Below are 113,572 nucleotides of genomic sequence, written 5' to 3' on the forward strand. Positions count from 1 at the left end.
CGACCCCCAGCTGCTGCGGATCGACACCGACGAGGCCACCACGGCGGCACTGTCCCTGTTGCGGTCCGCACGGAGCGGTGCGTCACCACGGAGGGGGGACGAGGTCCGTGTCCCCGCAGCCCCGCCCTGAGATGCCGCGGCCCGAGGAGTTCCGGCCTGAGGCCGGTCGCACCGGCGCCCGGGACAGCGGGGGCAGCGGGGACAGCCGGGTCACCGTCGCGGTCATCACCCGTGACCGGCCCGCCGGCGTCCTGCGGACCGTCGACGCCCTCACCGCCCTCCCCGAACGGCCCCCCGTCATCGTCGTCGACAACAGCTCCGGCGACTCGGCCCTCCAGGCGCTGCGCCACCACCATCCGTCGGCCGTCCGCGTCCTGAGGCCCGGCCGCAACACCGGCGCCCTCGGCCGCAACCTCGCGGTACGGCAGGCCGACACGCCCTATGTGGCGTTCAGCGACGACGACTCCTGGTGGACGCAGGGCTCGCTGCGGCAGGCGGCCGACCTGCTCGACCGGCATCCCCGGCTGGGCCTGCTCGCGGCCCGCACCCTCGTCGGGCCCGAACGGGCCGAGGACCCCCTCAACGCCGTACTCGCCGCCTCACCGCTGCCGCGCGAGGCAGACCTGCCGGGCCGCCCGGTGCTCGGCTTCCTGGCCTGCGCCTGCGTGGTGCGCCGGGACGCCTACCTCGCGGCGGGCGGCTTCCATCCGCTGCTGTTCTTCGGCGGCGAGGAGACCCTGCTCGCCTACGACCTCACGGCCCGCGGCTGGGGCGTCACCTACGATCCGTCGCTGACGGCCCGTCATTGCCCCGCGCCGGGAGGCCGCGGCGGGCGCGGTCACCTGCTGCGGCGCAACGAGGTGCTGACCCTGTGGTTGCGTCGTCCGCTGCCGGTCGCCCTGCGGGCCACCGCCCGCCTAGGGGCCGCGGCGACCGCGGGCGACCCCCACGCCCGCCGCGCCCTGCGCGAGGTCGTCGTACGCCTTCCCGCCGCCCTGGCCCGGCGTCGCCCGCTGCCGCCGCACGTGGAGGCCGCGAGCAGGCTGCTGGAGCGCCAAAAGCGCAGGTGACCGGCGCCACGGCGCGCCTCTGGGCTCACGGCAGCGGCGTGCCACCGGTCGCGTTGAGGATCTCCGCGGTGACGAAGCTCGCTTCCTGGGAAGCCAGGTAGACGTACGCCGGGGCCAGCTCGGCGGGCTGGGCGGGGCGTCCCAGCGGGCTCTGCTTGCCGAACTCGACGGTGTCGGGCATCGTCGCGGGAATCAGCGGCGTCCACACCGGGCCCGGCGCGACCGCGTTGACGCGGATGCCGCGCTCCGCGACCATCTGGGCCAGCCCCTGGGTGAAGGTCACGATGGCGCCCTTCGTCATCGCGTAGTCCAGCAGGTGCGGACTGGGCTTGTACGCCTGCACCGACGTGGAGTTGATGACGCTCGCACCCTTCGGCATGTGCGGCAGGGCGAACTTGGTCAGCCAGAACATGCCGTAGAGGTTGGTGCGCACGACCCGGTCGAACTGCTCGGTGCTGATGGCCTCGATGCCGTCCGGCTGCGACATCTGGAACGCCGCGTTGTTCACCAGTACGTCGATGTGCCCGAACTCCGAGACGGCACGCTCGATCAACGCCCGGCAGTTGTCCTCCTCACGGATGTCACAGGAGACGGCGACCGCCTTGCGGCCGGCGTCCTCGACGAGCCGGGAGGTCTCGCGCGCATCGTCCGCCTCCTCCGGCAGATGCGTGAACAGCACATCGGCACCCTCCCGGGCGAAGGCCAGCGCCACCGCCCGCCCGATGCCGGAGTCCCCGCCCGTGATGACGGTCTTACGGCCCTCCAGCCGGCCGCTGCCGCGGTACGACTCCTCGCCGTGATCCGGCGGCGGGTCCATCGGCCCGGTCCACCCCGGGTGCGCCTGGTCCTGCGCCGGAAACTCCGGGGTCGGATGCTGCGTCGTGGGATCCTGCTGGCTGTGCTGCGACTCGGTCACGGCGACCTCCTCAACACCGACGGGTTCGGACGAACGAGCGAGTTCCCGCACGACAGCACCCGAAAAGAGAGAAACCCGTCCGTTTCCGTGAACGAGATGGAGTGGCCGGGGTATCGCAGCCACCGTGACACGCGCTCACAGCGGGTGGCCGATCTCGCGCCAGTCGAGCCGGTCGTATAGGCGTTTGGCGGCGATGAGCGGTTGGGACTCGTCCGCGTACTACCGCGTGTGACAAGAGGCTCGCGTCCTGACTCTTCCGCCGGCCGCCGTCGCCGTCTCCTACTCTGCGGTTACGTCCGAGCAGTTCAGATGGGGAGGGGACGACGATGGGCGGCACCGAGTGGAGCCACACGGGCCCGTATCAGCGGGACCTGACGGTCGCATTCCGGCAGGCTCAGGAAGAGACCCTGGCACAGGACAACCACGGTTTCGTAGGTCGATCCATCGAAGAACTGTGGCGCGACCCGGAGTGGCAGGAGTACATCTTCACAGGCGGCACGTGCACTGTGCTGGACTTCCCCCTCATGATCGATGCCGCGGATACCGACGATGGTCCGTTCATGCGGCCGCTGACTGACGACGAAGTGCGCGCGTGGGCTCCCCAAGGCCGACCCACATACGAGGAGTGGGACGACGCCCTCGATTCCGAGCGGCTGGCCTTCCCGGGCCGGGCCCAAGGAAACTGCACGGTGCTCTACCGTGACGGCCGACCCGTGAAGATCGGCTACTGGGGCGTCACGGCCGACTGGCGAACGGCACCTCTGCATGGTGCGGCCCCTCAGCGTTTCCGCTGGTGAAGGGGTCTTTGGGCACCTCATAAAGGGTGCCCTCGGCAGGATTCGAACCTGTGCACGCGGCTCCGGAGGGCATGCCGTACCAAGTCCCGGTGCCGCCCCCTGAACTGCAAGAACGTCTCTGGCCGAGCCTGGGTGGGGAGCGTTTAGTCGCCACTCACTCGAGGAGGCTCGCAGAGTCCTCCCGGCACGGTCCGTGGCCCGCGTGACTTCCTTCGGCCCTCAACTTTGAGCCTCGTGGCGGGAACAGCGCTCTACCTGCCGGTGATGTGCCCGGTCACCCTGTCAAGAGCGGTGGGCACGACAACTGGCTGAGTGTGGGGAGCGCTTGGGGGTGGCTGGTGGCCTACGTTCCTATCCTGAAGGGCAAGGCGGGGGAGTTTCTCGCGCTTGGACACGTCACAGCGGAGGTGCAGGCTCAGCTCCGCCCAGTGATGGAGATCGTGCCGGATTTTGAGCTCCGGGACTTGCTGGAGACCTTCTGCGATCACGCGATGGAGAACGTGCCAGACAGCATGGTCCTCACGGTTGACTGTGGTGCGTTGCCCCCGGTTCGCGTGCTCAGTGGGGACGCGGGCGGGCCCATGGTGCGGGTTGGGGAGTCTCTGGGGCTCCGCGGTGTTGCCATGTGCCCGGTCTTCAGGTGTTCCGATACTGACGAAGTGTTGGCTGAAGTAGCAGCGGTGTCCGCCGGCCACCGACAGGGAGCATGCCTGCGCGTATCGACGACGGAGGGCCTGAAGGATCCGCTCCCCTGCGCAGACGAGATACAGGACCTGCTCCGAGCGGTACACATGGCGCCAGAGGAAGTCGACTTGCTGCTTGATGCCGGTCCAGTGCACTCGGATCAGGCCCGGCAAGCCCTGGCCGAAGCGACCACTGAAGCCCTGAGGCGTCTCTCATGCTGGCCATGGAGGCGTCTCTGCGTGGCGGCCGGCGCCTTCCCGGTCAACCTGAAGGGATTCAAGCGGGGCGGAGCAACTCCTGTCGTCAGGGAGGACGCGCGATTGTGGCAGGCGGTCGCCGAGAAGTGGCCAGGGCGGCAACCTGAATTCGGGGACTTCGGCGTGACGTATCCCCGCATCCTGCCCAAGAGCCGTGGGACCCCAGATCCCAACATGCGATACACCACGGCGGCCGAGTGGCAGGTCTTCGTATATCCGCGGGTCAGGCCGGGCAACGACGACTTCTTCACCCTCAGCCAGGACTTGGTCAACTCGCCCTACTGGCCTGTCTCCGGAGCCGCTACGTCGTGGGGGGACGCTCGACTTCAGGAATGCGCTCAACGGAGGCGACTGAAGGCCGGTGGGGGCACCGAGTGGCGCGCCTGGGCAACGTCGCATCATCTAGCCGTCGTAACGTCTCAGCTGGCGACGACTGGGCATCCATAGAGCCGCAGTCGCGGAGTGGTGGCAAGGCCACCATCGAAGCGGTGGTTCGTGCCCAAAGGCTCCGGAGAGAGCGCGTGGTTCCAGTCCGAGAGAGGCTCTGACCGGCAGGAAAGTGCTTCTCGTGTCCCCTTGTGGAGCTCGTGGTGTCGGAGGTGCGTCGCACACTGAGTCTTCGGCGACCCGTTGCCGGACTACGGACGCAAAGCCGCGTATGACTGGCTCACGCCGAGGGACTGGCCTCTGGGAGATGTGGCAGACGCCGCAGCGGGCGACACGTCCAGGCGCCGTCGTCGCGCCCTGAACACCGCACTCGAACACGTGGTGGTCGCGGGCGACCTCTCGGAGAACCCGCTTGAGTGCACCCGTCGAAAGCACGTCGGCTCCAATGCCCTGGTGGACCGGCGAGTCCTCGTGAACGCCCTACAGGCCCGTCAGCTGCTCGTGACAGTGTCCTGCGTCGGGATCGTGGGATCGGTGCCGCGGGAGGTGTTCGGTGGCCTGCTACGTGGTCCTGAACTACGCGGGCCTCAGTGCGGCTGAGGCAGTCGGACTGAAGCGGTCTGACTGCCGTCTCCCGGACGCAGAACGGGCACGCTGACGCTCCGGGAGACGCCTCATGTCTCCGGAAAGCAGTGGACGGATTCCGGGGAACTCACGACCGTCGCGGGCCGAAAGCGAGCCGGCCAAGAGCGACTGACCGGTACCCATCCCGCCCGTTCCGGCAGCCATCCTGCGGGCGCACCTGGACGCGTTCGGCACGGCCGAGAAGGGCGTGTATTCGGTAATGAGCGCGGGGGAGTGGTCGGCTCTTCTGCCTACTGGCGGGTGTGGGAGGAGGCGCGGGAGTACGCGCTCCCGCCTGAGCGCATCGGCTCACCGTTGCCGGGCGCCCCTACGACCTGCGGCACGCCTGCATTACGCGGTGGCTGAACGCGGGGGCGCAGATCGCTGAGGTAACCCCGCGGGGCGGCAACTCCCCGGAGGTGATCCATCGCCGGTATCACGGCTGCGTCGACGGGCAAGAAGAGGTCGCCAACGCAGATTGAATGGTCAATGACTCTCAGGCCTCAATGCCTCTAGCTTGATGGTTAATTGAACCGTGCATGAATGTGTGTCAGTTCAATCCGACCACTGCGTTACCCAACTCGCACGGTTCGGCAACCGTGCCCATACTGGAAGAGAAGCAGATGTCAGCCACCACCACCGAGCGGTCTCAGCGCTCGCGGAAGCTGTGGCGGCACGAGAGGGTTTCGCGTCGGCTGAGATAGTTGTTGGCAAGAGCGCCGAAGGTTCGGGCGCCCGCCGCGGAAGCGAGCGCTTCGAAGCCCAGTGATACCTGTTGCGAATTGGAATCTCACGCCTGCCTTCCTGTCATGCGACCGGCTCGTCACCCAAGTCATGCAGCAGGCGAGAAAACGGGTCAGAAAGGCGATGTGATGTCAGATCGCATTCTTTACTACGGTGCGTCCACCGGGCGCGGGTGCGTTGGTACCGTCAGCGCCAGTAACGAGCTCGCGGATGAGGCTGTCTTCCCTGAGGGTAGTTTCGCCACGGACTGGACACAGCTCGCGGCACTCAGCGACGATCACGTTCTCTACTACGGCAAGTCCACCGGGCGTGGGTGCATCGGTTCTGTCAGCGTCAGTAACGAGCTCGCGGATGAGACTGTCTTCCCTGAGGGCAGTTTCGCCACGGACTGGACACAGATCACGGCACTCAGTGGGGATCGCATTCTGTACTACGCCAAGTCCACCGGGCGTGGGTGTATCGGTTCCGTCGACGTGGAAAGCGGCAGCCTCGCGGATGTCAGGGTTTTCCCTGAGGGCAGTTTTGCCACGGACTGGACACAGGTCACGGCACTCAGTGGGGATCGCATTCTGTACTACGCCAAGTCCACCGGGCGTGGGTGCATCGGTTCCGTCGACACCAACAACGACCTCGCGGATGTCAGGGTTTTCCCTGAGGGCAGTTTCGCCACGGACTGGACACAGATCACGGCACTCAGCGGGGATCGCATTCTGTACTACGCCAAGTCCACCGGGCGTGGGTGCATCGGTTCCGTCAACGCCCACAACGACCTCGCGGATGTCGAGGTCCTCCCCGAAGGCGCTTTTGCGACGGACTGGACACAGATCACCTTCCTGCGTCCGCCAGAAAAGCTGTAGTCACCGTCGGTAGTCGCTTTCAGGTGACCTTGTGGCGCCTCTACGTCACAGATCTGGCGAGCGAATCGCCTCCCCGACAGGGCCCCGAACCCTCGTTCATCGCATCGTTCTCGTGGCCTGGCGCCACGCCCTACGGCTGGTGAGTGTGTCGCAGATAGCGCGCGACGACTGAGAGACAACGAGAAAGAGCGGGAGTCAGTGAGACTGACTCCCGCTCTCTCATGTCGGCATCCGCACTGGGCAGAGCATGATTCACGCTGACTGACCGGCGAGTGCCCCCGGCAGGATTCGAACCTGCGCACACGGCTCCGGAGGCCCCATGCGCCTCAAGTGTTTCAGCAGCTCAGAGCGTCGGAGGTGGATGACCATCCTTCTCCGGTCCATGGATAGTCCGCGGACCGGCGAGGATTGGCCGCCGTCCGGGTCTGCCTCAGGGCCGTTGTCGGCTGAGCTCGAGGTCACGGCTTCGGCAGCCGGAGCGCAGGGCTGGCCATGGGTTGTGGTGCGACATCTGACTTTCCTGAGCCGTCGCTAAGGTCGTGCGGTGATGCCAACGGCTGTGGTCGTGTTGTGCAACGACCCCATGATCGGAAGGTGGCTCTGTCTTCAGGGTGGTCGACGACCAGGAGAGGCGTTGATCACAGAGCGTGCCTGTTTTCTTACTTTGCGTGGCGCCATTCCTGTGGAGCACTCGCGATGAAGCATGGTTGCGTGTTGCAAGCTGCGAGAGTCCATGTTCGATCAGGTCAGATTGAGCCCTAGGAGCCATCCCGCGGATACTGTGTGGGGCAGGTGGCGAAGGGGAGAAACGTGGAGAGTCTGTTTGGGCTGGTCGAGCCGCGCGATGACGTGCTGGCAGGCGAACTCACTGAGTCGCGCTTCGCCGCGTCACTTGAGGAGGTCATCGCAGGCACGGCCCCGGACACGTATGCCGACGCCGGACACTTCTTCGCGGCGACATTCCCGTCGGCCGGTCTGAAGTCATTGCTCAATGAGGTTCTGGGCCGCATCAGTGGTGGCAAGCCGGACGGCGCCAGCGTGATCCGGCTGGAAACTAACCTCGGCGGCGGTAAGACGCACAACCTCATCGCCCTCTTCCATGCAGCGCGAGGGCGACTCGATGCAGGTCGCGCGACAGAGTTCATGGATGCCTCGCTCCTCCCGACCCAACCAGTGGATCAGGTAGGCGCATTCGTCGGCACAAGCACAGGTGCGCAAAGTTTCCCTGAGGTCGCGGGTATCACCCCCCGTACAGTCTGGGGATACCTCGCCCTGCAGGTCGGTGGTGCTACTGGGTACGAGCTCGTTCGAGCGGATGACGAGGCGTTGACCGCTCCTGGATCCGATGCGATCAAACGGATGCTCGGAGACCGCCCGTCGCTACTCCTTATCGATGAGATCGCTCGCTACTACCACGTCGCCAAGGGCGTGCGAGTCGGCGAGACCACACTGGCCAGCCAGACCACAGCCTTCCTGATGGCGCTCATGGAAGCGGTCGACGGTCTGCCTCACGCAGCGTTGGTGATTACCACCACCGGGGTGACTGACGCATTCGGCGAGGCGACCAGCGATGTCCTGGAGGCGATCAACGAGGCTCGTTCGCTCATGGCGCGTAAGGAGCTGGTTCTCCGGCCCAGCGAGGAACCCGATCTCCCGAAGATCCTCGCGCGTCGCCTCTTCAAGGAGCTCGAGAGCGGAAGCGCTGCCGCTGCGGCGGCCGAGGCTTATGCAGAGGCCGCCGACGCCGCGTATGCCAGTGGCCTTGATCTGCCAGAGGGCATGGTCGGTAGCGGCTGGGCATCAGAGGTCGCGCGAACCTACCCGTTCCATCCCACTCTCATCCGGATCCTGGACAAGCGGCTGTCTACGATCCCGAACTTCCAGCGGACGCGCGGGGCGCTGCGGTTGCTTGCCCGTGCTGTACGTCGGCTGTGGGCTCAGCAGCCTGACCGTACCTACTTGATTCACCCACACCACATCGATCTTGCCGAGCGGGTTATCGCGGAGGAGCTCTCCAGTCGGCTGGAGCGACCGCAGTTCGAGCCTGTGATCCGGGCAGACATCGCCTCGCAGGCCGGGGCAGAACTGTCACATGCGGAGCGGGTCGATGAGCGTATGGGCGCGCATTACGGACGCCGCCTGGCCACCGCCGTCTACCTCTACTCCCTCACGCGTGACGTGCCGGGCGTGCAGCCACCCGAGCTGTTCGGCGCTTTGCTTGTCCCTGGGGACGACCCGAACCTGCTTCAGAAGGCCCTCGATGGCCTCGAGACTGCCTGTTGGTACTTGCACGCCGATGTGCGTGGTTATCGCTTCTCGACGGAGGCATCCCTGGTCAAGCTGATCCAGGAGGCCGAGAGTGAAATAAGCGTGACCAAGGCGCGGACCAAGGCGACGAAGATCCTCACTGACCAGTTCCGCGACAGCGCACTCAAGGTCCGCCGCTTCTGGGACGACGCAAAGGTCCCGGACAACGCCGAAGACGCCTGGCTTGTCGTCATGCACTGGGACGACTTTGGCGATCCGCGCGGCGTCGACCCTCACGGCGCCACGCCGCCCAAGATTCAGGAGCTGTGGGAGCGCACTCCGTCCGGCGGAGTCCGCGAGTACCGAAACCGGCTGGTGGTACTGGCGCCGTCAATGGGCACGCATGAGGCGATGGTCCGTGCCGTTAAGACGCACCTTGCGCTTGAAGAGCTCTCCGCGAGTTCGGACACGCTCAACGCGCTGACGCCTGAAAAGCGTTCCGAGCTCAAGGACAAGGCCAAGGAGTCCGCGCTCATGGCCAGGGTCGCCGTTTGCAACCACGTGAACGCGCTGTATGTCCCCACGGGCCAGGGACTTGAAGCGGTGCAGCTTGATCAGGTCACCACCTCTTCGGTATGGCCCAATCAGACCGATGCGATCTTGAACCGTCTGGCCGCGATGGAAAAGACGCTGCGCGCTGGTGACAAAGCAATCGACCCTGCGCACGTAAAGAACAAGCTCGGCGACCTGATGAAACGGCCCCAGCCGACCGAAGAGCTAGTCAAGGCATTCGCGAGGCGTCCCGATCTCAAGATGGTCTTCGACCGAGCCCAACTCGTCTCCCTGATCAGCGCCGGCGTCCGCAACGGAGTGTGGGAGTACCAAGACCCAGACCGTGGCGACGATGGCTGGGCAACCAAGGAGCGCCCCGGTGCAAGCATCCGTCTCGCGGCTGATGTCCTTCTGCACCCGCCTGGTTCCGCCCCTGCGCCCGCTGAGCAGGCGTGCCCTCTTTGTGACACCGTCCACCCCGGCCGTGGATGCCCGGACGAGACGCTGAACGGTTCTCCGAGTGGTGGCACTCAGCTTGGCCTGCAACAGGCCAAGCCCGCAGAGTTCACTGGAATTGGCGCGGCTGGAAGCGCCTTTGCGCAGGCCCGCAGCGCAGCAGCGGACACTCAGCGTGAGAGTCTGCTGGAACTGAAGATCGAGATCGACCACCTGGGCGCTGGCGGTAGCCCGGAACTGCTGCGCCTCCACTCCATCGTCCCCGCGGCGACTTTGGGTGCGAACCTGACCTACGACGTAGACGTAGTTGTCGCCCTCGGCGACAGCCAGCTACACGCGGCCAAGGTCTCCTACCTGGGCACTCCGGGAGACTATGCCCCGCTCCGAGAAGCCCTCAAGCAGCTAATCGGACCGCGTGAGTCCGTTCTCAAGGCGTCGGTAACTGCGGTTTTCGCCAACCCGTTGCCGTTGTCTGGGGACGTAGTGGAACGGTTCGCTCAGGCTGCGCGAGACACTGGTCCTACCAAGTGTAGAATCTCGATGCGTACTGAGAGTGACGGATGAGCCGAGCCGAGCAGTACACCTGCCTAATTTCTCGCGATGAGGATGGGCGCATCGTCGCCGTTGACGTTGCCGCAGACGACCTCGACGGCGGCCACCGCACCATCCACGTGAACGGCGGCCGTGCCACGCACATCGCCGCCCCGCTCCAAGACGTTTTGCGTGCCGCTGGCTTCCGTGGCCGGGACTGGACTTCGCGGAAGCCGCTAGATCTCGATCCGATGCTGGGTGCGCACGCGGAACTGTTGTTGCGTGCGGTAAAACCGCTCCGACGGACCGATCGCATCGTCGACATCGCCGAGGGCGTAGCAGGAATGAGCCGGGAGGAGGCGGCGTACTGGCACGCCCAAGTGCAGCACAGACATGGGCTCAAAGCGCTGCGCATTCTCCTTGACGGCGGCAAGCGACGCTGACCCGCCGGCACCCCGACTGAAGACGGACTTGGTCACGCCGCTGAAGTGAGCACACGACGTCGGCGCGTGTTGATCGATGCCCTCACGATTGACTACCTCATGAGCTCACTGCATGAGTCCGCGGACTGACCTCCTGTGTCGGAGCGGAGTGGCATGCTGGGCCCCTCAGGACGACTCACGTTGATCTGAGTCGAGTGGTCCCGGTTATGTGCAGAGACGATTAGTAGGAGATGGCGGGCATGTCCGCTGTCCAAGAGCAACGGGAGGTCGGCCTGTGAGCCGCAGTTTGATCGAGCAATGGCTTCCGGCGGCCCCCCTTGGTGTCGAGAGCGTGCGAGAGCGCGCGACTTTCACCGCGCTGCCGCCTTCGTTTGCGCTTCACGTCTGGTGGGCAAGGCGTCCGCTCATCGCCAGTCGCGCGGCCGTAGTCGCTTCACTGCTGCCAGCATGGCCTTCCAGTGAGGAGGCTGCTGCAGATATAGAAGCTCGTCGTATTCTGGCCGCTCTAGAACAAGAGTTTTCTGGGGGAGAAGAGGCATACCACTCCTGGTTCATGAAGGCGATTGGGATCCTTGGCGACGCCGTGGCCCGGAAGAAAGAGATTAACGCTGCAAACGAAGCGGGAATCAAGCTTGTCGGAAATGGGTACGGGTATCCGCGCGCTTTTTCGGTGAGTCCTGATAAGTCAGTTCTCGAACGCATCCATCGTCTCTCTAGGATCCGCGCCTCCGATGACGCTTCGGAGGATGTGCCACAGGCCGTTCTAGACCTCTTTTCCGGAGGTGGGTCAATTCCCTTCGAAGCTGCACGATATGGATTTGACACGATCGCAAATGAGCTAAATCCGGTCGCGACGGCGGTGCTTCAGGGGACGGTGGCACTGCCAGCGGATATGGGTCCTCAGTTCGCAAAAACTATCGGCGACTGGGGAGGTCGCTGGACTGATCGAGTCCGTAAGCGCTTGGATTCATACTTCCCTCGGCAGGGAGCGGAGGTCATCGTTGCCTACGTGTGGGCTCACACCGTCCCGTGCCCGACAACAGGTCGACCGACACCATTGTCTCCAGATTTCTGGTTGGCGCGAGGAAATTCCGGTCGGAGTGTCGCGGTTGCGCTTGAAGTGGATACAGCTGCCGGCACGTATGAGCTAAGTGTTGTGGAGGGTGAGGAAGCAAAGAAATGGGGCGAACGATCTACGTATAAAAGGGGGACTGCTACGAGCATCTGGACAGGTGAAACGTTCTCCGGCCAGTATATTAATGCCATGGGTAATGAGGGGCGGGTTGGGCAAATGCTGCTCGCCGTCGCCTTTTCTCGAGATGACGTCAGGGGGCGACATTTCCGGTCCCCTTCTTCGGTTGATCTCGCTGCGGTTGAGGCGGCAGAGGGGGAGCTTGCGTCTCGCTTGCCTGGATGGGAGATCGCAGACCTCGTTCCGAATGACCCTATTCCTGATGGATGGAAGACCAGCGAGCCTCGCAGAATGGGCCTCACTCGTTGGTCCGACATGTTTTCGCCCAGGCAACTGCTCGCCAATATGACAGCATTGGAAGAGCTGCGGGTTATTGTAGCTGAAGCACGTTCCGAGATGGGTGACGATCGGGGCCGAGCTCTAGGGCTTTACCTGGCGCTAGCGCTGGACAAGGCGTGCGATTACAATGGCATGCTCAGCAGCTGGGATGCGACGCGGATCAAGATTCGCAACACCTTCGATAGACATGACTTCGCCTATAAATGGTCATTTGCCGAATTTGATGGCGCTCACTCATTGCTTCCATGGACCGTGAGCCAGGTTGAACGTGTTTATGCCGGCATGTGTAAGCTCACCCAGCAAGACGCGGCGCTTGACGACCAAGAAGAGCGGCGGGCACAGGCCCGTATCATTCGTGGATCGGCCACGTCTCTCCCTCTCCCAGATGCGTCCATTGATGCCGTAGTGACTGATCCTCCGTATTACGACAACGTGATGTATGCGGAGATCTCTGACTACTTCTACGTTTGGCTGAAGAGATCGCTGCGCGACACATGGCCGCAGTTCACAGATCTCGTGCTTACCGACAAAACCGCTGAAGCCGTTGCCAATCCGTCTCTCTTCAAAGACGTGGCGGCTCCTGCCCGTCGCGGGCGCCGCAAAGATGATGGTGCCAAGACTGCCGCCCAGCTGGCAGATGAGCGGTACGAAGAGCTGCTCAAGCAGTCCTTCGGGGAGGCGCACCGTGTTCTTAAGCCAGCTGGTGTTCTAACGGTGATGTTCACGCACAAGCGGATCGACGCATGGGACACCCTAGGTGCCGCCTTGCTCGATGCCGGATTCTCTATTGACGCCTCGTGGCCTGTGCAAACTGAAAGCGAGCACTCTCTCCACGTGGCCAAGAAGAACGCTGCCTCGTCCACTATTTTTCTTGCCTGCCGTAAGCGCGCTGGAAGTGAGCCCGCCTTCTGGTCCGATATTCGCCGCGACGTTGAGCGCGCGGCTGAGGAGGCTGCTGGTCGTTTCGCAGCCCAGGGTATGACGGGTGTCGATCTTACGATCGCGACCTATGGCCCTGTGCTGTCTGTGCTCTCTGACCGCTGGCCGGTCTACACTGGCCAGCTCGACGCCGATGGCAACTCAGAGGTACTGCGACCCGATGCAGCTCTCGATCTTGCTCGTGAGAAGGTCGCTTCGCTGAAGAAGCGGAATCTGCTGGGCGGCCGAGACATCGACTTCGATAGGATTACCGACTGGTACTTGCTCGCGTGGAGCGACTTCGCGGCCGCAGAGTTTCCTTATGACGAAGCCCGGAAGCTTTCCATCGCGACGCACCTTGAGCTCGACGATCTTGCCAAGCGACACAAGGTAGTCAAGGCGTCGAGCGGAAGCGTCACCCTGCTCACGCCGGCACAGCGAGTTACGGCGGGTGCGCTCGACCCAGATGCAGCGGAATACGGGACCTGGCTGGACCGGCTGCACGCTCTGATGTCGCTGTACGACTCGGATGGTCTTGGCGCAGCGAAGGCTTGGCTCAACCGCACTGGTCTGGCTGACGACCCCACCCTTACCGAGGTGGTTCGCGCCGCGCTGCACGCGATTCCCCGTGTGAAGGACAAGGGAGCTTTCGCCCGCCCGGAGGCGCGAATCCTGGACAGCCTCCGAGCCGCGCTGTTCGACAACATCGAGCCGCCCGCCGATGAGGTGGAATCCGTTGCCATCCACGAGCAGCAGACCTTCGGATTCGATGTCTGAACTCAATATCACGACGCTGCCCGGCCTGCGAGGCTTGGACCTCAAGCCGGGCTATGACTCCAGCGACCGCGTGCTGGAGGCGTTCTACATCCCGGCGCTGTCGCGGGCAGTACAGTACGACCGCTCAGTTGGGTACTTCCGCTCTTCTTCGCTGAGCGTTGCCGCGCGTGGTCTGTCCCGTTTCATTAATGGTGGCGGACGCGTGCGGCTGCTGTGCGGTGCCGAGGTAAGCCCGGGGGACCGGGACGCCCTACTCGGCCGCGCCGAGATCGGCCCGGCCTTCGCCAAGAAGCTTGCGGATGCACTGGTTACCGAGTCGGAAGTGGATCGACGTCGGCTTGAGGTGCTTGCTTGGCTGGCGAAGGTAGGGCGTCTCGACGTACGGATTGCGATCCCGGTGGACCAGGACGGGGCGCCCATTGTTGGCGGCAGCATGGACCCGTACTTTCACGAGAAGATTGGTGTCCTGCGCGATACGGCCGGGGATGGGGTCGCGTTCCAGGGGTCAGTCAATGAGTCGGCTCAGGCGTGGACCCGCAATTTCGAGTCCTTCTCTGTCTATCCCTCGTGGGCTGAGGGGGCAACGTACTTCAGCCATTGGGCGTTGAAGTTCGAGGAGCATTGGGCCGGCCGAATGGTCGGCTTCAAGGTGTATGCCCTCCCGGATGCGACCGCGGAGCGCTTGCTGAGCATGGCGCCGGATGTTATGCCCGGTGAAAGGGATCCCGAAGAGCCGGAACCGATGGGTGACGACACAGTCGTCGCTCGTTACTTGCAGGTGGCTCCGGCCCTCGTGGGGGCGGAAGATTTGCCAGTGGCAACTACTGGGCTGACGCTTTTCCCGCATCAGCAGCAGGTAGTTGAACGGCTTGCCGGTCTCTACCCGCGCTCCTGGCTGCTCGCCGACGAGGTGGGTCTTGGCAAGACCATCTCGGCTGGCATGTCGTTGCGTCGGCTGCTGCTATCCAAGCGTGTGCGACGCGCCCTGATCCTGGCGCCCGCGAATGTCTGCCGGCAGTGGCAGGACGAGCTCTTCGAGAAGTTCGGGCTATGGGTTCCCCGTCTCGAGGGTGGCAAAATCTACGGTGCTCACCCTGATGACGTGCGGAGTGTCGTACCTGGGGTAAATCCGTGGGAGTCTGAGCCGGTACTGATCGCCTCCAGTCATCTGGCGCGCCGGCCGGCTGAGCAGGAGCGGCTCCTTGCGGCCGGCCCGTATGACCTCGTGATCGTGGATGAGGCGCACCACGCTCGCCGTACTCACATTGATGAGGATGAATACCGCCCGGGTCGTCTGCTCGAACTACTCGATCGCATCACACAACGGGGAGCGACCAAGGCACTCTGGTTGCTGACTGCGACACCGATGCAGGTTGCTCCGATCGAGCTGCGTGATCTGCTTGTCCACGTAGGTTTGCAGGGCCCTTTGGCTAGCCCGCATGCGTTCGAGAAGTACTTCCGTGAAGTAGGTAGGAGCGACGGTCCGAAGGACCGCAAGACAGCTTGGGCGTGGTTGGACCAGACGCTGCGCGATACACCTCGGCTACCGCGTACCGCAGCTGAGGAAGCAGTTCTGCAGCGAATCCGAAACCAGGTAGGACCGGTAGCGGCGGCCCGCATCGCAAAGTTTGGTACGGGTGACCTGCCGGGAGAGGAGATCGCCCAGGAGCTGACGCCTACTGGACTTGCTGCGCTGCGGGAATGGCTGTCCTTGCTCAGCCCTGTTGGTCAGTTCGTCACTCGACACAGCCGTGAGACGTTGAAGCTGTACCGGGATCGTGGACTCCTCACGGAAAATCTTGCCGATCGGGACACTCAGCCGGTCATCATCCCCTTCACCCAAGAAGAGCAGGAACTCTACGACGAGCTCGACGACCTCATCGACCGCCTCATGTCTGCTCATGGAAGCAAGCGTGGTGCCGGCTTTGTATTGACCGTCTATCGCCGTCGCCTCACCTCCTCTTGGGCGGCAATCCAGGCGACTTTGACGAAACGGCTTAATCGCGAGGCACTGGCGCTCGATGACGACCAGGCGGCAGAAGACTTCGAGGAGGCATGGGGCGACACTGGACTTAACGGTGGGGTAGAGACCGGAAACGGCCACCACGTCAATGACGCTCAGGCATTGCCGCTGACGCCGACCGAAATAGAGGACGTCCGGGGATATATCGGTCGGATGAAAAACGTCCCGGACTCGAAGTTCGACCGGTTGCGCTTCGATCTGGACGCTGCTCGTGGGCGGGGCCATTCAGCTATCGTCTTCACCCAGTACACGGACACGCTGCTTAGCCTTCGGGACCGGCTTGTCGGAGCCTATCGGTCACAGTTGGCCACCTTCACCGGACAAGGCGGACAGGTCTTCCGTGAACACGAAGGCTGGGTCGACATCTCCAAACGTGACCTTGTCGATGCTGTGCGTTCCGGGCGTGTGACGGTCTTGCTGGCCAACGATGCGGCAAGCGAAGGACTTAACCTCCAGGCGTGCAGCTTCCTCGTCAACTACGACATGCCATGGAACCCGATGCGCGTGGAACAGCGCATCGGCCGTGTGGATCGTCTCGGTCAGGCGCGTGACGTTGTGCACATCCGAAGCTACTTCGTACCCAACACGGTCGAGCAAGATGTGTACACGGCGCTTGCCGGGCGGATCGACGACTTCCGTCAGCTACTTGGACAGCTTCAGCCGATTCTCGGCGCCACCGAACGTGCCTTTCAGGCGATCTTCAAGGCGCCGAAGAGCGAGAGGGCCTCGGCTCAACAACAAGCGATCCGTGAGCTGGTCGACCAGATCGACATCGTGCGACAGGAAGGTGTCAGCTTCGGTTCTGAGGATGCGATGCCGCTGCCTGTGCCTGCCCCTTCTCCCGTCACCCTGGAAGACCTACGCGAGGTTCTCTTCGAACGGTTCGGTGCGGTGCTCGACCAACCTGGCCGACCCGTCACCTCTGACCCTGCCCGGGCGTCGCGTGATGGGGAGAGCTGGACCGCATTGGCGACGTATGGTCACCCTGTCCTGTCCGAAACGCTCGCCCGTAGGGCCGGAACAAGCCTTCCCGATGACAGTGCGCTGGTTATCACCGGCAATGGGGCATGGCCCAGTGTTGCGGTACGTGCTGACCGTACTCCGCCAACTTTGGTGCGAGGGCTGAAGGATGTTGACAATCTTGGAGCTGCGGCCGCGCGTGGCGAGGCTGAGGAGAGATCCAACGATATTCGGATCGATGCTGCGAGACGACAGCAGTCGTATGAAGACGCCCTCACCGCCACCCGCAAGCAAGCTGTCTTGGAGGGCATTCGAACGAAGTTCGTTGCCCTTGTGCACGAGGCTTTGGCTACTGGTTGTGCGGCCGCGCGTTATGACGGCGGCGCCAGCGTCGATCCTCTGACCATCTGGCACGCTCTGAATACAGACGAGACCTCGATGTGGGGCTACGCGGAGGCGACCCGTGGGAAGCTGAACGTGCCGCTCGCCCGACTCATCCCGGCCCGCTTGGGTACCCAATTGGCGCCGATTTCACCGGAGGCTTGGGATGAACAGCGGCGGCAACTGGGAATCCAACTCGGCGGACTTATGACTTCGATGCGGGTCGCCTTTCTTGCGCGGTGACCGAAAGCCTGGACACTCGCCACGGCTGTCCGCCTCCTATATCTGAAGAGAGTCTCACTTCTGTGCCTTGACCGGATGAATTATGAGGCAACGGGTCTTTGAGGCCTGCCAGCCTCTAGAGGCGCTGGCTACCTTGCCGAATCTCAGACGGGACGTTGAAGGAGTCGTCAGGATTCTCTCGCGGAGAGCCAAGCAAGGTTGGCGGAGCGGGTTTGGCCGGTGGCCTGCCCGGTCTGGGGTCGAGCATGATCAGGGGGCCGTACGCTGGTACGCAACTCGGGCAGGCTTTGGGCCTGACCGCAATTAGCACGAGTGGCCCCCTGGTCTTGCTCGACGCGGGACCCTGACCGGGGAGGTGGCTAAAGCCGTGGAGCCGACCCCCCAGCCACGGCGGGGTTCTTTACTCTCAAGGTCGTGCCCCCGTTGGGCCGGTGGTCTGGTGCGGGATCAGCGGGCCGTACGAACGCCCGTGCATCTGGCAGCGCCAGCCCGCATGCCACCGCCACCACGATCCGGCCTCTTTCGGTAATACAAAGCGTCTTTGACCTGCGCTGTTAGGGATCACGGTTTGTCCCCGTGCCTGAGTTGGGATATGGCCGCTGTGTGCGGTGACGGACGGGCGGCGCCGTGCGGCCGGTGGCGAAGACACTGAGGCGGCGCGGCGGCGACCGGCCGGCGCCGCCGCGCTTGGTGCGGCCCTCGGTTTATCCGACCTACTGGTGTAGGCAATTGGGTGGAAAGGGTTGCGGCCTGGTCCTGGAAGCGGCGCGTTGAGGTCCGACCACGGTTGAGTCTTTCTCTCCTGAGGCCGGATCGTGGTGGCGGTGGCATGCGGCCGTGAGCGGCCGTTGATGCGCTTGGTCGGAGTGTGCGGCGGTCGGGTTGGCGATGATCGATGAGCGCAATTGGCCGCCGGACGAGCGAGCGCAGCGAGCCTTGAACCCGTGAAGAAGGTTGTAACTCAGGTCGCTGGTGGGCTTGACGGGTCCTCGGTGGCTTGAGCTTTCTTGGTCATCGCGAGGCTTCGGGATTCCGCGGCTGCTTGCTGGAGGGCTTCGGCTACCTGGTCGGCGTCGTCGGCGGAGAGCTGGATTTCTTGCGTCCAGAGGATCGACAACCTGATGTTGCCGGTCGCCAGATTCAGGGCCACGTCGGCTTCCGCCCCGGTGCCGGTGGCGTCCCGTGCATCCAAGCTGAGATCGCTCCTGAAGACGCTCATCGTGGTTGCGTCTCCTCGACGGCTGACAGCTCCAAGAGGGGCGCTGCGTATCGCTTCGGTCGGCTATGGATGAGCAGTGCCCGTAGGTCTTCGCGCTGGCTGCCGGGCAGGCCCAATGCCTCGGTGAGCCGGCGGAACGTCGTGTGGGTGACTCCGCGGCTTCGAGCCTCGTTCTCGAACTCGTCGAGCTGCGGCAGCACGGTCGCAGGATCGAGCTTCACCGCCGGCTGGTCCTTGAGCCATGCGGCCTTGTTGCGCTCGTAGTCGATCTCGGAGTAGCCGCAGATCTCGCGGCTGTGTGCTTCGATCTCGTCCAGGGTAGTGGTCGAGAGGATGGCGCGAGCCAGCTGGTTGCGGTTCAGGGCGTCGTCCAGGTCGACTTCGTGGACCGTCGGGCCGGCTTCCGTGAGTGGGATGGGGAGTCCTGCATCCCGGACTTCGCAGATGCCGCGTATTCCTCGTGCTGTTGCAGCGAGCATCCCGGTTGCCTCGGACGGGTGCCACTCCAGGACTGCGCTGACCGGCTCAGCGTCCTTCGCGGTGAAGGTGTGGACGAGGGGACCAAGCAGGCTGCGTACCTCGTCGGGCGGAAGTTCACCGTCCAGGCCGGGGCCTGCGACCAGGAGCCGCACGGGAGCGTTCACCTGGCAGCATGCAGCCAGAGTCAGAGCGTCGGCAAGCGGGCTCTTGAGCGTGGGCTCATCGCCTCGCGCGAGGATGTCACCTCCCACGTCCAGGAGGTCGATTGAGTCCGGCCTCAAGCGGCTGATCAGCTCTTCGAGTTGGCGCGTGACGCCTTGGACGCCGTGATGCGGATCGATCAGGGCGAAGGTGTGCGGGAGCTCTGCCGCGAGCCGGGGGAGTGTGGAGCCTGCTGGCGCGATCGGGCGGGCTTCGGCCGGCACCGACCAGACCGACGGGGTGAGTGGTTCGAGTCCCGTGAAGTCGGCGGGGCCGCGGGGGCCTGGGATCGGGTCGACCAACAGGCGGTCCCACGCGTAGGTGAGGATCACCGCCTGGTCGTCGTCGCCGTACAAGGCGGCGTCAAGCATTGCGGCGGCGACTGCGTCGCCCCCTCCTCCTGCTGCGACGATCAACCGCGTCATGTGCGCAACATTACGGGTTCGGGGTCTGGCCACTCACCCTATAGTGGCTAGAGGCCATAGCCACTTGGACGAGGAGGGGACATGCCTCAGATCGAAGAGGCGCAACCGAAGTATCTCCAGATCGCTCACTACATCCGCGATCAGATCCTTCGGGGCGACCTCAGGCCGGGTGACGAGGTGCCCTCTGAGCGGCAGCTTGCGACGAACTGGAAGGTGTCCAGGCCGACGGCCGCACGGTCGTTGGAGGCGCTGAGCAACCAGGGGCTCGTGGAGAAGCGGCAGGGTTCTGGCACGTACGTGCGCAGCCTTGAAGTGAACCGCAGGGCACGGGAGTTGTACGGGCGGGCGCGACAGACGGGGAAGATCTACACCCCTGGTGAGTACGCGGTCATTACCTCGGCCGGCTGGTTGGATGCTCCGGATCATGTCGCTGAGGCGCTGGGCCTGGTGAAGGATCGGCGGGCCGTACACCGTAGGCGCGTGACGAACAATCAGGACGGGCCCATCACCCTGTCCACTTCGTGGTTCGCGCCGGACGTCGGGCAGCGTGCGCCCAAGCTCCTGGAGCCGGAGCGGATCCAAGAGGGCACCCTGATGTACGTCGAGAACATGACGGGGCGGCAGGGGAGTTACGCCGAGGATCGGATGTGTGCCCGGCAGGCGACCGACGAGGAGTCGGCAGACCTGCAACTCGAACCCGGATCCGCGGTCTTGATCGTGCACCACGTCGTCTTCGACCTCCAGGACCGGCCGTTGGAGTTCGCCGAAGCCACGTACCCGCCGCAGCGCTGGGCGTTCGAGCAGGGCTACCCCCTCACCTGAGCGCACTTGATGGATCGTCATTTGGCACTTTCGCTTGCGCAGCGCGAGTGGCTAATGCCACTATCCATTAAGTGGCTAAGGCCACTTAATGAAGGGGGCACGTTGTGACGGGTCAGCGGCCGGAGCAAGGCGCGCACTTAGCTTGCCGAGGATGCCGTGGGCGGGGCTGGAAACGCGTCAGCTCGCGCACGGCCCTGGCGCTGTCCACCGTCGACGACCGTGCCCGTGCCGCATCGAAACGGCGCTGCCTCGACTGTGACGGCAGCGGCAAGGAGTGAGCACGGATGGCCTTTACGATCGATCGCTATCCCTCTGAGGACTCGCCGCGACTCGGGGCGATGACCCTGTATCCCGTCGCTGAGTCCGTGCACCTGGCCAGGCGTTGGTTCCGGAAGTTCATCGCCCCTTACAACCCGGCCTGTTCGGTCGACGACTGCGTACTGATGATCTCGGAACTCGTGACCAACGCCATCGTCTACGGGCGGTCGGATGAGGTGTGGCGTGTCCGGGTGGAGTGGTTCCGGGACGGGGCCTCGCTCAAGGTCGAGGTGCACAATGCCGGCTTCCCGGCCAGGGTGAGGCTGCGGCAGCCTGACGCTGTCGACGCGCACGGGCGCGGACTGCTCCTCGTCGACTCCATTGCCGAGTCCTGGCACTCAGGGCCCAGTCGCTTCGGCGGGACGGTCGTCTCCTTCGTGATGGCCGATGCCTGGCCGACCTGAAGGGGGAGCCGGGTTCTTTTCTATATGCACTGTCGCTAGTCTGGTTGACCAGTTGACTTGGCCAATCCTGATGGGCGGCGTGCATGGCGTATGAAGTAGAGGCGCCGAAGTACGTACGCCTCGCGCAGACGATCCAGCAGCGCATCGAGGACGGCACGTACCCGCCGGGCACGAAGGTCCCCAGTGAAAATCAGCTGGTCCAGGCGTTCGGAATGTCCCGCCCTACCGTCGTGCGCGCCCTTGAGCTGCTGAAACGAGACGGTTGGATCGAGTCCCGGCAGGGCTACGGCACCATCGTGCGCGGACGGCCGGTCGACGTCGAGCAGCAGGAACGCCGCGGGCGCGAAGTGCTGGAGCGGGATGAGTCGCGGACTCCTGGACGCCTGGTTCTAGTGGACCAGGTGCCGGTACCGGCGCGTGTCGCCTCCGTGCTCGGGTTGCCCAAGCGGGCCAAGGTCCTGATGCGCCGATTCCTGGTCGAGGTGGATAGCGAGGCTGTTGAACTCGCGTCCTCGTACTTCCCGGCGGGCCTCGTCGAGGGCACCGAGTTGGGGGGCTCCGAGCCGCTGGGCGTCGGCGTCCGGGAACACCTTGAGGGCCGGAAGAAGGTCCGATTCGACCATGTGACGGAGCGCGTCTCGGCCCGGATGCCGGATGCCGGTGAGGCTGAGCTCCTCGGTCTGCCTGATGGAGTGCCCGTCCTCAGCGTCCTGGTCGTCGCCCGCGACGCGTCCGGCCAGGCTTTGCAGGTCTCTGACGTGCTACTCCCAGCCGATCGGCAGGAGCTTGAGGACACTTACCGTCTGAGCTAAGCCCCAGGGCGGTACGCCAGTTCAGCGCCTGGCCTGGTAGTACGCGTCGTTAGCTTCACGCGCCTGCTCCTGCCAGAACAGTGCGAGGAAAAGCGCAAGGACCAGTTCAGCTGGCAGTGCATCGCCCTCGCCGGGAAGCTGGGCTCGAATGGGGCTGCTGCCGTTGTGGTCATAGACGATCTCAAGAGGGCCAACGCCACACACGCTGCTGTGGGTGTCGTATCTCAGTTCATGAGGGCCTATGCGCAGCAGCTGGGCTCCGGACCTGTTGTGTTCGCAGTTCCATTGTCCGACAGTGCGGGGCAGGCTCGACCATCGACGGTAAGTGATCTCGGTGCCGCCAACAGAGCTCAGAAGTGAACTGAACCGTTGGTACTCGATCGACCAAGAACCGAGGGTGCGGGGTCGCCTGTCCCGCCGCTTATAAGTGATCTCCAAACGGCCGATGGCACGCAAGCGGCCAGCCCTGTCATAGGTGAGTTCGATGTCCATACGTCCGGCTCGCTTCCGGGAGGCGTCCCCTCGCGACAGGGCTGAGCGCGAGTCAGCGTGCCGCGGTGCGAATGCTCCTCCGTGGAGCTGCATCCAGCTTCGCACCTCCCTCTCACTCCCGCAGAGTGGCGGTCTGGCGGGGCCTGCAGCCTTGACGTTGTGCTGGGTCTTGAGGCAGCCCGCTACGTCAACATGGGCGGCACCGAAGCCACTTGACAAGTCAACCTGGCATCTCTAACTTCGAACTTGCTAAGTCAACTTGTCAGGTGGCGAGTTGGTCGACTCCAAAGGAGAAATCTCTGTGCGTGTGATCCGCGTTGACGCCTCGACCGCGACGATCCTGCTCACCGAAGCGCCGGCACCGAAGGTGCGTGACCGGCAGACCGGTGAGATCGCCAAGGACGCCGTGAGCGGTGAGGCGCTGATGACCGTCGGCGTCGTCTTCATCGACGAGGGGGACTCGTCGCTCATCCAGGTCACGGTTCCCGAAAGTGGTGTGACGGAGGGCCTGACCGTCGGTGCTCCGGTGTCCCTGCCGGGGCTCATTGCCCGGCCGTGGGAGAGCGTGTTCAACGGCCAGCAGCGGCACGGCATCGCCTACCGCGCTACCGCGATCGCGCCGGGTGCCTTCCCGGTCCCGGTCGCTCAGGCGGGCTGATCGTCGTGACGGACCTGATCACGTTGGCCGAGCTGGGCGCACCGCTCGCTGCGATAGGCGGCGCGGCCTACGTCCGCCACGCCAACCCGGCCGCGTACTGGTCCACGGTCGGGCTGCCGGTTTCGGTGGCCCGGCTGCTGGCCTCGTACTCCTCGACCATGGACGCCTGCGGCCTGACCGTCGCGCCGTCCCGGTTGCGGGTGCTGGCCATCAAGGCGACCAGCCGCCGGGAGATCCGTCCGGTCCCGCCTCGGCGGGGCATCATCCGGCCTACTACGACCGGCCTGCGCGTCCGGCTCCGCCTCGCTCCGGGGCAGGAACCCGCCGACGTCGCCGCCTCGGCGGAACGGCTCCGCCACGCCTGGGGCGTGCACGGCGTGTACGTGAAGGACGTGAAGCCCGGTGTCGTCGAACTGCGGCTCATCGGCTTCGACGTCCTGCGCAAGGTCCGGATGCCCCGTCGGATCGAGGGCGGGTTCCTCAAGGTGCCGGTGGCGCTGAGGGAGGACGCCACGGCGTTCTTACGCGACTACCGCGCCGTGCCACATGAACTCGTCCTCGGCGCAACGCTGTCCGGCAAGTCCATGTACCTGCGGAACCTGATCACCGGGCTTGCCCGGCAGTCCGTCGCCCTGGTCGGCGTCGACTGCAAGCGGGGCGTGGAGCTGGCTCCGTTCGCTTCCCGCTTTGCCGCGCTGGCGACCGATCCTGAAGAGGCCGCCGAGCTGCTCCCGGTCCTGGTCAAGGAAATGGAGGACCGATACGACCTGATCAAGGCTCGACAGGGGATCGCCCCCGGCATGCCCGACGAGGAGATCACCTCAGATATCTGGGGACTGCCCGAGAGTGAACGCCCGGTACCCGTCGTGCTGTTCGTCGACGAGGTGGCCGAGCTCTTCCTCGTCGCGACCCGCAAGGACGAGGAACGCCGAGACGAGATGGTCACCCACCTCATCCGCCTCGCTCAGCTGGGCCGCGCGGCCGGCATCTACCTGGAGGTCTGCGGGCAGCGCTTCGGCGCCGAACTCGGCAAGGGCGCGACCATGCTGCGGGCCCAGCTCACCGGCCGCGTATGCCACCGCGTCAACGACGAAGCCTCGGCCAAGATGGCCCTCGGCGACATCGCCCCCGAAGCGGTCGACGCCTCCTGCGCCATCCCTGCCGAGCTGCCGGGCCTGGCCGTGGCCGGTGACACCTCAGGCGGCTGGTCCCGCATCCGTACTCCGTACCTCTCCCTCGCCGCCGCTGCGGCCACCTGCCGGGACACGGCTCACCTCGCTCCGGACGTTCCGGCGCTCACGCCGTTCCGGCCGTACGTCCCGCCCGTAGTCCTCGACAGCCCCCAACCGGTACCCACCGCGCGCCTCGCCTGCGACACCCCGGAGGACTGAGCGATGCGCCCCCACCGCATCCGCGTCGACCCCGTACTGGTCCAAGCGGCCATCGCCGCCGCGCTCTCCTTCGCCCACTTGCACGACCTCGCTGCGGCGGCCGGGCAAGACGGTTGGAAGGCGTGGGCCTACCCGGTCAGCGTTGACCTGCTCCTCGTCGCGGCCTGGCGACGGCTGCGCTCCGGTACGGCGAAAGCCGCCGGCTGGTGCTGGTTCGTCGTCGCCCTGGTCGCATCACTGGGCGCGAATGTCGCCACGGCCGGCCTGCTCGACCTCGGGGACGTCCCGGCCTGGCTGCGCATCCTCGTCGCCGGGTGGCCCGCGGTTGCTTTCCTCGGCGGAACGCTCCTCGCGCACGGTGCACCGGCCCCGGACGGCGACGAGGTGCCGGTCCCGGATCAGGACGAGGCGCCGGCCACACCAGTCACGACTACCGCCCCTGCGCTGCCCGCCGCCGACCCACAACCGGCCGCACAGCCCTCCTCCGCCCCTGTCCCGCCCGCGCTTGTCGCCCTCGCTCGCAAGGTCGCCGACGATCACCGGACCCGGACCGGGACTGACATCGACACCCCAACCCTTCGCACCCGCCTCGGCGTCCCGCTGCCGCTCGCCGAAGCCATCGCCGCCCAACTCACCTGATCCCGGAGGACCTTCCATCTTGCGTCCCTCCACGCTCCGCGCGCTCAACCGCGCAGCCGAGCTGACCCGTCAGAACCGCCTCACCGAAGCCATGCTCATCGCCGAACCCGTGATCCTCATCGCCGACGAGTACGAGGGCGCAGAGATCCGGCGGTGGCTGCTCGACCACGTCGCCGACTTCACCGGCGAGAACCACGACGAACCGAAGGAGCTGCCCTGATGCCCGCCAACCGCCGCTTCCGCAACGTCGTCCGCATCGGACCCGTCCAGGTCGGCACCGCCTACGACGGCCGCGGCCGCGAGAAGCACACCGCCGTGTGCACTGCTCCCCGCTGCGACTTCTCCCACGACTTCGACACCCGCGCCGCCGCCGAACTCGCCGCCCGTACCCACCGCTGCCGCGTCCGCTGAGGAGATCCCGTGACCGTCTCGCTCCCACTCGTCTTCGTCCTGGGCGTCATCGCCTGGGCAGCGATCAAGTTCCTGGGAGTCCGCATGTGGGTCGCCGTCGTGATCGCCCTGTTCGGCTTCTGGCTCTCGCACACCTTCCTCGCCCCCGTCATCGAGTCCGGCACCCGCTCCGGGGTCGGGGTCGTCAACGGCGACAACCGCTGAAAGGAGCTCCGCCATGTTCCGCCCCAAGCTGCCCGACGTTCCTGCTCCGCCGTCGACCCTGACTCACCAGCCGCAGCACCACTACCCGGCGCCCACGGCGGGCCGCTCGCTCAGCCCCTACGCGGGCCCGGTGGCCGCTGTCCTGGTCGGCGGTGTCGTCCTCACCGCGCTCCTGGCGGCGGTCGCCATCACGGCCATCTCCGTGGCCATCTCTGCGGTGGTCCTGCGCTCGCTCCTGAACAACGCCAACAGGCACTGACCGGCCGCCGGGGCGGCAAACGCCGCCAAGCATCCCGCCGCCCCGGGGCCGTCCCTCCCAACCGCCGAAACAGCCGAAAGGAAGTCCCATCATTACCCGGCAGACTCCGCCCCCGCTGGCGGAACTCTCCATGCTGGCCTCTCTCGGCACCATGCCCGAGCTGGCCCGCCAACTCTCCGGCCTGGGCGGCTGCACCCACCCCGTCCGCCTCGACGGCCACCGCACCGAATACGCCGTCGACACGACAACCGGCGAGATCGGCCCCACCCTGCACCACCTCGACTCGACCGCCCTCCCGGCCGGCCAACTCCTCGTCCGCTGCAACAACCGCCGCGCGACCCGCTGCCCGGCCTGCGCCGAGACCTACCGCCGCGACACCTACCACCTGATCACCGCCGGACTACGCGGCGGCAAAGGCACCTCGGACCAGGTCGCCACCCACCCGCGCGTCTTCGCCACCTTCACCGCCCCCGGCTTCGGCCCGGTCCACAACCGCCGCACCGACGGACGCCCCTGCCGCTGCGGTGCCCGCCACGACGAGAACGACAGCACGTTAGGCACGCCCCTCGATCCGGACCGGTACGACTACGAAGCGGCCGTGCTCTGGAACGCCCACGCCGGGCACCTCTGGCGGCGTTTCTCGATCTACCTCCGCCGGGAGATCGCCAAGCGCGCCGGCCTCACTCAACGCACCTTCCGCGACCACGCACGCGTCTCCTTCGCGAAGGTCGCCGAGTACCAAAAGCGCGGGGCCGTGCACTTCCACGCGGTCATCCGCATCGACGGCCCGGAAGGCGGCGACACGGCACCGCCTGTCTGGGCGACGGCAGAGCTCCTGACGGACGCCATCCAGGCCGCGGCCGCCGCCACCCGCGTCGACGGCCCGACCATCGACGGACGCGCACACACCTTCGCCTTCGGCCGCCAACTCGACGTCCGCACGATTCGATCCGCCGACTTCGACGACGGCCAGGACCTCACCGAACGAGCCGTCGCCTCGTACATCGCGAAGTACGCCACCAAAGGTGCCGAGACGGCGACCGGCACCCTCGACCGCCCGCTCAAGTTCCTCGCCGAGCTCGCCCAGGCACGCATCTCCGAACACGCCCGACGCATGATCCGCGTTGCCTGGACCCTCGGCGCCCGCCCCGAGCTCGCCGAGCTCCGCCTACGCGCCTGGGCGCACATGCTCGGCTTCCGCGGCCACTTCTCCACCAAGTCCCGGCGCTACTCCACCACCCTCGGCGCCCTGCGTACCGCCCGCGCCGACTGGCGACGTGCACAGGTTGCCGCGGTGGTCGAGACAGGACCGACGGAGACGACCCTCGTCCTCTCGCACTGGGTCTTCGCCGGAGCCGGCCTCTCCCGCGCCGAAGCCTGGCTCGCCGCATCCCTCGTACCCGCCGCCGGAACGGAAGGAGAACCGACATGGACGCCCGTCGCGACGAGCTGATGACCGTTCGCCAGGTCCTGGATGAGCTGGGCGGCGTCTCTCGCCGCACCTTCTACCGCTGGCGGGAGCTGGGATACGGGCCGGCCGCGTTCAAGCTGCCCAACGGAGAGCTCCGGGTATGGCGGAGCGACTTCACCACGTGGCTTCGACAGCTGGAGGCAGCGGCGTGAAGTCCCTTGACGTAAAGGTCTGGGCGGTTCGCAAGCGGGACACCAAAACGCCCTCGTACGGTGTCCGCTGGTCCGTTGCCGGCAATGTGCTCTCGGAGTCATTCCGCACGAAGGCGCTCGCCGACCACTTCCGCACGAAGCTCATGCGAGCGATGCGCGACGGTGAAGAGTTCGACACCGAGTCGGGCCTCCCGGCCTCGATGGAAGAGAAGAAGTCGGCCGTGTCCTGGTACGCCTTCGCCCTCAGATACCTGGCCATGAAGTGGCCCCATGCCGCTCCCAATACGAGGGACGGCATCAATGAATCCCCCACCAGCGTGACGCTGGAGCTCCTCGACGAGCGTGCCGGACGGCCGTCCGATGAAGTGATCCGCAAAGCATTGCGCAGCTGGGCCTTCGTGTTGCCGGGGCCCGACGATCGGGAAGTCCCGGACGACGTGCGGAACGTTCTGCACTGGGTGTCCAAGGCCTCCCGACCGCTCGCCGATCTTGCTGAGCCCGCCACGGCCCGCGCGGTCCTCGACTCGCTGAAGCTCAGGCTCGACGGTACGGCGTCAGCGGCAGAGGCCGTGCGGCGCAAGCGTCGGACGCTCGTCAATGCCGCGAACTACGCGGTCGACCTGGGGGAGCTGCGCGAGAACCCCATCACTGCGGTTCGCTGGCAGAAACCGAAGGTGTCCAATCAGGTGGACCCGCGTGTAGTCGCCAACCCCGAGCAGGCTCGCAACCTCCTGGCGGCCGTCTCCTACGTGGGCGGATACCGACGTGCCCGCGGCCGTCGTCTCGTGGGTCTGTTCGCCGCGATGTACTTCGGTGGCCTCCGTCCGGCTGAAGCGGTCGGCCTCGCGGAGACGGACCTGATCCTCCCCGAACAGGGCTGGGGCTCGGCGGTGCTTCACCGAACGCGCCCGTCGGTCGGCAAGCAGTGGACCGATTCTGGTGAGACCCATGATGACCGCGGGCTGAAGAACCGGCCGACCGAGGACGTCCGGCGGGTACCTATTCCGCCTCACCTCGTCGCCGTGTTCAGTGAGCACCTGGCCACCTTCGGTACGGCGGACGACGGGCGCCTCTTCTTCAGCGAGAAGGGCTCGGTCGTCCCGTCCTCCACCTACTACCGCGTCTGGCAAGAGGCCCGGCTCCTCGCGCTCCCGCCGACCGCCGCCTCCTCGCCGCTCGCGAGTCGGCCGTACGACCTCCGTCACTCCGCACTGTCCACGTGGTTCAACGCCGGCGTCGACCCGACCGAGGTCGCCGAGCGCGCCGGCAACAGCGTCGAGGTGCTGCTGACCCGCTACGCGAAGTGCCTCGACGGACGGCAGGACGTCGCCAACCGACGTATCGAGGACCTTCTGCGCGAGTACGAGTGAGACACCCTGCACCCCACCGAGGCCCCGGGCATCTTGTCCGGGGCCTCTCTCGTTTTGAGCGCTACCTGCTGCGATGCTTCGAGCCGAGAGCGGACGAGGGGGACTCGTGGAGCTGAGGGTGACGCGCTGGAAGCGGTACGGACAGGATCGTCTGTACGCGAACCTGCCGGATGGCACCGCGGTCGGCTGGGCGGACGTCAGGACAGGGCACATTACGGTCCTGGTCGCCGAGTATCGCGACGACGTGATTGCCGTGCTGACACGCCACTTACGGAACGACGCCGAGTCGGTCATGCCGCAGGGGGCATCTGAGGCTGAAGCGCGCCCCATGCTGCCGCCTTTGACGTCGGCCGACGACCTGTCCACCAACCGCCCTGGTGAGTCCCTCCGAGACCTGCTCGACAAATCCGGGGTGGGTCTGATTGAGCGGCTCGTCTCACAGCTCTTGCGTCGTCGCACAGAGTGGGACTCCTGGCGCAAGGGGCTGGCGGGGGAAAGGCGAGTGGGAGCCGAGCTGAACCGTTTGGCGAGTCACGGCTGGCGGGTCCTGCATTCCATCCCCCTGGCCGACAAGGTGGACGTCGATCACTTGCTGGTCGGGCCCGGCGGCGTGTTCAGCATCAACACCAAGCATCACCGCAAAGAGGCTGTATGGGTTGGCGACGATTCCGTGAAGGTCAATCACGGAAAGCCGGCCCCCTACGCGCGCAAGAGCCGGGCTGAAGCGAAGCGAGTAGCTCGAGTGCTTGAGCACTACTGCGGCTTTCCTGTCCCGGTGGAGCCCGTGCTCGTCTTCGTCGGCGTGACCGATCTGAAGGTGGTTGCCACACAGCTCAGCGTGCGCGTGTACCAGGAGCGTCAGGTGGCGGCGCTGGCGCCCCTCTCCGGGGTGCTGACGGCCGAACAGGTCGAGCAGGTGTACAGCGTTGCTCGTCATCGCCAGGCCTGGCGCCAGGTCCCGCCGATGGCGACACCAAAGGTTTGAGCACTTGGGCGTCTCGGAAGCTCCCGAATGATGCTCTGGAGCCTCGTCGTTCACCCGGCCTGTGCATGTTCGGAGGAGAGCAGGCGCTCAAGGCTCCTTCGCTCGTTGTCGAGCACAGCGAGCATCCGCGTGCGTGTGTGCTCGAAGTCGACCTCGACCTCGACGCCGAGGTCATGGCGCAGGGTGACCCGCAGCAGATACACCCCGTCGGACAGGGGGCCGCTGAACCAATCTTTGGCCCGGTTGTACGACCTGTCTGGGGCAGGGCTGCTCGCCAATTGCTTCACCACGGTGTACCCGACTCCGAGTGCCCGATTGAGGGAAGAGGCGATCTCGTTGACGTCCTTCGGTAGAACCATCTGGGCCAAGGAGTATTGCTCTGCCCAGGCTTCCTTCGCGGCATTGAGTACTGCTTGTTCGGCGCTTTCACCGCGCTCGGCCGCTAGGACTGCGTCTCGGGCAGCGACCCGGTAAGCGCGAGCCGTGGTATTCAAACGGGCATAGAGATCCCGCCTGGCTTCCTGCGCTCGGTCGTGGCGGTCCTCTGCCCGTTCACGATCGGCGCGCTGGTTCTGCTCCCGGGTGACGCGCTGGCTGAGCAATGCCCCACCCAGGGTTCCACCCAACGTTCCTCCGACGCCGATGAGCGCAACTGCAAGCGTGGTCGCGTCCACGAGATCCCCCACCTCGTCCGATCATTTGCCCGCCGGCGCCGGTCGCCAGTCTTCCCACCCTCGACGTCATCCACTGCCGGGACGACGATAGCGAGCGGCGCGGCTGCTCGACTTCGATGTGCTGCGCCACCTGCGGGAATGCCCCAAGATCCCGTCCACGCCTCGTCCACAGACGCCAACATACGGCCGCTTCAGGCTGCATCTGCCTGCACATACGCCAAGACCCCGTCCTCAGCGAAAGCGCTGGTGGCGGGGTCTTTGGGCACCTCGTGCAAGGTGCCCCCGGCAGGATTCGAACCTGCGCACACGGCTCCGGAGGGCATGCCAAGAATCATTGGACGATGCCACCTGAGCTGGCGGTTTGTCTAACTGACTGTTGGTAAGTACGCCGGTCTATCGCATACCGTGCGCGCTGGCCACAGATCCGCCCCCTGCCACTCTCCTGGGCCGGCCGAGGGACTCGACGTACGGATCGTGGCATGCGGTACATCTTGGTAGAGCATGCCGGCTCAGTCGGTTTCGTGACCACCTTCAGTCTCCTGCTGGCGGTGTCGGGCGAAGCTGAGAGCTGCCAAGCCTACTGAGCGCCTATTGGCTGGCGTGTCGGGGAGACCTTGCATAATTACTTCAGTTGAGGCGGCATCAATCTCAGTGGCAAGTTTCTCGAACACGTAGGCAAGGCCGAGCATTAGTTCCACGGTTTCAACTTTCAGGCCCATGAGTACTATCCCTCGATACTCACTGCCTGTCCCGCGGCTAACTAGCCGCTCTATGATCTCCAGCAACGGCCACACGTCAGCTTCTGCCTGGCTGCGTAGGAAGGATCGCACTGAGGAGCTGTCGAGCTTAGCCCAATCATAAAGAGTCCAAAACAGGGTGTGATCGACTTCTGACAGTGGGCGTTGCTTGAGACTTTCAAATTTTGCCGAAATTATCTGAATCAGGATATTCTTGAACCGCTCTGCGCTGTGATCTCCCTCCTGGTTCTTTCTGTTGGCCCGAGCCATCATGCGCCCTAGCGAGCTTACCGACATGCAATATCCGCTGTCGGATTTGGTGACTCCTTCGAGGGTGGAAAATAGCTCGCCTGATGCTTCTTTCATGTAAAGTTCGGCCGCCATATCTGCGACAGCCCTCTGATTGAAGGCATTCACGATTCCCGTATCGGGAGTGATGGCGAGATACGTTGCCGCGAGCATCCTGAGGAGGCCCTTGTTTCCGTCGTTGCTGAGATCTCCGAAATGTCGAATTTTCCGGAGTGTCTTCTCTGGTGCACCCTTCAGCGCCGCTTCCAATTGGCGCATCTCCTTGACTTCATGGCCGTCTGAAAGTGCGGTCAGAGCCTTATCGATAATCGAATCGGGGATGTCGTCGGCTGGCACCCCAAAGAAGAAGTATCGGGAGAAGTAGTCGACGTGACCGACTCCCTTTCGCCGGGCGACTTCGTCAAGCCATTCTCTCCCATATTCCATGCCTTGAGTGGCCGATTTTATGGGCAGGAACAATGTGGCAAGCATAGCCAAAACTCCATCTAGGTGAGCTTCGGCTACCTTCCAAGACCTTAGATTTTCTCGCCACCTCTCGAGTGTCTCGGTATGTTCTTCGCCATTTGAAAGTGAGCTCCGATATCTGCCGCGCATGGTCAACTCGTCGGCGTTATCGTAGAGACCTGCATGCACTTCCGGTTCGTAGGTGCGTAGGAATGTCATAGTCAGGAAATCGACGAAGTTTACCTCTCCCGAAACCGTAGCGTAAGTAGCGTCGACTTGCGCAAAGAACCTACGCACGCTCCGGGGAGTGGCCAGGCGGAGTGACAGCGATTCGTGCCAAAGGGCAGCGATTTCGTTCACGGATGACTCTGTCAGTGATATCCCATTATTTGTCAGCACTACATCTAGGCATGCGTCAACCAGTTGGGACCTTTGAGTGAAGCTTAGAATTGGCAGATCGAGGCGGATCTGGATAATCTTCTCAAGATAGGCTCGTGCGCGGTCCGGCCTCTCGTGGGCAAGCTCGGTGCGGCACAGTGCGTCGGTAAGGGTCTTTTCGTCGTATGAGAGTAGGTAGTAAACATTTGGCAACCTGCCAACGAGGCGGATCATTTTGAAAACTTCAAGAAGCTCGTCAGGGGTTAGCCTGTCGAGATCATCCATAACTACAAGTATGGATACCCCGCACTCGCGTAGAGCTTCTTCCGCCCTATCCTTTTTCGCTGAAGCGCTAGTGTCTCCCGCGATTTTTTCGGCGAGCTTCTCCAAAGCGGAACTAGCATCAATTCTGACTAGTCCTCCAATCTTGCCAAGCGGGGCTGCCGTTTGAACCCATTTTCCGAGAGATTCCCTAGCTTCGCTCCAGCGACGTCGTCCCGGTAGGCAAGCCCGGAGTTCTGAGTAAAAGCCAACATACATAGATACTGGGTCGCTATGGATCCATGGGTTAAAATCGGCGATCCGCCATTCTTGATCCTCGTCTTGACCTTCAATGCTGGATTCGTCGATTGAGTCTTTAATCATTTCGAGTACGGATGATTTTCCAGAACCCCATGGTCCAACCAGCGCGATGACGCTGGACTCGGATTGCAGTCGAACTCGATTTATCACTCGAACCGCATGCTCGCTGAATCGCTTCCTTTCCAGTGCGTCGCCGGATGCGTCTACAGGTGCGTCATCAAGGAGGTTCTGGAAGTCCATGCGGCTAGAATAGTTACGCAAGGGCGGCTTTCGTCAGGGTGTCCATAATGTCCGTAATCAAATGCGTTGGCGTATTATTTACCATTCTGGGATTATTGGTGCCGTGGGTGAAGCTCTCGCAACGCGATCACTATCGATCAAGCCGCATGGCAAGCTGGAGTTGGACGCGACGAGAAGACATGAAGGGGGATGAGGCGTGCCGCAGACAAGTCCACGAGGTATCTACCTACAGCTCTCCGAAGCGCTGCGTCAGCAGATTGCGTCCGGGGACGTCGCTGGTGCCCTGCCGTCAGAGGCTGCTCTCATGCGTGAGCATGGGCTTGCCCGTAACACGATCCGCCGTGCCCTCAAGGTTCTGGAAGCCGAGGGCCTAGTCGAGTCCGTTCCTGGCACCGGATGGCGAGTTTCCGGAGGGGGCGATCGTCGAGCGCTGGCGGAACGTATGGCTGATCTGATCGCTGAGGATTCGCTCTTGGTGGGCGATACCTATCCGTCGGAAGCAAAGTTGTGCGAGAGATTTGGAGCATCCCGGACGGCTGTGCGCCGTGTGCTTGCCCAGATGGAGGGAAACGGTCTGCTCGCCACAGTTCATGGCAAGGGCCGAACGGTACGCGCTCTCCCGACGCCCACCGCTCGGCCGTAGTCTTGGCCGCCATGGGACTGACTGAGTGGGCGTACTCGCTCTCTGAATCGCTGCTGGCCGACCCGCTCCCGCGCCGGTGGGCGCACTCTCTGGGGGTCGCCAAGCGCGCTCGCTCCTTGGGTCCGATCATGGGCGACGATGCCGAGTTGCTGGAAGCTGCCGCGGTGCTGCATGACATCGGGTACTCGCCGGCTATCGCCACGACCGGCTTTCATCCCCTGGACGGTGCGCGGTTCCTCCGCGACCAGGAGAAGGCAGACGAGCGGGTCGTTCGTCTCGTGGCACACCACTCCTGCGCCCTATTGGAAGCCGAGGAACGCGGGCTGAGGCAGGAGCTTGAAGGGGAGTTCGAGCTAGAGCGTCCGGACCTGGTCGATGCCTTGCTCTTCTGCGACATGACGACGACGCCCGACGGAACGCAGACCACCTCGACCGAGCGGCTGGACGAGATCGTGCAGCGGTACGGCCCGGACACGATCGTCGGGCGGTTCATCCAGCGCGCGGCACCCGAGATCCATGCGGCGGCGAAGCGTGTTGAGAGCCGGCTGGCGCAGGTCTCCGCCGACAGTCAGCCGATGTAGGGCTCTCGCCGCGAGTCGTCGAGACCGTGGCGGATGCGCAGCATCATCGACGGGTGGATGTCCAGCCCGTCAAGGTCCGTTGGGTCAACCCAGCGGACCTCTTTTGATTCACTGCTTGTACGCAGCGAGCCCCCGACAGGGTGGGCTCGGAAGCAGATGGAGAACTGTTGCCGGACCTCTCCGTCGTCGTACGCCAGCACGTGTTCAGGGTCGGTGTAGAGGCCGACGATGTTGTCTACCTCGACGTCAATGCCGGTCTCTTCCGCGACCTCACGAACGGCGGTGTCAGCGATGCGTTCGCCGATGTCGTGGCCGCCACCAGGCAGCGCCCACAGGTCGTTGTCGGTCTTGTGGATGAGCAGCAACCGCCCAGTGTTGTCGCGGACGAACGCGGTGACCGAGGGCACCACCGAGTTGGCCTGAGGGGCGTTCGGGTCGCGGAAGTAGTCGATGCGGCTCATCAGGCAGTGCCTTCCCAATCGGCAGGTGAAGAGATCGGGCGGGCCGATTGCCAGACCTTCTCGACGCTCTCAGCGTAGGCGTCGAAGAGTTCACCGCCGGGCACGCGTTGCAGGTGCAGCACGGGAGCCATGTAGGCACCGACGCCGTAGAGGTGCCCGTTGGCCAGCATCTCGTCATCGGCCCGGTAGATGGAGTTGTAGAGGGTCGTACTGTGCAACCGGAACTCCACGCCGGGGAGACCGAAGAGTGGGCCGTAGTTGATGAGGGCGTTCCGGATCTTGCCTGCCATCGCCCCGCCGATACCTTCGTCCTCGCCCCGCATCGCCACGGCCGGCGACGTGGGCTCTCCCAGGATGAAGCGGATGGGCACTCCGTCGGCTGACTTCTCCTTCACGATCCGGTGGAACGACGCGTCTTCTGTGAGCCAGAACCCGGAGTACACCAACAGGTCAAACTGACGGGTCGCCTTGGAGTACAGGTTCGTCCACAGGTTTTGCATCACGACGGACCGGTGTGGATAGAGCCTGACCAACTCCGCGTTGCCGGCGGCCGCAACCTCAGCTGACGTGCGCTCGTCCGGCCACAGGTACGACACCTCGCACCTCAGCAGCGATGCTGTTGCGAACTGGAAGCGGCGGTACGGCTTGCGCTCAGGTTCGTTGATCCATCGCTCGACCGTCTTGGCCGCGACCCCGAGTCGTTCGGCGACCTCATCGAGCGTCAGTCCCAAGTCCACTATCGCTCCGCGCAGTCGCTCGTTCGCCATGCCAACCTCCGACTTCTTGGGACGACTTGGTTCGACTTCACGGTAGCTAAGAACGACCTGAGCCGCGCAACCGCGGAGTCGAACGTCGTCGCAGCCGACGCCAGTCTGTAGGTACATCGAGCGCGAGGGTCTCGCAGACCTCCATCCGCCGAAGGGCTTGACGGAGCGAACCTCCCTCTGCAAGATGAGGGACACGTAATACATGTTCCTGTCGTTCGGATCGCGTCAGCGACCCGAACGAGCGCACGACCAGGAGCCCCGCATTGGACGGGGGGAGGCGACCCGGCGCCTTGGCATTAACCGGAGGGCTTGAGACCGAGAGGTCTCATCTCCATACGCCTGAAACGGGAGCCCGAGCTCCCGAAGGAGACAACGCACCACTGCACCTGACCGCCATACCTCGTATGGCGGTCACCTGCCTTCCCGGGGCGGTCACCTCTCGCCAAAGACCGTGACCGCCCCGGCACTTCACATCACATGTCCCTCGACTTCCTGGAGTTCGCCATGACCGAACGCACGATCCCCGTGGACGCCTTCGGCCCGATCGCCCTGGACCTGACGATGAAGGCGGGCACTATCCGCGTCGTCGTTGACCCCGCGCTGAAGCAGGCGCACGTGGTACTGAAGACCGAGGCCACCTCGGGGCCGTCGGCCGACGCGATCCGCGACACCGCGGTCAGTCTCCGGGGGCAGAACCTCAAGGTTCGCGTCCCGGACGTGGCCGGCGGCATGGGCGGTAGCACCACGATCAGCGTGGGCGGCAACACCACGACGTTCTCTGGCGGCAGCGGCGTGCAGATCGTCAACGGCAACGTGCACGTCACAGGCCACGGTGGCGGCAAGGTCTTCATCAACGGCCGCGAGGTCACCGCCACCGGTCCGGCCGGCGATGCGGTCACGCCGATCACCGCCGTCGTCCACCTGCCCGCCCGGTCCGAGACGCTGATCAGCACGCACACCGCCGACACCGTCATCAAGGGTGAGTTGGCGCGACTGGAGTACGACGGCACCTCTGGCAGCCTGACTGCTGAGCGCGTCGGCGACCTGGACGCGACGGTCACCAGCGGAAGCGTCATCGTCGGCGACGTGACCGGCGCGCTGGATGTGAACCTCACGTCCGGCAACCTCGGCATCGGCGCCTACAGCGGCAGGGACGCCCGGCTGAACCTCACCTCCGGAAACGTACGGATCGCCGCGACCCCGCAGGCCACCGGCCGCCTCGTGGTGAGCGCCACCTCGGGGTGCGCCCGCATCACGGGTGCCTCGCACCTGAACATCCGCCGCCGGGTGACCAGCGGCTACGTGCAGATCAGCTAACCCCGTCTTGCCGCCAGCACTATCTCGGCCGCGTCTGCGGTGCGGGCCTTGCCTTTCCGGGGTGGTCGCCTCTCGCCAAAGACCGCGACCGCCCCGGCATCCCTTCGATGCCTGGAGAACTTCCATGCGTACGTACATCGGCCACCAACAGGCCATCTCTGCTGCCGACTTCGCGGAACTCGCGCTCGGTACCCCGATTGAGCTGTGGCTCGGGGTCGAGGGAGAGACGGACGAAGAGCGCGCCGCCCGCGAGGACGCGGCGCGCGACATCCTCGCCGACAACCCGAACTTTCCCGACGACCTGGTCCGCATCGCCGCGCAGGTCATCGAGGAGAACCCGGACCTGTTCGATGTCGTCCCTCTGGCCCGCCCCGCCCGTCGGCGCACGGCACGTAAGGGGGCTGCGGCATGAGTGAGCTGCTGTTTGCCGCTGCGGCCGGACTGCCGATGGCGGCCGGATGGTCGCTGCACGCGCTGCGCCTGCGCCGTCGTATCGAGACCGCCCGTCGTGACCCGCTCACCGGTCTGTTCACCCGCGACGCGTTCGCGGAGCGCGCCATGAAGGTGTTGGCGGGCGGTCCCAGCGCGGTCTACGTCGTTGACCTCGACAGGTTCAAGGAGATCAACGACACCTACGGGCACGCTGCCGGAGACGCGGTTATCGCGGCCACCGGCCGGCGGCTCGCGGAATGGGCCGACATCAACGCGGGCACCGTGGTGCGCCTGGGAGGTGACGAGTTCGCCGCGGTCGCTCGCGTCTTCAGTCACGCTGATCTGTCGTGGACATTGGGCGAGTTGACCCGCGCCATCGAGCAGCCGGTCACGGTCGACGGCCGCCCGCTCACGGTGGGAGCCTCCGTTGGCGCGGTCGCCTACGCCCCCCGCGCTGACGACGTGGCCCTGTCCACGCTGCTGCGCCTGGCCGATGAGCAGATGTACGCGGCCAAGCGCTCCGGTGCCGACTGGCTGACCGCCCTGGACCTCACTCCGCAGGCAGGGACGGTCAACAACCGCCGCGTCGGTCGCCCCGGTACGGCCGGCGGAACGGAGGCAGCGGCATGACCGCCGCCCCCGAGACACCCGCGTCCGGAGTGCCGCCACTGACCCGCCCGGAACTGGGACTCGCCGGAATCGGCGCGCTCGCCGCCGCCGCGGTCGGCGCGCTGGGACTGATCTCCTCCTTCGACGCGGTCTCCGCTGCCGCGGCAAGTTGGGGCTTTGCCTCGCCGTGGATGCTGCCGGTCGGCATCGACGTGGCCATCCCGGTGTTCACCGTCGCCAACCTGCTCCTGATCCGCATGGATATGCCGCTCGCGTGGGTGCGGTTCGTGCCCTGGGCACTCACGCTGATCACGTGCGGTTTGAACATCGCGGCCGGACACTCCCTGTCGGCCAAGGTCGCGCACGGCACCATGCCGCAGCTGTGGGTGGTCTTTTCAGAGATCGGCGCGCACATCTACGCCGTGCGGATCGGAGCGGCCACCGGCCGCCCTATGGAGAAGATCCGGTTCTCCCGCTGGCTGCTCGCGTTCCCCTCCACCTTCGCGCTCTGGCGCCGGATGACGCTGTGGGAGGTCACCTCCTACAGCGAGGCACTGGCGCGGGAGAAGGAGCGGCAGTTGGCTCGCGCGGATCTGCGCGAGCAGTACGGTCGCAAGTGGCGGTCCAAGACCCCGCGCCGCGAACGCGTGATGCTGCGCATGGGCGACCTCACCCCCGCCATCGAAGAGACCACCCCCGCGCCGTCCCCGGTGGCCACGCCGGCGCCCCCGGCCGATGCTAAGCCGCGTCCGCGCCGCCGGACTCCCGTCAAGGGAAAGGCCAAGTCACAGCGCACCTTCGAGGAGCTGCTGACCGAGGCACGCGCGATCACCGCACAGTGGCCCGACACGGAGTTGACCGCGGAACGCATCCGCACCGAAGTGCACTGCTCGGCAACCAACGCCCGCACATTGCGCGACGCGTTGAAGTCCGAGCGCGATGAGGGCCGCCCGCTGCACTCCGTCAACGACACGGAGGGCGAGGAGTCCGCGGCGGAGGCCGCCTGATGCCCGCGGCATTCGGCAAGTGCTACGACCCCTCCGGCAGCCAGTACGGCATCCCCACTTACCCGTGGCGCTACGCCCCCGACGGGCTCGCCACGCGTCGCCAACTGCGCGCCCGTGGCTTACGTCCGGGCGGTCAGCCGATCGCGGCGCAGGTGCTGCGCCCGCGCTACCGGCGCGGCCCACTGGTCGCCTACCTCTACCGCGTCGACCGAGCCAAGCCCGTGCGGCCGATGACGCCCGGCAAGCGGGCCGCGCTCGCCAAGGCGATGCGCGCCCGCCGCACCTGCCCGCAGTGCCGCACGGATGCGGGATACGTCATCCCCACCTCACTTGGCACGTGCGTGCCCTGCGCCTATCCCGAGGAACAGCGCGCTGCGTGACCTACCAGATGTCCACGAATTCCCAGACAGCGTCCAGGATTCGGTTCCTGCGGCGGTGTGCCTTGCTGCAAAAACGCCGCCTTCGCCAGCGGCTTTCTGGCTGCTGCACCGGCTTGCCGCACCACTCGCACTGCCGTGTCCTGGCCTCAGATTTTCGCATGCCACCCCCCGTAGCACTGCCTGCGGGGTCCGTCCACCCACCTCCTACAGCGACGGCCGGACCCCGCCCTGCCTCCCATTGGAAGGAACCTTCAGTGAAGCACCCCGACGACGAAAACGAACTCTTCCACCGACTCGAAGCCGACATGGCCGCCGACTCCGGGGGCGAGGTAGTCGACCTCGACAAGGCACGGTCGGCCCGGACTGAGTCGGCCGACCCGACCACCCGACGGGACGCCGACCCGTCGGCCGACCCCGACCCGAGTCGGTCGGGTATCGAGTCGGGCGACCCGACCGCCCGCGTGATGGTCGACCTTCCGACCGCCAAGGCGACCGGTCCGGGCTACCTCGGTCGGCTGCTCGCCGCACAGCGCCGTCCGGTCGTTCCCTTGTGGCTGAAGTCCGTGGCGGAACTGAAGACCGCCACCGCGTGGGTGGCACGCCACTACGCCCACTCGGCCGGCTATCACGCGCTGCGCTCTCCGGTCTACGCCGCACGGCTCACGCTTCAGGCGCCGTCCGGTGCCGCGAAGTTCGTGGGCGCCACCATGCGGTGGGTGGCCGACCGCGAGGGCGAGCCGGTCCGACTCGCCGCGGTCCGGCGCGAGGACGCTGCCGAGTACCTGAAGTTGTCGCGGCAGCGTGACGGACGGGTCCGACTCCGGACGCTGGTCGCCGTGCTCGCGATGTTCATCGGGCTCGGCTCCGCGCTCGCCATCTACGTGCTGGCCCCCGGCTGGCTTCAGGCCCTGTCGGTCGGTGCGGTCGTGATGGCGCTCGGGGCCGCCGGCCGCAAGGCGGACGACCCGGTCATCCACCGCGCGGTGGAGCTCCCCAAGGCCGTCAAGCTCACGAGTGACATCGTGCTGCGCGCGCTCGGCTCGCTCGGCATCCCCGCCATCAACCAGGCACAGGGCAAGGGCCGCGACGGGTTCGAGTTCACCGACCCCATCACCCGCGACGGTCCCGGATGGCGTGCGGAGGGAAACCTCCCCTACGGCGTCACGGTCACGGACGTCATCGAGCGGCGCGACCGGCTCGCCTCCGGTCTGCGCCGGCCGCTGGGCTGCGTATGGCCCGAGGCAGTGCCGAGCGAGCACACCGGGCACCTGGTGTTGTGGGTCGGCGATCAGGACATGTCGACCTCCCGCAAGCCCAAGTGGCCGTTGCTGACCAGTGGTTCGGTCAACCTGTTCAAGCCCGTCGCCTACGGCACCGACCAGCGCGGACGCTGGGTTGAAGTCACCCTGATGTACATCGCGGGCATCATCGGCGCCATTCCGCGCATGGGCAAGACTTTCCTGCTCCGCCTGCTCCTGCTCATCGCCGCGCTGGACCCGCGGGCGGAACTGCACACCTACGACATGAAGGGCACCGGCGACCTGGACCCGGTCGGCAACGCCGTCTCGCACCGGCACGCCGCGGGCGACGATGACGACGCCATCGAGTACGCGCTCAACGACTTCCGGGCGCTGCGCGAGGAACTGCGCCGGCGTACCAAGGTGATCCGCTCGCTTCCGCGGGACATCTGCCCGGAGTCGAAGGTGACCAGCGAACTCGCCGACAAGCGCTCCCTTGGCCTTCACCCCATCGTGATCGGGGTGGACGAGTGCCAGGTGCTGTTCGAGCACCCCAAGCACAAGGACGAGTTCGAGGAGATCGCAACTGACCTGGTCAAGCGCGGTCCGGCCACCGGCATCGTGCTCTTGCTCGCCACTCAGCGCCCCGACGCCAAGGCGCTGCCCACCGGGATTTCCGCGAACGCGTCGGCCCGCTGGTGCCTGAAGGTCATGGGCCAGCTGGAGAACGACATGGTCCTCGGTACGTCCGCCTACAAGCGGGGCGTGCGGGCGACCATGTTCAGCTGGGGTGACAAGGGCATTCACTACTTCATCGGTGAAGGCTCCGATGCCCGGATCGTCGGCTCGGTCTACGTCGACGGACCCGGTGCCGATAGCATCGCCGCCCGTGCACGCACGGCGCGCGAGAAGGCCGGACTGCTGTCCGGGCACGCGCTCGGGGAAGAGCCGGAGACCGTGGCGAGCGCGTACGACCTGCTCGCCGACATCCTCGCCGTGATCCCCGTCAAGGAGACCAAGGTGTGGTCCGAGACCGTCGTCGCACGGCTCGCCGAACTGCGCCCCGAGGTCTACGGCGGATGGGAGCCCGAGACCCTCGCCGCAGCGCTGAAGCCGCGGGGTCTGTCCACGATCCAGGTGGGCCGCCGGGTGGACGGCAAGGTCGTCAACCGGCGCGGTGTCGACCGCTCCCACATCACCGCAGCGATTGCGGAGCGTAACGGAAAGCGGGACGCGGGCTGACCGCTGCGGGCCGCTAGCGCTAGCGGCACCCCCCGCTAGCGTTAGCGGCTCGCTTAGCGCCCCAAACCAGCCCTGATCAGGTCGCTAGCGCATAGCGGCCCACCTGCGGAAACCTTGAAAACCGCCCCGGAGGGCCCGTCATGACCCCTGCCCTGCTCGCTATCACACTCCTGCTCGGCGTAACGCTGTGTTACGTCGCGGTGTGTGCTGCCTCGCCGTTCGGCAACTGCCGCAAGTGCAACGGCTGGGGCTTCCAGATGAAGACCGACCGCAAGGGCCGCCAGAAGCGCGGCAAGGACTGCCGCCGCTGCAAGGCCACCGGCAAGCGCATACGCGTCGGCCGCTGGCTCTACAACCGCTGGGCACGCATCTACCGCTTCGGCACCGGCTGAGGAGAAGACAGACGACCGCCCGCCATGAGACGGACCCCGCTCCGAGCAGGAGCTAGGTGGGCGCGGTCGCCGGTCAATGCCCCGAACTTGCCAGCACCCGGGGCCTGCGGAGCATATCCACCCATCCACCTCGCCCGAAAGCGAGTTTCCCCGTGATCCTCAGCATCTCCGCCGTCCTGCTGTTCGGCGCCGCGTCCGCCCTCGCCGTCAAGACCAAGTCCGCCGGGGGCGGTTCGGCCATCGTGCTCTTCCTCTTCGGGTTCTTCGCCGCCGGGACCGGCGCGTACGAGCCCATCCACAACCTCGTGCAGGCGTCCGCCGACGCCCTGTCCGCCCTCGGGAACTAGGGAGACAGCCCGTGAACGAACCCACCACCCACGGCCGCAACAGGCCCACTCCCGCGGCCGTGGAAGTCCACGTCCCCACCCCGATCACCCCCGCCGCCCGCACGGCGCCGCTCGCGGTCGTGCACGGCAGCATCGCGGCCGTGACGAGCATCGTCCTGCCGGACGGCCGCGTCGTCACCGGCTACGCCATCGAGCCCGCCAAGCCCCAACCGGTCGCCACCAAGCCGGCCGTCTCGCGTACGGCGGTGAACATCGCCCTCGGAGGCGTCGGGTTCGGCGCCGTGTGCGGCGGGCTGTTCCTGCTGACCACGTTCATCGCCGCGCTCGCCGCGCTGATTCACCAGCTCATCATTCTCGCCGCCGTCATCTTCGGCGGCTGGATCGCCGTGCAGGTCTTCAGCGCGAGCGGCCACCGCGGTGGCAACACCTTTCACATCCGCAAGGCCGTCTTCAAGCGCAACCACTTCAACGGCTGAACACCCCGATGGGAGCACCGTGTGCGAGATCCGCGTCATCTGCGACTCTGCACCGGCGCCGCCTACGCCGAACAACTCGCCGCCGCGCTGGTCACCCGCGCCACCTTGCCCGGCTTCGATTCCACCGCACTGGAAGCCGCGGACCTGCCACAGCGCCCGGTGATGCGGCTGAACGGATGAGCACGGGCATGTCATGCGCTCGGACCTTCGTCGACAATCCCGAGTTCACGGCGCGCTTCGGCGCTGAGTCCAGTGGGCCAGACTGTTGTCTCATCCGCTTGTGCACCGGTCATCAGTGTTTCGTTCAGCACCGTGTCATTGAGATCGGCGCCGCGTAAATTCGCGCCGCGAAGATCAGCTTGGCGCAGGCTAGCTCCTTGTAGATGCGCTCGGTTGAGATTCGCGCCCTTGAGGCTCGCACCATCGAGGAGAGCCCTCCGAAGGTCCGCATCTGTGAAGTCAGAGCGATCGAGTCGAGCGCCAGCCAATGCAGCCCGAGCAAGATTGGAGTGGCGAAACAGGGTCCGGCTCAATCGGGCATCACGGAGCGAGATGCGGCGTAGGTCTACTCGTGACAGGTAGAGCTGAGGATCATCTGGGGTTCTAGAACGGCGCTCCAAGACCCACATGGCAGCTTGAACATCTGGAGCACGGACGTTCATCACCGGCAGTTGTTCATCCACTGAGGCCGTGGGGTGCTCTGGTCCGTCGGCAGTACCAACTAGCCACGTCAGTCTGCCGCGCACGAAAGCACCTAGAAGGAACTGAATCGGGTCACGGTCTGCGTGGGAGTTCTTGGCGATGCGTTCAAGGGCGTAGATCCCGCCGATACGGACGTTGACGTCCTGGTTGCCGATCTGGTCCACGGCCCGAGTGAAGCGCTCAGTGATCTGGCTCTCTCGGCTCACCTGGACCTGTCGCCAAGTCGCTGCGGCGCCAATGACCACCAGCAATCCGACGCAGCTTTGAAGCATCGCCGATCGCGCGTCGTTGGCCAAGCGGGACTGAGCTTGTTGCAACTCGATGCGCGCCTGTGCACTGCCGACGCCACTCAGATCTGCCGAACTCAGGGGTGGGTAGAGCAGGCGAGGCACCAGGATCACCCCGCACACGACGACTCCGAGGACACCACACGCTGTCAGTACTGCGATCCAGATCGTGCGTCGACTCACGCTATTGACCGCCCCTAGGAATTCGCTGACTCCCTTGCCGCCTCGCGCCCTCAGAGTGGCAGGCGAGCGAGCCGGGCGCTGCCCTTCCGGGAGCCTGTGAAGAACGACTCCAGCGCAGCCCTGTGGGTCGGCTCCGATTGCTCTGTCAGCTGGGTGATCGCCAGTTGAGCTGCCCGTCGACGCACTGGCCGACCTCTAGACGTAGCTGGGGCGGTCGCCTCTCGCCAAAGACCGCGACCGCCCCGGTTCTCCGTCCCTTCGACAGAAACAGGAGACCCCCAGCATGACCCAACCCACCCCCATCAGGCGAGACCAGACCCGGCCGCGCCTGCTGGATCTGTTCTCGTGCGCCGGCGGCGCGGCCACCGGCTACGCTCGCGCCGGTTTCGCCGTGGACGGCTGCGACATCGCCCACCGACCGAACTACCCCTTCCCGCAACACCAGGGCGACGCCCTCGACTACCTCGCCGCCCTGACCTCCTCCGGAGAGATCCGCCGGTACGCGTTCGTCCACGCCTCCCCGCCGTGCCAGCACGGCTGCGCCCTGACCGTGGGCACCAATGCCTCCCAGGGATGGGGGCGCGCGCACGTCGACCTGGTGGCGCCCACCCGCCACCTGCTCGACAAGGCTGGCCTGCCGTACGTCATCGAGCAGCCCAACGGCCGCGCCGAGATCCGCAAAGACCTGACCCTGTGCGGCGAGATGTTCGGGCTCGGAGTCATCCGTCACCGCAACTTCGAACTGGACGGTTGGACCACCCGGCAGCCGGCGCACGTCCCGCACCGCGGGCGGGTGCGCGGCTACCGGCATGGCCGGTTCTACGACGGCCCGTACGTGGCCGCGTACGGCAGCGGCGGGGGCAAGCCGTCCGTCCCGGAGCTTCAGGCCGCGATGGGCATCGACTGGACCGATGTGCGCGAGGAGCTGGAGGCGATTCCGCCCGCCTACACGGAGTTCATCGGCCGCGCCTACCTCGCGGCCACGGGAACGCTGGGGGCGGTCGCATGAGCACCGCGATTACCCATCTGCACACCGCGCTGCACCTCGCTGCTGCTGGTGTGCCGGTGCTGCCGCTGCGGGTCGGGAAGGTGCCGTTCGGCAACTGCCGTGCCTGCGCCAAGAACGTGTGCGGCGGCCGTCCGAACATGAAGCGCGCGGGCACCTGCCGCTGCCCCGCCCCCTGCCACGCGTGGGCCGCTGCCACCATTGACCGTAACGTCGTCAACTCCCCTCTGTGGGTGGCGGTATGGGAGCGGGCCGTCTGCGTCGGCTACCACCCCGGCGGGGCGAGGCTGACCGTGGTCGACCTCGACAACGCGGCGGCCGTCGCCTGGGCCCGCGAGAGCCTGCCCGCCACCCGAACCGTGGCGACGACGCGCGGTGAGCACTGGATCTACCGCGGCGTCATGGGCTCGCACAACGCGGTCCGGGTTGGTGTCGACATCAAGTCCCGTATGTCGTATGCCCGTTGGCTCGGTCCGGGCGCCGGCCGCATGGTCGATCTGCCGTCGGCCGTCCGCGCCCTGGCGGGGAGGGAAGAGACCACCCCCGCCCGCGGGGAGGTGGTCTCTTCCCTCCCCGAGCGCGCCACGTGGGACCGGACGGTTGCCACCGGATGCCGTCACACCGACGGCTACGTCCGCATCGGCCTGGAACGGGGTCTCACCCTCGTGCGGTCCCGAGTCGAATCCGGTGCCGGATCACAGGCGTTCGGTGTGGCCCGGTTCCTCGCCGCGCAGCACACCGGCTGTCCTGGTCCGTGCGGACTGGACGTGATCGGGGGAGAGATCGTGGCTGCAGCCGTCTCGGTCGGTGTCCCCGAGCCCTACGCCCGCCGCGCGGTCACCAACGGCCTCAGCGCGGCCGAGAGGGGCGCCGCATGACCTATAAGCCCTTCAACCCCTTAAAACAGCCTCAGAACGCCACACAGGCCGCACCCCGGGCCGCCGTAGGCGACCGAAGGGACGTCGCCGAAGGCGTCCGCACTGCACTTGGTCCTGACCCGCACAGCGGCGATCCCACCGAAGGGAGGGCAGCCTCATGACCACACAGCCTGTGGACAGCACCGACCTGTGGGCCGGACTGCCCACCCTCGACGAGCCGCCCGCAGCCGTGTGGGAGGACCCCGTTCCCCTCGCCGGACCCCGCAAGCTCGCCCCCTTCCCCACCGCCTCCCTTCCGAAGTGGCTGCGGGAGTTCGCGGCCGCGGTCGCCGAGGAGACACAGACCCCCGTCGACCTCGCCGGATGCATCGCCCTGTCCGTGCTGGCCACCGCGGCGGGCGGCAGGGCAGTGGTGCAGGTGCGCGGGCACTGGCGCGAGCCCACCAACCTCTACGTCGTCGTCTCGCTGCCGCCCGCCAACCGCAAATCCGCCGTGTTCGGCCTGCTCACCGACCCGCTGTACGAGGCCGAACAGCAACTGCGCACGCTGACCCAACCAGCCATCGTGGAAGCCGAGATGACCGCCCGCCTCGCCAAGGAAGCGGCCGACAAGGCCACCGCTAAAGCGGCATCCGCGAGCGCGGACGAACGGGATCAGTTGGTGGCCACGGCGATCGCGCTGGCGCAGACCGCGGAGAGCGTCAGCGTGCCGGCCAAGCCGCAGTTGCTCGCCGACGACACCACCGCCGAGACGGTCACCTCCCGCATGGCCGAGCAGGGCGGCCGGATCTCCGTCATGTCCGCGGAGGGCGACATCTTCGACATCATCGCCGGACGCTACTCCGGCAAGCCCAACATGGGTGTCTTTCTCAAGGGCCACGCTGGAGACCGCCTCAAGGTCGACCGGCAGACCCGCGAGGAATACATCGAACACCCCGCCCTCACCATGGGCTTGTGCGTGCAGCCGCAGGTCCTGGACGACATCGGACGCCAGGACGGGTTCAAGGGCCGCGGCCTGCTCGGCAGGTTCCTCTACTCGGTCCCCGAGTCGCTGGTCGGCCGCCGCAAGATTGAACCCGAGCCCATCCCCGAGCAGGTGATGGAGACCTACCGGCGCCACGTCCTCGACCTGACGTTGTTCCTCGCCGAGTGGACCGATCCAGCCCTCATCCAGCTCACCCCCGAGGCGGTCGCCGCCCTGAAAGCCTTTCAGGCGCGTGTGGAACCGATGCTGGAGGCCCGCGGCGGCATCATGGGCCAGATCGGCGACTGGGGCGGCAAGTTGGTCGGCGCCACCGCGCGCATGGCAGCCCTGCTCCACCTCGCCGAACATCTCACCAAGGGGCACATGGTGCCCGTGGCGGAAGCGACCATGCGCGACGCGATCGCGCTGGCCGAGTACTTCATCAGCCACAGCCTCGCCGCGTTCGACTCGATGGGCGCCGACCGCATCGTCGAGCGAGCCCGCACCGTGCTGGAAACGCTGTACGCCAACGGGTGGCGTGAGGTCAGCAAGCGGGACCTGATGGTCAAGCTCTCCCGCTCCGAGTTCCGCACCGCCAACGACCTCGACCCCGTGTTGGCCCTGCTGGAAGACCACGGCTACGTGCGCGCCCAAGCCGTCCAGCGCACCGGAGGACGCGGCCGGCCACCCTCTCCCCGCTACCTCATCCACCCCCGCCTGACCGACCCGACCGCCTGACCCCCGCCACAGAAACCACAGAATCACAGAAATATCCCCGGCGAACCCCTGACCAGCACAGACAGCCCTGTCAGGGGCTCGCGGAGCGCTGCCACAGAAACCAACCGAGAAGCCACAGAAATAACCCGGGCCCGGCCCCACCGGTCCGGCCACCTATTTCTGTGGAACTTTCCGCGATTTCTGTGGCAGCCCACACCGCGGGGCATCACTGCAGGTCAGCCCGCCAATCCAGGGTTTCTGTGGTTTCCGTGGTTTCTGTGGCGGCTCCGGCCGGTCTCACCACCTTCCCTTGACTCTCTCGCCCGAGGAGGAGTCGTGGCCAAGCCCCGCGACGAGATGCTGACCATCCCCGAAGTGATCGAAGAGATAGGCGTACCCCGAGCGACGTTCTACCGCTGGCGGCAGTACAAGAAGGGCCCGAAGTCCATCAAGCTCCCGAACGGCGCGGTGCGCATCCGCCGGTCCGAACTGAGTCGGTGGCTCCAGACGCTGGAGGAGAGCGCGTGACGCAGGAAACCGACGGTGGGGTCGAGCGGAGCAACGGTCCGGCCCCAGACGGGTTTTCGCTCGATGTGCGCCTTTGGAAAGTGTCCAAGGCGCAGAGCAAGACCCGTCCCTACCAACTCCGTTGGAAAGTCGGAGGAAAGGTCAGTAGCGCTACCTTCGCCACAGTCGCTCTCGCGGAGAGTCGTAGATCTGAACTGTGGCAAGCGATGCGTCGTGGCGAGGCATTCCGCATCATCGATGGACTGCCTGAATCCGAGGTGCGGGCCGAGGCGACTGCGGAGCAAGCCCGCGAGGAAGTTTCCTGGTTCGAGTTCTGCCGCGAGTACATGGCGATGCGCTGGCCAACCGCCGCGGCTAAGACCCGTGAGGGCATCGCCGACGGGCTTGCCGCGGTGACGCTCGCTCTGGTGGAGCAGGAACAGAAAATGCCGTCACCGGAAGAACTACGTCTCGCCCTTCGGTGGGCGGTAATTCCCAAGAACGCCGATCTCGACCCGCCGGAGGAACTTGAAGACGCCTACGGGTGGATCTCCAAGAAATCGCTTCCCGTCTCCTCGCTGGAGGATCCGAAGATTCTTCGCGACGTTCAGTATCGGATCTCCTTCAAGCTAGACGGCACCCCCGCGGCCGGAGAGACCTCCCGTCGTCGTCGGCGCGCGCTGAACACGGCGGTTGAATACGCCATCGAGCGCAAGCTTCTGACGGAGAACCCACTCACCGCCCTCAAGAAAGTGAAGAGTTCCTCATCGGACCGTGTGGACCCCCGCGTTCTCGTGAACAAGACGCAGGCCGCTCAACTCCTTGCGTCGGTCTCGTACGTCGGGACATGGGACCGCAAGAAGGGCCGGCGCCTGGTGGGCTTCTACGCAGTCATGTACTTCGCAGGGCTCCGCCCGAGTGAGGCCGTGGGCCTCAGGAAGACCGATTGCTTCCTCCCGGAGAAGGGGTGGGGCGTTCTGACGCTCCACGCCACGCACCCCGTTTCGGGCAAGCAGTGGACAGACAGCGGACAGCGCCACGACAAGCGCGGCCTGAAGTCGAGGGAGGCCAAGGAAGACCGGCCGGTTCCGATTCCCCCGCCGCTCGTGACCATGCTCCGTGCCCACCTGAGGGAGTTCGGCACTGCCCAGGACGGTCGGCTCTTCACGAACGAGCGGGGCGGTCTCGTGGGGAGCAGCACCTATTGGCGCGTGTGGCGGGACGCTCGCGAGTACGCGCTCCCGCCGGACCTTCAGGCATCCATGCTCGGGGGGCGACCGTACGACCTGCGGCATACCTGCATCACGACCTGGCTCAACGCGGGAGTGCCTGTAGCTGAGATCGCACGCAGAGTTGGCAACTCACCCGAGGTGATTCATCGTGTGTACGAGGGATGCATTTACGGTCAAGAAGCTGAGATGAATGCAAAAATCGCAAAGGAGATGGGCTGGGAATGAGCGTGTGAGCGAATTAGGGTTGCGTATTCTTGGATTTCTCGTCTAAGAATACGCAATGCCATTTCTCGGCGTGTTGATGCGCCTATTCTCCCTGCGGCAGTCTGGTTCGAACGTCTGACCGAACCTGTTTAGGTGCCGCGTTTGGTTCCGGGTTTGGAGCGGTTCCTACTGCATATGCCGCCCCCATGGATAGTGCCAAAATGTTGAGCCTTTCTTCGACCGAAGCTGGATTCGCCGCTGCTTTTGGAATTTTGACCACTAGGAGCCCGTAAGTTTCCTGCCCGGCCCCTACGGGACACATCCAAGTGACACCAAATCGGCTCAGCTGCTTGACTCTGTAAGCATCCGGGTCGGAGTTCGGGATTCTTCTGATCTTTCGACTTAGCGCAATTTGCTGCATAAAGCTTCCCTCTTCGGTTCCGATGTCAAATGTCGGAGGGAATCGAGAAGATGATTCTGTTGAGTCCGTTGCAAAGAGGCGGAGAGTGTCTCCCCGCCGCATAAAGTATAGTCCGCTCTTTGCTTCTGGGTGTGTGAGTTCCGATGCGGTCTCAGTCATGCGTGACAGAAGGCGTTCCAGGTCTCCTGGCTCCTTTGGGTGAGTGACCGCCAGTCTTCCGATATGTTCGACCGTCACTGTCAAGGCGCTTTCGAGCATTGCAAATTCCGCATTTTGATCGCGCCTTTTTTGAGTGTGGAAGATGGTGAGGCCTAGACCCAGCATGAATGTTAGTGTTGCCGCAGTTGAAGCAAGTGCTGGATTGCTAGTTAGTCCATATGTGACATTGGCGCAAAATAGCGCCCAAAGGATTGCTGTGAAAGTTTCTCCGAGTGCTGTCCCCATCCAATTCCGGCGGGTCCGCGATACTCGTCTATTTTTACCCTTTTTCTCTGGTGTGGGCCGCTGGTTCTCCTCCTCTCCTTCGGTGAATCTATTCCCAGGCCTATAGGCCAAGGGTGTATCAAAGAGTTCAGCCACGTAACGTGACCAGAGATCCTCCCCGGGTGGCTTTTCGACGTTCCTTGTGAGGAGAGAGTTCCAGTATCGAGTGCTGAACGAGCGCTTTGTCATTCGACTGACTCCTCCCTTCGGTCAACTCGGGAACGAGGCACTCGGGGGTTTTGGCGGGCGGCTCCGGGGAGGGAGGCCGTGGCCCTAGGCCCAGGTCCCGCTTGTTCAGGGTCGATGTTGTCGGCTGACGTCAGCTCCGTCGCCGATCCGTCGGCGCTCGCATCGTGGTTAAGATTCTTGGCCGCACCGAGTTGCCTAAGGAGTGCGGGTGCGGCGGCACCCGCCGCCACTGCTGCGTAAACACCAGTCACCTGTGTGTGGAAGAGCCAGCCGGCGCCAGCCCCCATGAGCACTCGTGTCAGCAAGGCAAGACTGTGTGCTGGCACGTCAACGAACTTCTTCAGGCGAGGTCTCTTGCGGCCTCGCTCGCCCGCCTTTTGACGCTCCGTCTGCCACAAGGTGATCCGACCAAAGATCACAACGGCTTCGACGACGGCGCCGCCAGCTGCACCACAAGCTGCCGCCGTAGTCCAATCCACTGATCGCACCTCGTGACTACATCTCGACTTTGAGTTACATCGAGTCTGGCAGGTTGCTTCGGTCAATGGGGGAGATTCGTGCGGATGGGCACGCTCAGGTGGGACCGGGGGAGGGCTCCTCTTGCGGGCAATCCGTGACCGTGCGTCCGCAAGAGTGAAGACCTTTCTGCGTGACTGGGGCGTCTATCGCAGGTCTATCGTGATCAGCGCGCAACAACGACAAAGAGCGGGACCCAGTGAGACTGGTTCCCGCTCTTCATGCTTGGCATCTGCGCTGGTCAACCGCAACATCGTGCTGGTTGAGGCGAAGTGCCCCCGGCAGGATTCGAACCTGCGCACACGGCTCCGGAGGCCGTTGCTCTATCCCCTGAGCTACGGGGGCGTGTCGGTGTCGAGCTGGTGGCTCGCGGCGACGGATAGAACACTACCAGCTCCCTCGGGGTGATCAGGAACAGGTTTGTCGAGGCCTAAGGGAGCGTGGGTCCCCCGCACGGGGTGGAAGTGGGGAAAACCCGGACGCGGTGGCCGGTCCGCACCTACTCTCGAGTTGTGCCAGGCGCGTCGGGTCGGGTGCTTGTTGTGGACGACAACAAGGTCATCCGGCAGTTGATCAGGGTCAATCTCGAGCTGGAGGGTCTCGAGGTCGTGACCGCGGCCGATGGTGTCGAGTGTCTGGATGTGGTTCATCAGGTGCGCCCCGATGTCGTGACCCTCGATGTGGTCATGCCCCGGCTGGACGGACTGCGGACCGCCGCACAGCTGCGCTCCGACCCCAGGACGGCTCACCTTCCCCTCGCCATCGTCAGCGCCTGTACGCAGCACGAGGTCGACAGCGGTCTCGACGTCGGTGTCGACGCCTTCCTCGCCAAGCCCTTCGAGCCCGCCGAACTCGTGCGGCTCGTACGGCAGTTGGTGGAGAGGAGCCGGGAGGTGCGGGGCTCGGGGGAGGGTGACTCCCCTCTTGTAGGGGGTGTCCTCGGGGGCGGGGAGACCGAGCCCGCCGGTCACACCGGCGGCTGAGCCCCCACGAGTACCGGCTCGCAGTCACACCCCTCTCTCTCCCTGAGTGCACCGACATACCCGACGCCGGGCTCACTCGCCATCCCACATGCCGGACCTCACTCAAACCCGCTCGTCCCCCCACCCCCCTCCTCCCATACGCTTGTCCCGTGACCCCCGTCGAGCTCTCCCGTACCGTGCTGCGCGCGGTGCGTCGTGCTGTCGATGACGGGGAACTGGACGTCGTCGTGCCGGGGCGGGTCAAGGTCATGCCTCCCGGGGCCGGCGGCTGTGGTGACTACGCCACCAACGTGGCGCTCCAGCTCGCCCGGCCCGCCGGGCAGCCGGCCCTCGACGTCGCCGAGATCCTCCGGCGGCGCCTCGCGCACAGCGACGGCATCCGCGACGTCGTCGTCACCGGGCCCGGCTTCCTCAACATCAGCCTGCGCGGGAACCGGGACGCCCTTGTACGGGAGATCCTCCGACTCGGAGAGCGGTACGGCCATGCCGACCGGTCCACTGGCCGGCTCGTGCACCTGCACGCCCCCCACGAAGTCCGCGCCGTCGTCGTGATGGACGCCGTCGCCCGCCTCCTGCGCTCTCAGGGCACCCTCGTCCGCACCCACTGCGCGGCCCGCCCGGAGGCGGGATGGACCGACCTCCTTGGCGCCGAAGTCCACACATACGGCACCCCCGGCACCCCCCGCACCCCCGACGCGCCCGCCCCCCTCGACGTCGACGTACGACCGGTCCCGGCCGACACCGACCCCCTCCCCCTGGGCCGCGACGCCGCCCGCTGGGCGCTCCTCCACCCGGCCCCCCACGACCGGCCCCGCATCACCGCCGACCACTTGGTCCAGCGCGAGAGCAACCCTCTCTTCCGGGTCCGTTACGCCCACGCCCGTACCCGGGCCCTCACCCGTAACGCCGCCGACCTGGGCTTCCACGCCGAGCCCGGGGAGCCCGGCGAGCCCGGGAACGTGAACCCACGGGGCGCAGAGCCAGCCGTACGAGAAAGCGCCGTACCAGAAAGCGCCGCACCGGAAAGCGTCGTACACGACACGACGACGCTCCTGTGGAACGCCCTCGCCGATCACCCCCGTATCCTCCACGCCGCCGCCGCACACCACGCTCCCGACCGCCTGGCCCGGCATCTCGTCACCGTCGCCGATGCCGCGCTCCCCTTTCTCGCCGGCGTTCTTCCGCGCGGTGCGGAGAAACCCTCGGCCGCCCACCGTGCCCGGCTCGCGCTCGCCGAAGCCGCCGGGGCGGTGCTGGCCGGTGGCCTGTCCCTGCTCGGCATCGACGCACCCGAACACCTGTGACGCGCACAGAAAGCCATCGGAGAACATGAGCCGTTCCGCACATCCCGCCGGGCCCCGTCACGCCGACGTCCTTCCCGAGGGGCACTACTCCGCCCCGCCCTCCGACCTCAACACCCTCGACTCCAAGGTGTGGGCCCAGACGGTCGGCCGTGACAGCGACGGTGTCGTCACCGTCGGCGGCATCGACGTCAAGACCCTCGCCGAACAGCACGGCACCCCCGCCTACATCCTCGACGAAGCCGACTTCCGGGAGCGGGCGCGGGCGTGGCGTGGTGCCTTCGGGGCCGACGCCGACGTCTTCTACGCCGGCAAGGCGTTCCTGTCGCGAGCCGTCGTGCGCTGGCTGCACGAGGAAGGGCTCAACCTGGACGTGTGCTCCGGGGGTGAGCTCGCCACCGCCCTCTCCGCGGGCATGCCCGCCGACCGCATCGCCTTCCACGGCAACAACAAGTCCAGCGAAGAGATCACCAGGGCCATCGAGAGCGGCGTCGGACGCATCGTCCTCGACTCCTTCCAGGAGATCGTCCGCGTCGCCCACATCGCGCAGGGACTCGGCAAGCGACAGCGCGTCCAGATCCGGGTCACCGTCGGCGTCGAGGCGCACACCCACGAGTTCATCGCCACCGCCCACGAGGACCAGAAGTTCGGCATCCCGCTCGCCGGCGGACAGGCCGCCGAGGCCGTGCGGCGGGCGCTGCAGCTCGACGGGCTGGAGCTCATCGGCATCCACTCCCACATCGGGTCGCAGATCTTCGACATGTCCGGCTTCGAGGTCGCTGCCCATCGAGTGGTCGGGCTGCTCAAGGACGTCCGTGACGAGCACGGTGTCGAGCTGCCCGAGATCGACCTCGGCGGTGGGCTGGGGATCGCGTACACCAGCGACGACGATCCCCGTGAGCCGCACGAGATCGCCAAGGCGCTCACCGAGATCGTGACGAGGGAGTGCGAGTCCGCCAGGCTGCGCACCCCGAGGATCTCCGTCGAGCCGGGACGCGCCATCGTCGGGCCGACCGCCTTCACGCTCTACGAGGTCGGGACGATCAAGCCCCTCGACGGGCTGCGCACCTACGTCTCCGTCGACGGCGGGATGTCGGACAACATCCGTACCGCGCTGTACGACGCCGAGTACACCGTCGCCCTCGTGTCCAGGACCAGTGACGCCGAGCCCATGCTCGCCCGGGTCGTCGGCAAGCACTGCGAGAGCGGGGACATCGTGGTCAAGGACGCGTTCCTGCCGGCCGACCTGGCACCGGGTGACCTCATCGCCGTACCGGCGACGGGCGCCTACTGCCGGTCCATGGCGAGCAACTACAACCACGTGCTGCGCCCGCCGGTCGTCGCCGTCAGCGACGGCGAGTCCCGGGTCATCGTCCGCCGCGAGACGGAGGAGGACCTTCTGCGGCTCGACGTCGGATGAACCTCTATAGGGGCTCTACAGAGATGGACCCTTATAGGGCCCCTATAGAGAAGGAACGGAAGATCTACGGTCTTCCACCCCCGTGCAAATGAAATAGATGTCTCATCATCCGGACCAGGGGCAGAAACTCCCGTCCGGTGAGTGAGACTGGGTCCACCGTAGACGGTATGAGGAAACGAGGTCGGATGATGCGTACGCGTCCGCTGAAGGTGGCGCTGCTGGGCTGTGGAGTGGTCGGCTCAGAGGTGGCGCGCATCATGACGACGCACGCCGACGACCTCGCCGCCCGCATCGGCGCCCCCGTGGAGCTCGCTGGGGTCGCCGTGCGACGGCCCTCCAAGGTGCGTGAGGGCATCGCGCAGGAACTCGTCACCACCGACGCCACCGCCCTCGTCAAACGCGGGGACATCGACGTGGTGGTCGAGGTCATCGGGGGCATCGAGCCCGCGCGTTCCCTCATCACCGCCGCCTTCGAGCACGGCGCCTCCGTCGTCTCCGCCAACAAGGCGCTCCTCGCCCAGGACGGCGCCGCCCTGCACGCGGCGGCCGGACAGCACGGCAAGGACCTCTACTACGAGGCCGCCGTCGCCGGTGCCATCCCGCTGATCCGTCCGCTGCGCGAGTCCCTCGCCGGTGACAAGGTCAACCGGGTGCTCGGCATCGTCAACGGGACCACCAACTTCATCCTCGACAAGATGGACAGCACCGGGGCCGGTTATCAGGAGGCCCTCGACGAGGCCACCGCCCTCGGGTACGCCGAGGCCGACCCGACCGCCGACGTCGAGGGGTTCGACGCCGCCGCCAAGGCCGCCATCCTCGCCGGGATCGCCTTCCACACGCGCGTGCGTCTCGACGACGTCTACCGCGAGGGCATGACCGAGGTCACCGCCTCCGACTTCGCCTCCGCGAAGAACATGGGCTGCACCATCAAGCTCCTCGCCATCTGCGAGCGGGCCGAGGACGGGCAGTCCGTCACCGCGCGCGTGCACCCCGCGATGATCCCGCTCACGCATCCGCTGGCCTCGGTGCGAGGCGCGTACAACGCCGTGTTCGTGGAGTCGGACGCCTCCGGGCAGCTGATGTTCTACGGCCCGGGCGCGGGCGGCGCCCCCACCGCCTCCGCTGTCCTCGGCGACCTCGTCGCCGTCTGCCGCAACCGGCTCAGCGGCACGACCGGACCCGGTGAGTCCGCGTACGCCGCCCTGACCGTCTCGGGCATGGGCGAGGTCGTCACGCGCTACCACATCAGCCTGGACGTGGCCGACAAACCGGGTGTTCTCGCCCAGGTCGCCACCGTGTTCGCCGAGCACGGGGTGTCCATCGATACCGTTCGGCAGCAGGGGAAGGACGGCGAGGCATCTCTCGTCGTCGTCACGCACCGCGCGTCCGACGCCGCCCTGAACGGGACCGTCGAGGCGTTGCGCAAGCTCGACACCGTGCGGGGTGTCGCCAGCATCATGCGGGTTGAAGGAGAGTAACGAGCAATGACCCACCAGTGGCGCGGAATCATCGAGGAGTACCGGGACCGGCTGCCCGTCTCCGACACCACGCCGGTCGTGACGCTCCGCGAGGGCGGCACGCCCCTCGTGCCCGCTCAGGTGCTCTCCGAGCGCACCGGGTGCGAGGTCCACCTCAAGGTGGAGGGCGCCAACCCCACCGGGTCCTTCAAGGACCGCGGTATGACCATGGCGATCACACGGGCCAAGGAGGAGGGCGCGAAGGCGGTCATCTGCGCCTCCACCGGCAACACCTCGGCGAGCGCCGCCGCCTACGCCGTACGCGCGGGCATGGTCTCCGCCGTGCTGGTGCCGCGCGGCAAGATCGCGCTCGGCAAGATGGGGCAGGCCCTCATCCACGGCGCGAAGATCCTCCAGGTCGACGGGAACTTCGACGACTGCCTCACCCTGGCCCGCGCGCTGAGCGACAACTACCCGGTGGCGCTGGTCAATTCGGTCAACCCGGTGCGCATCGAGGGCCAGAAGACCGCCGCCTTCGAGATCGTCGACATGCTCGGCGACGCGCCCGACATCCACGTCCTGCCCGTGGGCAACGCCGGCAACATCACGGCGTACTGGAAGGGCTACAAGGAGTACGCCGCCGACGGGGTGGCCGCACAGACTCCTCGGATGTGGGGCTTCCAGGCCTCCGGCAGTGCCCCGATCGTGCGCGGCGAGGTCGTCAAGGACCCCTCGACCATCGCCACCGCCATCCGCATCGGCAACCCCGCCTCCTGGCAGTACGCCCTCGCGGCGAAGGAGGAGTCCGGCGGGTTCATCGACGAGGTGACGGACCGTGAGATCCTGCGCGCCTACCGGCTGTTGGCCGCTCAGGAGGGTGTCTTCGTGGAGCCCGCCTCCGCCGCCTCCGTGGCCGGTCTGCTGAAGGCCGCCGAGCAGGGCAAGGTCGACCCGGGCCAGCGGATCGTGTGCACGGTCACCGGCAACGGCCTCAAGGACCCCGACTGGGCCGTCGCGGGCGCCCCGCAGCCGGTCACCGTCCCGGTCGACGCGGCCACGGCGGCCGAGCGCCTCGGGCTCGCCTGAGCAGGGAATCGCCGCGAGGGGTGCACAGGGGGCTTACGACACGCATCGTGCGCCTCCTGTGCGCCCTATGTCGCCACAGAACCTTCCTTCGATAGGCTGTACCGAACCCGCCCGCTGCATATGCCCTCGCGTACAGCGGGGTGCCGTGTCGTCTCCGCGGCCCGCAGGGTCTTCGTACGTCATCGGATGTCATCGAATGTCATTCGACAATCACGCAGCTCAAGGAGAGTCATCGAGAGATGGCCGGTCCCGCATTCCGCGCCGCCGCCGTCCGGGTGCGCGTCCCCGCCACCAGCGCCAACCTCGGCCCTGGCTTCGACGCCCTGGGCCTGTCGCTGGGGCTCTACGACGACGTCGTCGTCCGGGTGGCCGACTCAGGGCTGCACATCGACATCGCGGGGGAGGGGAGCGAGACGCTCCCGCGCGACGAGAACCACCTGCTCGTACGCTCCCTGCGCACCGCCTTCGATCTGCTGGGCGGCCAGCCGCGCGGCCTGGAGATCGTCTGCGCCAACCGCATCCCGCACGGCCGGGGCCTCGGCTCCTCCTCGGCCGCCATCTGCGCCGGAATCGTCGCCGCGCGCGCCGTGACCATAGGCGGCGAGGCCCGGCTCGACGACACCGCGCTCCTGGAGCTCGCCACCGAGATCGAGGGCCACCCCGACAACGTGGCGGCCTGTCTGCTCGGCGGTTTCACGCTCTCCTGGATGGAGGCCGGCGCCGCGCGGGCGATCAGGATGGAGCCCGCCGATTCCATCGTTCCGGTGGTTTTCGTGCCCGGAAAGCCCGTCCTGACCGAGACCGCGCGCGGACTGCTCCCGCGCACCGTGCCGCACGTCGACGCCGCCGCCAACGCCGGCCGTGCCGCGCTGCTCGTCGAGGCCCTCACCAGGCGCCCCGAGCTGCTGCTGCCGGCCACCGAGGACCGCCTCCACCAGGAGTACCGCGCTCCCGCCATGCCGGAGAGCGCCGCGCTGGTGGAGCGGCTGCGGGCCGACGGAGTGCCGGCAGTCATCTCAGGGGCAGGGCCCACCGTGCTCGCGCTGGCCGACGCGGACAGCGCCGACAAGGTGGCCCATCTGGCGGGCGGGGGCTGGGCCGCCAACCGGCTGGACCTCGACGCCCAGGGGGCCTGTGTGCTCCCGCTCGCGGCCGCCAGTGACATCTGAGATCCGGCGTGTGCCGGATTTCGAGAGGGGGAATGTTTGTTGGATCCGGTAGTGTTAATCTCAAGTCTGCACCCGACCCCACCATGGCGAGGTGCTTCACGTCCCCGTCCGGGACAGACATTCTTCCGGGAGCCTCCCAAGCCGCACAGCGTTCCGTACGACGTACATGGGCAGTACCTCGTACGCGAGCACTGAGCGACTCGCCGGGCACGCTCCGGAACCGGTGTGACCAAGCCACGTGACACGGACACTCAGTGCCACGGCTCTCGGAAGCGCCGTCACCACATTCCTCCGCCGTTCCGGCGGACCACCGCCCCGGCACGGTCCACAAGGATGGGACCGCCGTCGGACAGCACAAACGGTCGCCGAGCCAGACAGGCCGACGTCCGCTCCAGGGAAGGACCCTTCGTGAGCGACACCACCGATCTGATGGGCGCACGTGTCGAGGAGACCGCTGCCGCGCCCTCCACGGACGCCTCCGCGCCTGCCACCGGTGCCGGCTCCCGGCGGCGCCGCGGTACCGGCCTCGACGGCATGGTGCTGGCCGAGCTGCAGCAGGTCGCCTCCGGCCTCGGTATCAAGGGCACCGGGCGTATGCGCAAGAGCCAGCTCATCGAGGTCATCAAGGAAGCGCAGGCCGGGGGAGGTGCCGCGGCTCCCAAGGCCGCATCCTCGGCCGCCGGCGACGCCGCCGAGACCAAGCCGAAGCGCCGCGCCACCTCCAAGGCCCGCACCGGCGACGCCGCCGAGAAGAACGCGGAGGCGAAGGCCGAGGCTCCCGCCGAGAAGGCCGTGGCCCAGCAGCAGATCGAGATTCCCGGCCAGCCGGCCGCCGAGCGCGGGGCGGACGACGCTCCCGCCGAGCGCCGTCGCCGCCGTGCCACCGCCGAGGCGGGTGCCCCCGCGGGCAGCGCCGAGACCGTCGTGGCCGAGGCGAAGAGCGAGCCCAAGGCCGAGACGCCGGCGCAGCAGCAGCCGCAGGGCGACGCCGGTGACGGCGACAGCCGTGGCCGCCGCGACCGCCGTGACCGCGGCCGTGACCGCGGCGAGCGGGGCGACCGCGCGGAGCGTGGCGACCGCGGGGACCGCGGGGAGCGTCGCAAGAGCGACGACCAGCCGGGCCAGAGCGGCGGTCAGCGCCAGCAGCAGAACCAGCAGCAGGGCAGCGGCCGTCCGGACCGCCAGGACCGTCAGCAGCGCGACAACGGCCCGCAGGACGACGACGACTTCGAGGGCGGCCGCCGCGGCCGCCGGGGCCGTTACCGGGACCGCCGTGGCCGCCGTGGCCGCGACGAGATGGGCGGCACCCCCGAGCCGCAGATCAACGAGGACGACGTCCTGATCCCCGTCGCGGGCATCCTGGACATCCTCGACAACTACGCCTTCATCCGTACGTCGGGCTACCTGCCCGGGCCGAACGACGTGTACGTCTCCCTCGCCCAGGTCCGCAAGAACGGCCTGCGCAAGGGTGACCACATCACCGGCGCGGTCCGTCAGCCCAAGGAAGGCGAGCGGCGCGAGAAGTTCAACGCGCTGGTGCGTCTCGACTCCGTCAACGGCATGGCGCCCGAACACGGCCGTGGCCGCCCGGAGTTCAACAAGCTGACGCCGCTGTACCCGCAGGACCGCCTCCGCCTGGAGACGGACCCCGGCATCCTCACCACCCGCATCATCGACCTCGTCGCGCCGATCGGTAAGGGCCAGCGCGGTCTGATCGTGGCCCCGCCGAAGACCGGCAAGACCATGATCATGCAGGCGATCGCCAACGCGATCACGCACAACAACCCCGAGTGCCACCTGATGGTCGTCCTGGTCGACGAGCGTCCGGAAGAGGTCACCGACATGCAGCGGTCGGTCAAGGGCGAGGTCATCTCCTCGACCTTCGACCGCCCGGCCGAGGACCACACCACGGTCGCCGAACTCGCCATCGAGCGCGCCAAGCGGCTGGTGGAGCTGGGCCACGACGTGGTTGTCCTGCTCGACTCGATCACGCGTCTGGGCCGTGCGTACAACCTCGCCGCGCCCGCCTCCGGCCGCATCCTGTCCGGTGGTGTCGACTCGACCGCCCTGTACCCGCCGAAGCGCTTCTTCGGTGCGGCCCGCAACATCGAGGACGGCGGCTCGCTGACCATCCTCGCCACCGCGCTGGTGGACACCGGGTCCCGCATGGACGAGGTCATCTTCGAGGAGTTCAAGGGCACGGGCAACGCCGAGCTCAAGCTCGACCGCAAGCTCGCCGACAAGCGGATCTTCCCGGCGGTGGACGTCGACGCGTCCGGTACCCGTAAGGAAGAGATCCTGCTCGCCCCCGACGAGCTCGGGATCGTATGGAAGCTGCGCCGGGTGCTGCACGCCCTCGACCAGCAGCAGGCGGTCGAACTGCTCCTCGACAAGATGAAGCAGACGAAGTCGAACGCCGAGTTCCTGATGCAGATCCAGAAGACGACGCCGGCGCCGGGCAACGGCGACTGACGTCCAGCGTTCGCGAAGAGGGCCGCCCCCTGTTGTCAGGGGGCGGCCCTCTTTGGTTTACGATCACGCTCTTCGGTCGAATTTTCGATCTCCGAGCTTCTGATCCCTGGGGGGACTTGCATGGGCATATCCATGTCCGGAGGCGCCGGGCGCCACAGGCGTCGGCTGCGGATCGCTCTGCCCGTCGCCGTGGCCGCCGCGCTGCTGGCCACGTCGGCGAACGCCGCCACCGTCGTGCCCGAGCCGCAGGCACCGGCCAAGGCCGCCGGCACCGCGCCCACGCCGTCGCAGGCCGAGCTGAGGCAGCGGATCGCGGGCGCCCAGGCGGCGGACACCTCCGGCACGGTGACCCGGTCGCCGATGAACAGTGGCAAGGTCGACTCCACCGTCTCGCCGATGATCATCGGCGGCACGACGACCACCATCACCTCGGCCCCGTGGATGGCCCAGCTCTGGTACACCGACGACCAGGGCACCGCCGACAAGAGCGACGACACCGGCTTCTTCTGCGGCGGTGCCGTCGTCGCGCCGACGAAGATCCTCACCGCCGCGCACTGCGTCAAGGGCGTCGACTGGGCCAAGGGCGGCGCCGTGGTCACCGGCGCTACGCAGCTGCCCTCGGACGACGGGAGCGACCTGCACGGCGGCACGGCGACCGCGGTACTGCGGCAGTGGAACCACCCGTCGTACAACGCGGACACCATCGACAACGACATCGCGGTCCTGACCCTGGCGGCCCCCGTCAAGGCCACCCCGATCCGCATGACGACGTCCACCGACACCGGCTCGTACGACCCCGCCACGACCGGTGCCAAGAGCGCCAAGGTCTACGGCTGGGGCCGCACCAGCTCCACCAGCGATGCCGTCTCCCCGACGCTGAAGACGGCCACCCTGCCCATCAAGTCGGACGCGACCTGCGCCGCGGCCTACGGCTCCTGGTTCATCAAGGGGCACATGACCTGCGCCGGCCCGCCCGCGAGCGGCAGGGACTCCGGTACGACCGCCATCTGCAGCGGTGACTCCGGTGGCCCCCTCGTCGTGAACGGGCGGATCGTCGGCGTCGTCTCCTGGAACGTGACGGACTGCGTGGCCAAGGGCGCCTACAGCGTCTTCACCAAGGTCAGCAAGTACGTCGGCGCCGCCTACCCGCGCGTCGACGACAGCAACCTGAGCTTCGACCACAAGGCCGACCTGTGGGTGCGCAACTCCTCCACCAAGGTCGGCTACGAGCTGGACTCCAAGGGCACCACCCTGGCCGCCCGGCAGTCCTGGGGCGACTGGAACGGCGTGAACCTGGTCCGGCAGACGGACCTCAACAGGGACGGCTACCAGGACCTGCTGTACCGCGTCTCCGCCACCGGTGACGTCTACTGGCTGCGGTTCCTCCCCGCCACCGGCGCCTGGGCCGACCCGAAGAAGGTCTTCACCGACTGGAGGACCCGCACCCGGATCCTCACCCCCGGCGATGTCACCGGCGACTACAAGCCCGACCTGCTCTCCGTGGACTCCGCGGGCGTCCTGTGGATCTACCCCGGCAAGGGCGACGGCAGCTTTGCGGCCCGGGTCAGGGTCGGCGGCGGCTGGAGCCAGTACAACCTGCTGCTCGGCCACGGCGACTTCACCGGCGACGGCAAGGCGGACGTCCTCGCCCGCAACAAGAGCACCGGCGACCTGTACCTGTACAAGGGCACCGGCAAGTCCGGCACCGGCGTCTTCGCGGCCCGGGTCAAGGTGCGCACCAACTGGAGCGGCTACAACGCCTTCGACGCCGTCGGAGACATCACCGGCGACGGCAGGGCCGACCTGGTGGCCCGCACCCCGGGCGGCACGCTCTATCTGTACAAGGGCACCGGCAAGGCGACCAGCGAGATCTTCGCCACAAGGGCCACCGTGGGGACCGGCTTCCAGCAGTACGACATCTTTGGCTGAAACCACTGGTGAGCAGGGCTTGCCCTGATGCTTCCGTGACGCGCTGTGACCACCGCTCCACGTGGTGGTCACAGCGCGTTGTGCAACCCTTTCTCGAGTATCCCCGTCCGACCAGGCGGAGCGACCATGGTGCGGTACGGGTCTTTTGATGACCACGTCTGACCCTGAAAACAGGGGGTAACCGACCGGACGAGATTCGAGGAGCACATGTCAGCCGAGAGCGCGCCGATACCCGGAGAACCGGGCGGCAAGGGACGTCGCCGCACACCCCGCAGCAGGGGCCGCAAGGGCCTGCTGATCATGGCGTGGGTCGCCGCGGGGATCGTCGTGGTGGGCGGCACCGGGGCCGGCTACGTGTACTTCAAGCTCAACGGCAACATCAAGAGCGTCGACATCGACCAGGTCCTCGGCAGTGAGCGGCCCACGAAGGCCGACAACGGCTCCGAGAACATCCTCGTCCTGGGCTCCGACACCCGCTCCGGCTCCAACAGGAAGCTCGGCGGTGGTACCGACGACGGCAGCGCCCGTTCCGACACCGCGATGGTCATCCACGTGTACGAGGGCCACAGGAAGGCCACCGTGGTCTCCATCCCGCGCGACACCCTGATCGACCGCCCCCAGTGCACCGACACCGACGGCAAGGAGCACGACGCCGCGTCGGACGTCATGTTCAACTCCGCGTACACGACCGGTGGCGCGGCCTGTGCCGTCAAGACCGTCGAGGCCATGACCGACATCCGCATGGACCACTACCTGGAGGTCGACTTCAGCGGCTTCGAGAAGCTGGTCGACGAACTCGGCGGGGTCACGGTCACCACGACCGCGAACATCAAGGACACCGACAGCCACCTGAACCTGAAGGCCGGCACCCACCGGCTCGACGGTGAACAGGCCCTCGGTCTCGTCCGCACCCGGCACGGCGTCGGCGACGGATCCGACCTCGGCCGGATCCAGCTCCAGCAGGCCTTCATCAAGGCGCTGGTCAAGCAGGTCAAGAGCGTCGGCGTGCTGACCAGCCCCAAGAAGCTCTACGACCTCGCCGACACCGCCACCAAGGCCGTCACCACCGACTCCGACCTCGGCTCGGTCAACTCCCTGGTCTCCTTCGCGAGCGGCCTCAAGCACATCAGCGACTCGAACATGACCATGGTCACCCTGCCGGTCCGCTACGACCCGGCGAACCCGAACCGGGTCCTCGTGCAGCAGACCAAGGCCAAGCAGATCTGGACGGCCCTGGAGAACGACCGGCCGATCCCGAAGTCGGCCACGGAAGGCACCGCGACGGGCCAGGCCAAGGGCGTCGTCACGTCGTAGGACCGCGTCTGCCGGGGGCGTCCGCCGAGGGCGGGGAATAGATCGCGGTGCCCCCTCGTTTTGGGGGATGCGGCCAGTGCTGGCAGACTGGTACGTCGGCCCCGGTTCACGCTCCCGCAGCCCGCGGTGGCGACCCGGTGCCCTCCCGAAACTAGGAGACACCTTGAAGCGCGACATCCACCCCGAGTACGTCGAGACGCAGGTCAGCTGCACCTGTGGCGCGTCGTTCACCACCCGTAGCACGATCCAGAGCGGCACCATCCGTGCCGAGGTCTGCTCCGAGTGCCACCCGTTCTACACGGGCAAGCAGAAGATCCTCGACACCGGTGGCCGTGTGGCCCGCTTCGAGGCCCGCTTCGGCAAGGCTGCTGCCAAGAAGTAGCGAGCCACCAGCGCCGGTCCACGCCGCACTCCTCGGAGTGCGCCGGGACCGGCGTTTTTGGTCGCCCGCCTTCCCCCTTCATCCGCAGTACAGGAGCCCAGAGATGTTCGAGGCCGTCGAGGAACTCGTCGGTGAGCACGCCGACCTGGAGAAGAAGCTCGCCGACCCGTCGGTCCACTCCGACCAGGCCAACGCGCGCAAGCTGAACAAGCGCTACGCCGAGCTCACCCCGATCGTCGCCACGTACCGCTCCTGGAAGCAGACCGGCGACGACATCGAGACCGCGCGCGAACTGGGCGCCGACGACCCGGAGTTCGCCGCCGAGGTCAAGGAGCTGGAGAAGGCCCGCGACGTGCTGACGGAGAAGCTGCGGCTTCTCCTGGTCCCGCGCGACCCCAGCGACGACAAGGACGTCATCCTCGAGATCAAGGCGGGCGCGGGCGGCGACGAGTCCGCGCTGTTCGCCGGCGATCTGCTGCGCATGTACCTGCGCTACGCCGAGCGCGTCGGCTGGAAGACCGAGATCATCGACGCCACCGAGTCCGAGCTGGGCGGCTACAAGGACGTCCAGGTCGCCGTGAAGACCAAGGGCGGAAACGGCGCCACCGAGCCCGGACAGGGCGTGTGGGCCCGGATGAAGTACGAGGGCGGCGTGCACCGGGTGCAGCGCGTCCCGGCGACGGAGTCCCAGGGCCGCATCCACACCTCCGCGGCCGGTGTGCTGGTCACCCCCGAGGCGGAGGAGGTCGAGGTCGAGATCAACCCCAACGACCTGCGCATCGACGTCTACCGCTCCTCCGGGCCCGGCGGACAGTCCGTCAACACGACCGACTCCGCGGTGCGCATCACGCACATTCCCACCGGAGTCGTCGCCTCCTGCCAGAACGAGAAGAGCCAGCTGCAGAACAAGGAGCAGGCCTTGCGTATCCTGCGCTCCAGGCTGCTCGCGGCGGCGCAGGAGGAGGCGGAGCGCAATGCCGCCGACGCCCGGCGCAGCCAGGTGCGCACCGTCGACCGCTCCGAGAAGATCCGTACGTACAACTACCCGGAGAACCGCATCTCGGACCACCGTGTCGGCTTCAAGTCGTACAACCTGGACCAGGTCCTGGACGGCGACCTCGACGCGGTGATCCAGGCCTGCGTCGACGCGGACTCGGCAGCGAAGCTGGCGGCCGCGTAAGAGGCGTACCCACGCACCAGTACGACACGGAGGACTTGCGTGAATCTGCTGCTCGCAGAGGTGGCCCAGGCCACCCAGCGGCTGGCCGACGCCGGCGTGCCCTCGCCGCGCAACGACGCGGAGGAGCTGGCCGCGTTCGTGCACGGCGTGAAGCGGGGCGAGCTGCACTCCGTGAAGGACGCCGACTTCGACGCCCGCTACTGGGAGACCATCGCGCGCCGTGAGCAGCGCGAGCCGCTCCAGCACATCACCGGCCTCGCCTACTTCCGCTACCTCGAACTCCAGGTGGGCCCCGGTGTGTTCGTGCCGCGGCCCGAGACGGAGTCCGTGGTCGGCTGGGCCATAGACGCGGTGCGCGCGATGGACGTCGTCGAGCCGTGCATCGTCGACCTGTGCACCGGCTCCGGCGCCATCGCGCTCGCCCTCGCCCAGGAGGTCCCGCGCTCCCGCGTGCACGCCGTGGAGCTGTCCGAGGAAGCCCTGCGGTGGACCCGCAAGAACGTCGAGGGCTCGCGGGTCGATCTGCGCCAGGGCAACGCCCTGGACGCCTTCCGCGACCTCGACGGCCATGTCGACCTGGTCATCTCCAACCCGCCGTACATCCCGCTCACCGAGTGGGAGTACGTCGCTCCCGAGGCGCGGGACTACGATCCCGAACTCGCCCTGTTCTCGGGGGAGGACGGCCTCGACCTCATCCGCGGTCTGGAACGGACCGCACACCGGCTGCTGCGCCCGGGCGGTGTCGTCGTCATCGAGCACGCCGACACCCAGGGCGGCCAGGTGCCGTGGATCTTCACCGAGGAGCGGGGCTGGGCCGACGCGGCCGACCACCCCGACCTCAACAACCGCCCCCGGTTCGCGACGGCCCGCAGGGCGATGCCGTGAGCCACACCCCCAAGACTCCAGAGCAGTACGTGTACGAGGAGGCCCGCTAGATATGGCACGGCGATACGACACCAACGACGCGACCGACCGCACGACCGGTCTGCGCGAAGCCGCGTCCGCCGTCCGCCGTGGCGAGCTCGTGGTCCTCCCGACCGACACGGTGTACGGCATCGGCGCCGACGCGTTCTCCTCCGAGGCCGTCTCCGACCTCCTGGAGGCCAAGGGCCGGGGCCGCAACATGCCCACCCCCGTGCTGATCGGCTCCCCGAACACCCTCCACGGTCTCGTCACCGACTTCTCCGAGCTGGCCTGGGAACTCGTCGACGCCTTCTGGCCGGGCGCGCTCACGCTCGTCGCCAGGCACCAGCCGTCCCTCCAGTGGGACCTGGGTGACACGAGGGGCACGGTGGCCGTCCGGATGCCGCTGCACCCGGTCGCCATCGAGCTGCTGACCGAGGTCGGCCCCATGGCGGTCTCCTCCGCCAACCTGACCGGTCACCCGTCGCCGGAGACCTGCGACGCCGCGCAGGAGATGCTCGGCGACTCGGTCTCCGTCTACCTCGACGGCGGCCCGACCCCGGGCAACGTCCCCTCCTCGATCGTCGACGTCACCCGCGAGGTGCCCCTGCTGCTGCGCGCGGGCGCGATCTCCGCGGACGAGCTCAGGAAGGTCGTACCCGACCTCGAGGTGGCGAATTGACGGCCCCTGACGCGGGGCGTGGCATATGGGACGGGGAAGAGACGCGGACCTTCACAGGGCTCCCGCGTGACAGCTTCCGCATCCTCCATGTCAGCACCGGCAACGTCTGCCGCTCGCCGATCACCGAGCGGCTGACCCGGCATGCCCTGGCGGACCGGCTGGGTGACCCGCTGTGGGGCGGCCTGGTCGTGGAGAGCGCGGGGACCTGGGGCCACGAGGGCGCGCCCATGGAGGCCAACGCGGAGGCGGTGCTGGCCGAATTCGGCGCGGACGCCTCCGGCTTCACCGGGCGCGAGCTCCTCGACGAACACGTGATCATGGCCGACCTGGTCCTGACCGCCACCCGCGACCACCGCCAGCAGGTCATCTCGATGGGCCACTCGGCGGGCCTGCGCACCTTCACCCTGAAGGAGTTCACCCGTCTGGTGAAGGCGATCGACACGGCGACCCTGCCGCCCCTGGAGGAGGGCCTGGTGATCCGCGCACGCGCCCTGGTCCGCGCCGCGGCGGCGCTACGCGGGTGGCTCCTGGCCCCGACCGCGGAGGCCGACGAGGTCTTCGACCCGTACGGGGCACCGCTGCCCTTCTTCCGCTCGATCGGGGACGAGATACACGAGGCGCTGGATCCGGTGGTGACGGCGCTGACGGGGGTTCCCGCGCGCACGTGACGCAGGGCGGGACCGAGCCGGCGGACGGAGCCCGGCGCAGCGGCCCGAAGCCGGTGTACCCGCAAGGACGTAACGACCGGGCACCCGGCGGGCCCCGGGCCTACATTGGACGTACGTCACCGTCGACGCCCCGGAGTCCACCATGTCGGTCACCCATGCGCACCGGACCGCAGACGTCCTCACGCGGCAGGATCCCGAGCTGGCCGAGATCCTGCTCGGGGAGCTCTACCGGCAGTCGTCGGCGCTCCAGCTCATCGCCGCCGAGAACTTCTGCTCACCGGCCGTGCTGGCCGCGCTGGGCTCCGCGCTGGCCAACAAGTACGCCGAGGGTTACCCGGGGTCCCGGCACCACGGCGGCTGCGAGATCGTCGACGTCGCCGAGCGGCTCGCCGTGGACCGGGCGAAGTCCCTGTTCGGCGCCGAGCACGCCAACGTGCAGGCCCACTCCGGCTCTTCGGCGGTCCTGGCCGCCTACGCCGCGCTCCTGCGCCCCGGTGACACCGTCCTCGCCCTCGGCCTGCCCTACGGCGGCCACCTCACCCACGGCTCGCCCGCCAACTTCTCCGGCCGCTGGTTCGACTTCGTCCCCTACGGCGTCGACGCCGAGACCGGGCTCATCGACCACGACCAGGTCCGGACACTGGCCCGCACCCACCGGCCCAAGGCGATCGTGTGCGGCTCCATCGCCTACCCCCGGCACATCGACTACGCCTTCTTCCGCGAGGTCGCCGACGAGGTGGGCGCCTATCTCATCGCCGACGCCGCCCACCCCATCGGGCTCGTTGCCGGGGGAGCGGCGCCCAGTCCGGTGCCGTATGCCGACATCGTCTGCGCCACCACGCACAAGGTGCTGCGCGGGCCCCGCGGCGGAATGATCCTCTGCGGAAGCGAACTGGCCGAGCGGGTCGACCGGGCCGTCTTCCCGTTCACGCAGGGCGGCGCGCAGATGCACACCATCGCCGCGAAGGCGGTCGCGTTCGGCGAGGCGGCGACACCGGCGTTCTCCGCGTACACCCATCAGGTGGTCGCCAATGCGCGGATGCTGGCGGCCGTGCTGGCCGACGAGGGGCTCGTCGTCACCACCGGCGGGACCGACACCCACCTCGTGACGGCCGATCCGGCGCCGCTCGGCGTCGACGGGCGCGCGGCGCGCGGACGGCTCGCGGCCGCGGGGATGGTGCTCGACTGCTGTGCGCTGCCTCACGCGAACACCCGCGGACTGCGCCTGGGCACCGCCGCGGTGACCACCCAGGGCATGGCCGAGAAGGAGATGGCGAGGATCGCCGCCCTGCTCGCGAGGGTGGTGCGCGGCGAGGTCGAGAGCGCCGGGGCACGTGAAGAAGTGCGGGATCTGGTCGGCGGATTTCCGCCGTATCCGGCCTGAGCGAGGGTATTCGCACCTGGGTGCACAGCCGCACGTGCAACCATCGGCCATACCCGGAAGTCCACAACCATATGCGTGCGTCGCTAGGGTGTGGGGCTGAGATGGCCAGCGAGACCTGTGGGGAAGCCTGTGCGTGAATACCTGCTGACGCTCTGCATCACGGCCGCGGTGACGTATCTGCTGACAGGGCCGGTACGGAAGTTCGCGATCGTGGCCGGAGCGATGCCGGAGATCAGGGCCCGTGACGTGCACCGGGAACCGACTCCGCGGCTCGGCGGTATCGCCATGTTCTTCGGACTGTGCGCGGGCCTGCTGGTCGCCGACCACCTGACCAACCTCAGCGAGGTCTTCGAGAAGTCGAACGAACCGCGCGCCCTGCTCTCCGGAGCGGCCCTGATCTGGCTGATCGGTGTCCTGGACGACAAGTTCGAGATCGACGCCCTGATCAAGCTGGGCGGCCAGATGATCGCCGCGGGCGTGATGGTCATGCAGGGTCTGACGATCCTGTGGCTGCCCATCCCCAGCGTCGGCTCGGTCGCGCTGACCCAGTGGCAGGGCACCCTGCTGACGGTCGCGCTCGTCGTCATCACCATCAACGCGGTGAACTTCGTCGACGGCCTCGACGGTCTCGCGGCCGGCATGGTCTGCATCGCGGCGGCGGCGTTCTTCCTGTACGCCTACCGCATCTGGTACTCGTACGGCATCGAGGCGGCCGCACCGGCCACGCTGTTCGCAGCGATCCTGATGGGCATGTGCCTGGGCTTCCTGCCGCACAACATGCACCCCGCGCGGATCTTCATGGGCGACTCCGGCTCGATGCTCATCGGCCTGGTGCTGGCCGCGGGCGCGATCTCCATCACCGGACAGATCGACCCGGACGCGCTGAAGCTGTTCGCCGGGTCCGAGAAGGCGGCCGTGCACCAGACGGTGCCTGTCTACATCCCGCTGCTGCTGCCGCTGAGCATCATCGCGGTGCCGGCCGCCGACCTGATCTCCGCCATCGTGCGCCGCACCTGGCGCGGTCAGTCGCCGTTCGCCGCCGACCGCGGGCACCTGCACCACCGGCTCCTGGAGATCGGGCACTCGCACAGCCGGGCGGTGTGGATCATGTACTTCTGGTCGGCGCTGATCGCGTTCGGCTCGCTCGCCTACTCGGTGAACTCCGCGTCCATGTGGATCGTGCTCGGTGTCGTGTTCCTCAGCGCGATCGGGCTCGTCCTGCTCCTGCTGCCGCGCTTCACCCCGCGCGTCCCGGTGTGGGCCCAGGCCGTCGTGCCGCCGCGCTACCGCCGCCGCGGGCGTGCCGTGGCCGCGGAGCCGGTGGAGGCGGAGGTGGAACAGCGCACTCCGGTGGCCGTGGGGGTGGCGGGTGTCAACGGCGCGACCGCGCTGAGCACCCGTCAGCACGTCCAGGAGAGGCGTACGGCGGAGACCTCGCGCTGACGCCCAAGGTAAGAATCTGACTAAAGCATTGCCAACGCGTGGGAGTTCGCCGGGGCGACAAAACGCCCTTATACCCGACAACTCGGCCGTGTTTCCGCACAGACGGGCAGCTTCACTCTCATGTGTGACAGTGGGCACACCTTCTAGGTAAAGACCGCATCAAATAGTTTGTGATACGGTTCACGAGAACCCAGGGCGGAGCCGAAGGGCCGTTAGTGCGACGGTCCACCGGCGTGAGGGTCACCCTCAGCCCGGGACTACGCTCGTCCATGACGACACACCCCCCCTTGAAAGCGGAGTTGCCGCCATGCCGTCCAACGACGTCCGGATCCTGGCTCAGGCCGCCGTGCCCACGGCTGCCGTCGGCGCGGTCGCCGCCGTCGTCAGCGGTGTGGTCGCCGGTGGCAAGGGTGCGATCGGGGCGGTCGTGGCGACGGTGATCGCCATCCTCTTCATGGGAATCGGGCTCTACGTTCTGCAGCGCACCGCCAAATCGCTTCCGCACCTGTTCCAGTCCATGGGTCTCATGCTCTACGCGGCACAGTTGCTGTTGCTGTTCATCTTCTTGGCCGCGTTCAAGAACACCTCACTCTTCAACCCCAGGGCCTTCGCGATCACACTGGTCGCCGTGACCCTGGCGTGGATCGCCGCGCAGACGCGGGCCCACATGAAGGCGAAGATCCTCTACGTCGAACCGGACTCCTCGAAGGGTGAGAAGCCCGAAAAGACGGAGTCGTCGCCGTGAGCGGTAGGGCCGGGATAAGTGGGCGCAGGAGACCCTGCTATCGTCCGATGCCAACTGCGGCATCGCGGGCGCGGGCATCTGAGCTGACGCCTGCTCAATCGCGAGGCTTGATGCCCGACAGCCGCCCCCACATCCGAAACACCAGTCCAGTGCCGAACCGCGGCTGCGCGCCGCGCCGACACAACGAGGTTGCCGTACCTATGCGCCACGCTGAAGGAGCCCGCGGTGAGTGCTGACCCGACGCAGGTGCTCGCCTTCGAGACCGATTGCCACCTCTTCGACGGTTGTGGCTTCCCGGCACCGGGCCTGCACTCGTTCCTGTTCGAGCCGCTCTTGGGCGACGGGGACAGCAACGTGTACTTCAACAAGACGATGCTGCTGGCGCTGCTCGGCTCGGTCATCATCGTCGGCTTCTTCTGGGCCGCCTTCGCCAGGCCGAAGGTCGTCCCGGGCAAGCTGCAGATGGTCGCCGAGATGGGCTACGACTTCATCCGCAAGGGCGTCGTCTACGAGACCATCGGCAAGAAGGAGGGCGAGAAGTACGTCCCACTGGTCGTCTCGCTCTTCTTCTTCGTCTGGATGATGAACCTTTGGTCCATCATCCCGATCGCCCAGTTCCCGGTCACCGCGATCATCTCGTACCCCGCGGTACTGGCGGGCATCGTCTACATCCTGTGGGTAAGCCTGACCTTCAAGCGTCAGGGCTTCGTCGGCGCCTGGAAGAACATCAGCGGTTACGACAAGTCTCTGGGCCCGGTGCTGCCGCTGTCCATGACCATCGAGGTGTTCTCCAACCTCCTGGTCAGGCCCTTCACCCACGCCGTACGACTCTTCGCGAACATGTTCGCCGGTCACACCCTGCTGCTGCTCTTCACGATCGCCAGCTGGTACATGCTGAACGGCATCGGCATCGCGTACTCGGGTGTCTCCTTCGTGATGGTCATCGTGATGACCGCCTTCGAACTCTTCATCCAGGCTGTGCAGGCCTATGTGTTCGTACTCCTGACCTGCAGCTACATTCAGGGCGCTCTCGCCGAGCACCACTGAGCGCCCGATCCGACTACCAGAGACATCCGGTGGCCAACCCCCACCGGTCATTGAAAGAGAAGGAAGAACGGCATGTCCGCTCTCGCGCAGGCCACCCTCGCCGCCACGGAAATCAAGGGCAACCTCGGCTCGATCGGTTACGGCCTCGCCGCCATCGGCCCGGGTGTCGGCGTCGGCATCATCTTCGGTAACGGTACGCAGGCTCTCGCCCGTCAGCCCGAGGCTGCCGGTCTGATCCGCGCCAACCAGATTCTCGGCTTCGCCTTCTGTGAGGCGCTCGCCCTGATCGGTCTGGTCATGCCGTTCGTCTACCCGGCCTCCTGACCCAGACGTCGGACCGCCCCTTTCGACGAAAGGCACTGATATGAGCCCCCTGGTTCAGCTGGCGGCTGAGGAGGCAGAGAACCCCCTCATCCCGCCGATCCCAGAGCTCGTGATCGGCCTCATCGCCTTCGTCATCGTCTTCGGCTTCCTCGCCAAGAAGCTCCTCCCGAACATCAACAAGGTTCTGGAAGAGCGTCGCGAGGCCATCGAGGGCGGTATCGAGAAGGCCGAGGCCGCTCAGACCGAAGCTCAGAGCGTGCTCGAGCAGTACAAGGCTCAGCTCGCCGAGGCCCGGCACGAGGCCGCGCGTCTGCGCCAGGAGGCGCAGGAGCAGGGCGCCACGCTCATCGCCGAGATGCGCGCGGAAGGCCAGCGGCAGCGCGAGGAGATCGTCGCCGCCGGTCACGCGCAGATCGAGGCCGACCGCAAGGCCGCCGCGTCCGCGCTGCGCCAGGACGTGGGCAAGCTCGCCACCGACCTGGCCGGCAAGCTCGTCGGCGAGTCCCTCGAGGACCACGCCCGGCAGAGCCGCGTCATCGACCGCTTCCTCGACGACCTCGAGGAGAAGGCCGAGGCCGCGCGATGAACGGAGCGAGCCGCGAGGCCCTGGCAGCCGCACGCGAGCGTCTCGACGCGCTGACGGACAACACGTCCGTGGACGCCGGCTCGCTCGCCGACGAGCTGGCCGCCGTCACCGCGCTGCTCCACCGCGAGGTGTCACTGCGTCGGGTCCTGACCGACCCGGCGCAGCCCGGCGAGGCCAAGGCCGAACTGGCCCAGCGCCTGATCGGCACCCAGGTCGGCGGCCCCGCCGTGGACCTGGTGTCCGGCATGGTGCGCTCGCGCTGGTCGCAGTCGCGCGACCTGGTGGACGCCCTGGAGCAGCTGGCCGCCGTCGCCGACCTCACCGCCGCGCAGCGGCGGGGCAGGCTCGACAACGTCGAGGACGAGCTGTTCCGGTTCGGCCGGATCGTCGCCTCCAACACCGAGCTGCGTGCCGCGCTGACCAACCGCTCCGCGTCGGCCACGGCCAAGGGCGAGCTGCTCCGCAGCCTGCTCGGCGGCCGCGCCGACGCCGTGACCGAGCGTCTGGTGACGCGCCTTGTGGCCGCGCCCCGGGGACGTAGCCTGGAGACGGGACTGGAGTCCCTGTCCAAGCTCGCCGCCGAGAGCCGTGACCGCATGGTGGCCGTCGTCACCTCGGCGGTCCCGCTGAGCGACCAGCAGAAGCAGCGCCTGGGCGGTGCCCTGGCGAGGCTCTACGGCCGCCCGATGCACCTCAACCTCGACGTGGACCCCGAGGTCCTCGGCGGGATCCGGGTGCAGGTCGGCGACGAGGTCATCAACGGCTCGATCGCGGACCGCATCGAGGACGCCGGCCGCCGCCTGGCGGGCTAGCAGCAACTTCACAGCAGTACGTACGGACGACGGCCCTGGTTGGGCCGTACATGAAGAATCCTGGGGGTCGCCCCCAGACCCCCAAAGTGAAACTTCGGGCCCAACAAGGAGAGCAGGGAACCCAGATGGCGGAGCTCACGATCCGGCCGGAGGAGATCCGGGACGCGCTGGAGAACTTCGTCCAGTCGTACAAGCCGGACGCGGCCTCGCGCGAGGAGGTCGGTACGGTCACCCTTGCCGGCGACGGCATCGCGAAGGTCGAGGGTCTGCCCTCGGCCATGGCCAACGAACTGCTGAAGTTCGAGGACGGCACCCTCGGCCTCGCGCTCAACCTGGAAGAGCGCGAGATCGGCTGCGTCATCCTCGGTGAGTTCAGCGGCGTCGAGGAGGGTCAGCCGGTCACCCGTACCGGCGAGGTCCTCTCCGTGGCCGTCGGCGAGGGCTACCTCGGCCGCGTCGTCGACCCGCTCGGTGCCCCGATCGACGGCCTCGGCGAGATCGAGACCAGCGGTCGTCGCGCGCTTGAGCTGCAGGCTCCGGGCGTCATGGCCCGTAAGTCGGTGCACGAGCCGATGGAGACCGGCTACAAGGCCGTCGACGCGATGACCCCGATCGGCCGTGGCCAGCGTCAGCTGATCATCGGTGACCGTCAGACCGGCAAGACCGCCCTGGCCGTCGACACGATCATCAACCAGCGTGACAACTGGCGCTCCGGCGACCCGAAGAAGCAGGTCCGCTGCGTCTACGTCGCCATCGGCCAGAAGGGCTCGACCATCGCCTCCGTGCGTGGCGCCCTCGAAGAGGCCGGCGCGCTGGAGTACACGACCATCGTCGCCGCCCCGGCGTCCGACCCGGCCGGCTTCAAGTACCTTGCGCCGTACACCGGTTCGGCCATCGGCCAGCAGTGGATGTACGAGGGCAAGCACGTCCTCATCATCTTCGACGACCTCTCGAAGCAGGCCGACGCCTACCGCGCCGTGTCCCTGCTGCTGCGCCGCCCGCCGGGCCGTGAGGCCTACCCGGGTGACGTCTTCTACCTGCACTCCCGTCTGCTGGAGCGCTGCGCCAAGCTCTCCGACGAGATGGGCGCCGGCTCGATGACCGGTCTGCCGATCGTCGAGACCAAGGCCAACGACGTCTCGGCGTTCATCCCGACCAACGTCATCTCCATCACCGACGGCCAGTGCTTCCTGGAGTCGGACCTGTTCAACGCCGGTCAGCGCCCCGCGCTGAACGTCGGTATCTCCGTCTCCCGAGTCGGTGGTTCCGCGCAGCACAAGGCGATGAAGCAGGTCTCCGGTCGTCTGCGCGTGGACCTCGCCCAGTTCCGTGAGCTGGAGGCGTTCGCCGCCTTCGGTTCCGACCTGGACGCCGCGTCGAAGGCGCAGCTGGAGCGCGGCCAGCGCATGGTCGAGCTGCTGAAGCAGGCCCAGTACCAGCCGATGGCGACCGAGGACCAGGTCGTCTCCGTCTGGGCCGGCACCACCGGCAAGATGGACGATGTCCCGGTCAACGACATCCGCCGCTTCGAGAAGGAGCTCCTGGAGTACCTGCACCGCAAGGAGCAGGGCCTCATGACCTCCATCAAGGAGGGCGGCAAGATGTCGGACGACACCCTCACCGCTGTTGCCGACGCGATCGCCGACTTCAAGAAGCAGTTCGAGACCTCGGACGGCAGGCTTCTCGGCGAGGACGCCCCGGCCGCGGCCAAGTGACGTAAGGAAGGGACCTGACTCATGGGAGCCCAGCTCCGGGTCTACAAGCGTCGCATCCGATCCGTCACCGCGACCAAGAAGATCACCAAGGCGATGGAGATGATCGCCGCCTCGCGCGTCATCAAGGCGCAGCGCAAGGTGGCGGCCTCCACGCCCTACGCGACCGAGCTCACCCGCGCGGTCACGGCGGTCGGCACCGGCTCGAACACCAGGCACCCGCTGACCACGCAGGCCGAGACGGTCACGCGGTCCGCGGTGCTGCTCCTGACGAGCGACCGCGGTCTCGCGGGCGCTTTCAACTCCAACGCCATCAAGCAGGCGGAGCGGCTCACCGAGCGGCTGGAGCGCGAGGGCCAGGAGGTCGAGATCTATGTCGTCGGCCGCCGTGGTGTCGCCCACTACAACTTCCGTGAGCGCAAGATCTCGGAGTCGTGGACCGGGTTCACCGACGAGCCCACGTACGCGGACGCCAAGAAGGTCGCGGGTCCGCTGATCGAGGCCATCGAGAAGGACACGGCCGAGGGCGGCGTGGACGAGCTCCACATCGTCTTCACCGAGTTCGTCTCGATGATGACGCAGACGGCGCTCGACGACCGCCTGCTGCCGCTCAGCCTCGAAGAGGTGGCGAAGGAAGCGAAGCCGCAGGGCGAGATCCTCCCGCTCTACGACTTCGAGCCCTCGGCGGAGGACGTCCTCGACGCCCTGCTGCCGCGCTACGTGGAGAGCCGTATCTACAACGCGCTGCTCCAGTCGGCCGCCTCCAAGCACGCCGCCACGCGGCGCGCGATGAAGTCGGCCACCGACAACGCCGGAGAGCTCATCACCACGCTCTCCCGACTTGCCAACGCGGCCCGCCAGGCCGAAATCACCCAGGAAATCAGCGAGATCGTCGGTGGCTCCGCAGCCCTGGCCGACGCGTCCGCGGGGAGTGACAGGTAATGACGACGACAGTTGAGACGGCCGTTGCCACGGGCCGCGTCGCCCGGGTCATCGGCCCGGTCGTCGACGTGGAATTCCCCGTCGACGCCATGCCGGAGATCTACAACGCCCTTCACGTCGAGGTGGCCGACCCGGCCCTCGCCGGCGAGAAGAAGACGCTGACCCTGGAGGTCGCCCAGCACCTGGGTGACGGCCTGGTCCGCACCATCTCGATGCAGCCCACCGACGGTCTGGTCCGCCAGGCCGCCGTCACCGACACCGGCACGGGCATCACCGTCCCGGTCGGCGACTTCACCAAGGGCAAGGTGTTCAACACCCTCGGCGAGGTGCTGAACAGCGACGAGACCTACGACGGCGAGCGCTGGTCCATCCACCGCAAGGCCCCGAACTTCGACGAGCTCGAGTCGAAGACCGAGATGTTCGAGACCGGCGTCAAGGTCATCGACCTTCTCACCCCGTACGTCAAGGGTGGAAAGATCGGTCTGTTCGGCGGTGCCGGCGTCGGCAAGACGGTGCTCATCCAGGAGATGATCTACCGCGTCGCCAACAACCACGACGGTGTCTCCGTGTTCGCCGGTGTCGGTGAGCGCACCCGTGAGGGCAACGACCTCATCGAGGAGATGTCCGACTCGGGCGTCATCGACAAGACCGCGCTGGTCTTCGGCCAGATGGACGAGCCCCCGGGCACCCGTCTGCGCGTGGCCCTGGCGGGTCTGACCATGGCGGAGTACTTCCGCGATGTGCAGAAGCAGGACGTGCTGTTCTTCATCGACAACATCTTCCGCTTCACGCAGGCCGGTTCCGAGGTCTCGACCCTGCTCGGCCGTATGCCCTCCGCGGTGGGCTACCAGCCGAACCTGGCCGACGAGATGGGTCTCCTCCAGGAGCGCATCACCTCGACCCGTGGACACTCGATCACCTCGATGCAGGCGATCTACGTCCCCGCGGACGACCTGACCGACCCGGCCCCGGCCACCACCTTCGCCCACCTCGACGCGACGACGGTTCTGTCCCGTCCGATCTCCGAGAAGGGCATCTACCCGGCCGTGGACCCGCTGGACTCCACGTCCCGGATCCTGGACCCGCGCTACATCACGGCGGACCACTACAACACCGCCATGCGTGTCAAGGGGATCCTGCAGAAGTACAAGGACCTCCAGGACATCATCGCGATCCTCGGCATCGACGAGCTCAGCGAGGAGGACAAGCTGGTCGTCCAGCGTGCCCGCCGCGTCGAGCGCTTCCTGTCGCAGAACACCCACGTCGCCAAGCAGTTCACCGGCGTGGACGGTTCGGACGTGCCGCTGGACGAGTCGATCACCGCGTTCAACGCGATCTGTGACGGCGAGTTCGACCACTTCCCGGAGCAGGCGTTCTTCATGTGCGGTGGCCTGGAGGACCTCAAGGCCAACGCCAAGGAGCTCGGCGTCTCCTGAACGGCCTGAGTTCGAAGTGAACCCTGTGGTTCACGCGTGAGGGGGCGGGGCACGTCCCGCCCCCTCACGCACGCCCACTAGACTTGTAACCAACACCCGGCAGAACCGCCGGGTGGTGACCCGAGGAGCCACCTTGGCTGCTGAGCTGCACGTCGCGCTGGTCGCGGCCGACCGAGAGGTCTGGTCCGGCGAGGCCACCCTGGTCGTCGCGCGCACCACGTCCGGCGACATCGGCGTCATGCCCGGTCACCAGCCGCTGCTCGGTGTGCTGGAGTCGGGCCCGGTGACCATCCGTACGAGCGATGGCGGGACGGTCGTCGCCGCGGTGCACGGCGGTTTCATCTCGTTCGCCGACAACAAGCTGTCGCTGCTGGCCGAGATCGCCGAGCTGTCGGACGAGATCGACGTCCAGCGCGCGGAGCGGGAGCTGGAGCGCGCGAAGGCGGAGGGCGACGCCGCCGCCGAGCGTCGCGCGGACGTACGACTGCGCGCGGCGACTTCGCGCTGAACCAGCGCGGAGCCGTATGACGTCACTCAGCCGCGGCCGGCACCGGAGCGATCCGGAGCCGGTCGCGGCTGAGGCAGATCTGGATGTTTTTTCCGTTCCGTTACCTGTTGAAGGTACCTAGGAGACGAGGAGGTCGGTGTCGATGGTCCTCGCTCTGACTGTGTGCGGAATCGTCGTGGCCCTGGTGGTACTGGGGCTGTTCGTCTTCGGCCTGCGCCGCAGGCTCATCCAGCGCTCCGGCGGCACCTTCGACTGTTCCCTGCGCTGGGACGTCCCGGAGAAATCCGACACCAGCGGCAAGGGCTGGAGCTACGGCGTGGCCCGGTACAACGGCGACCGCGTCGAGTGGTACCGCGTCTTCTCCTACGCCTATCGTCCGCGCCGGGTCCTGGAGCGTGCCGCGATCGAGGTCGCCGGCCGGCGTCTGCCCGACGGGGAGGAGGAGATGGCCCTGCTCTCCGACGCCGTGATCCTGACCTGTGTGCACCGGGGCACGCGTCTCGAACTCGCCATGAGCGACGACGCGCTGACCGGTTTCCTCGCGTGGCTGGAGGCAGCCCCGCCCGGTCAGCGCGTCAATGTGGCCTAGCGGGCTGGTTACGACAGCCCGCTGTTGATGGCGCTCACCAGCTCTCCGTTGCCGGTGTCGCCGCTGAACTCCCAGAAGAACGCGCCGCCCAGGCCCTGGTTCTTGGCCCAGGTCATCTTTCCGGCGATCGTCGCGGGGGTGTCGTAGGACCACCAGTTGTTGCCGCAGTAGGCGTACGCCGTGCCCGCGATGGTGCCGGTGGCCGGGCAGGACGTCTTGAGGACCTTGTAGTCCTCGATGCCCGCCTCGTAGGTGCCGGGTGCCGCTCCGGTCGCCGAGCCCCCGGGGGCGGCCTGGGTGACGCCGGTCCAGCCGCGGCCGTAGAAGCCGATGCCGAGCAGCAGCTTGTTGGAGGCCACGCCCTTCGACTTCAGCTTGGCGATCGCGTCGGCCGAGTTGAAGCCCGCCTGCGGGATGCCGGCGTACGACGTCAGTGGCGAGTGCGGGGCGGTCGGGCCCTGCGCGTTGAAGGCGCCGAAGTAGTCGTAGGTCATCACGTTGTACCAGTCGATGTACTGGGAGGCGCCGCCGTAGTCGGCCGCGTCGAGCTTGCCGCCGGAGGAGCCGTCGGCCGTGATGGCCGCGGTGACCAGGTAGTTCGGGCCGAACTCCGAGCGCAGCGCGCCCATCAGGTTCTTGAAGGCCGCGGCCCCGCTGGTGTCGCAGGTCAGACCGCAGGCGTTCGGGTACTCCCAGTCGATGTCGATACCGTCGAAGACATCCGCCCAGCGCGGGTCCTCGATGACCGACTTGCAGGAGGCGGCGAAGGCGGCGGGGTTGGCCGCGGCCTGCGCGAAGCCGCCGGAGTAGGTCCAGCCGCCGAAGGAGTACAGCACCTTGATGTTCGGGTACTTGGCCTTGAGCTCACGCAGCTGGTTGAAGTTGCCGCGCAGCGGCTGGTCCCAGGTGTCCGCGGCGCCACTGACGGACTGGTCGGCGGTGTACGCCTTGTCGTAGGCGGCGTAGGTGTCGTCGACGACGCACTTGCCGTCCTTGACGTTGCCGAACGCGTAGTTGATGTGGGTGATCTTCGAGGCGGAGCCCGAGGTCACCAGGTTCTTGACGTGGTAGTTGCGGCCGTAGACGCCCCACTCGGTGAAGTACCCGAGCTTGACCTTGGAGCCGGTGGGCGGCGGGTCCGTGGTGCCGCCGGTGGTGTGCACCGCGACCGCGCCACTGGCCGGTCCGGTCTGGTCGGCGGTGTCACGGGCCTGCACGGTGTACGAGTAGTCGGTGCCGGCACTCAGGCCGGTGTCCGTGTACGAGGTCGTCGTCACGGTCGCCACCTTGGCACCGTCGCGCAGCACGTCGTAGTTCTTGATGCCCTTGTCGTCGGTGGCGGCGCTCCAGGCCAGTTTCACCGAGGTGTTGGTGATACCGGAGGCGTTGGGGGTGCCGGGGGCGGACGGTGCCGCGTCCCCGGGAGTGGAGCCGCCGTCACAGCTGCCGCCGTTCAGCTTGCAGTTGGCCGGGGAGCCCGCGCCGGCGCCGTTGAAGCCGAAGGAGACGGAGGCGCCGGGGGCGAGGGTGCCGTTCCAGGACTTGTTCCTGGCGGTCCAGTGGGTGCCGGCGGAGGTGACGTCGGCGTCCCAGGCGGAGGTGACGGAGGTGCCGGAGGGGAAGTCCCACTCGACGGTCCAGGAACTGAGGCTGGTGGTACCGGTGTTCTTCACCGTCCACTTGCCTTCGAATCCGGAACCCCAGTCCTGGGTCTTGGCGTAGGTCGCCGTGGCGGAGGTCGCGGCCTGGGCGGGGCTCGCGAGGCCGACCAGACCGGCGAAGGGGAGCAACAGTGTCGCGAATCCTGCCGCGGCTCTGCGTCTGAAGCGCATCGTGCGCCTCCTAGGGGAGTTGGGGGCGTGACTGAGCCTTCACACCCACGGTGCCGCGAGAATAGAAAGGTCTGGACCACAGGTCAATAGGTCTGGACCACTCTGGTTCACGGCGCAACTAGACGCCCAACTCCTGTGCCAGTACGGCCGCTTGCACCCGGCTCCGCAGCTCCAGCTTCCCCAACAACCGGCTGACGTGCGTCTTCACCGTGGCCTCGGCCATGTCGAGGCGGCCGGCGATGTCGGCGTTGGACAGGCCCTCCCCGAGACAGGAGAGCACCTCGCGTTCGCGGCGGGTGAGGGAGTCGAGGACCGCGGGATCGGTGCCCGGCCCGCGGACCGGCCTCGCGGCGAACTCGGCGATCAGACGACGGGTGACGGCGGGAGCGATCAGCCCCTCCCCGCGTGCCACGGTCCGCACCGCTTCCAGCAGGTCCCGGGCCTCGGTGTTCTTCAGCAGGAACCCGGACGCGCCCGCGCGCAGCGCCCCGAACACGTACTCGTCGAGGTCGAACGTGGTCAGCACGAGGACGTCGGCGAGTCCCTCCGAGACGACCGTCCGGGTCGCCGACACCCCGTCCAGCCGCGGCATCTGAACGTCCATCAGCACCAGGTCGGGCCGCAGCTCCCGGGCGCGCTCCACCGCCTGCTCACCGTCGGCCGCCTCGCCGACCACCTCGATGTCGGGTGCGCTGCGCAGGATGAGGACGAGCCCGGCGCGTACGGCGGACTGGTCCTCGGCGACGAGGACACGGATCATGCGGATTCTCCTTCCGACACGGGGAGCGTGGCGTGTACGACCCACAGCGCGTCCTGCGGTCCGGCCCGGAAGGTGCCGCCGAGCAGCGCGGCCCGCTCCCGCATGCCGGCCAGTCCGGCGCCGGATCCGGGGGCCCGCGGGCCGTCGCGGTGGCCGTAGGGGCTGGTCACCCGGATGTCGAGCAGACCGTCGCGCCGGCCGAGGGCCACGGTGACGCGGCCGGGGCAGGCGTGCTTGAGGGCGTTGGTCAGGGACTCCTGGACGATGCGGTAGGCGGCGAGCTCGACCGGTGCGGGAACCCTGCCGTGGTCGTCGGTGTCGAGGCGCACGTCGAGGCCGTTGGCGCGGGCGCCGTCGACCAGTGCGGTGAGGCCGTCCAGGGTGGGAGAGGCAGCGGGCTCGGTGTCGCCGCCGGCGTCCCGCAGGATGCCGATCAGCCGCCGCATCTCGGCGAGGCCGGCCACGCTGTTCTCCCTGATGACGGTCAGCGCCTGCCGTGAGGTGGCCGGTTCGTCGATGGACAGTGCGGCCGTGGAGTGGATGGCGATCGCGGACAGGTGGTTGGCGACCATGTCGTGCAACTCCCTTGCCATACGGGCCCGTTCCGCGGTCACGGCCTGGGCGCGGTCCATCTCCGCCAGCAGCGCGGTCTGTTCGGCACGCAGTCGGGCGGCCTCGGCGGCGTCCCGGTGGTCGCGCACGATCCACCCGGTGGCGGCGGGCCCGTACGCCACGACACCCACCACCACGCCGATCAGCAGCGCCTCCGGCTCCCGCCACACCGCGAACGGCACCAGGGTCCCGGCCACCGTGAGCAGCCCGGTGATCCACTGGATGCGGCGGGCCGAGGCGAGCGGGCCGTACAGCACGGCCGCGTAGACGACGTCGGTGAACATCAGGACCGTGGCGAGACTGCCCTGGGTCACGAGGTCGGCGCAGATCGCGACGGTGGCGATGAGCAGGGCCGCGCGAGGGGCCGTCCGGCGCAGCAGCTCGCAGCCGGCCAGCACGGTGAGCGGCACGAGGACCGGCCAGGGACCGTCGAAGAGCGTCATCGGATCGCTGGACGGACGGGTGCCCAGGCCGATGCCCACCAGCAACAGGCCGCCGAGCAGCCCGCCGACCGCGATGTACACGTCGAAGCGGTGCGGGCGGGGGAGGGCCATGACTCCATCCAACACGGTGTCCGCGCGCCGCGCGTGATGCCCGGGAACGGTCCTGGACTGCATCTTTCGATGTACCGCGGACTCGTCACCGCCGACGACGAAAGGGGCGGCCCCGGCCGGGAGCCTTGAGGGGAGACGAAGGGAGTGGTCGTGGTCGTCGGACTGATCGTCGCCTGTGAGGTGGCCTTCTGGGTGCTGCTCGCGGCCGGACTGGCCTTCCGCTACGGGCTGCGCATGCCGCGTGTCGGACTGGCCCTGCTGCTGTGCGAGCCGCTGCTGGAGCTCGTGCTGTTCACGGTCACAGCGATCGACCTGAAGAACGGTGCCGAGCCCGACTGGAAGCACGGCCTGGCCGCCGTCTACATCGGTTTCACCGTGGGCCTCGGTCACTCGACGATCAAGTGGGCGGACGCCCGGGTCGCCCACCGGTTCGCCGGTGGTCCGCCGCCGGTGAAGCCGCCGAGGTACGGCATGGCCCGCGCCGCCCACGAGTGGAAGGTCGCGGGCCGCTGGACCCTCGCCGCGGTCGTCGCCATGGCTCTGCTCCAGGCCGCCGTCTGGTACGTCGGCGACGGCCAGGCCGACTCGTTGCGCGCCTGGCAGCAGCGCATGCTGTGGCTGATCGTCATCAACCTGGTCATCGCCGGCAGCTACACGCTGTTCCCCAAGCGCGAGCGCTAACGCTCCCCGCCCGGGACCCAGAGCACGTCCCCGACGTCCTTGTTGGCCGTGCGCGCCAGGATGAACAGCAGGTCCGACAGGCGGTTCAAGTAGGTCGCGGTGAGCGGGTTCATCGCCTCGCCGTGGACCTCCAGCGCCGCCCACGTCGAGCGCTCGGCCCGGCGTACGACCGTGCAGGCCTGGTGGAGCAGCGCCGCGCCCGGGGTGCCGCCGGGGAGGATGAAGGAGCGGAGCTTCTCCAGCCGCTCGTTGAAGCGGTCGCAGTCCGCCTCCAGCTTGTCGATGTAGAACTGCTCGACCCTGAGGGGCGGGAACTGCGGGTTCTCGACCACGGGCGTGGACAGGTCGGCTCCGACGTCGAACAGGTCGTTCTGCACCCGGGTGAGGACCTTGACGACCTCCTCGTCGAGTCCGCCCAGCGCGATCGCCGTGCCGATCACGGCGTTCGCCTCGTTGGCGTCCGCGTACGCGGAGATCCGCAGATCGGTCTTGGCGACCCGGCTCATGTCGCCGAGGGCGGTGGTGCCCTGGTCGCCGGTCCTGGTGTAGATGCGCGTCAGATTGACCATGAGGCCAGCGTAGTTACGCCCCGGACGTCCGGAAGACCCGTGTGCCCACCGTCACGGCGAGTCCCGCGAGGGCCACGGCGACCAGGGCGCCGTACAGCATGTGAGGCGTCGTGTACGAGCCGACGTACGCGTCCCTCATGGCGTCCACCAGATAGCGCAGCGGCATGAGGTGGGAGAGGACGTCCAGCCAGGCCGGGCCGAGGGTCATCGGGAGCATGAGGCCGGACAGCAGCATCGACGGCATCGACACGGCGTTGATCAGCGGGCCGAACTCCTGAGGGGTCCGGACCTTCATCGCCAGCGCGTACGACAGCGAGGCCAGCGAGACGGTCAGCAGAGCGACGAACGCGAAGCCGATCAGGATGCCGGTCAGCGGGGCCCGGAGCCCCATCGCCACCGCGGCGAGGACCAGCAGCACTGCCTGGAGGACGAACACCGTGGCGTCGCGCAGCACCCGGCCCAGCAGCAGGGCGAGCCGGCTGACGGGGGTGACCCGCATCCGCTCCACCACGCCCTGGCTTTTCTCCATGATGATCAGGAAGCCGGCGAACAGCGCCCCGAACAACCCCAGCTGGAGCAGCAGTCCGGGCACGAGGACCTGCCAGGAGCTGCCCTGTCCGCCGAGCGGCAGATCGGTGAGCAGCGGGCCGAAGAACAGCAGATACAGCAGCGGCGTCAGCACACCGAAGAGCAGGGCGATGCGGGAGCGCAGCGACTGGCGCAGGTAGCGGCCGTAGATGAGAGCGGTGTCCTGGAGAAGCATGGGGTTCCTATACGGCTACGGGGGCGGCGTCGGTCGGCGTGGCGCTGCGGCCGGTGATCGCGAGGAAGGTGTCCTGGAGCGAGGCGTCGATCGAGCCCGCGAACTCCAGCTTCAGCTTCGCCGGTGTTCCCTCCGCCACGACCACGCCCTGATCGACGATCACCAGACGGTCGGAGAGGGCGTCGGCCTCGTCGAGGTAGTGGGTGGTCAGGAAGACGGTCGTGCCGTACTCGTCGCGCAGACGGCGGATCAGGTCCCACAGGCCGGCGCGGCCGGCGGGGTCGAGTCCGGTGGTCGGCTCGTCCAGGAACAGCACCTTCGGGCGGTGCGTGAGCGCCATCGCGATGTCCAGGCGGCGGCGCCGGCCGCCGGAGAGCGTGCCGCACCTGCGGTCGAGCAGCTCGGTGAGGCCGAGGTCGTGGGCCAACTCGGCGGTGCGGGCGACGGCCTGGTCCTTCGTCAGCCGGTAGAGCCGCCCCTGCGTGATCAGCTCCTCCCGCACGGAGACCTGCGGGTCCACCCCGCCCGACTGGGCCACGTACCCGCACGCCCGCCGCACCCCCGCGGCGTCGGTCGCGAGGTCGCAGCCGGCGACGGTGGCCGCGCCGCCGGTGGGTGCCAGGAGGGTCGTGAGCATCCGCAGGGTGGTCGTCTTCCCGGCGCCGTTCGGGCCCAGGAAGCCGAGGATCTCGCCCTCGCGGACGGTGAGATCGATTCCGCGGACGGCCTCGACGGGGCCGTGCTTGGTCTGGAAGGTGCGGGCCAGTCCGGCCGCGCTGATGACAGTTGCCATGGAGCCAGAAAAACAGAGTCCCTGAAATTTTGCAATGGCCCCAAAATTTGAGGGAGCCCAAGAACGGCTAGGATCGGGACATGGCAGAGGGGCTCAGGGAGCGGAAGAAGCGGCAGACCCGGCAGTACATCTCGGACGTCGCGACCGGCCTGTTCATCGAGCGGGGATTCGACGCGGTGACCGTCGCCGAGGTCGCCGAGGCCGCGAACGTCTCCGTCAACACCGTCTACAACTACTTCCCGGCCAAGGAGGACCTCTTCCTCGACCGCAGCAAAGGCATCGTCGACCGTCTCTCGCGCTGGGTGCGCGGCCGGGACGTCGGGGAGTCGGCGGCCGCGGCCGTACTGAGGGAACTGCGCGGCGAGGTCGAGGCGGTCTCGCCGCGGGTCGGCCTGCTGGCGGGCTACGACCGCTTCATGCGGGTCGTCCAGGACGCGCCCACGCTCCGCTCGCGGCTGTGGAGCATCCAGCAGGAGGTCCAGGAGAACCTGGAGGGGACCCTGCGCGAGGAGACCGGCGCCGCCCCCGGCGATCCGCTGCCCGCCCTGATCGCCGGTCAGATCAACTGGCTCCACCAGACGGTCATGGGCAGCATCGGACGCGAAATGGTCGCCGGGCGCAAACCGGACGAAGTGTCACGAGAGACGCTCGCGCTTCTCGACGACATGGAGGAGTTGTTGAGCGATAAGGTGCTCAACTACGCCGTACGAGACCACTCGTGACAGCTACCGGTGTGATGTCCGTCAGATGAGACGTGACGCGCATTACTAACCGGTCACACAGCCCTTCACGAGCGCTAGTGTCCGCCGCAGAGGCAACGTAAACAGGACGTAAGGCGTTTCAAAGGGAGTCGCAACAGTGGCACGGAAGCTTGCCGTCATCGGCGCCGGCTTGATGGGTTCCGGCATTGCCCAGGTCTCCGCCCAGGCGGGCTGGGACGTGGTCCTGAGGGACGTCACCGACGAAGCGCTGAAGCGCGGCACCGACGGAATCAAGGCTTCGTACGACAAGTTCGTGAGCAAGGGCAAACTGGAGGCGCACGACGCCGACGCGGCCCTCGCCCGGATCACCGCGACCACCGACCTGGACGCGGCCGCCGACGCCGACATCGTCGTCGAGGCCGTCTTCGAGAAGCTCGAAGTCAAGCACGAGATCTTCCGCACGCTCGACAAGATCGTCCGCGCGGACGCCGTACTGGCCTCCAACACCTCCGCGATCCCGATCACCAAGATCGCGGCGGCCACCGAGCGCCCGGAGCGGGTCGTCGGCGTGCACTTCTTCTCGCCGGTGCCGATGATGCAGCTCGTCGAGCTGGTCCGCGGCTACAAGACGAGCGACGAAACCCTCGCCACCGCACGGGAGTTCGCCGAGTCCGTCGGCAAGACCTGCATCGTCGTCAACCGGGACGTGGCGGGGTTCGTGACCACCCGTCTCATCTCCGCCCTCGTCGTCGAGGCGACCAAGCTCTACGAGTCGGGTGTCGCGACCGCCGAGGACATCGACCTCGCCTGCAAGCTGGGCTTCGGCCACGCCATGGGCCCGCTCGCCACGGCGGACCTGACCGGCGTCGACATCCTGCTGCACGCCACCAGCAACATCTACACCGAGTCCCAGGACGAGAAGTTCGCCCCGCCGGAGCTGATGCGCCGGATGGTGGACGCCGGTGACATCGGACGCAAGAGCGGGCAGGGCTTCTACAAGCACTGACGGTTTTTTCCGTCACCGTAACCGCACAAACCCCTCTGGTTTCACACCCGAGGGTGAATTCGGTATCGGTTCGCTCACAGACGGCAACCTCTGACCGCCCAACGCAGTCAGAGGTGTCATCACTGGACATGCAAATACGTGGAGTAGTACACGCACTCACGGGGAGCGCATATGTACATCAGGGGCGACCACGCCGAGCTGGTCGTCGGGGGCCGCCTCGACGTCCGCAGCGCGGCGGACGCCCGTACGGTCCTGCACTCGGCCGTCGACGACGGAGCCGGCGACCTGGTGCTCGACCTGTCCGAGCTGGATTCCTGGGACGCCACCGGTCTCGGGGTGATCATGGGGGCCCACCGCCGGGCCGGCCGCTGCGGCCGCCGGCTGGTGCTGCGCCACGTACCGCCGCAGATGCAGCGCCTCCTGGTCGCCACCCGGCTGCACCGGATCCTGGCGATCGAGGGCGGCATCGGCGTGGAGTCCCTGCCCCGCGTCTGACCGGGCCCCCGTGGCGAAACGCATGTCACGCGCAATCCTCACGAGACTGTGACGTCTCGGACGGCGCGGTACCCCGGGCTGTCGTAGATACTGTGCGAAGGTTTAGGGTTCGGTCGCCCGCTGCCTCATTCCCTTCGAGCGGGCCCGGACCAGAAGCGACAGCGCGGTGAGCTGCAGGCCGGGAGGGCCACTGTCGGCACACGAGACGCTTTTGGGGGGCTTGAACCTATGGACCCGAACAACCGGGGACCCGAGGAGTACGGCCATGACGACGACGGCGGCTCGCCGCGTCAGCGGCCTCCCAGGGACTCCCTCACATCCGAATTCGGCCAGCACTCGCCCGCGCTCGCCCGCACCGTGCAGCTCGTCGCCGGTGACTTCCTGCTCACCGTCAACCCCGTCGACGGCAGCGAGATAGAGGCCTGCCCGCCCGGCGAGCGGCCCGGCCGGCCCGAGAAGTACGGCACCGCCGAACGCGCCGAGGTGGACCGCGCGGCCCGCCCGCCCGTCCCACCGGGCCCCACCCGCACCGCGCTGCCGCTCCTGGCCCGCCAGGGCGAGCGCGAGCGACTCGTACGGCTCCTCGCCCGCGGCCGTTCGGTCCGCCTGACCGGCCCCGCCGGCTCCGGCCGCACCAGCCTCCTCGACCTCGTCGCCGAGGACTGCTCGGACCTCGCCCCCGACGGCGTGGTCCGCCTCACCGGCTTCCACCGCACGGCCGGCGAGCTGCTGTACGACCTCTTCCACGCCGTCTTCGACTCGCCCTTGCACCGCCCCGACCGGGACGAACTGCTCTCCTGCATCCGGGAGATCGGCGCGGTCGTCGTCCTCGACGACATCGAGTTCGGCGGCGCGGCCCTCGACGAACTGCTCGACGCCACCCCCGAGTGCGCCTTCGTGATCGGTGCCACTCCCGACGTGCCCGCGCCCTCGGCCGACTCCGCCGTCGAGGAGGTCTTCCTCAACGGCCTGGAGCGCGCCGACGGCGTGGAGCTTCTGGAGCGTTCCGTCGGACGGGTGCTGACGGAGGAGGAGTCGAACTGGGCGGGCGACCTCTGGTTCGAGTCCGAGGGCCTGCCCCTGCGCTTCGTCCAGGCCGGCGCCCTGCTCAGGCAGCGCGACCGGCTGCGGGCCGGGGCGAACGCCGTCGACGAGTTCGGTGTCTTCGCCGACGCGGCCCCGGTCGACGCCCCGCTCGCTGCCGACGAGAGCGAGGAGATCCCCCTGCCCGCGCTCGGCGAGGCCGCGGCACCCGCCCCGCTGCTCGCCTCCCGGCTGAGCGAGTCCGCCCGTGCCACCCTGCGGTTCGCCGTCGCGCTCGGCGGCGAGGTGCCCCACCAGGCGCACCTGCCCGCCCTGATCGGCGACACCCACGCGGACGCCGCCCTCGGTGAGCTCGCGGACTGCGGCCTGGTCTCCCCGGTCGGCTCCCGCTACCGGCTCGCCGCCGGTGTCCTCACCCAGCTGGAGGCCGCCGGATACGGCGACGACACCGAGAGCCGCGCTCACACCGCCGCCCAGCACTACGCCTGGTGGGCCGGACACCCCTCGGTCACCCCGGAACGGGTGTGCGCGGAGGCCGACGCCCTGCTCGCCGCCCTCACCGTCCTGGTCCCGGCGACCACCGCGCCCGACGAGGGCGAGGAGGCCGTCACCGTGCGGCTGGCCCGCACGGCGGCGCCCGCGTTCGCCGCCGGCGGCCACTGGGGTGCCTGGGAGCGTTGTCTGCGAGCCGGTTCCGAGGCCTCCCGGCTGGCCGGCGAGGTGTCCGAACAGGCCTACTTCCACCACGAGCTCGGCATCCTCGCGCTCTGCGGCGGACAGCTCGACCGGGCCCGCGCCGAACTCGAGGCCTCCATCGGCCTGCGCGGCGCCCTCGCCGACAAGCGCGGCACCGTCGCCGGCCGCCGCGCCCTGACCCTGGTCTCCGACCGGGACGGCACCGCGCCCGGCCTGGCCGGTCTCGGCGCGACGGCGGGCGAGGAGGTGCCCGACGCCCGGTACGACGAGTCCGCCTCACCGCCCGGCGGAGTCCCCGCGGCCTTCCCGCCGCTGCAGCCGCCGGCCGACTCGCAGACGATCGTCGTCCACCGCTCGCCGTCCACGCCCGCGCCCTCGCGCAAGGCCCGCGGCGGACTCAAGGGTCTCGCCAAGCGCAACCTCGTCGCGGCGGGCGCGGGTGCGCTGCTGGTCGCGGTCCTCGGCACGGTCGTGACACTGGGCGCCACCTCCGGCAACGACCCGAACGCCCCGTCCAACGAGGTGGGCGTCAACCCCTCGGCCAGCGTCGGCATCGACGACGGCAACCTCGGCGCGGACGTCCCGAAGAACGACGACGGCAAGGCTGACACGGGTACGGCCACGTCCCGCCCGACCGACCCGGGGCCCGACGGGACGTACGGGACCTCGGACGATCCGACGCCCACGGGGACGGCGGAGCCTTCGGACACGGCGAGTGGGACGAAGGGGCCGGGGGGCAGCGGTACGCCGACGTCCCCGAAGCCGTCGACGCCCAAGCCCTCGACGCCGACGCCGTCGACATCCACGGGCCCCGGTACACCGACATCGTCGGCGTCCGAGTCGCCCAAGCCTTCGGATACGCCGACGTCCACGCCCACCCCGACGGCCACCACCCCGAGCAACGCCACCTCGGCCAGCAGCCCCGCCTCCTCCGCCCCGGTGGAGACCAGCAGCTCGGCCGGCGCGCCGGAGAGCAGCACGGTGAGTTCACCGAGCGGGTCCGTCATCTAGTGCTCTGACCGCGGATCCGTACGGGCCTCAGGACATGCTGCCCCGGCACACCGTCCCCACGGCAGGAGTGCGGCCCGTGCGCAGGTAGGTTTCGACCGCCTTGGCGACGCAGCGGTTCTGCGGGTAGGTGCCGTGGCCCTCTTCCTCGGCCGTCAGGAGCACGCCCACACCGTCGCCCAGGGCGCGGGCCATGTGGCGAGCGCCGGGATAGGGGGTGGTCGGGTCGCCGGTGCCGCCGACCACCAGGACGGGGGCCGCGCCGTCGGCGTTCACCTGGAGCGTGGCGCGCTCGCCGTCGAACGGCCAGTCGTAACAGAGGTAGACGCCAGTGGACCAGGTCTCGCCGAAGACGGGTGAGGCGGCTTTGATACGGGCCTCGTCCCTGTCGAGGCGTTCGAAGCCAGGACGCAGGCTGGAGTCCGCGCAGGTGATCGCGGTCCGGGCGGCGCGGCTGCTGTCGCGTGGGGTCGCCGCGCGGTCGGCGGAGCCGGTGTCGTCCGCGCCCTCGCTGAGCGGACCGCCGTCGTTGTGGTCGATCAGCGCGGTGAGCGCCTTGGCGAGCGGCGACCAGCCGTCTGTGCCGAGGTCGAGATAGTCACTGACCGTGAGCGCGAGGGCGTCGGCGTCGAGGTTTCTTCCGCCGCCGGCCGGGGCGGGCGTCTTCTCCAGGCGGTCGGCCAGGCGTGCCATGCGTCGCGCGGCCTCCTCGGGCCCATCGCCGGTCGGGCAGTGGCGGATACGGGCCGCGCAGTGCGCAGCGAACCGGTCGAAGGCCGCCTGGACAGCCTTGACCTGCGACAGCTGCTCCTCGTTGAGGTCCTCCGTCGGATCGACGGACGCTTCGAGGACGAGCCGTCCGACGTGCGACGGGTACAGGTGGGCGTAGACCGCGCCGAGCGCCGTTCCGTACGAGACGCCGAAGTAGTGCAGCCGCTCGTCGCCGAGGAGGTAGCGCATCAGGTCGAGGTCGCGGGCGGTGTGCGAGGTACCGACGTACGGGAGGAGCACCCCGGAGTGCTCCTTGCAGGCGTCGGCCCCGTCGTAGCCGGTGTCGTCCGCGTTCTTGCCGCAGCGCACGGGGATGGTCGCGCCGACGCCGCGCGGGTCGAAGGAGACCAGGTCGTAGCGGTCGAGGAGCGGCTCGTACTGGTTGAGGCGGGCGGGTAATCCGCTCACGCCGGACACACCGGGGCCGCCGAAGTTGAGGACGAGCGAGCCGATGCGCCGGGCGTTCGGGCCGGTGGCCTTACGGCGGATCAGGGCGACGTCGATCGTCCTGCCGGCTGGTTTCCGGTAGTCGAGAGGGGCCCTCATGACGGCGCAGTCGTAGCCCGTGCGCGCGGTGGGGGGCGAGGTGCAGCGGGACCAGCGAAGGTGCTGGCCGGTGGTGAGTGCGGTGGGCAGACCGGTGGGCGGGTTGTTCGCGGTGAACTCCGTACGCGGCTGAGCACTCCGGCCGGGAGCGTCGTGCTGAAGCCAGGCACCGACGGCCCCGATCGTGGCGAGGACGACCACGGCGAGTATCCGCGCACCGACCGAAAGGCCCGTTCTGCGGCTTCGTATCGGATGTGCGTCACTCATCGAAATCCCCGCGTCGTTCCGATCATCGAATGAATGCAGAGTACAAGCCGTCTCCGACAACAGCTCAGGCACAGCACGAGGGCCGGGTCCGTGCACCGGACCCGGCCCTCGTCGTCGTAGAAGAAGACGCGCTGTCAGAACAGCCGCAGCTTGTCGTCCTCGATGCCCCGCAGCGCGTTGTAGTCCAACACCGTGCAGCCGATGCCGCGGTCGGTCGCGAGGACGCGGGCCTGGGGCTTGATCTCCTGAGCCGCGAAGATGCCGCGGACCGGGGCGAGATGGGGATCGCGGTTCAACAGGTCGAGATAACGGGTGAGTTGCTCGACGCCGTCGATCTCGCCGCGCCGCTTGATCTCCACCGCGACCGTCTGGCCCTCGGCGTCCCGGCACAGGATGTCGACCGGGCCGATGGCCGTCATGTACTCGCGGCGGATCAACGTGTAGCCGTCGCCGAGTGTTTCGATGCGGTCGGCGAGCAGCTCCTGGAGGTGTGCTTCCACGCCGTCCTTGATCAGGCCGGGATCCACGCCCAGTTCGTGCGAGGAGTCGTGCAGGACTTCCTCCATCGTGATGATGAGCTTCTCGCCCGCCTTGTTGATGACGGTCCAGGTGCCTTCGTCGTCGCCGGTGCCCTCCTTCAACGTGCAGGGCGGCGACATCCAGTTCAGGGGCTTGTAGGCCCGGTCGTCGGCGTGGATGGAGACGCTGCCGTCGGCCTTCACCAGGATCAGACGGGGGGCCGAGGGCAGGTGGGCGGTGAGCCGGCCCGCGTAGTCGACGGAACACCGGGCAATGACGAGACGCATGGTCGGCAACGCTACTCGACGGGCGCATGTCCACGCGATTCGGCCCGTAAGGCTGTGGAGAAACCCTGTTCACTTGTGGCCGATTGTGGGCCTGTTGGGAGTGCCCTTTGTTCGCATTCTCCTGGTGCCGTCACCGTCCGTTGCCTACCGTAGTGAACGGGAGGTCGCGAGGCGTGTACTGAGCGTGTCCGGTCGCGCGAACTCCCTCATCTGTCCGGCAACCCCTGAGGAATCGGGGGTGCGAGAGGAGAACCCATGTCGCTCGACGTCTCACCGGCCCTACTCGAGAAGGCCGAGCGAGGCGAGGTCGACGAAGCCGAATTCGTCGACTGCGTCCGGACCTCCCTGCCCTACGCATGGGAGATGATCAGCTCCCTGGTGGCCCAGCTGAAGGTCGACGGCGGCAACTTCGCCGACAACCAGACGCCCCCGCCGGACGAGCAGGCACGCGGTCAGCTGCTGCGTGCGCTTGCGAGTGACGCGATACGCGGCGCGCTTCAGCGGCACTTCGGTGTGCGGCTGGCCTTCCAGAACTGCCACCGGGTGGCGGTGTTCCCGTTGGACTCCTCCGTCGACGAGACGCTCGTCCGCTTCACCTCGGTACGCAGTCAGCTGCTGAACCAGTCTCCGGAGTTCCGGGACTGCTGACGCGGCGCCGCTCGCTTGCCGCTCCGTACGCGGGAGGTGCATCAGTACGGGGCGGCAAGCTCCCGCCGGACAGGGCTGTTCCGATTCAGGTCAGATGTGGCAGCACTTCCGCACCCAGCCGCCGTACGTTCTCCTCGGTGGCCGCCAGGTCTCCCGAGCCCTCGACGAGCAGGGCGAAACGGGTGACGCCCGTGCGTTCGCTGGTCGCCGCCAGGCGGTCGGCGGCGAGCCGCGGGGTGCCCACCGGGTGCAGTCCGCAGAGCAGTTCGGTGTAGGCCACCGGATCGCGCATCTGCCGTGCACGCCCGTCGACCGTGACATGGGCGCCGAGTCCCTGCCTGAGCCAGCCCGGCATCGCCTTCACCAGGGCCTCCACCGCGTCCGTGCGCCGGTCCGCGAGCTGGCAGATACCGGCCGAGACATGGGGCGCGTCCAGGACCTTCTCCGGCGCGTGGCCGGCGGCACGCGCCTGCCTGCGCCACAGTGCGACCATCTCCGCCTTCTCCTCGTCCCCGACATGCATCCCGAGCAGCATCGGCAGCCCGCGCTCGGCCGCCAGCCGGACGCTCGCCGGGGAGGTGCAGGCGACGATGACCTCGGGACCCGCCACTTCCGTGAGCGCCTCCGACGGCCGCGGCACGACCGGCACTTCGCGGAAGCGGAAGCGCTCGCCGTCCGCCCCGACGGACGGCTCGCGCAGCCAGCGCACCAGCAGATCGAGTGATTCCGGGAAGCCCTTCTCGTACGCCTCGAGACCCGACCCGAACACCTCCAGGTCGACCCACGGGCCGCCGCGCCCCACCCCCAGCGAGAAGCGCCCGCCGCTCGTCATGTGCAGCAGCGCGGCCTGCTCCCCGAGAGCCACCGGGTGCACCGTGGGCAGCACGCTCACGGCGGTGCCGACCCGGATACGGCGGGTGCGGCCCAGCAGCAGGGCCGCCAGGGTGATCGCCGACGGACAGGTGCCGTACGGTACGAAGTGGTGTTCTGCCAGCCAGACCGCGTCGAGTCCGGCCTCTTCCGCGACCTCGGCCGAGCGGACCGCGCGGTGCAGCGCCTCCCCCTGGCCCTGACCCGGGAACTGGGCCGCCAACACGAAACTTCCCACGTGCATGTGCTTTTCCTGCTTCCTTGGCTCCGACTCGGAGCTCCCCCACACGGCATAACCGCCCGACACGTGCCGAGGACACGGCCTGGCGGAGAGATTTGCCGATTGTCTGCAGAATGGGTCGCCCCGGAGGGGGACTTGTGGGGGTTGGTGCCCTACGCGTACCCCGCCGCGTCCCGCGTAGGCTGGACGCGGTCCCTGCTTCCTGTATAGCCCCGTGAGGTGTCCTGTGTCCCCGCGTCGCAACCGACCCAAGGGTTCCGGTTCGTCGGACTCGGCCGGCCGGAGTGCCGAGGACGACCGTTCCGGCCGGTACGGCGGCTTCCAGTCATCGACGCACTGGCAGGGCGAGGACTGGAACGTCCGGCACGTGGCGGGGGCGAGCGCACAGGGCAAGACGTACCGGTGCCCGGGCTGCGACCAGATGATCCCGGACGGCGTCCCGCACGTGGTGGCCTGGCCGGACCACTCGGGTGTCGACGAACGCAGACACTGGCACAAGGCGTGCTGGAACGCACGGGACCGCCGCACCACGCGGGTGCAGCGGTCCCGTAACGCGCCGAGGTTCTAGGGCTGTTTACACGTCCCGCTTCTCCAGCAGGACGAAGGCGCCGGCGAACGCGACCGCGGTCACGCCGGCGATGATCCACAGCGGGTCCCAGCCCGAAGGGCCGGAGTCGGTGAGGGAGTTGGAGTAGAACACGCTGAGCTGGTTCGGGATGGAGTACTCGAACAACGCCTGGCGCAGGCCTTCCAGGGACTGCGAGACCATGAACAGCGCGATGACCAGCGGGGCCAGCACCAGACCGATCATGAGGGTGATCGCGCCCGCCGAGTGCCGGATGATCGAGCCGACGATCAGCGAGAGCAGGCCGAGCAGCGCGATGTAGAGCGAGATGCCGAGGGTACCCTTCAGCCACTCCTGGCCGGTCGGGGTGCGGGCGCCGTCCAGCAGGGCCACGTCCGCGAGGGCGACGACGATGACCGGGACGAGGGTGGCCACGAAGGCGACGGAGAAGAACACGATCGCCTTCGCCGCGAGGACACGGCCGCGCGAGGGGCAGGCGACCATCGTCGTACGGATCATTCCGGTGCCGTACTCCGAGGCCGTGGTCAGCACGCCGAGCGTGATGACGCACATGCTGCCGAGCAGCAGTCCGAAGAAGCCCATGGGCAGCGGGCTCTCGCCCGCCATGCTCTCCTGCGAGGCGTTGGCCGCGACCAGGGCGGCGGCCCCCAGCCCGATCCCGATCACGAGCAGCACGAACACGCCGAGCGTCCAGATCGTCGACCGCACCGAGCGGATCTTCGTCCACTCCGACGCGATGGCATGCCCGAGATGCGTGCGCACGACGGGGATCGGCGAGGTGTAACCGGGGTACGACGGCCCACCCGCCGCCTGCCGGTTCGGCACGGCGGCCTGGGCCTGCTGCATCGAAGGCTGCGGGGTGCTCATCGGGCGTCCTCGGACTCGGTCGGGGTGGTGGCGGTCGGTGCGGGTGCCTGCGGCGCGGGCGGGGCGGCCGGGGGCTGGGGATGGGCGTACGGGTTGGGCGCACCCGCGCCGGGGCCGCCGTACGGACCCGGCTGCGCGTGGCCCTGCGGGCCCGTGAAGGGCTGCCCGCCCTGCTGGGGCGGCGGCGGGGCGTACCAGTCCGGCTGACCCTGGCCCGGGACGGGCATGGGGGGCTGCGCACCCGGCGGGAGGGGCTGCATCAGGCCCGCCTTCTGGTCGATGGTCGAGCGGTAGTCCACCGCGCCCTGCGTCATCCGCATGTACGCCTCCTCCAGCGAGGCCTGGTGCGGTGACAGCTCCCACAGGCGTACGTCCGTGTCGTGCGCGATGTCGCTGATGCGGGGGAGCGGCAGCCCCGTCACCCGCAGCGCGCCGTCCTGCTCGGGCAGGACGTGCCCGCCCGCCTCGGTGATCGCGGACGACAGCTTCTCGCGCAGCTGCGGCTCGGTGTCGGGCGTGCGCACGCGCGCGAAGCCCGCGGAGTTCGCGGCGATGAAGTCCTGGATGCTCATGTCGGCGAGCAGCTGCCCGCGCCCGATGACGATGAGATGGTCGGCGGTCAGCGCCATCTCGCTCATCAGGTGGGAGGAGACGAAGACGGTACGGCCCTCCGCGGCCAGCGCCTTCATCAGGTTGCGCACCCACAGGATGCCCTCGGGGTCAAGCCCGTTGACCGGCTCGTCGAAGAGCAGCACCTGCGGGTCGCCGAGCAGCGCGGCCGCGATGCCGAGCCGCTGGCCCATGCCGAGTGAGAAGCCCTTGGAACGCTTCCTGGCCACGTCCTGGAGGCCGACCACGCCCAGCACCTCGTCCACCCGGCGGGCCGGGATCCCGGACAGCTGGGCCAGGCACAGCAGGTGGTTACGGGCCGCCCGTCCGCCGTGCACGGCCTTGGCGTCGATCAGCGCACCGACCTGCCGGGCCGCGTTCGGCAGCCTGCGATAGGGGTAGCCGCCGATGGTCACCTGCCCCGAGGTGGGGTTGTCCAGGCCGAGGATCATCCGCATGGTCGTCGACTTGCCCGAGCCGTTGGGGCCCAGGAAGCCGGTGACGGTGCCGGGACGCACCTGGAAGGAAAGGTTGTACACAGCGGTCTTGTCGCCGTAGCGCTTGGTCAGGCCGACTGCCTCGATCATGCTCCGCACCCATCGCAAAATTCAGGACAGCGGGGCACACGCCCCCGTAAGGGTTAGGAGCTTATCGGGACGCTGACGGTTCCGCTCAAATGAAAGCAAAGGCTCGTCGCGTCACGCGTCCCGCTTCTTCAACAGGACATAACCGCCGATCAGCGCCACCGCCACCCACAGCGCCATGATCCCGAGCCCGCCCCAGGGGCCGTAGGGAGTGTCGTCGTCGATCGGCGTGACCACCTGCATGATCCTGCTGCCGGCCTGGTCGGGCAGGAACCGGCCGATCTTCTTCGTCGCCGAGACATTGCCCAGGATGTTGGAGATCAGGAAGAAGAACGGCATGAGGATGCCCAGCGACAGCATCGGCGAGCGCAGCATCGCGGCGACACCCATCGAGAACATCGCGATGAGGGTCATGTAGACGCCGCCGCCGATCACGGCACGCAGCACGCCCGGGTCGCCGATCTCCGCCCGGTGCGAGCCGAGCATCGCCTGCCCGAGGAAGAAGGTGACGAAGCTGGTGACGAGACCGACGGCCAGCGAGAGCCCGGTGGCCACCGCGATCTTGCTGACCAGGAAGGTGCCGCGCTGTGGCACGGCGGCCAGCGAGGTGCGGATCATGCCGGTGCTGTACTCGTTCGAGACGACGAGCACCCCGAACACGATCATCGCGAGCTGTCCGAGGCTCATCCCGGCGAAGCTGATGAAGGTCGGGTCGAAGGACAGTTTGTCCTCGCGGCTCATGTTGTCGAACTCGTTCTTCGACAGGGCCGAGATCAGGATGCCGAGCCCGATGGTGACGACCACGGCGAGGGAGAGCGTCCACACTGTGGAGGCCACCGACCGGATCTTGGTCCACTCGGAGCGGATGACCTGGGTCGCCGCCATGGTCAGTTCCCCTTCCAGCCGTTGCCCCACGGCTGCTGCTGCGGTGCCTCGACGGGTGTGTCGCTGTGGGCGTGGTACTCGACCGACTCCGCGGTCAGCTGCATGAACGCCTCCTCCAGGGAGGCCTGTTGCGGGCTCAGCTCGTGCAGCACGAGCTGGTGCTGCGCGGCCAGCTCACCGATGTACTCGGACTTGCTGCCGTCGACCTCCAGCGTGCCGTTGCCGGTCTCCACGACGGTCACCCCGGCTCCGTGCAGCACGTCGAGCAGCCGCTCGCGCTGCGGGGTGCGGATGCGGACGTAGGACCGCGAGTTCTGCGCGATGAAGTCGGCCATGGAGGTGTCGGCGAGCAGCCGCCCCTGGCCGATGACGACGAGGTGGTCGGCGGTCAGCGCCATCTCGCTCATGAGATGGGAGGAGACGAAGACCGTACGGCCCTGTGCGGCGAGGGACTTCATCAGGTTGCGGATCCAGTGGATGCCCTCGGGATCCAGCCCGTTGACCGGCTCGTCGAACATCAGGATCCGCGGATCACCGAGCAGCGCGCCCGCGATGCCGAGCCGCTGGCCCATGCCGAGCGAGAAACCCTTGGCCTTCTTCCTCGCGACGGCGGTGAGACCGACCGTGTCGAGAACCTCGTGCACCCGCTGCTTCGGGATGCCGTTGCTCTGCGCGAGACACAGCAGGTGGTTGAAGGCGCTGCGCCCGCCGTGCATGGCCTTGGCGTCCAGCAGGGCGCCGATGTAGGTGAGCGGGTCCTTGAGCTGGTCGTAGTGCTTGCCGTCGATACGGACGTCCCCGGCGGTGGGCCGGTCGAGCCCCAGCATCATGCGCATGGTGGTCGACTTGCCGGCCCCGTTGGGACCGAGGAAGCCCGTGACGATGCCCGGTCTGACGGTGAAGGTCAGGTTGTTGACCGCCACCTTCTCGCCGTACCGCTTCGTCAGGCCCGCTAGCTCGATCATGCGGACCACGCTAGGTGCGGGGTCCGGCAGATGCCAACCGTATGGGCAAACGGAGGCTGACGAGAGAGGTAAATAACGTGAGAGCCGTCGACCTCGGTCTCAGGGAGTGGGGGCCGTACGAGGGTTGTCGCCGGCCGGGTGGCGGACACGGGTCGCTGCGCGGGACGTACTCGAGGTGCTGCGGGCCGGCGCCGAACGGCAGCGGTGGGCGGCCGAGCGCGACGGGATCCCGGCGGTCGGCCCTATCGCCGACGACGTCTGCCCGCCCTCGCGCACCAGTCGCACCCGGACACGCCAAAGGCCCGCACCTGTCGGGGGAGAAGGTGCGGGCCCTTGGTGCCGTCAGGCGGTGTTACCGGGACTGCTGGGCCGGAACCCCACGGGAGATCGGCTCGTCGTCGGCCGGGGTGCTCGCGGCGGCCACCGCGGCGCCCGTCAGCGTGGCGAGCATCTCGCGGACGTTCGTCAGCTGGGCGTTGATCGAGTCGCGACGGTTCGTCAGAGCCGCCAGCTCGCGCTCGGATTCCGAACGGATCCGGTCGGCCTTGGCGTTGGCGTCGGCCACGATGTCCTCGGCCTGGCGCTGCGCGGTCTCCACCGTCTGGCGGGCGCGGCGCTCGGCGTCGGTGCGCAGCTTCTCGGCCTCCAGGCGCAGCTGCTCCGCGCGGTGCTCGATCTCCGCGAGACGCTTCTCCGCCTTCTGCTGACGCGACGCCAGGTCGCGCTCGGACTGCTCGCGGCGCTTGGCGAGGTTCGTCTCGAAGTCGGCAGCCGCCTGCGCGGCCTTGGCGCGGGTCTCCTCGAAGAGGGCGTCCGCCTCCTCACGCTTGGACTGCGCGTCCTTCTGGGCCTCGGAACGCAGCTGGGACGCGTCGCTCTTGGCCTTCTCGACGATCCGGACGCCCTCGTCCTCCGCCTTGGACTTGCGCTCCGCAGCGAACGATTCTGCGTCGTTGCGGACCTGCTGGGCCGACGACTCGGCGAGTTCGCGGTGCTGCTCGGCCGCGCGACGGGCCTCCTCGCGCAGGTCCTTGGCCTCCTCCTCGGCGAGGCGGAGGATCTTCTCGACACGCGCGCCGAGACCGGCGTACGACGGCTCGGCGTCGGACACCTGGGCCTGGGCGTTCTGCGTCTCGAGGTGGAGCTCCTCGATGCGCTTTTCCAGGGCGGTGATGCGGGAGAGAGCGCTGTCACGGTCGGAGACGAGCTTGGAGATCCGTTCGTCCACCTGAGCGCGGTCGTACCCACGCCGCACAAGCTCGAAGCCGTAGGGGGAAGTGTCGCTCATGGGGTTCCTGTCAAATGAGACCGGTGAGGTGATAGGGGGAATCCTAGGGGCCGAAGCGGTGTGTCATCGAGCGGATACGTGTTTGATCTGGAGAATGACACCCCTTTTGAGTGGCTAACCCCGGGACGGCTTGCCAAAAACTTGGTCAAAGGCCCCAGACGGCACCGGATTCCGACCAGTCGGTCAGCTGTCCGAGGGCTTACCCGAACGAGGGGCGCCGACCGCGGCGCCCGCCTTGACGCCGCCGTCCTTGCCCGCCGAGGGGGCCTCGAAGGATTCCAACGCCTCCAGGACGTCCTGGACACGGGAGATCTCGGTGTTGATGTCCTCACGGCGGCGGACGAGGACCTCGAGCTCGCGCTTGCCCTCCTCGACCGTGCGCTTCGCCTCGCGGATCGCCTCGGCCTTGAGCTCCTCGGCCTCCCGGACCAGCGTGGCCTTCTTCTGCTCGGCCTCCTTGAGGAGCGCCTCGGCCTTCTTGACCGCGGCGATGCGCACCTTGCCGGCCTCCGAATTGGCCTCCGAGACCAGCTCCTTGGCCTTCGCCTGCGCCTTGGCGAGCTGCTCCTCGGACGCCTTGATGAGCGCGTCGCAGCGGTCGCCGGTCGACTTCATGGTCTCCGCGGCCTCCCGGCGGGCCCGCTCGTGCAGCGCCTCGATCTCACCGGTGATCCGGTCGCGCAGCTCCTCGGCGCGCTCCCTTATCGCGGTGGCGTCCCGGCGGGCACCGACGAGCAGCTCGTCCGCGTCCGTACGGGCCTTCTCCACACGCGCGTTGCCCTCGACCGTCGCCTCGGAGACCAGCCGGTCGGCCTCCTTGCGGGCCGCGCCGACCATGGTGTCGGCCTGCGCCTCCGCCTCCGCGGTGGTCTTGAGCGCCTGCTGCTGCGCCTCGCTGAGCAGCTTGTCCGCTTCGGCGGCGGTCTCCGTGATGAGCGTGTCGACCTGTTCGGCCGCCTCGGAACGCCGCTTGTTGGCTTCCTGGCGGGCCTCGTCGAGGGTGCGATCGGCCTCCGCGCGCGCGGAGTTGACCAGCTCCTCGGCCGCGGCTGCCGCGTCCGCCCTGACCCGCTCGGCCTCGCTGCGGATCCGCTCCGCGTGCTGCTGCGCCTGCCCGACCGTGTCGGCGGCCTGGGCCCGCAGCCGCTCCGCGTCCCCGGTGGCCTCCCCGATCAACTGCTCGGCCTTGGCGACCGATTCGGCCCGCACGCGCTCGGCCTCGGCGACCGTCTCCGTCCGCAGCCGGTCGGTGTCGTTGAGGGTCTCCTCGGTGAGCCGCTCGGCTTCGCTGCGCGCCTCGGTGATGAGGGTGTCGGCCTGCCGCGCCGCGTCCGAGCGGATGCGGTTGGCGTCCTCGCGGGCGTCCGCCCGGGTGCGCGAGGCGTCCTGCTCGGCCTGGGCGACGGCGTCCGAGGCCTCGGTGCGCGCCCGCTGGGCGTACTCGGCCGACTCCGACCTGAGCCGCTCCGCCTCCGCGATCGCCTCCGAGACGGTGCGCTCGGCAAGGGACTTGGCGGCGTCCGTCTCCGCGGTGGCCTCGCGCCGGATCCGGGCCGCGTCCTCACTGGCCCGCTCCCGCTCGGCGTAGGCGTCCGAACGGACCCGGTCGGCCTCCTCCTGGGCCTCGCGCCGGGTGCGGTCCGCCACGTGCTCGGCGGCGGAGCGCAGCCCGGTGATCTCCTCCTGCGCCTGCTCGTGCAGCCCGGCGACCGAGTCCCGCACCTGCTGGGCGTGGAGCTCGGCGGCCGACACCATCTCGGTGGCCCGCCGGTCCGCCTCCTCGACCAGCCGTACGGCCTCGGCCTGGGCCTCCTCGACCCGGTTGCGGGCGGAGGCGAGGAGCTCCTCGCTCTGCTCGCGGGCCCGCTGACGCTCCTGGTCGGCCTCCTGGCGCGCCGAACCGAGGTACTCCTCGGCCTCGCGGCGGCGCCGGTTGGCCTCCTCCTGGGCGGCGGCCAGCGTCTCGGACGCCTCGGTGGTGATCCGCTCGGCGGCGGTCTGCGCCTCCGCCCGGACCCGGTCCGCGGTCTCCTGGGCCTCGGACTTCAGCCGCTCCGCCTCCGTGGCGGCCTCGGTGCGCAGCCGTACGGCGACGGCCTCGCCCTCGGCGCGGGAGGCGGACGCGTCGGACGCGGCCTCGGTGCGCAGCCGGTCGGCCTCCGCCTCGGCCTGCTGCTGAAGGGTGCGGATCCGCTCGGCGGCCTCGGTGCGCAGCCGGTCGGTGTCCTCGGCGGCCTCGCGGCGGATCAGCTCGGCCTGCGCACGCGCCTCGGTCAGGGCCCGCTCGGCGGCGGCGAGACGCTCCTCGGCCTCGGTGCGCAGCCGGGCCAGCTCATCGGCGGCCTCGGCACGGCGTGCCTCTATGGCCCGCTCGGTCTCCTCGCGCAGCTCGCCCGCGGCCCGCTCGGCGGCGGCTGTGATCTCCTCGGACAGTTCGACGGCCTCGGCGCGCTGCCGCTCGGCCTCGTTGCGGGTGCGCTCCAGGGTCTCCTCGGCCTGCCGGCGCAGCGCGGTGGCGCGCTCGATGGCCTCGGTGCGGACCTTCTCGCTGTCCGTGGTGGCGCTCTGGCGCAGCTCGTCGGCGTCCGCCTTGGCCTTGGAGAGCAGCTCCTCGGCGGTCTTGGCCGCCTCCTCGATCTGCTGGACGGCCTCCTTGCGGGCCTCCGCGCGGATCTTCTCGCCCTCGGCGACCGCGTCGGAGCGCAGCTGCTCGGCGTCGCCGCGCAGCCGGCGGGCCTCCTCCTGCAGCTCGACCGTCTTGGCGCGGTACTCCTTGGTGTCGTCCTTCGCCGTGCCCTTGAGCTGCTCGGCGATGTCGTGCGCCTCGGCGCGCAGCCGGTCCGCCTCGGTCTCCGCCTCGCGGCGGATCCGCTCGGCCTCCTCGGCGGCGGCCCTGGTGGTCCGCTGCGCGTCCTCCTGCGCCTTGGTGAGGACGTCCTCGGCGGTCTTGGCCGCCTTGGACAGCTGGGTCGCGCTCTCCTCGGCGGTGAGCGTGCGGGCCTTCTCGGCGGCCTCGGCGACGATCTTCTCGGCCTCGGCGCGGGCGTCCGCGACGATCTGCTCGGCGGCCTCCTTGGTCGCCTCGGCCTCCTGGCTGGCCTCGGTGACCAGCCGGGCGACCTGCTCCTTGGCCGTACGCGTGCGCTGTTCGTTGGCCGACTCGGCGCTCGCGAGCGTCTTCTCGGCGGCCGACTTCGCCTCGGTGAGCACCTTCTCGGCCTCGGCCTGCGCCTTGCGCAGCGCCTCCTCGGCCTCCGTCATCCGCTGTTCGGCGGCCCGGCTCAGCTCGGTGGCCTGGCGGCGGGCGCTGTCCGACTCGGTCGCGGTGGAGGTGCGCAGCTGCTCGGCGTGGTCGGTGGCCTCCTGGGCCTGCGTGGAGGCGGCGTCCAGCAGGCGCTCGGCGTCCGCGCGGGCGCGGCGCAGCAGCTGTTCGGCCTCCGCGCGGGCCGCCTCGGCCTCGCTCTGCAGGCGCTGGCGGGCCTCGGTGGTGACCCGCTCGGCCTCGGCACGGGCGGCCGCCATGGCCTGCTCGGCCTCCGCGCGGGACTCCTCCAGGAGCCGTCGGGCCTGCGACTCGCTGCGGGCGCGCAGCTGCTCGGCCCACGCCACGTTCTCGTTGACGTGCGACTCGACGGTCTGCCGGCGCTCGGCCAGCTCCTGGTCGAGTTGCTGGCGGCGGGTGACGGCCTCCTGGTGGAGCTCCGCCTGCAGACGTGCGGCCTGCTCGGCGTGCTCCTGGAGGATGCGCTGGGTCTGGGCGCGGACCTGGCTCAGCTCGCGCTCGGCGTCCTGGCGCAACTGGTCGGCCTGGATCTGCGCGTTGCGCAGCAACTGCTCGGCCTGGTAGCCGATGTCGCCGCCGCCGAATTCGGGCCGGGACATGAGGGTGCGCCGCGCCTCGTGCAACTTGGCGCGCAGCACCTCGACCTGGTAGCCGAGGTCCTCGGCGTGCTGGATCGCCTTTTCCCGCTCGGTCTTCAGCCGATCCATCTCGGCCTCGAACCGAGAGAGGTGGTCGACGTCAGCCGCCGGCTCTCGCTCCTGGCGTTCGTAGCCCCGCACTGCGCGGTCCCATCCGTCCCCTGGTCGCAAGTCTCTCCAAACGAGCCCCGTCCATCCGCCGAACGGGGCCCCCGGGGAATGGTGTCAGATCAACGGAGGAGCATGCGCTGCTGCCCACTCTCGACCCCCGAAACCCGGACCCCGGCTCGGTTCTGCCGCCATGGGCAGGACCCGGTCGCCCTGGCAAGAGCGGCGACCGCCCCCAACCCTACCGGCCCATATGTACGAGGGTCAGTGCTCAGGTGACTCAACAGGCGCTGAAGTGACCAGTTCTGTCAGTACGCCATGGCAATCCTTCGGGTGCAGGAAGGTGATCCGTGACCCCATGGAGCCGCGTCGGGGCTCCTCGTACAGGACGCGTACGCCCTTGTCCTTGATGTCCGCCGCGTCCTGGCCGACGTCCGCCGTACCGAAAGCGATGTGGTGGACACCCTCGCCGTTCTTGTCCAGCCATTTGGCGACGGTCGAGTCGGGGCGGGTCGGCTCCAGAAGCTGCAGGTAGGAGGCGCCGCCGTCGGATGTCTCGTTGATCTTGAGCATGGCCTCGCGCACGCCCTGCTCCTCGTTGACCTCGGAGTGGAACACCTCGAAGCCGTACGTGGCCCGGTAGAACTCGACGGTCTTGTCGAGGTCGAAACAGGCGATCCCGATGTGGTCGATTCGCGTCAGCATGTTGTCAGTGCAGCGCTCCTACGATGGTTACGCAACGTGCGCGCGATCACACCGACGGGACGATGACGGCACGGAGTGCCACTCAGTACATTCGAAGTAAACCCTCGTTCACTCCTCGGCAGTGCAGCCGGTAAGGGGATCGCAGCTCATGTCTGGATCGAACAGCACGACCTCGGTGATCGTCGCGGGCGCCCGTACGCCCATGGGGCGGTTGCTGGGCTCGCTGAAGACCTTCTCCGGAGCCGACCTCGGCGGCTTCGCGATCAAGGCCGCCCTCGACCGTGCGGGGATCGGCGGCGACCAGGTGCAGTACGTCATCATGGGCCAGGTGCTCCAGGCCGGGGCAGGGCAGATCCCGGCACGCCAGGCCGCCGTCAAGGCCGGCATCCCGATGAACGTCCCGGCGCTGACCATCAACAAGGTGTGTCTCTCGGGCCTCGACGCGATCGCGCTGGCCGACCAGCTGATCCGCGCCGGCGAGTTCGACGTGATCGTCGCGGGCGGCCAGGAGTCCATGACCAACGCCCCCCACCTGCTCCCGAAGTCCCGCGAGGGCTTCAAGTACGGGGCGATCGAGATGCTCGACGCCATGGCGTACGACGGCCTGACCGACCCCTGGGAGAACATCCCCATGGGCCAGTCGACGGAGACGCACAACACCCGCCTCGGCATCCGGCGCCCCGAGCAGGACGAGTTCTCCGCCCTGTCCCACCAGCGGGCCGCCGCCGCACAGAAGAACGGCATCTTCGAGGCCGAGATCACCCCGGTCGAGATCCCGCAGCGCAAGGGCGAGCCGGTCGTCTTCAGCAAGGACGAGGGCATCCGCGCCGACACCACCGCCGAGTCCCTCGGCAAGCTGCGCCCCGCGTTCACCAAGGACGGCACCATCACCGCGGGCACCGCCTCGCAGATCTCCGACGGTGCCGCGGCCGTGGTCGTGATGAGCAAGGCCAAGGCGCAGGAGCTGGGCCTGGAGTGGATCGCCGAGATCGGCGCCCACGGCAATGTGGCGGGCCCGGACAACTCCCTGCAGTCCCAGCCGTCCAACGCGATCCTGCACGCCCTCAAGAAGGAGGGCCTGGAGGTCTCCGACCTCGACCTGATCGAGATCAACGAGGCCTTCGCCGCGGTCGCCGTCCAGTCGATGAAGGACCTCGGCGTGTCCACCGAAAAGGTGAACGTGAACGGCGGCGCCATCGCCCTCGGCCACCCCATCGGCATGTCCGGCGCCCGGCTCGTCCTGCACCTGGCCCTGGAGCTCAAGCGGCGCGGCGGCGGGGTCGGCGCGGCGGCGCTGTGCGGCGGCGGCGGTCAGGGTGACGCGCTCGTCGTGCGGGTACCAAAGGCCTGAGCACGCGTACGTCGTCCACGTGAACGGAGCTGTGATGCAGGACGTCTCCACCCTGGTGGCCCAGGCCAGGGAGGGCCGGCCGCGGGCCGTGGCCCGGCTGATCTCCCTCGTGGAGGGGGCGTCCCCGCAGCTCAGGGAGGTCATGGCGGCGCTCGCCCCGCTGACGGGCAACGCGTACGTGGTGGGCCTGACGGGCTCGCCCGGGGTGGGCAAGTCGACGTCCACCTCGGCCCTCGTGACCGCCTACCGCAAGCAGGGCAGGCGGGTCGGCGTCCTGGCCGTCGACCCGTCCTCGCCGTTCTCCGGCGGAGCCCTGCTCGGCGACCGGGTGCGCATGTCGGACCACGCCTCCGACCCCGGCGTCTACATCCGCTCCATGGCGACCCGCGGCCACCTCGGCGGCCTCGCCTGGGCCGCCCCGCAGGCCATCCGGGTCCTGGACGCGGCCGGCTGCGAGGTGATCCTGGTCGAGACGGTCGGCGTCGGCCAGTCCGAGGTGGAGATCGCCTCCCAGGCCGACACCTCCGTGGTGCTGCTCGCCCCCGGGATGGGCGACGGCATCCAGGCCGCCAAGGCCGGAATCCTGGAGATCGGCGACGTCTACGTCGTCAACAAGGCCGACCGCGACGGCGCCGACGCCACCGCCCGCGAGCTCAACCACATGCTGGGCCTGGGCGAGTCCCGCAAGCCCGGCGACTGGCGCCCGCCGATCGTCAAGACGGTCGCCGCCCGCGCCGAGGGCATCGACGAGGTCGTGGAGGCCCTGGAGAAGCACCGCGCCTGGATGGAGGAGCACGGCGTCCTCGCCGGGCGCCGCCGCACCCGCGCGGCCCACGAGGTCGAGACGATCGCCGTCACCGCCCTGCGCGAACGCATCGGCGACCTCAAGGGCGACCGGCGCCTGGACGCCCTCGCGGAGCGGATCGTCACCGGCGAACTGGACCCCTACCGGGCGGCCGACGAACTGGTGGAGGGCCTGACCCGGGGCTGAGCCTCCCATGGGTGAGTTCCTCGGAGAAGGCGTGGCATTCCGCATGCCCGCCGCACCTTCGCCACCGCCCTGCTCGGCCGGCTGCCGTGTGTTTCGCGCTGACGGCGGTGCTGGTCATGACGAAGGGCGCCCGGGGGAGGGGCGCCCTTCGCGGCGGTGCGGATCGGGAGGCCACGCCTCTCGCGTGACGGCGGGGTCAGGCGTCGTCGCCGTCGTCGTCCCGGTCCTGGGTGACCTTGCCGGTGTCGAGGGCGACGTTCCACTCGCCGTGGCTGTTGCCCTTCACGGTCTCCGCCGACCAGGCCACGGCGCTGTTGTCGTCGTCGATGCCGATCTCGGTCACCGTGCCCTTGTGCGCGGCGGCCAGTGCGGCCTCGCGGGCGTCCGTCTTCGCGCCCTTCACCGCGGCGAGCTCGGCGCGGTCGTCGGCGTCCTGGTCGTCGTCGGTGTCGCGCTGGGCGCCGAGCACCTTGCCGGAGTCCGGGGCGATCCGTACGTCGTACTCGGTGCCGTCGCCCTTGACGACGCTCACCTTCCACGCGTCGGCGCCGTCGTCGTCCAGGTCGGCGGAGAGCGCGGTGCCCGGGGTGTGCTTCAGGGCGGCCGCGATCGCCTCGGCGGCGGTGACGTCGGCGCTGCGGACCGCCGTACGGTCCTCGGTGGCGTCGTCGTCCCGGTCGTCCGCGGCGTCGTCGTCGCGGTCCGCAGCCTCGTGGGCGCTCGTGTCCGTCTGGCGCTGCGTCGCCGTCGGCTCGTCGTCGCCCGCCGCGAAGGCCGCGACGGTGCCGCCCGTGGCCAGCGCGGCGGCGGTGAGGGTGGCGATGACGATGTTGCGCTTCATGAGGGTTCCTCCAGAGCCGGTCTGCTTCGTTCGCTTTCGACGACAACCACGCTGCCGGAAGGGAGCTGAAGCGGACCTGAAGCCTGCTGAAGGTGTCTTCAGGTTGGGTTTGCAAAGCTGTACGCATGCGCCTGTTGATCGTCGAGGACGAGAAACGACTCGCCCTGTCCCTGGCCAAGGGCCTCGCCGCCGAGGGCTACGCCGTCGACGTCGTCCACGACGGCCGGGAGGGGCTGCACCGGGCCACCGAGGGGTCGTACGACCTGGTGATCCTCGACATCATGCTGCCCGGCCTCAATGGCTACCGGGTCTGCGCCGCCCTGCGCGCGGCGGGCCACGAGGTGCCGATCCTGATGCTCACCGCGAAGGACGGCGAGTACGACGAGGCCGAGGGCCTGGACACCGGCGCCGACGACTATCTGACCAAGCCGTTCTCCTACGTCGTCCTCGTGGCCCGCATCAAGGCCCTGCTGCGGCGGCGCGGGAACGGGGCCGGGGCCTCGCCGGTGCTCGAGACCGGGCCGTTGAGGATCGACACCGCCGCGCGCCGGGTCTTCCTCGACGACACCGAGGTCACTCTCACCGCCAAGGAGTTCTCGGTCCTGGAGCAGCTCGCGGTGCGGGCCGGCGAGGTGGTCTCCAAGGCGCAGATCCTGGAGCACGTCTGGGACTTCGCGTACGACGGCGACCCGAACATCGTCGAGGTGTACGTCAGCACCCTGCGCCGGAAGCTGGACGCCGGCCTCATCCGCACGGTCCGCGGCGCCGGGTACCGGCTGGAGGCCGGGAGATGAGGCGGCTGTTCGGCTCGGTCCGGGCGCGGGCCACGCTGGCCGCGACCGCGGTGGTGGCCGTGGCCCTGGTGGCCGCGGGCGCCGTCGTCCTGCTGTCGCTGCGCAGCAACCTCGCGGGCCAGGCGGACACGGCCGCCGACAGCGCCGCCCGCAATGTGGCGGCGCAGATCGCGCAGGGCGTGCCGTACCGGGAGCTGGACCTGGACGAGGACCACCCGGTCCAGGTGGTCGACCCGGACGGGCGGGTGCTCGCGGTGAGCGAGGACCTGGAGGCGATCAGCGGCACCGGCGCCCCCGACGTCACTCCCGTCTCGAGCCCGGACGCGACGCCGGACGACGACGAGGACGCCCCCGACTCCGGCGAGGTCGGCGAGGTCAACGAGATCACCTGGCACGGTCAGGGCCGGGCCACCATCGACGGGGAGAGCGTCGCGTACCGCTTCGCCCAGGTCCAGGTCACCGACCGCGGCGACAGGACGGTCCGGGTGTACGCCGGTGCCTCGCTGCAGGCCCAGCAGGACGCCGTGCACACCGCCGCCACGGTCATGCTCGTCGGCCTGCCCGTACTGCTCGCGGTGGTCGCCCGGGTGACCTGGGCGGTCACCCGTCGGGCCCTTCGCCCGGTCGAGGCCATCCGCAAGGAAATGGCCGCGATCACCGCCTCCGAGGACCTCGCCCGCCGCGTCCCGGTCCCGGACACCCACGACGAGGTGGCCCGCCTCGCCCGCACCACCAACGAGACGCTCGCCGCGCTGGAGACCTCGGTGGAGCGCCAGCGCAGGTTCGTCGCCGACGCCTCCCACGAGCTGCGCAGTCCGATCGCCTCGCTGCGCACCCAGCTCGAAGTGGCCGCCGCGCATCCCGAATTGCTGGACCTGGACGGAGCGGTCGAGGACACCGTACGACTGCAACACCTCGCCGCGGACCTGCTGTTGCTGGCCCGCCTGGACGCGGGGGAGCGGGGCACCGGCGCGCCGGTCGAGCTGGCGGCGCTGGTGCGGGAGCGGGCCGCCGGGCGGGCCGGGGTGACGGTGCGGGCGGACGCCGTGGAGGTCATGGGGTCACGGGGGCAGCTGGAGCGCGTGCTCGACAACCTGCTGGACAACGCGCGGCGGCACGCGCGGTCGGCGGTGGTGGTGACCGTACGACGGGACGGTGGCCGGACTGCCGTGGTCGAGGTCGCCGACGACGGCGACGGGGTGCCGGCCGGGGACCGGGAGCGGATCTTCGAGCGGTTCGTACGGCTGGACGAGGCGCGGGCGCGGGACGACGGCGGGGCCGGGCTCGGTCTCGCCATCGCCCGGGATGTCGCCGCCCGACACGGCGGCACGCTGACGGTGCGGGACGCGTCGACAGGCGGAGCCCTGTTCGAACTCCGCCTGCCGATCGCCTGATCGGGCCCCGGTGTCAGGGACGCCCCCGATGCCCCCGCAGATGTTCCGCGATGGGCTTGAGGGCCTTGTCCAGCTCCGTCAGCGACTCGGGCGGTACGAGGTCGATGAAGTGCCTGCGCACCGACGCCACATGATGCGGCGCGACCTTCTGCATCGTCTCCATGCCGTGCTCGGTCAGGACCGCGTACAGGCCGCGGCGGTCGGACTCGCAGTTCTCACGCCGGACCAGGTCGGCGTTCTCCATGCGGGTGATCTGGTGCGAGAGCCGGCTCTTGGACTGGAGGGTGGCGGCCGCGAGGTCGCTCATCCGCATCCGTACGCCCTCCGACTCGGAGAGATTGACCAGGATCTCGTAGTCGTTCATCGTCAGGCCGAACGGCTGAAGGTCCCTTTCGAGCTGATACGTCAACAGCCTGTTGACCTCCAGGTGGGTGCGCCAGGCGCACTGCTCCGCATCGGTCAGCCAGCGCGTGGCCGTCTCGGTCTCCATGAATGAAGTCTACCTAAAAGGTTGAAAGGCGAACTAGTGAGGGTGTCCATGACGGCGGCGCGCACACGTTCGACGTCACACTCCGCAGACTACCGCTCACAGCCCGAAGCGACGCTGGAGGTCCCCCAGCTGTCCGGGAAGGCGCGGTGCCCCCGGTTGCTGCGGCTGGCCTGCGGGTGCCCCGTAACCGCCGGGTACTCCGGGCTCGGACGGAACCACCCCCGTGGCCTGCTCGGCCATCAGGACCTCGGTCGACTGGAGCAGTACGGTGCCGGCCCCCACGAACTCGAACTGGTGCTCCTCCCCGGAGGCCCCGACGAGGCTCGTCATCGCACGTAGACCGCCCATCAGACCCGTCATGTACCCGTGGTCGTAGTGGTGGCACGGCGAGGGGCAGTCCGCCCAGCCCACAAGCGCTTGCGGGTCCACCCGGATGGGGGGCTCCATGAACACCACCGGACCGTTCGAGGCCGCCACGAACTTTCCGGTTCCGATGAGGGTCAGGAAGCCGGGCACGATCGACTGCTTCAGCGCGAGACTTGGCTGAAAAGCGAGCAGGTTGCCCGAGCGAATGGTCAGGTTGCCCTCTTCGAGGTCGTACGAATTCACGTCGAAGGCCCGGTCGGCGAGGAGCATCTTCCCTGAACCCTGCGCCACGACCCAGTCGCTCGCGTGCAGAGGCGAATGGAAGGACGTACGGATGAGACCGTCGAGGCGGCCGTGTCCGATGCCGTTGAAATCCATCTGCCCGTAGTAGGCGATCATCTTCCCCTTCTGCAGGAACCACTGGCTCCCCTTGAGCTCCACGCAGAAGGTGTAGTTGTTGACGTTGTCGTCCGACGGCAGCGTCATCGGGTCGTACACGGTGGGGCCCGTGCCCGGATAGTGGCTCACAGCTTCTCCTCCGAGGCCTGGACGAACACCACGCCGTTCCCGCTGAGCTCCAGCTGGAAGGCCTCGCCGGAGCCGCGGCCGACCATGTCGCGCCAGCCGAGCGCCGTCGACAGCTTGTTGCGCACGTCGCCGTAGTGGGCGACGTAGGCCTGCGGGTCGACGTGGACCGGGCGCTGCGGGCTGATGGGGACCTCGAAGACCCCGCCGTGGGCCATCACGGCCACCGAGCCGTGGCCCTTGAGCGTGGTCGTGAACAGGCCCTGGCCGCTGATCTGGCCGCGCACCATGCCCATGACGCCGCCCTGCGAGCCCATGAACATGGTGCCCTGCTGGAGGGTGCCCTCGAAGGCGAGCAGACGGTCAGCCTCGACGTACAGGGTGTCGCCGGTGAGGTTGATGACCGTGACGTGGTGGCCGCCGTGCCCGAACAGGACGGTGCCGCTGCCCTCGACGGTCATCAGGGGGGTGTCCTCGTTGGCCACGCGGCGGCCGATCATCGACATGAC

The 113,572-nt window shown here is 67.9% G+C and carries 107 protein-coding genes and 1 tRNA gene (2 of these 108 running past the window's edge); 77 read left to right on the plus strand and 31 right to left on the minus strand.

All coding sequences use genetic code 11. The annotated features are described in order from the left end of the window. Together ACGFWE_RS20385 and ACGFWE_RS20390 are read left to right on the plus strand one after the other, a co-directional pair. Positions 1–130, plus strand: the 3' portion of a protein-coding gene (locus ACGFWE_RS20385) for a glycosyltransferase family 9 protein (RefSeq protein WP_393600638.1). The gene continues 890 nt to the left of window position 1, outside the view; only the last 130 of its 1,020 coding nucleotides appear in the window; its start codon lies beyond the left edge, outside the window; the stop codon is at positions 128–130. Next, positions 108–1,070, plus strand: a complete 963-nt coding sequence (locus tag ACGFWE_RS20390) for a glycosyltransferase family 2 protein (RefSeq protein ID WP_393600639.1) — start codon at positions 108–110, stop codon at positions 1,068–1,070. Before ACGFWE_RS20385 ends, ACGFWE_RS20390 begins: the two co-directional genes overlap by 23 nt. Positions 1,071–1,095: 25 nt before the next feature. On the opposite strand, the gene ACGFWE_RS20395 is transcribed toward ACGFWE_RS20390, so the two are convergent. Continuing rightward, complete coding sequence (locus ACGFWE_RS20395; RefSeq protein WP_393600640.1) at positions 1,096–1,986, minus strand: SDR family oxidoreductase; 891 nt, start codon at positions 1,984–1,986, stop codon at positions 1,096–1,098. 326 nt (positions 1,987–2,312) lie between these two features. On the opposite strand from ACGFWE_RS20395, the gene ACGFWE_RS20400 reads away from it, so the two are divergent. The 7 genes from ACGFWE_RS20400 (at position 2,313) to ACGFWE_RS20430 (ending at position 17,398) form a co-directional block, all read left to right on the plus strand. Then, positions 2,313–2,783 (plus strand): hypothetical protein, encoded by a 471-nt coding sequence (locus ACGFWE_RS20400; protein WP_393600641.1) that lies wholly within the window; start codon positions 2,313–2,315, stop codon positions 2,781–2,783. Between the two features lie 338 nt (positions 2,784–3,121). Next, positions 3,122–4,171 (plus strand): hypothetical protein, encoded by a 1,050-nt coding sequence (locus ACGFWE_RS20405; RefSeq protein ID WP_393600642.1) that lies wholly within the window; start codon positions 3,122–3,124, stop codon positions 4,169–4,171. A gap of 1,436 nt (positions 4,172–5,607) precedes the next feature. Next, a complete protein-coding gene (locus tag ACGFWE_RS20410; RefSeq protein WP_352390156.1) occupies positions 5,608–6,336 on the plus strand; it encodes a hypothetical protein in 729 nt (242 codons plus the stop codon). An 810-nt stretch (positions 6,337–7,146) separates the two neighbouring features. Beyond that, complete coding sequence (locus tag ACGFWE_RS20415) at positions 7,147–10,155, plus strand: DUF499 domain-containing protein (protein ID WP_393600643.1); 3,009 nt, start codon at positions 7,147–7,149, stop codon at positions 10,153–10,155. Beyond that, positions 10,152–10,565 carry a hypothetical protein gene (locus ACGFWE_RS20420; RefSeq protein ID WP_393600644.1) on the plus strand — a complete coding sequence of 138 codons (414 nt, stop codon included), beginning with the start codon at positions 10,152–10,154 and terminating at the stop codon, positions 10,563–10,565. The genes ACGFWE_RS20415 and ACGFWE_RS20420 overlap by 4 nt, the downstream gene beginning before the upstream one ends. A 274-nt stretch (positions 10,566–10,839) precedes the next feature. After that, positions 10,840–13,791 (plus strand): DUF1156 domain-containing protein, encoded by a 2,952-nt coding sequence (locus ACGFWE_RS20425; protein ID WP_393600645.1) that lies wholly within the window; start codon positions 10,840–10,842, stop codon positions 13,789–13,791. Then, a complete protein-coding gene (locus ACGFWE_RS20430) occupies positions 13,784–17,398 on the plus strand; it encodes a DEAD/DEAH box helicase (protein ID WP_393600647.1) in 3,615 nt (1,204 codons plus the stop codon). The genes ACGFWE_RS20425 and ACGFWE_RS20430 overlap by 8 nt, the downstream gene beginning before the upstream one ends. 961 nt (positions 17,399–18,359) lie before the next feature. Here the strand turns inward: ACGFWE_RS20430 and ACGFWE_RS20435 are convergent. After that, positions 18,360–18,617: a hypothetical protein gene (locus ACGFWE_RS20435; RefSeq protein WP_393600649.1), complete on the minus strand. Its 258-nt coding sequence runs from the start codon at positions 18,615–18,617 to the stop codon at positions 18,360–18,362. Beyond that, the gene (locus ACGFWE_RS20440; protein ID WP_393600651.1) at positions 18,614–19,723 is read right to left on the minus strand and encodes a DUF1152 domain-containing protein; all 1,110 of its coding nucleotides are present in this window, start codon (positions 19,721–19,723) and stop codon (positions 18,614–18,616) included. The genes ACGFWE_RS20435 and ACGFWE_RS20440 overlap by 4 nt, the downstream gene beginning before the upstream one ends. Positions 19,724–19,804: 81 nt before the next feature. On the opposite strand from ACGFWE_RS20440, the gene ACGFWE_RS20445 reads away from it, so the two are divergent. From ACGFWE_RS20445 to ACGFWE_RS20455, 3 genes are all read left to right on the plus strand, one after another. Further along, a complete protein-coding gene (locus ACGFWE_RS20445) occupies positions 19,805–20,545 on the plus strand; it encodes a GntR family transcriptional regulator (protein WP_392662682.1) in 741 nt (246 codons plus the stop codon). A gap of 284 nt (positions 20,546–20,829) precedes the next feature. Then, on the plus strand, positions 20,830–21,267 hold the full coding sequence (locus ACGFWE_RS20450) for an ATP-binding protein (RefSeq protein ID WP_057603433.1): 438 nt from the start codon (positions 20,830–20,832) through the stop codon (positions 21,265–21,267). 83 nt (positions 21,268–21,350) lie between these two features. Continuing rightward, positions 21,351–22,079: a GntR family transcriptional regulator gene (locus tag ACGFWE_RS20455; RefSeq protein ID WP_393600654.1), complete on the plus strand. Its 729-nt coding sequence runs from the start codon at positions 21,351–21,353 to the stop codon at positions 22,077–22,079. Positions 22,080–22,100: 21 nt separating this feature from the next. Here ACGFWE_RS20455 and ACGFWE_RS20460 read toward each other — a convergent pair whose 3' ends face one another. Further along, positions 22,101–22,571 carry a hypothetical protein gene (locus ACGFWE_RS20460; protein ID WP_393600656.1) on the minus strand — a complete coding sequence of 157 codons (471 nt, stop codon included), beginning with the start codon at positions 22,569–22,571 and terminating at the stop codon, positions 22,101–22,103. Positions 22,572–22,872: 301 nt separating this feature from the next. On the opposite strand from ACGFWE_RS20460, the gene ACGFWE_RS20465 reads away from it, so the two are divergent. From ACGFWE_RS20465 to ACGFWE_RS20515, 11 genes are all read left to right on the plus strand, one after another. Further along, positions 22,873–23,229 carry a hypothetical protein gene (locus ACGFWE_RS20465; protein WP_057603435.1) on the plus strand — a complete coding sequence of 119 codons (357 nt, stop codon included), beginning with the start codon at positions 22,873–22,875 and terminating at the stop codon, positions 23,227–23,229. Positions 23,230–23,234: 5 nt separating this feature from the next. Continuing rightward, positions 23,235–24,620 carry an FtsK/SpoIIIE domain-containing protein gene (locus ACGFWE_RS20470; RefSeq protein WP_393600658.1) on the plus strand — a complete coding sequence of 462 codons (1,386 nt, stop codon included), beginning with the start codon at positions 23,235–23,237 and terminating at the stop codon, positions 24,618–24,620. Positions 24,621–24,623: 3 nt separating this feature from the next. Continuing rightward, positions 24,624–25,259, plus strand: coding sequence for a DUF2637 domain-containing protein (locus ACGFWE_RS20475; RefSeq protein ID WP_393600660.1), 636 nt, complete (start codon positions 24,624–24,626; stop codon positions 25,257–25,259). A gap of 19 nt (positions 25,260–25,278) precedes the next feature. Next, entirely contained in the window at positions 25,279–25,479 is a 201-nt protein-coding gene (locus ACGFWE_RS20480) for a hypothetical protein (protein ID WP_189919716.1), read from the plus strand. Continuing rightward, entirely contained in the window at positions 25,479–25,670 is a 192-nt protein-coding gene (locus ACGFWE_RS20485) for a mobile element transfer protein (protein ID WP_267018412.1), read from the plus strand. Before ACGFWE_RS20480 ends, ACGFWE_RS20485 begins: the two co-directional genes overlap by 1 nt. A 9-nt stretch (positions 25,671–25,679) precedes the next feature. After that, on the plus strand, positions 25,680–25,874 hold the full coding sequence (locus ACGFWE_RS20490) for a hypothetical protein (RefSeq protein ID WP_057603440.1): 195 nt from the start codon (positions 25,680–25,682) through the stop codon (positions 25,872–25,874). A gap of 13 nt (positions 25,875–25,887) precedes the next feature. After that, positions 25,888–26,133: a SpdD protein gene (locus tag ACGFWE_RS20495; RefSeq protein WP_392662671.1), complete on the plus strand. Its 246-nt coding sequence runs from the start codon at positions 25,888–25,890 to the stop codon at positions 26,131–26,133. A gap of 130 nt (positions 26,134–26,263) precedes the next feature. Further along, positions 26,264–27,586, plus strand: coding sequence for a replication initiator (locus tag ACGFWE_RS20500; protein WP_393600663.1), 1,323 nt, complete (start codon positions 26,264–26,266; stop codon positions 27,584–27,586). Beyond that, the gene (locus ACGFWE_RS20505; RefSeq protein WP_132888890.1) at positions 27,562–27,756 is read left to right on the plus strand and encodes an AlpA family transcriptional regulator; all 195 of its coding nucleotides are present in this window, start codon (positions 27,562–27,564) and stop codon (positions 27,754–27,756) included. The genes ACGFWE_RS20500 and ACGFWE_RS20505 overlap by 25 nt, the downstream gene beginning before the upstream one ends. After that, on the plus strand, positions 27,753–29,126 hold the full coding sequence (locus ACGFWE_RS20510; protein ID WP_393600665.1) for a tyrosine-type recombinase/integrase: 1,374 nt from the start codon (positions 27,753–27,755) through the stop codon (positions 29,124–29,126). The genes ACGFWE_RS20505 and ACGFWE_RS20510 overlap by 4 nt, the downstream gene beginning before the upstream one ends. A 73-nt stretch (positions 29,127–29,199) precedes the next feature. Then, positions 29,200–30,111, plus strand: coding sequence for a nuclease-related domain-containing protein (locus ACGFWE_RS20515; RefSeq protein ID WP_393600667.1), 912 nt, complete (start codon positions 29,200–29,202; stop codon positions 30,109–30,111). Between the two features lie 50 nt (positions 30,112–30,161). Here the strand turns inward: ACGFWE_RS20515 and ACGFWE_RS20520 are convergent, their stop codons facing one another. Together ACGFWE_RS20520 and ACGFWE_RS20525 are read right to left on the minus strand one after the other, a co-directional pair. Continuing rightward, positions 30,162–30,785: a hypothetical protein gene (locus tag ACGFWE_RS20520; RefSeq protein ID WP_393600669.1), complete on the minus strand. Its 624-nt coding sequence runs from the start codon at positions 30,783–30,785 to the stop codon at positions 30,162–30,164. A gap of 509 nt (positions 30,786–31,294) precedes the next feature. Then, on the minus strand, positions 31,295–33,475 hold the full coding sequence (locus ACGFWE_RS20525) for a P-loop NTPase fold protein (protein WP_393600671.1): 2,181 nt from the start codon (positions 33,473–33,475) through the stop codon (positions 31,295–31,297). 196 nt (positions 33,476–33,671) lie between these two features. Between ACGFWE_RS20525 and ACGFWE_RS20530 the strand changes: the two genes are divergently transcribed. Both ACGFWE_RS20530 and ACGFWE_RS20535 read left to right on the plus strand, forming a co-directional pair. Then, on the plus strand, positions 33,672–34,118 hold the full coding sequence (locus ACGFWE_RS20530; protein ID WP_393600675.1) for a GntR family transcriptional regulator: 447 nt from the start codon (positions 33,672–33,674) through the stop codon (positions 34,116–34,118). A gap of 11 nt (positions 34,119–34,129) precedes the next feature. Beyond that, positions 34,130–34,699 carry an HD domain-containing protein gene (locus ACGFWE_RS20535; protein ID WP_393600677.1) on the plus strand — a complete coding sequence of 190 codons (570 nt, stop codon included), beginning with the start codon at positions 34,130–34,132 and terminating at the stop codon, positions 34,697–34,699. Here ACGFWE_RS20535 and ACGFWE_RS20540 read toward each other — a convergent pair. Together ACGFWE_RS20540 and ACGFWE_RS20545 are read right to left on the minus strand one after the other, a co-directional pair. Then, on the minus strand, positions 34,687–35,160 hold the full coding sequence (locus ACGFWE_RS20540) for an NUDIX domain-containing protein (protein ID WP_393600679.1): 474 nt from the start codon (positions 35,158–35,160) through the stop codon (positions 34,687–34,689). The two genes, ACGFWE_RS20535 and ACGFWE_RS20540, sit on opposite strands and share 13 nt — an antisense overlap. After that, positions 35,160–35,927: a helix-turn-helix transcriptional regulator gene (locus ACGFWE_RS20545; RefSeq protein ID WP_280911347.1), complete on the minus strand. Its 768-nt coding sequence runs from the start codon at positions 35,925–35,927 to the stop codon at positions 35,160–35,162. Before ACGFWE_RS20545 ends, ACGFWE_RS20540 begins: the two co-directional genes overlap by 1 nt. 477 nt (positions 35,928–36,404) lie before the next feature. Between ACGFWE_RS20545 and ACGFWE_RS20550 the strand changes: the two genes are divergently transcribed. From ACGFWE_RS20550 to ACGFWE_RS20595, 10 genes are all read left to right on the plus strand, one after another. Beyond that, positions 36,405–37,244: a DUF4097 family beta strand repeat-containing protein gene (locus ACGFWE_RS20550; protein WP_393600681.1), complete on the plus strand. Its 840-nt coding sequence runs from the start codon at positions 36,405–36,407 to the stop codon at positions 37,242–37,244. A 124-nt stretch (positions 37,245–37,368) separates the two neighbouring features. Then, positions 37,369–37,656, plus strand: a complete 288-nt coding sequence (locus ACGFWE_RS20555) for a hypothetical protein (RefSeq protein ID WP_393600683.1) — start codon at positions 37,369–37,371, stop codon at positions 37,654–37,656. Next, positions 37,653–38,306, plus strand: a complete 654-nt coding sequence (locus ACGFWE_RS20560; RefSeq protein WP_393600685.1) for a GGDEF domain-containing protein — start codon at positions 37,653–37,655, stop codon at positions 38,304–38,306. Before ACGFWE_RS20555 ends, ACGFWE_RS20560 begins: the two co-directional genes overlap by 4 nt. After that, the gene (locus ACGFWE_RS20565; RefSeq protein WP_393600687.1) at positions 38,303–39,292 is read left to right on the plus strand and encodes a DUF2637 domain-containing protein; all 990 of its coding nucleotides are present in this window, start codon (positions 38,303–38,305) and stop codon (positions 39,290–39,292) included. The genes ACGFWE_RS20560 and ACGFWE_RS20565 overlap by 4 nt, the downstream gene beginning before the upstream one ends. After that, the gene (locus tag ACGFWE_RS20570) at positions 39,292–39,672 is read left to right on the plus strand and encodes an RRQRL motif-containing zinc-binding protein (RefSeq protein ID WP_393600689.1); all 381 of its coding nucleotides are present in this window, start codon (positions 39,292–39,294) and stop codon (positions 39,670–39,672) included. Before ACGFWE_RS20565 ends, ACGFWE_RS20570 begins: the two co-directional genes overlap by 1 nt. Before the next feature lie 254 nt (positions 39,673–39,926). Further along, a complete protein-coding gene (locus ACGFWE_RS20575; protein WP_393600691.1) occupies positions 39,927–42,152 on the plus strand; it encodes a cell division protein FtsK in 2,226 nt (741 codons plus the stop codon). Positions 42,153–42,292: 140 nt separating this feature from the next. Beyond that, on the plus strand, positions 42,293–42,544 hold the full coding sequence (locus ACGFWE_RS20580; protein WP_393600693.1) for a hypothetical protein: 252 nt from the start codon (positions 42,293–42,295) through the stop codon (positions 42,542–42,544). Positions 42,545–42,696: 152 nt separating this feature from the next. Beyond that, positions 42,697–42,891 carry a hypothetical protein gene (locus ACGFWE_RS20585; protein ID WP_037717778.1) on the plus strand — a complete coding sequence of 65 codons (195 nt, stop codon included), beginning with the start codon at positions 42,697–42,699 and terminating at the stop codon, positions 42,889–42,891. A gap of 11 nt (positions 42,892–42,902) precedes the next feature. Then, entirely contained in the window at positions 42,903–43,367 is a 465-nt protein-coding gene (locus tag ACGFWE_RS20590) for a hypothetical protein (RefSeq protein ID WP_393600695.1), read from the plus strand. Between the two features lie 21 nt (positions 43,368–43,388). Next, complete coding sequence (locus tag ACGFWE_RS20595) at positions 43,389–43,547, plus strand: hypothetical protein (RefSeq protein WP_393600697.1); 159 nt, start codon at positions 43,389–43,391, stop codon at positions 43,545–43,547. Positions 43,548–43,558: 11 nt separating this feature from the next. On the opposite strand, the gene ACGFWE_RS20600 is transcribed toward ACGFWE_RS20595, so the two are convergent. Then, positions 43,559–44,539 carry a pentapeptide repeat-containing protein gene (locus ACGFWE_RS20600; RefSeq protein ID WP_393600699.1) on the minus strand — a complete coding sequence of 327 codons (981 nt, stop codon included), beginning with the start codon at positions 44,537–44,539 and terminating at the stop codon, positions 43,559–43,561. 283 nt (positions 44,540–44,822) lie between these two features. On the opposite strand from ACGFWE_RS20600, the gene ACGFWE_RS20605 reads away from it, so the two are divergent. From ACGFWE_RS20605 to ACGFWE_RS20625, 5 genes are all read left to right on the plus strand, one after another. Then, positions 44,823–45,548, plus strand: a complete 726-nt coding sequence (locus ACGFWE_RS20605; protein WP_393600701.1) for a DNA methylase — start codon at positions 44,823–44,825, stop codon at positions 45,546–45,548. Beyond that, the gene (locus ACGFWE_RS20610; RefSeq protein WP_393600703.1) at positions 45,545–46,423 is read left to right on the plus strand and encodes a bifunctional DNA primase/polymerase; all 879 of its coding nucleotides are present in this window, start codon (positions 45,545–45,547) and stop codon (positions 46,421–46,423) included. Before ACGFWE_RS20605 ends, ACGFWE_RS20610 begins: the two co-directional genes overlap by 4 nt. Before the next feature lie 157 nt (positions 46,424–46,580). After that, the gene (locus ACGFWE_RS20615; RefSeq protein WP_393600705.1) at positions 46,581–48,125 is read left to right on the plus strand and encodes a YfjI family protein; all 1,545 of its coding nucleotides are present in this window, start codon (positions 46,581–46,583) and stop codon (positions 48,123–48,125) included. Positions 48,126–48,440: 315 nt separating this feature from the next. Then, positions 48,441–48,632 carry an AlpA family transcriptional regulator gene (locus tag ACGFWE_RS20620; protein WP_101400676.1) on the plus strand — a complete coding sequence of 64 codons (192 nt, stop codon included), beginning with the start codon at positions 48,441–48,443 and terminating at the stop codon, positions 48,630–48,632. Then, positions 48,629–50,068 carry a tyrosine-type recombinase/integrase gene (locus ACGFWE_RS20625; protein WP_393600707.1) on the plus strand — a complete coding sequence of 480 codons (1,440 nt, stop codon included), beginning with the start codon at positions 48,629–48,631 and terminating at the stop codon, positions 50,066–50,068. The genes ACGFWE_RS20620 and ACGFWE_RS20625 overlap by 4 nt, the downstream gene beginning before the upstream one ends. A gap of 82 nt (positions 50,069–50,150) precedes the next feature. On the opposite strand, the gene ACGFWE_RS20630 is transcribed toward ACGFWE_RS20625, so the two are convergent. After that, entirely contained in the window at positions 50,151–51,140 is a 990-nt protein-coding gene (locus ACGFWE_RS20630) for a hypothetical protein (protein WP_393600709.1), read from the minus strand. Positions 51,141–51,929: 789 nt separating this feature from the next. Beyond that, a tRNA-Arg gene (locus tag ACGFWE_RS20635) sits at positions 51,930–52,001 on the minus strand. Positions 52,002–52,198: 197 nt separating this feature from the next. Between ACGFWE_RS20635 and ACGFWE_RS20640 the strand changes: the two genes are divergently transcribed. From ACGFWE_RS20640 to ACGFWE_RS20765, 26 genes are all read left to right on the plus strand, one after another. Then, entirely contained in the window at positions 52,199–52,639 is a 441-nt protein-coding gene (locus ACGFWE_RS20640) for a response regulator (protein WP_393600711.1), read from the plus strand. A gap of 149 nt (positions 52,640–52,788) precedes the next feature. Beyond that, a complete protein-coding gene (nrtL, locus tag ACGFWE_RS20645) occupies positions 52,789–53,943 on the plus strand; it encodes an ArgS-related anticodon-binding protein NrtL (RefSeq protein WP_393600713.1) in 1,155 nt (384 codons plus the stop codon). 25 nt (positions 53,944–53,968) lie between these two features. After that, a complete protein-coding gene (lysA, locus tag ACGFWE_RS20650) occupies positions 53,969–55,360 on the plus strand; it encodes a diaminopimelate decarboxylase (RefSeq protein ID WP_352391213.1) in 1,392 nt (463 codons plus the stop codon). 185 nt (positions 55,361–55,545) lie between these two features. Next, the gene (locus ACGFWE_RS20655; protein WP_352391214.1) at positions 55,546–56,838 is read left to right on the plus strand and encodes a homoserine dehydrogenase; all 1,293 of its coding nucleotides are present in this window, start codon (positions 55,546–55,548) and stop codon (positions 56,836–56,838) included. Between the two features lie 6 nt (positions 56,839–56,844). Continuing rightward, positions 56,845–57,903: a threonine synthase gene (thrC, locus tag ACGFWE_RS20660; protein ID WP_352391215.1), complete on the plus strand. Its 1,059-nt coding sequence runs from the start codon at positions 56,845–56,847 to the stop codon at positions 57,901–57,903. 239 nt (positions 57,904–58,142) lie between these two features. Beyond that, positions 58,143–59,072: a homoserine kinase gene (gene thrB / locus ACGFWE_RS20665; RefSeq protein ID WP_352391216.1), complete on the plus strand. Its 930-nt coding sequence runs from the start codon at positions 58,143–58,145 to the stop codon at positions 59,070–59,072. Positions 59,073–59,480: 408 nt separating this feature from the next. Next, complete coding sequence (rho, locus tag ACGFWE_RS20670) at positions 59,481–61,544, plus strand: transcription termination factor Rho (protein ID WP_393600716.1); 2,064 nt, start codon at positions 59,481–59,483, stop codon at positions 61,542–61,544. A gap of 132 nt (positions 61,545–61,676) precedes the next feature. Further along, positions 61,677–63,473, plus strand: coding sequence for a trypsin-like serine protease (locus ACGFWE_RS20675; protein ID WP_393600830.1), 1,797 nt, complete (start codon positions 61,677–61,679; stop codon positions 63,471–63,473). A 207-nt stretch (positions 63,474–63,680) separates the two neighbouring features. Then, on the plus strand, positions 63,681–64,787 hold the full coding sequence (locus tag ACGFWE_RS20680; RefSeq protein ID WP_393600718.1) for an LCP family protein: 1,107 nt from the start codon (positions 63,681–63,683) through the stop codon (positions 64,785–64,787). A gap of 163 nt (positions 64,788–64,950) precedes the next feature. Next, entirely contained in the window at positions 64,951–65,169 is a 219-nt protein-coding gene (gene rpmE / locus ACGFWE_RS20685; RefSeq protein ID WP_037721438.1) for a 50S ribosomal protein L31, read from the plus strand. Positions 65,170–65,272: 103 nt separating this feature from the next. Beyond that, positions 65,273–66,349 (plus strand): peptide chain release factor 1, encoded by a 1,077-nt coding sequence (gene prfA, locus ACGFWE_RS20690; protein ID WP_393600720.1) that lies wholly within the window; start codon positions 65,273–65,275, stop codon positions 66,347–66,349. A 39-nt stretch (positions 66,350–66,388) separates the two neighbouring features. Beyond that, a complete protein-coding gene (gene prmC, locus ACGFWE_RS20695) occupies positions 66,389–67,234 on the plus strand; it encodes a peptide chain release factor N(5)-glutamine methyltransferase (protein ID WP_007384714.1) in 846 nt (281 codons plus the stop codon). A 52-nt stretch (positions 67,235–67,286) separates the two neighbouring features. Next, on the plus strand, positions 67,287–67,934 hold the full coding sequence (locus ACGFWE_RS20700) for an L-threonylcarbamoyladenylate synthase (protein ID WP_352391220.1): 648 nt from the start codon (positions 67,287–67,289) through the stop codon (positions 67,932–67,934). Continuing rightward, the gene (locus ACGFWE_RS20705) at positions 67,931–68,602 is read left to right on the plus strand and encodes a protein-tyrosine-phosphatase (RefSeq protein WP_352391221.1); all 672 of its coding nucleotides are present in this window, start codon (positions 67,931–67,933) and stop codon (positions 68,600–68,602) included. The genes ACGFWE_RS20700 and ACGFWE_RS20705 overlap by 4 nt, the downstream gene beginning before the upstream one ends. A 142-nt stretch (positions 68,603–68,744) precedes the next feature. Continuing rightward, a complete protein-coding gene (glyA, locus tag ACGFWE_RS20710) occupies positions 68,745–69,986 on the plus strand; it encodes a serine hydroxymethyltransferase (RefSeq protein WP_352391222.1) in 1,242 nt (413 codons plus the stop codon). 129 nt (positions 69,987–70,115) lie between these two features. Next, positions 70,116–71,429 (plus strand): MraY family glycosyltransferase, encoded by a 1,314-nt coding sequence (locus ACGFWE_RS20715; protein WP_352391223.1) that lies wholly within the window; start codon positions 70,116–70,118, stop codon positions 71,427–71,429. A gap of 307 nt (positions 71,430–71,736) precedes the next feature. Beyond that, positions 71,737–72,174, plus strand: coding sequence for a hypothetical protein (locus tag ACGFWE_RS20720; protein WP_352391224.1), 438 nt, complete (start codon positions 71,737–71,739; stop codon positions 72,172–72,174). Between the two features lie 225 nt (positions 72,175–72,399). Beyond that, positions 72,400–73,221, plus strand: coding sequence for a F0F1 ATP synthase subunit A (gene atpB, locus ACGFWE_RS20725; RefSeq protein WP_352391225.1), 822 nt, complete (start codon positions 72,400–72,402; stop codon positions 73,219–73,221). A 72-nt stretch (positions 73,222–73,293) separates the two neighbouring features. Then, the gene (locus tag ACGFWE_RS20730) at positions 73,294–73,545 is read left to right on the plus strand and encodes a F0F1 ATP synthase subunit C (RefSeq protein WP_393600725.1); all 252 of its coding nucleotides are present in this window, start codon (positions 73,294–73,296) and stop codon (positions 73,543–73,545) included. Positions 73,546–73,585: 40 nt separating this feature from the next. Then, positions 73,586–74,131: a F0F1 ATP synthase subunit B gene (locus ACGFWE_RS20735; protein ID WP_352391226.1), complete on the plus strand. Its 546-nt coding sequence runs from the start codon at positions 73,586–73,588 to the stop codon at positions 74,129–74,131. Continuing rightward, positions 74,128–74,943 carry a F0F1 ATP synthase subunit delta gene (locus ACGFWE_RS20740; RefSeq protein ID WP_352391227.1) on the plus strand — a complete coding sequence of 272 codons (816 nt, stop codon included), beginning with the start codon at positions 74,128–74,130 and terminating at the stop codon, positions 74,941–74,943. Before ACGFWE_RS20735 ends, ACGFWE_RS20740 begins: the two co-directional genes overlap by 4 nt. Positions 74,944–75,068: 125 nt before the next feature. After that, positions 75,069–76,658: a F0F1 ATP synthase subunit alpha gene (gene atpA / locus ACGFWE_RS20745; RefSeq protein WP_393600727.1), complete on the plus strand. Its 1,590-nt coding sequence runs from the start codon at positions 75,069–75,071 to the stop codon at positions 76,656–76,658. Positions 76,659–76,679: 21 nt separating this feature from the next. Next, positions 76,680–77,597, plus strand: a complete 918-nt coding sequence (locus ACGFWE_RS20750) for a F0F1 ATP synthase subunit gamma (protein ID WP_352391229.1) — start codon at positions 76,680–76,682, stop codon at positions 77,595–77,597. Next, positions 77,597–79,033 (plus strand): F0F1 ATP synthase subunit beta, encoded by a 1,437-nt coding sequence (gene atpD, locus ACGFWE_RS20755; protein ID WP_352391230.1) that lies wholly within the window; start codon positions 77,597–77,599, stop codon positions 79,031–79,033. The genes ACGFWE_RS20750 and atpD overlap by 1 nt, the downstream gene beginning before the upstream one ends. A 133-nt stretch (positions 79,034–79,166) precedes the next feature. Beyond that, positions 79,167–79,541, plus strand: a complete 375-nt coding sequence (locus tag ACGFWE_RS20760; RefSeq protein WP_037721615.1) for a F0F1 ATP synthase subunit epsilon — start codon at positions 79,167–79,169, stop codon at positions 79,539–79,541. 142 nt (positions 79,542–79,683) lie between these two features. Continuing rightward, positions 79,684–80,130 (plus strand): DUF2550 domain-containing protein, encoded by a 447-nt coding sequence (locus tag ACGFWE_RS20765; RefSeq protein WP_352391231.1) that lies wholly within the window; start codon positions 79,684–79,686, stop codon positions 80,128–80,130. An 8-nt stretch (positions 80,131–80,138) separates the two neighbouring features. Here ACGFWE_RS20765 and ACGFWE_RS20770 read toward each other — a convergent pair whose 3' ends face one another. The 3 genes from ACGFWE_RS20770 to ACGFWE_RS20780 form a co-directional block, all read right to left on the minus strand. Next, positions 80,139–81,962 (minus strand): glycosyl hydrolase family 18 protein, encoded by a 1,824-nt coding sequence (locus ACGFWE_RS20770; protein ID WP_393600730.1) that lies wholly within the window; start codon positions 81,960–81,962, stop codon positions 80,139–80,141. A gap of 118 nt (positions 81,963–82,080) precedes the next feature. After that, complete coding sequence (locus tag ACGFWE_RS20775) at positions 82,081–82,722, minus strand: response regulator (RefSeq protein ID WP_393600732.1); 642 nt, start codon at positions 82,720–82,722, stop codon at positions 82,081–82,083. Next, positions 82,719–83,888: a sensor histidine kinase gene (locus tag ACGFWE_RS20780; RefSeq protein ID WP_393600734.1), complete on the minus strand. Its 1,170-nt coding sequence runs from the start codon at positions 83,886–83,888 to the stop codon at positions 82,719–82,721. The genes ACGFWE_RS20775 and ACGFWE_RS20780 overlap by 4 nt, the downstream gene beginning before the upstream one ends. Positions 83,889–84,038: 150 nt before the next feature. Between ACGFWE_RS20780 and ACGFWE_RS20785 the strand changes: the two genes are divergently transcribed. Continuing rightward, positions 84,039–84,569, plus strand: a complete 531-nt coding sequence (locus ACGFWE_RS20785) for a hypothetical protein (RefSeq protein WP_352391235.1) — start codon at positions 84,039–84,041, stop codon at positions 84,567–84,569. Here ACGFWE_RS20785 and ACGFWE_RS20790 read toward each other — a convergent pair. Genes ACGFWE_RS20790 through ACGFWE_RS20800 form a run of 3 tightly spaced genes read right to left on the minus strand, consistent with a single transcriptional unit; the run spans position 84,566 to position 86,694 of the window. Beyond that, positions 84,566–85,138, minus strand: coding sequence for a cob(I)yrinic acid a,c-diamide adenosyltransferase (locus tag ACGFWE_RS20790; protein ID WP_352391236.1), 573 nt, complete (start codon positions 85,136–85,138; stop codon positions 84,566–84,568). The two genes, ACGFWE_RS20785 and ACGFWE_RS20790, sit on opposite strands and share 4 nt — an antisense overlap. Positions 85,139–85,151: 13 nt before the next feature. After that, on the minus strand, positions 85,152–85,901 hold the full coding sequence (locus tag ACGFWE_RS20795; RefSeq protein WP_352391237.1) for an ABC transporter permease: 750 nt from the start codon (positions 85,899–85,901) through the stop codon (positions 85,152–85,154). A gap of 7 nt (positions 85,902–85,908) precedes the next feature. Further along, positions 85,909–86,694, minus strand: coding sequence for an ABC transporter ATP-binding protein (locus ACGFWE_RS20800; protein WP_393600737.1), 786 nt, complete (start codon positions 86,692–86,694; stop codon positions 85,909–85,911). Positions 86,695–86,774: 80 nt separating this feature from the next. Between ACGFWE_RS20800 and ACGFWE_RS20805 the strand changes: the two genes are divergently transcribed. The 4 genes from ACGFWE_RS20805 (at position 86,775) to ACGFWE_RS20820 (ending at position 91,647) form a co-directional block, all read left to right on the plus strand. Continuing rightward, positions 86,775–87,416, plus strand: coding sequence for a TetR/AcrR family transcriptional regulator (locus tag ACGFWE_RS20805; RefSeq protein ID WP_352391239.1), 642 nt, complete (start codon positions 86,775–86,777; stop codon positions 87,414–87,416). Between the two features lie 136 nt (positions 87,417–87,552). Further along, a complete protein-coding gene (locus ACGFWE_RS20810; protein WP_328640934.1) occupies positions 87,553–88,401 on the plus strand; it encodes a 3-hydroxyacyl-CoA dehydrogenase family protein in 849 nt (282 codons plus the stop codon). A gap of 171 nt (positions 88,402–88,572) precedes the next feature. Continuing rightward, entirely contained in the window at positions 88,573–88,896 is a 324-nt protein-coding gene (locus ACGFWE_RS20815; RefSeq protein WP_352391241.1) for an STAS domain-containing protein, read from the plus strand. Positions 88,897–89,124: 228 nt separating this feature from the next. Next, on the plus strand, positions 89,125–91,647 hold the full coding sequence (locus ACGFWE_RS20820; protein ID WP_393600740.1) for an ATP-binding protein: 2,523 nt from the start codon (positions 89,125–89,127) through the stop codon (positions 91,645–91,647). 27 nt (positions 91,648–91,674) lie between these two features. On the opposite strand, the gene ACGFWE_RS20825 is transcribed toward ACGFWE_RS20820, so the two are convergent. Together ACGFWE_RS20825 and nucS are read right to left on the minus strand one after the other, a co-directional pair. Further along, positions 91,675–93,228: an alpha/beta hydrolase gene (locus tag ACGFWE_RS20825; RefSeq protein WP_393600742.1), complete on the minus strand. Its 1,554-nt coding sequence runs from the start codon at positions 93,226–93,228 to the stop codon at positions 91,675–91,677. A gap of 134 nt (positions 93,229–93,362) precedes the next feature. Continuing rightward, positions 93,363–94,034 (minus strand): endonuclease NucS, encoded by a 672-nt coding sequence (nucS, locus tag ACGFWE_RS20830; RefSeq protein ID WP_352391244.1) that lies wholly within the window; start codon positions 94,032–94,034, stop codon positions 93,363–93,365. Between the two features lie 255 nt (positions 94,035–94,289). Between nucS and ACGFWE_RS20835 the strand changes: the two genes are divergently transcribed. Beyond that, complete coding sequence (locus tag ACGFWE_RS20835) at positions 94,290–94,682, plus strand: SCO5389 family protein (RefSeq protein ID WP_007384741.1); 393 nt, start codon at positions 94,290–94,292, stop codon at positions 94,680–94,682. Between the two features lie 85 nt (positions 94,683–94,767). On the opposite strand, the gene ACGFWE_RS20840 is transcribed toward ACGFWE_RS20835, so the two are convergent. Further along, the gene (locus tag ACGFWE_RS20840) at positions 94,768–95,796 is read right to left on the minus strand and encodes an LLM class flavin-dependent oxidoreductase (RefSeq protein ID WP_352391245.1); all 1,029 of its coding nucleotides are present in this window, start codon (positions 95,794–95,796) and stop codon (positions 94,768–94,770) included. A gap of 223 nt (positions 95,797–96,019) precedes the next feature. On the opposite strand from ACGFWE_RS20840, the gene ACGFWE_RS20845 reads away from it, so the two are divergent. Continuing rightward, complete coding sequence (locus tag ACGFWE_RS20845) at positions 96,020–96,361, plus strand: hypothetical protein (protein WP_037721485.1); 342 nt, start codon at positions 96,020–96,022, stop codon at positions 96,359–96,361. A gap of 6 nt (positions 96,362–96,367) precedes the next feature. Here the strand turns inward: ACGFWE_RS20845 and ACGFWE_RS20850 are convergent, their stop codons facing one another. The 7 genes from ACGFWE_RS20850 to mce all read right to left on the minus strand — a co-directional run bounded on the left by ACGFWE_RS20850 (position 96,368) and on the right by mce (position 106,311). Continuing rightward, complete coding sequence (locus ACGFWE_RS20850; protein ID WP_393600745.1) at positions 96,368–97,246, minus strand: ABC transporter permease; 879 nt, start codon at positions 97,244–97,246, stop codon at positions 96,368–96,370. After that, the gene (locus tag ACGFWE_RS20855) at positions 97,243–98,442 is read right to left on the minus strand and encodes an ABC transporter ATP-binding protein (protein WP_352391247.1); all 1,200 of its coding nucleotides are present in this window, start codon (positions 98,440–98,442) and stop codon (positions 97,243–97,245) included. Before ACGFWE_RS20855 ends, ACGFWE_RS20850 begins: the two co-directional genes overlap by 4 nt. Before the next feature lie 111 nt (positions 98,443–98,553). Then, entirely contained in the window at positions 98,554–99,324 is a 771-nt protein-coding gene (locus tag ACGFWE_RS20860) for an ABC transporter permease (protein WP_393600747.1), read from the minus strand. A 2-nt stretch (positions 99,325–99,326) separates the two neighbouring features. Beyond that, positions 99,327–100,289 carry an ABC transporter ATP-binding protein gene (locus tag ACGFWE_RS20865; protein WP_352391249.1) on the minus strand — a complete coding sequence of 321 codons (963 nt, stop codon included), beginning with the start codon at positions 100,287–100,289 and terminating at the stop codon, positions 99,327–99,329. Positions 100,290–100,641: 352 nt separating this feature from the next. Further along, positions 100,642–101,577, minus strand: coding sequence for a cellulose-binding protein (locus ACGFWE_RS20870; RefSeq protein ID WP_352391250.1), 936 nt, complete (start codon positions 101,575–101,577; stop codon positions 100,642–100,644). Between the two features lie 183 nt (positions 101,578–101,760). After that, positions 101,761–105,639, minus strand: coding sequence for a polarized growth protein Scy (scy, locus tag ACGFWE_RS20875; protein ID WP_393600750.1), 3,879 nt, complete (start codon positions 105,637–105,639; stop codon positions 101,761–101,763). Between the two features lie 231 nt (positions 105,640–105,870). Beyond that, positions 105,871–106,311: a methylmalonyl-CoA epimerase gene (gene mce, locus ACGFWE_RS20880; protein ID WP_393600752.1), complete on the minus strand. Its 441-nt coding sequence runs from the start codon at positions 106,309–106,311 to the stop codon at positions 105,871–105,873. A 148-nt stretch (positions 106,312–106,459) separates the two neighbouring features. Between mce and ACGFWE_RS20885 the strand changes: the two genes are divergently transcribed. Then, positions 106,460–107,662 (plus strand): acetyl-CoA C-acetyltransferase, encoded by a 1,203-nt coding sequence (locus tag ACGFWE_RS20885; RefSeq protein WP_352391252.1) that lies wholly within the window; start codon positions 106,460–106,462, stop codon positions 107,660–107,662. A gap of 34 nt (positions 107,663–107,696) precedes the next feature. After that, the gene (meaB, locus tag ACGFWE_RS20890; protein WP_393600754.1) at positions 107,697–108,653 is read left to right on the plus strand and encodes a methylmalonyl Co-A mutase-associated GTPase MeaB; all 957 of its coding nucleotides are present in this window, start codon (positions 107,697–107,699) and stop codon (positions 108,651–108,653) included. A 196-nt stretch (positions 108,654–108,849) separates the two neighbouring features. On the opposite strand, the gene ACGFWE_RS20895 is transcribed toward meaB, so the two are convergent. Then, entirely contained in the window at positions 108,850–109,494 is a 645-nt protein-coding gene (locus ACGFWE_RS20895; protein ID WP_393600756.1) for a PepSY domain-containing protein, read from the minus strand. 125 nt (positions 109,495–109,619) lie between these two features. On the opposite strand from ACGFWE_RS20895, the gene ACGFWE_RS20900 reads away from it, so the two are divergent. Continuing rightward, positions 109,620–110,288, plus strand: coding sequence for a response regulator transcription factor (locus ACGFWE_RS20900; RefSeq protein WP_393600758.1), 669 nt, complete (start codon positions 109,620–109,622; stop codon positions 110,286–110,288). Continuing rightward, positions 110,285–111,682 (plus strand): ATP-binding protein, encoded by a 1,398-nt coding sequence (locus ACGFWE_RS20905; RefSeq protein WP_393600760.1) that lies wholly within the window; start codon positions 110,285–110,287, stop codon positions 111,680–111,682. The genes ACGFWE_RS20900 and ACGFWE_RS20905 overlap by 4 nt, the downstream gene beginning before the upstream one ends. Before the next feature lie 13 nt (positions 111,683–111,695). Here the strand turns inward: ACGFWE_RS20905 and ACGFWE_RS20910 are convergent, their stop codons facing one another. The 3 genes from ACGFWE_RS20910 to ACGFWE_RS20920 form a co-directional block, all read right to left on the minus strand. Beyond that, positions 111,696–112,172, minus strand: coding sequence for a MarR family transcriptional regulator (locus tag ACGFWE_RS20910; protein ID WP_352391257.1), 477 nt, complete (start codon positions 112,170–112,172; stop codon positions 111,696–111,698). A gap of 96 nt (positions 112,173–112,268) precedes the next feature. Beyond that, positions 112,269–113,066: an AIM24 family protein gene (locus ACGFWE_RS20915; protein WP_393600762.1), complete on the minus strand. Its 798-nt coding sequence runs from the start codon at positions 113,064–113,066 to the stop codon at positions 112,269–112,271. Then, positions 113,063–113,572 carry the 3' portion of an AIM24 family protein gene (locus ACGFWE_RS20920; RefSeq protein ID WP_352391259.1) on the minus strand. The gene runs 141 nt beyond the window's last position, so only the last 510 of its 651 coding nucleotides appear in the window; its start codon lies off the right edge, out of view — the gene reads right to left on this strand; it ends in the stop codon at positions 113,063–113,065. Before ACGFWE_RS20920 ends, ACGFWE_RS20915 begins: the two co-directional genes overlap by 4 nt.

Source organism: Streptomyces sp. NPDC048523, assembly GCF_043199815.1.
Lineage (GTDB): Bacteria > Actinomycetota > Actinomycetes > Streptomycetales > Streptomycetaceae > Streptomyces.

What these genes read in the sequence shown, in the direction of transcription:
- ACGFWE_RS20770 (WP_393600730.1), bottom strand. Translation starts at nt 81,962, where the DNA reads ATGCGCTTCAGACGCAGAGCCGCGGCAGGATTCGCGACACTGTTGCTC.
- ACGFWE_RS20795 (WP_352391237.1), bottom strand. Translation starts at nt 85,901, where the DNA reads ATGCTTCTCCAGGACACCGCTCTCATCTACGGCCGCTACCTGCGCCAG.
- ACGFWE_RS20450 (WP_057603433.1), top strand. Translation starts at nt 20,830, where the DNA reads ATGGCCTTTACGATCGATCGCTATCCCTCTGAGGACTCGCCGCGACTC.
- ACGFWE_RS20865 (WP_352391249.1), bottom strand. Translation starts at nt 100,289, where the DNA reads ATGATCGAGCTAGCGGGCCTGACGAAGCGGTACGGCGAGAAGGTGGCG.
- atpA (WP_393600727.1), top strand. Translation starts at nt 75,069, where the DNA reads ATGGCGGAGCTCACGATCCGGCCGGAGGAGATCCGGGACGCGCTGGAG.
- ACGFWE_RS20565 (WP_393600687.1), top strand. Translation starts at nt 38,303, where the DNA reads ATGACCGCCGCCCCCGAGACACCCGCGTCCGGAGTGCCGCCACTGACC.
- ACGFWE_RS20895 (WP_393600756.1), bottom strand. Translation starts at nt 109,494, where the DNA reads ATGAAGCGCAACATCGTCATCGCCACCCTCACCGCCGCCGCGCTGGCC.
- nucS (WP_352391244.1), bottom strand. Translation starts at nt 94,034, where the DNA reads ATGCGTCTCGTCATTGCCCGGTGTTCCGTCGACTACGCGGGCCGGCTC.
- ACGFWE_RS20455 (WP_393600654.1), top strand. Translation starts at nt 21,351, where the DNA reads ATGGCGTATGAAGTAGAGGCGCCGAAGTACGTACGCCTCGCGCAGACG.
- ACGFWE_RS20525 (WP_393600671.1), bottom strand. Translation starts at nt 33,475, where the DNA reads ATGGACTTCCAGAACCTCCTTGATGACGCACCTGTAGACGCATCCGGC.
- ACGFWE_RS20655 (WP_352391214.1), top strand. Translation starts at nt 55,546, where the DNA reads ATGATGCGTACGCGTCCGCTGAAGGTGGCGCTGCTGGGCTGTGGAGTG.
- glyA (WP_352391222.1), top strand. Translation starts at nt 68,745, where the DNA reads ATGTCGGTCACCCATGCGCACCGGACCGCAGACGTCCTCACGCGGCAG.
- ACGFWE_RS20825 (WP_393600742.1), bottom strand. Translation starts at nt 93,228, where the DNA reads ATGAGTGACGCACATCCGATACGAAGCCGCAGAACGGGCCTTTCGGTC.
- ACGFWE_RS20555 (WP_393600683.1), top strand. Translation starts at nt 37,369, where the DNA reads ATGCGTACGTACATCGGCCACCAACAGGCCATCTCTGCTGCCGACTTC.
- ACGFWE_RS20440 (WP_393600651.1), bottom strand. Translation starts at nt 19,723, where the DNA reads ATGACGCGGTTGATCGTCGCAGCAGGAGGAGGGGGCGACGCAGTCGCC.
- ACGFWE_RS20800 (WP_393600737.1), bottom strand. Translation starts at nt 86,694, where the DNA reads ATGGCAACTGTCATCAGCGCGGCCGGACTGGCCCGCACCTTCCAGACC.
- ACGFWE_RS20680 (WP_393600718.1), top strand. Translation starts at nt 63,681, where the DNA reads ATGTCAGCCGAGAGCGCGCCGATACCCGGAGAACCGGGCGGCAAGGGA.
- ACGFWE_RS20790 (WP_352391236.1), bottom strand. Translation starts at nt 85,138, where the DNA reads ATGGTCAATCTGACGCGCATCTACACCAGGACCGGCGACCAGGGCACC.
- ACGFWE_RS20730 (WP_393600725.1), top strand. Translation starts at nt 73,294, where the DNA reads ATGTCCGCTCTCGCGCAGGCCACCCTCGCCGCCACGGAAATCAAGGGC.
- ACGFWE_RS20815 (WP_352391241.1), top strand. Translation starts at nt 88,573, where the DNA reads ATGTACATCAGGGGCGACCACGCCGAGCTGGTCGTCGGGGGCCGCCTC.
- atpD (WP_352391230.1), top strand. Translation starts at nt 77,597, where the DNA reads ATGACGACGACAGTTGAGACGGCCGTTGCCACGGGCCGCGTCGCCCGG.
- ACGFWE_RS20545 (WP_280911347.1), bottom strand. Translation starts at nt 35,927, where the DNA reads ATGGCGAACGAGCGACTGCGCGGAGCGATAGTGGACTTGGGACTGACG.
- ACGFWE_RS20835 (WP_007384741.1), top strand. Translation starts at nt 94,290, where the DNA reads ATGTCGCTCGACGTCTCACCGGCCCTACTCGAGAAGGCCGAGCGAGGC.
- ACGFWE_RS20900 (WP_393600758.1), top strand. Translation starts at nt 109,620, where the DNA reads ATGCGCCTGTTGATCGTCGAGGACGAGAAACGACTCGCCCTGTCCCTG.
- ACGFWE_RS20550 (WP_393600681.1), top strand. Translation starts at nt 36,405, where the DNA reads ATGTCCCTCGACTTCCTGGAGTTCGCCATGACCGAACGCACGATCCCC.
- ACGFWE_RS20615 (WP_393600705.1), top strand. Translation starts at nt 46,581, where the DNA reads ATGACCACACAGCCTGTGGACAGCACCGACCTGTGGGCCGGACTGCCC.
- ACGFWE_RS20400 (WP_393600641.1), top strand. Translation starts at nt 2,313, where the DNA reads ATGGGCGGCACCGAGTGGAGCCACACGGGCCCGTATCAGCGGGACCTG.
- thrB (WP_352391216.1), top strand. Translation starts at nt 58,143, where the DNA reads ATGGCCGGTCCCGCATTCCGCGCCGCCGCCGTCCGGGTGCGCGTCCCC.
- ACGFWE_RS20485 (WP_267018412.1), top strand. Translation starts at nt 25,479, where the DNA reads ATGCCCGCCAACCGCCGCTTCCGCAACGTCGTCCGCATCGGACCCGTC.
- ACGFWE_RS20560 (WP_393600685.1), top strand. Translation starts at nt 37,653, where the DNA reads ATGAGTGAGCTGCTGTTTGCCGCTGCGGCCGGACTGCCGATGGCGGCC.
- ACGFWE_RS20805 (WP_352391239.1), top strand. Translation starts at nt 86,775, where the DNA reads ATGGCAGAGGGGCTCAGGGAGCGGAAGAAGCGGCAGACCCGGCAGTAC.
- ACGFWE_RS20445 (WP_392662682.1), top strand. Translation starts at nt 19,805, where the DNA reads ATGCCTCAGATCGAAGAGGCGCAACCGAAGTATCTCCAGATCGCTCAC.
- thrC (WP_352391215.1), top strand. Translation starts at nt 56,845, where the DNA reads ATGACCCACCAGTGGCGCGGAATCATCGAGGAGTACCGGGACCGGCTG.
- ACGFWE_RS20850 (WP_393600745.1), bottom strand. Translation starts at nt 97,246, where the DNA reads ATGAGCACCCCGCAGCCTTCGATGCAGCAGGCCCAGGCCGCCGTGCCG.
- ACGFWE_RS20420 (WP_393600644.1), top strand. Translation starts at nt 10,152, where the DNA reads ATGAGCCGAGCCGAGCAGTACACCTGCCTAATTTCTCGCGATGAGGAT.
- mce (WP_393600752.1), bottom strand. Translation starts at nt 106,311, where the DNA reads ATGCTGACGCGAATCGACCACATCGGGATCGCCTGTTTCGACCTCGAC.
- ACGFWE_RS20885 (WP_352391252.1), top strand. Translation starts at nt 106,460, where the DNA reads ATGTCTGGATCGAACAGCACGACCTCGGTGATCGTCGCGGGCGCCCGT.
- ACGFWE_RS20675 (WP_393600830.1), top strand. Translation starts at nt 61,677, where the DNA reads ATGTCCGGAGGCGCCGGGCGCCACAGGCGTCGGCTGCGGATCGCTCTG.
- lysA (WP_352391213.1), top strand. Translation starts at nt 53,969, where the DNA reads ATGAGCCGTTCCGCACATCCCGCCGGGCCCCGTCACGCCGACGTCCTT.
- ACGFWE_RS20720 (WP_352391224.1), top strand. Translation starts at nt 71,737, where the DNA reads ATGCCGTCCAACGACGTCCGGATCCTGGCTCAGGCCGCCGTGCCCACG.
- ACGFWE_RS20570 (WP_393600689.1), top strand. Translation starts at nt 39,292, where the DNA reads ATGCCCGCGGCATTCGGCAAGTGCTACGACCCCTCCGGCAGCCAGTAC.
- prfA (WP_393600720.1), top strand. Translation starts at nt 65,273, where the DNA reads ATGTTCGAGGCCGTCGAGGAACTCGTCGGTGAGCACGCCGACCTGGAG.
- ACGFWE_RS20775 (WP_393600732.1), bottom strand. Translation starts at nt 82,722, where the DNA reads ATGATCCGTGTCCTCGTCGCCGAGGACCAGTCCGCCGTACGCGCCGGG.
- ACGFWE_RS20495 (WP_392662671.1), top strand. Translation starts at nt 25,888, where the DNA reads ATGTTCCGCCCCAAGCTGCCCGACGTTCCTGCTCCGCCGTCGACCCTG.
- ACGFWE_RS20860 (WP_393600747.1), bottom strand. Translation starts at nt 99,324, where the DNA reads ATGGCGGCGACCCAGGTCATCCGCTCCGAGTGGACCAAGATCCGGTCG.
- ACGFWE_RS20820 (WP_393600740.1), top strand. Translation starts at nt 89,125, where the DNA reads ATGGACCCGAACAACCGGGGACCCGAGGAGTACGGCCATGACGACGAC.
- ACGFWE_RS20505 (WP_132888890.1), top strand. Translation starts at nt 27,562, where the DNA reads ATGGACGCCCGTCGCGACGAGCTGATGACCGTTCGCCAGGTCCTGGAT.
- ACGFWE_RS20610 (WP_393600703.1), top strand. Translation starts at nt 45,545, where the DNA reads ATGAGCACCGCGATTACCCATCTGCACACCGCGCTGCACCTCGCTGCT.
- ACGFWE_RS20910 (WP_352391257.1), bottom strand. Translation starts at nt 112,172, where the DNA reads ATGGAGACCGAGACGGCCACGCGCTGGCTGACCGATGCGGAGCAGTGC.
- ACGFWE_RS20580 (WP_393600693.1), top strand. Translation starts at nt 42,293, where the DNA reads ATGACCCCTGCCCTGCTCGCTATCACACTCCTGCTCGGCGTAACGCTG.
- ACGFWE_RS20410 (WP_352390156.1), top strand. Translation starts at nt 5,608, where the DNA reads ATGTCAGATCGCATTCTTTACTACGGTGCGTCCACCGGGCGCGGGTGC.
- ACGFWE_RS20870 (WP_352391250.1), bottom strand. Translation starts at nt 101,577, where the DNA reads ATGAGCGACACTTCCCCCTACGGCTTCGAGCTTGTGCGGCGTGGGTAC.
- ACGFWE_RS20515 (WP_393600667.1), top strand. Translation starts at nt 29,200, where the DNA reads ATGCTTCGAGCCGAGAGCGGACGAGGGGGACTCGTGGAGCTGAGGGTG.
- ACGFWE_RS20750 (WP_352391229.1), top strand. Translation starts at nt 76,680, where the DNA reads ATGGGAGCCCAGCTCCGGGTCTACAAGCGTCGCATCCGATCCGTCACC.
- meaB (WP_393600754.1), top strand. Translation starts at nt 107,697, where the DNA reads ATGCAGGACGTCTCCACCCTGGTGGCCCAGGCCAGGGAGGGCCGGCCG.
- ACGFWE_RS20735 (WP_352391226.1), top strand. Translation starts at nt 73,586, where the DNA reads ATGAGCCCCCTGGTTCAGCTGGCGGCTGAGGAGGCAGAGAACCCCCTC.
- ACGFWE_RS20740 (WP_352391227.1), top strand. Translation starts at nt 74,128, where the DNA reads ATGAACGGAGCGAGCCGCGAGGCCCTGGCAGCCGCACGCGAGCGTCTC.
- ACGFWE_RS20460 (WP_393600656.1), bottom strand. Translation starts at nt 22,571, where the DNA reads ATGGACATCGAACTCACCTATGACAGGGCTGGCCGCTTGCGTGCCATC.
- ACGFWE_RS20840 (WP_352391245.1), bottom strand. Translation starts at nt 95,796, where the DNA reads ATGCACGTGGGAAGTTTCGTGTTGGCGGCCCAGTTCCCGGGTCAGGGC.
- ACGFWE_RS20475 (WP_393600660.1), top strand. Translation starts at nt 24,624, where the DNA reads ATGCGCCCCCACCGCATCCGCGTCGACCCCGTACTGGTCCAAGCGGCC.
- ACGFWE_RS20630 (WP_393600709.1), bottom strand. Translation starts at nt 51,140, where the DNA reads ATGACAAAGCGCTCGTTCAGCACTCGATACTGGAACTCTCTCCTCACA.
- ACGFWE_RS20535 (WP_393600677.1), top strand. Translation starts at nt 34,130, where the DNA reads ATGGGACTGACTGAGTGGGCGTACTCGCTCTCTGAATCGCTGCTGGCC.
- ACGFWE_RS20605 (WP_393600701.1), top strand. Translation starts at nt 44,823, where the DNA reads ATGACCCAACCCACCCCCATCAGGCGAGACCAGACCCGGCCGCGCCTG.
- ACGFWE_RS20500 (WP_393600663.1), top strand. Translation starts at nt 26,264, where the DNA reads ATGCTGGCCTCTCTCGGCACCATGCCCGAGCTGGCCCGCCAACTCTCC.
- ACGFWE_RS20435 (WP_393600649.1), bottom strand. Translation starts at nt 18,617, where the DNA reads ATGAGCGTCTTCAGGAGCGATCTCAGCTTGGATGCACGGGACGCCACC.
- ACGFWE_RS20540 (WP_393600679.1), bottom strand. Translation starts at nt 35,160, where the DNA reads ATGAGCCGCATCGACTACTTCCGCGACCCGAACGCCCCTCAGGCCAAC.
- ACGFWE_RS20780 (WP_393600734.1), bottom strand. Translation starts at nt 83,888, where the DNA reads ATGGCCCTCCCCCGCCCGCACCGCTTCGACGTGTACATCGCGGTCGGC.
- ACGFWE_RS20765 (WP_352391231.1), top strand. Translation starts at nt 79,684, where the DNA reads ATGGTCCTCGCTCTGACTGTGTGCGGAATCGTCGTGGCCCTGGTGGTA.
- ACGFWE_RS20905 (WP_393600760.1), top strand. Translation starts at nt 110,285, where the DNA reads ATGAGGCGGCTGTTCGGCTCGGTCCGGGCGCGGGCCACGCTGGCCGCG.
- ACGFWE_RS20430 (WP_393600647.1), top strand. Translation starts at nt 13,784, where the DNA reads ATGTCTGAACTCAATATCACGACGCTGCCCGGCCTGCGAGGCTTGGAC.
- ACGFWE_RS20855 (WP_352391247.1), bottom strand. Translation starts at nt 98,442, where the DNA reads ATGATCGAGGCAGTCGGCCTGACCAAGCGCTACGGCGACAAGACCGCT.
- ACGFWE_RS20700 (WP_352391220.1), top strand. Translation starts at nt 67,287, where the DNA reads ATGGCACGGCGATACGACACCAACGACGCGACCGACCGCACGACCGGT.